General features: G+C 71.8%; 91 protein-coding genes, 1 tRNA gene and 1 pseudogene (2 of these 93 only partly in view). 34 read left to right on the top strand and 59 right to left on the bottom strand.

The genetic code is table 11. The annotated features are described in order from the left end of the window. Positions 1 to 468, top strand: partial view of a hypothetical protein gene (locus IT293_16935; protein ID MCC6766347.1) — the 3' portion only. The gene continues 1,500 nt to the left of window position 1, outside the view; the window shows 468 of its 1,968 coding nt (coding positions 1,501-1,968); its start codon lies off the left edge, out of view; its stop codon occupies positions 466 to 468. A gap of 223 nt (positions 469 to 691) precedes the next feature. Continuing rightward, positions 692 to 1,270 (top strand): gamma-glutamylcyclotransferase, encoded by a 579-nt coding sequence (locus IT293_16930; GenBank protein MCC6766346.1) that lies wholly within the window; start codon positions 692 to 694, stop codon positions 1,268 to 1,270. Positions 1,271 to 1,279: 9 nt separating this feature from the next. Here IT293_16930 and IT293_16925 read toward each other — a convergent pair whose 3' ends face one another. Together IT293_16925 and IT293_16920 are read right to left on the bottom strand one after the other, a co-directional pair. Beyond that, positions 1,280 to 2,965, bottom strand: coding sequence for an acyl-CoA dehydrogenase family protein (locus tag IT293_16925; GenBank protein ID MCC6766345.1), 1,686 nt, complete (start codon positions 2,963 to 2,965; stop codon positions 1,280 to 1,282). A 91-nt stretch (positions 2,966 to 3,056) separates the two neighbouring features. Further along, complete coding sequence (locus tag IT293_16920; GenBank protein ID MCC6766344.1) at positions 3,057 to 3,647, bottom strand: response regulator; 591 nt, start codon at positions 3,645 to 3,647, stop codon at positions 3,057 to 3,059. A gap of 110 nt (positions 3,648 to 3,757) precedes the next feature. On the opposite strand from IT293_16920, the gene IT293_16915 reads away from it, so the two are divergent. Together IT293_16915 and IT293_16910 are read left to right on the top strand one after the other, a co-directional pair. Further along, positions 3,758 to 5,035, top strand: coding sequence for a BamA/TamA family outer membrane protein (locus IT293_16915; GenBank protein ID MCC6766343.1), 1,278 nt, complete (start codon positions 3,758 to 3,760; stop codon positions 5,033 to 5,035). A 19-nt stretch (positions 5,036 to 5,054) separates the two neighbouring features. Beyond that, on the top strand, positions 5,055 to 5,408 hold the full coding sequence (locus tag IT293_16910; GenBank protein MCC6766342.1) for a hypothetical protein: 354 nt from the start codon (positions 5,055 to 5,057) through the stop codon (positions 5,406 to 5,408). Between the two features lie 71 nt (positions 5,409 to 5,479). Here the strand turns inward: IT293_16910 and IT293_16905 are convergent, their stop codons facing one another. The 14 genes from IT293_16905 to IT293_16840 form a co-directional block, all read right to left on the bottom strand. Beyond that, a complete protein-coding gene (locus IT293_16905) occupies positions 5,480 to 6,769 on the bottom strand; it encodes a 4-hydroxybutyrate CoA-transferase (GenBank protein ID MCC6766341.1) in 1,290 nt (429 codons plus the stop codon). A gap of 110 nt (positions 6,770 to 6,879) precedes the next feature. Then, positions 6,880 to 7,605, bottom strand: coding sequence for a 4'-phosphopantetheinyl transferase superfamily protein (locus IT293_16900; protein ID MCC6766340.1), 726 nt, complete (start codon positions 7,603 to 7,605; stop codon positions 6,880 to 6,882). 4 nt (positions 7,606 to 7,609) lie between these two features. Further along, positions 7,610 to 8,431 carry an outer membrane lipoprotein-sorting protein gene (locus IT293_16895; GenBank protein MCC6766339.1) on the bottom strand — a complete coding sequence of 274 codons (822 nt, stop codon included), beginning with the start codon at positions 8,429 to 8,431 and terminating at the stop codon, positions 7,610 to 7,612. Between the two features lie 16 nt (positions 8,432 to 8,447). Then, a complete protein-coding gene (locus tag IT293_16890) occupies positions 8,448 to 10,181 on the bottom strand; it encodes a hypothetical protein (GenBank protein MCC6766338.1) in 1,734 nt (577 codons plus the stop codon). Further along, positions 10,178 to 11,167: a 2,3-diaminopropionate biosynthesis protein SbnB gene (gene sbnB / locus IT293_16885; protein MCC6766337.1), complete on the bottom strand. Its 990-nt coding sequence runs from the start codon at positions 11,165 to 11,167 to the stop codon at positions 10,178 to 10,180. The genes IT293_16890 and sbnB overlap by 4 nt, the downstream gene beginning before the upstream one ends. Positions 11,168 to 11,181: 14 nt before the next feature. Then, the gene (gene sbnA, locus IT293_16880; GenBank protein ID MCC6766336.1) at positions 11,182 to 12,288 is read right to left on the bottom strand and encodes a 2,3-diaminopropionate biosynthesis protein SbnA; all 1,107 of its coding nucleotides are present in this window, start codon (positions 12,286 to 12,288) and stop codon (positions 11,182 to 11,184) included. Next, positions 12,285 to 16,886 (bottom strand): amino acid adenylation domain-containing protein, encoded by a 4,602-nt coding sequence (locus tag IT293_16875; protein MCC6766335.1) that lies wholly within the window; start codon positions 16,884 to 16,886, stop codon positions 12,285 to 12,287. Before IT293_16875 ends, sbnA begins: the two co-directional genes overlap by 4 nt. Next, the gene (locus tag IT293_16870) at positions 16,879 to 21,438 is read right to left on the bottom strand and encodes an amino acid adenylation domain-containing protein (protein ID MCC6766334.1); all 4,560 of its coding nucleotides are present in this window, start codon (positions 21,436 to 21,438) and stop codon (positions 16,879 to 16,881) included. The genes IT293_16875 and IT293_16870 overlap by 8 nt, the downstream gene beginning before the upstream one ends. Further along, positions 21,435 to 23,450: an AMP-binding protein gene (locus tag IT293_16865; protein ID MCC6766333.1), complete on the bottom strand. Its 2,016-nt coding sequence runs from the start codon at positions 23,448 to 23,450 to the stop codon at positions 21,435 to 21,437. Before IT293_16865 ends, IT293_16870 begins: the two co-directional genes overlap by 4 nt. 25 nt (positions 23,451 to 23,475) lie before the next feature. Next, a complete protein-coding gene (locus IT293_16860; protein MCC6766332.1) occupies positions 23,476 to 26,067 on the bottom strand; it encodes an ABC transporter permease in 2,592 nt (863 codons plus the stop codon). After that, entirely contained in the window at positions 26,046 to 26,747 is a 702-nt protein-coding gene (locus IT293_16855) for an ABC transporter ATP-binding protein (protein ID MCC6766331.1), read from the bottom strand. The genes IT293_16860 and IT293_16855 overlap by 22 nt, the downstream gene beginning before the upstream one ends. A gap of 377 nt (positions 26,748 to 27,124) precedes the next feature. Then, entirely contained in the window at positions 27,125 to 27,391 is a 267-nt protein-coding gene (locus IT293_16850) for a hypothetical protein (protein ID MCC6766330.1), read from the bottom strand. A gap of 118 nt (positions 27,392 to 27,509) precedes the next feature. Further along, a complete protein-coding gene (locus IT293_16845; protein MCC6766329.1) occupies positions 27,510 to 28,433 on the bottom strand; it encodes a hypothetical protein in 924 nt (307 codons plus the stop codon). Then, positions 28,430 to 28,996 carry an RNA polymerase sigma factor gene (locus IT293_16840; GenBank protein MCC6766328.1) on the bottom strand — a complete coding sequence of 189 codons (567 nt, stop codon included), beginning with the start codon at positions 28,994 to 28,996 and terminating at the stop codon, positions 28,430 to 28,432. The genes IT293_16845 and IT293_16840 overlap by 4 nt, the downstream gene beginning before the upstream one ends. Before the next feature lie 113 nt (positions 28,997 to 29,109). Here IT293_16840 and IT293_16835 point away from each other — a divergent pair, with 113 nt between their 5' ends. From IT293_16835 to IT293_16825, 3 genes are read left to right on the top strand one after another with little or no spacing between them, the layout of a single operon-like run. Then, a complete protein-coding gene (locus IT293_16835) occupies positions 29,110 to 30,402 on the top strand; it encodes a TolC family protein (GenBank protein ID MCC6766327.1) in 1,293 nt (430 codons plus the stop codon). Continuing rightward, complete coding sequence (locus IT293_16830; GenBank protein ID MCC6766326.1) at positions 30,395 to 31,624, top strand: efflux RND transporter periplasmic adaptor subunit; 1,230 nt, start codon at positions 30,395 to 30,397, stop codon at positions 31,622 to 31,624. The genes IT293_16835 and IT293_16830 overlap by 8 nt, the downstream gene beginning before the upstream one ends. 13 nt (positions 31,625 to 31,637) lie before the next feature. Beyond that, the gene (locus IT293_16825) at positions 31,638 to 34,925 is read left to right on the top strand and encodes an efflux RND transporter permease subunit (GenBank protein ID MCC6766325.1); all 3,288 of its coding nucleotides are present in this window, start codon (positions 31,638 to 31,640) and stop codon (positions 34,923 to 34,925) included. Between the two features lie 221 nt (positions 34,926 to 35,146). Here IT293_16825 and IT293_16820 read toward each other — a convergent pair whose 3' ends face one another. Continuing rightward, positions 35,147 to 35,401 carry a hypothetical protein gene (locus IT293_16820; GenBank protein ID MCC6766324.1) on the bottom strand — a complete coding sequence of 85 codons (255 nt, stop codon included), beginning with the start codon at positions 35,399 to 35,401 and terminating at the stop codon, positions 35,147 to 35,149. Positions 35,402 to 35,618: 217 nt separating this feature from the next. After that, the gene (locus tag IT293_16815; protein ID MCC6766323.1) at positions 35,619 to 36,245 is read right to left on the bottom strand and encodes a class I SAM-dependent methyltransferase; all 627 of its coding nucleotides are present in this window, start codon (positions 36,243 to 36,245) and stop codon (positions 35,619 to 35,621) included. A 194-nt stretch (positions 36,246 to 36,439) separates the two neighbouring features. On the opposite strand from IT293_16815, the gene IT293_16810 reads away from it, so the two are divergent. Further along, on the top strand, positions 36,440 to 36,658 hold the full coding sequence (locus IT293_16810; protein ID MCC6766322.1) for a BrnT family toxin: 219 nt from the start codon (positions 36,440 to 36,442) through the stop codon (positions 36,656 to 36,658). 38 nt (positions 36,659 to 36,696) lie between these two features. On the opposite strand, the gene IT293_16805 is transcribed toward IT293_16810, so the two are convergent. Beyond that, the gene (locus IT293_16805) at positions 36,697 to 36,912 is read right to left on the bottom strand and encodes a type II toxin-antitoxin system prevent-host-death family antitoxin (GenBank protein MCC6766321.1); all 216 of its coding nucleotides are present in this window, start codon (positions 36,910 to 36,912) and stop codon (positions 36,697 to 36,699) included. A gap of 562 nt (positions 36,913 to 37,474) precedes the next feature. On the opposite strand from IT293_16805, the gene IT293_16800 reads away from it, so the two are divergent. After that, positions 37,475 to 37,915, top strand: a complete 441-nt coding sequence (locus IT293_16800) for a PIN domain nuclease (GenBank protein ID MCC6766320.1) — start codon at positions 37,475 to 37,477, stop codon at positions 37,913 to 37,915. Positions 37,916 to 37,945: 30 nt separating this feature from the next. On the opposite strand, the gene IT293_16795 is transcribed toward IT293_16800, so the two are convergent. The 5 genes from IT293_16795 to IT293_16775 form a co-directional block, all read right to left on the bottom strand. Continuing rightward, positions 37,946 to 38,030 (bottom strand) — tRNA-Ser (locus IT293_16795). A gap of 89 nt (positions 38,031 to 38,119) precedes the next feature. Continuing rightward, positions 38,120 to 40,456, bottom strand: a complete 2,337-nt coding sequence (locus IT293_16790) for a response regulator (protein MCC6766319.1) — start codon at positions 40,454 to 40,456, stop codon at positions 38,120 to 38,122. A 9-nt stretch (positions 40,457 to 40,465) separates the two neighbouring features. Beyond that, positions 40,466 to 41,236 (bottom strand): FliA/WhiG family RNA polymerase sigma factor, encoded by a 771-nt coding sequence (locus tag IT293_16785; GenBank protein MCC6766318.1) that lies wholly within the window; start codon positions 41,234 to 41,236, stop codon positions 40,466 to 40,468. Between the two features lie 372 nt (positions 41,237 to 41,608). Next, positions 41,609 to 42,799: an acyl-CoA dehydrogenase family protein gene (locus tag IT293_16780; GenBank protein ID MCC6766317.1), complete on the bottom strand. Its 1,191-nt coding sequence runs from the start codon at positions 42,797 to 42,799 to the stop codon at positions 41,609 to 41,611. Positions 42,800 to 42,810: 11 nt separating this feature from the next. Beyond that, positions 42,811 to 43,932: an acyl-CoA/acyl-ACP dehydrogenase gene (locus IT293_16775; protein MCC6766316.1), complete on the bottom strand. Its 1,122-nt coding sequence runs from the start codon at positions 43,930 to 43,932 to the stop codon at positions 42,811 to 42,813. A gap of 123 nt (positions 43,933 to 44,055) precedes the next feature. Between IT293_16775 and IT293_16770 the strand changes: the two genes are divergently transcribed. From IT293_16770 to IT293_16750, 5 genes are all read left to right on the top strand, one after another. Next, positions 44,056 to 44,919 (top strand): MaoC family dehydratase N-terminal domain-containing protein, encoded by an 864-nt coding sequence (locus IT293_16770; protein MCC6766315.1) that lies wholly within the window; start codon positions 44,056 to 44,058, stop codon positions 44,917 to 44,919. Between the two features lie 13 nt (positions 44,920 to 44,932). Continuing rightward, on the top strand, positions 44,933 to 45,643 hold the full coding sequence (locus IT293_16765) for a helix-turn-helix transcriptional regulator (protein ID MCC6766314.1): 711 nt from the start codon (positions 44,933 to 44,935) through the stop codon (positions 45,641 to 45,643). A 76-nt stretch (positions 45,644 to 45,719) separates the two neighbouring features. Further along, positions 45,720 to 46,226, top strand: coding sequence for an NUDIX hydrolase (locus IT293_16760; protein ID MCC6766313.1), 507 nt, complete (start codon positions 45,720 to 45,722; stop codon positions 46,224 to 46,226). Positions 46,227 to 46,380: 154 nt separating this feature from the next. Next, the gene (locus tag IT293_16755) at positions 46,381 to 46,524 is read left to right on the top strand and encodes a hypothetical protein (GenBank protein ID MCC6766312.1); all 144 of its coding nucleotides are present in this window, start codon (positions 46,381 to 46,383) and stop codon (positions 46,522 to 46,524) included. Further along, complete coding sequence (locus tag IT293_16750) at positions 46,508 to 47,023, top strand: PIN domain-containing protein (protein ID MCC6766311.1); 516 nt, start codon at positions 46,508 to 46,510, stop codon at positions 47,021 to 47,023. The genes IT293_16755 and IT293_16750 overlap by 17 nt, the downstream gene beginning before the upstream one ends. Here the strand turns inward: IT293_16750 and serS are convergent. Further along, a complete protein-coding gene (serS, locus tag IT293_16745) occupies positions 46,942 to 48,219 on the bottom strand; it encodes a serine--tRNA ligase (protein MCC6766310.1) in 1,278 nt (425 codons plus the stop codon). The two genes, IT293_16750 and serS, sit on opposite strands and share 82 nt — an antisense overlap. A gap of 78 nt (positions 48,220 to 48,297) precedes the next feature. Then, complete coding sequence (locus IT293_16740) at positions 48,298 to 48,663, bottom strand: YraN family protein (GenBank protein MCC6766309.1); 366 nt, start codon at positions 48,661 to 48,663, stop codon at positions 48,298 to 48,300. Positions 48,664 to 48,809: 146 nt separating this feature from the next. Between IT293_16740 and IT293_16735 the strand changes: the two genes are divergently transcribed. From IT293_16735 to IT293_16705, 7 genes are all read left to right on the top strand, one after another. Next, positions 48,810 to 49,502, top strand: a complete 693-nt coding sequence (locus IT293_16735) for a hypothetical protein (protein MCC6766308.1) — start codon at positions 48,810 to 48,812, stop codon at positions 49,500 to 49,502. Then, positions 49,481 to 51,340: a glycoside hydrolase family 15 protein gene (locus tag IT293_16730; GenBank protein MCC6766307.1), complete on the top strand. Its 1,860-nt coding sequence runs from the start codon at positions 49,481 to 49,483 to the stop codon at positions 51,338 to 51,340. Before IT293_16735 ends, IT293_16730 begins: the two co-directional genes overlap by 22 nt. 7 nt (positions 51,341 to 51,347) lie before the next feature. Further along, positions 51,348 to 53,513: a bifunctional alpha,alpha-trehalose-phosphate synthase (UDP-forming)/trehalose-phosphatase gene (locus tag IT293_16725; protein ID MCC6766306.1), complete on the top strand. Its 2,166-nt coding sequence runs from the start codon at positions 51,348 to 51,350 to the stop codon at positions 53,511 to 53,513. Between the two features lie 63 nt (positions 53,514 to 53,576). Continuing rightward, complete coding sequence (gene gatC / locus IT293_16720; GenBank protein ID MCC6766305.1) at positions 53,577 to 53,864, top strand: Asp-tRNA(Asn)/Glu-tRNA(Gln) amidotransferase subunit GatC; 288 nt, start codon at positions 53,577 to 53,579, stop codon at positions 53,862 to 53,864. A gap of 21 nt (positions 53,865 to 53,885) precedes the next feature. Beyond that, a complete protein-coding gene (gene gatA / locus IT293_16715; GenBank protein ID MCC6766304.1) occupies positions 53,886 to 55,376 on the top strand; it encodes an Asp-tRNA(Asn)/Glu-tRNA(Gln) amidotransferase subunit GatA in 1,491 nt (496 codons plus the stop codon). Next, positions 55,373 to 56,833 (top strand): Asp-tRNA(Asn)/Glu-tRNA(Gln) amidotransferase subunit GatB, encoded by a 1,461-nt coding sequence (gatB, locus tag IT293_16710; GenBank protein MCC6766303.1) that lies wholly within the window; start codon positions 55,373 to 55,375, stop codon positions 56,831 to 56,833. Before gatA ends, gatB begins: the two co-directional genes overlap by 4 nt. 57 nt (positions 56,834 to 56,890) lie before the next feature. After that, positions 56,891 to 57,460 (top strand): class I SAM-dependent methyltransferase, encoded by a 570-nt coding sequence (locus IT293_16705; GenBank protein ID MCC6766302.1) that lies wholly within the window; start codon positions 56,891 to 56,893, stop codon positions 57,458 to 57,460. A gap of 87 nt (positions 57,461 to 57,547) precedes the next feature. Here the strand turns inward: IT293_16705 and IT293_16700 are convergent, their stop codons facing one another. Both IT293_16700 and IT293_16695 read right to left on the bottom strand, forming a co-directional pair. Then, positions 57,548 to 58,582 carry a 23S rRNA (adenine(2503)-C(2))-methyltransferase RlmN gene (locus IT293_16700; protein MCC6766301.1) on the bottom strand — a complete coding sequence of 345 codons (1,035 nt, stop codon included), beginning with the start codon at positions 58,580 to 58,582 and terminating at the stop codon, positions 57,548 to 57,550. 38 nt (positions 58,583 to 58,620) lie between these two features. After that, complete coding sequence (locus IT293_16695; protein ID MCC6766300.1) at positions 58,621 to 59,556, bottom strand: DMT family transporter; 936 nt, start codon at positions 59,554 to 59,556, stop codon at positions 58,621 to 58,623. Between the two features lie 77 nt (positions 59,557 to 59,633). Between IT293_16695 and IT293_16690 the strand changes: the two genes are divergently transcribed. Beyond that, positions 59,634 to 60,539: a ferritin-like domain-containing protein gene (locus IT293_16690; protein ID MCC6766299.1), complete on the top strand. Its 906-nt coding sequence runs from the start codon at positions 59,634 to 59,636 to the stop codon at positions 60,537 to 60,539. A 184-nt stretch (positions 60,540 to 60,723) separates the two neighbouring features. Here IT293_16690 and IT293_16685 read toward each other — a convergent pair whose 3' ends face one another. The 9 genes from IT293_16685 to secA all read right to left on the bottom strand — a co-directional run bounded on the left by IT293_16685 (position 60,724) and on the right by secA (position 78,233). Then, positions 60,724 to 63,300 (bottom strand): DEAD/DEAH box helicase, encoded by a 2,577-nt coding sequence (locus IT293_16685; protein MCC6766298.1) that lies wholly within the window; start codon positions 63,298 to 63,300, stop codon positions 60,724 to 60,726. A 166-nt stretch (positions 63,301 to 63,466) separates the two neighbouring features. Beyond that, positions 63,467 to 67,333: a hypothetical protein gene (locus IT293_16680; GenBank protein ID MCC6766297.1), complete on the bottom strand. Its 3,867-nt coding sequence runs from the start codon at positions 67,331 to 67,333 to the stop codon at positions 63,467 to 63,469. Between the two features lie 341 nt (positions 67,334 to 67,674). Next, positions 67,675 to 68,310 (bottom strand): response regulator transcription factor, encoded by a 636-nt coding sequence (locus tag IT293_16675; protein ID MCC6766296.1) that lies wholly within the window; start codon positions 68,308 to 68,310, stop codon positions 67,675 to 67,677. A gap of 213 nt (positions 68,311 to 68,523) precedes the next feature. Next, entirely contained in the window at positions 68,524 to 71,439 is a 2,916-nt protein-coding gene (locus IT293_16670; protein ID MCC6766295.1) for a hypothetical protein, read from the bottom strand. 372 nt (positions 71,440 to 71,811) lie between these two features. Then, the gene (locus IT293_16665) at positions 71,812 to 73,251 is read right to left on the bottom strand and encodes an amidase (GenBank protein MCC6766294.1); all 1,440 of its coding nucleotides are present in this window, start codon (positions 73,249 to 73,251) and stop codon (positions 71,812 to 71,814) included. Next, entirely contained in the window at positions 73,248 to 73,775 is a 528-nt protein-coding gene (locus IT293_16660; GenBank protein ID MCC6766293.1) for an SET domain-containing protein-lysine N-methyltransferase, read from the bottom strand. Before IT293_16660 ends, IT293_16665 begins: the two co-directional genes overlap by 4 nt. Beyond that, entirely contained in the window at positions 73,775 to 74,281 is a 507-nt protein-coding gene (locus IT293_16655) for a hypothetical protein (GenBank protein MCC6766292.1), read from the bottom strand. Before IT293_16655 ends, IT293_16660 begins: the two co-directional genes overlap by 1 nt. Before the next feature lie 18 nt (positions 74,282 to 74,299). Beyond that, a complete protein-coding gene (argJ, locus tag IT293_16650; protein MCC6766291.1) occupies positions 74,300 to 75,511 on the bottom strand; it encodes a bifunctional glutamate N-acetyltransferase/amino-acid acetyltransferase ArgJ in 1,212 nt (403 codons plus the stop codon). 22 nt (positions 75,512 to 75,533) lie between these two features. After that, the gene (gene secA, locus IT293_16645) at positions 75,534 to 78,233 is read right to left on the bottom strand and encodes a preprotein translocase subunit SecA (GenBank protein ID MCC6766290.1); all 2,700 of its coding nucleotides are present in this window, start codon (positions 78,231 to 78,233) and stop codon (positions 75,534 to 75,536) included. 152 nt (positions 78,234 to 78,385) lie between these two features. On the opposite strand from secA, the gene IT293_16640 reads away from it, so the two are divergent. The 3 genes from IT293_16640 (at position 78,386) to IT293_16630 (ending at position 81,715) form a co-directional block, all read left to right on the top strand. Further along, positions 78,386 to 79,645, top strand: coding sequence for a metallophosphoesterase (locus IT293_16640; GenBank protein MCC6766289.1), 1,260 nt, complete (start codon positions 78,386 to 78,388; stop codon positions 79,643 to 79,645). A gap of 50 nt (positions 79,646 to 79,695) precedes the next feature. Continuing rightward, positions 79,696 to 80,307, top strand: a complete 612-nt coding sequence (locus IT293_16635; protein MCC6766288.1) for a DUF2238 domain-containing protein — start codon at positions 79,696 to 79,698, stop codon at positions 80,305 to 80,307. Positions 80,308 to 80,473: 166 nt separating this feature from the next. Beyond that, positions 80,474 to 81,715, top strand: a complete 1,242-nt coding sequence (locus IT293_16630) for a hypothetical protein (protein ID MCC6766287.1) — start codon at positions 80,474 to 80,476, stop codon at positions 81,713 to 81,715. Between the two features lie 36 nt (positions 81,716 to 81,751). On the opposite strand, the gene IT293_16625 is transcribed toward IT293_16630, so the two are convergent. The 4 genes from IT293_16625 to rlmJ form a co-directional block, all read right to left on the bottom strand. Continuing rightward, positions 81,752 to 82,450 (bottom strand): hypothetical protein, encoded by a 699-nt coding sequence (locus IT293_16625; GenBank protein MCC6766286.1) that lies wholly within the window; start codon positions 82,448 to 82,450, stop codon positions 81,752 to 81,754. 62 nt (positions 82,451 to 82,512) lie between these two features. Next, positions 82,513 to 83,280: an SDR family NAD(P)-dependent oxidoreductase gene (locus IT293_16620; GenBank protein ID MCC6766285.1), complete on the bottom strand. Its 768-nt coding sequence runs from the start codon at positions 83,278 to 83,280 to the stop codon at positions 82,513 to 82,515. A gap of 28 nt (positions 83,281 to 83,308) precedes the next feature. Then, on the bottom strand, positions 83,309 to 84,082 hold the full coding sequence (locus IT293_16615) for a crotonase/enoyl-CoA hydratase family protein (GenBank protein ID MCC6766284.1): 774 nt from the start codon (positions 84,080 to 84,082) through the stop codon (positions 83,309 to 83,311). Between the two features lie 87 nt (positions 84,083 to 84,169). Further along, complete coding sequence (gene rlmJ, locus IT293_16610; GenBank protein ID MCC6766283.1) at positions 84,170 to 85,039, bottom strand: 23S rRNA (adenine(2030)-N(6))-methyltransferase RlmJ; 870 nt, start codon at positions 85,037 to 85,039, stop codon at positions 84,170 to 84,172. 103 nt (positions 85,040 to 85,142) lie between these two features. Here rlmJ and IT293_16605 point away from each other — a divergent pair, with 103 nt between their 5' ends. Together IT293_16605 and IT293_16600 are read left to right on the top strand one after the other, a co-directional pair. After that, the gene (locus tag IT293_16605) at positions 85,143 to 87,251 is read left to right on the top strand and encodes an AAA family ATPase (protein ID MCC6766282.1); all 2,109 of its coding nucleotides are present in this window, start codon (positions 85,143 to 85,145) and stop codon (positions 87,249 to 87,251) included. Beyond that, positions 87,248 to 87,517: a hypothetical protein gene (locus tag IT293_16600; protein MCC6766281.1), complete on the top strand. Its 270-nt coding sequence runs from the start codon at positions 87,248 to 87,250 to the stop codon at positions 87,515 to 87,517. Before IT293_16605 ends, IT293_16600 begins: the two co-directional genes overlap by 4 nt. Positions 87,518 to 87,527: 10 nt before the next feature. On the opposite strand, the gene IT293_16595 is transcribed toward IT293_16600, so the two are convergent. The 11 genes and pseudogenes from IT293_16595 to IT293_16545 all read right to left on the bottom strand — a co-directional run bounded on the left by IT293_16595 (position 87,528) and on the right by IT293_16545 (position 96,015). Beyond that, positions 87,528 to 88,328 carry a glutamate racemase gene (locus IT293_16595; GenBank protein MCC6766280.1) on the bottom strand — a complete coding sequence of 267 codons (801 nt, stop codon included), beginning with the start codon at positions 88,326 to 88,328 and terminating at the stop codon, positions 87,528 to 87,530. After that, a complete protein-coding gene (locus IT293_16590; GenBank protein MCC6766279.1) occupies positions 88,328 to 89,407 on the bottom strand; it encodes a radical SAM protein in 1,080 nt (359 codons plus the stop codon). The genes IT293_16595 and IT293_16590 overlap by 1 nt, the downstream gene beginning before the upstream one ends. 249 nt (positions 89,408 to 89,656) lie before the next feature. Next, positions 89,657 to 90,052: a GFA family protein gene (locus IT293_16585; GenBank protein ID MCC6766278.1), complete on the bottom strand. Its 396-nt coding sequence runs from the start codon at positions 90,050 to 90,052 to the stop codon at positions 89,657 to 89,659. A 22-nt stretch (positions 90,053 to 90,074) separates the two neighbouring features. Further along, entirely contained in the window at positions 90,075 to 90,551 is a 477-nt protein-coding gene (locus IT293_16580; protein ID MCC6766277.1) for a hypothetical protein, read from the bottom strand. A gap of 51 nt (positions 90,552 to 90,602) precedes the next feature. Then, positions 90,603 to 91,088: a hypothetical protein gene (locus IT293_16575; GenBank protein MCC6766276.1), complete on the bottom strand. Its 486-nt coding sequence runs from the start codon at positions 91,086 to 91,088 to the stop codon at positions 90,603 to 90,605. Continuing rightward, a complete protein-coding gene (locus IT293_16570; GenBank protein ID MCC6766275.1) occupies positions 91,078 to 91,935 on the bottom strand; it encodes a glycosyltransferase family 2 protein in 858 nt (285 codons plus the stop codon). Before IT293_16570 ends, IT293_16575 begins: the two co-directional genes overlap by 11 nt. Positions 91,936 to 91,938: 3 nt before the next feature. Further along, positions 91,939 to 92,490: pseudogene (locus IT293_16565) on the bottom strand (YihA family ribosome biogenesis GTP-binding protein). 47 nt (positions 92,491 to 92,537) lie between these two features. Further along, positions 92,538 to 93,089, bottom strand: coding sequence for an SRPBCC family protein (locus IT293_16560; GenBank protein ID MCC6766274.1), 552 nt, complete (start codon positions 93,087 to 93,089; stop codon positions 92,538 to 92,540). Between the two features lie 66 nt (positions 93,090 to 93,155). After that, the gene (locus tag IT293_16555; protein MCC6766273.1) at positions 93,156 to 93,599 is read right to left on the bottom strand and encodes a hypothetical protein; all 444 of its coding nucleotides are present in this window, start codon (positions 93,597 to 93,599) and stop codon (positions 93,156 to 93,158) included. 15 nt (positions 93,600 to 93,614) lie between these two features. Next, on the bottom strand, positions 93,615 to 94,349 hold the full coding sequence (locus IT293_16550; GenBank protein MCC6766272.1) for a competence/damage-inducible protein A: 735 nt from the start codon (positions 94,347 to 94,349) through the stop codon (positions 93,615 to 93,617). Positions 94,350 to 94,362: 13 nt separating this feature from the next. Next, positions 94,363 to 96,015 carry an acetolactate synthase gene (locus tag IT293_16545; GenBank protein ID MCC6766271.1) on the bottom strand — a complete coding sequence of 551 codons (1,653 nt, stop codon included), beginning with the start codon at positions 96,013 to 96,015 and terminating at the stop codon, positions 94,363 to 94,365. A gap of 240 nt (positions 96,016 to 96,255) precedes the next feature. On the opposite strand from IT293_16545, the gene IT293_16540 reads away from it, so the two are divergent. Next, the gene (locus IT293_16540; protein ID MCC6766270.1) at positions 96,256 to 96,975 is read left to right on the top strand and encodes a Crp/Fnr family transcriptional regulator; all 720 of its coding nucleotides are present in this window, start codon (positions 96,256 to 96,258) and stop codon (positions 96,973 to 96,975) included. Here IT293_16540 and IT293_16535 read toward each other — a convergent pair. The 7 genes from IT293_16535 to IT293_16505 form a co-directional block, all read right to left on the bottom strand. After that, entirely contained in the window at positions 96,954 to 97,610 is a 657-nt protein-coding gene (locus tag IT293_16535) for a TetR/AcrR family transcriptional regulator (GenBank protein MCC6766269.1), read from the bottom strand. The two genes, IT293_16540 and IT293_16535, sit on opposite strands and share 22 nt — an antisense overlap. A 117-nt stretch (positions 97,611 to 97,727) precedes the next feature. Beyond that, positions 97,728 to 98,000 (bottom strand): DUF2249 domain-containing protein, encoded by a 273-nt coding sequence (locus IT293_16530; GenBank protein ID MCC6766268.1) that lies wholly within the window; start codon positions 97,998 to 98,000, stop codon positions 97,728 to 97,730. Continuing rightward, the gene (locus tag IT293_16525) at positions 97,997 to 98,596 is read right to left on the bottom strand and encodes a TetR/AcrR family transcriptional regulator (protein ID MCC6766267.1); all 600 of its coding nucleotides are present in this window, start codon (positions 98,594 to 98,596) and stop codon (positions 97,997 to 97,999) included. Before IT293_16525 ends, IT293_16530 begins: the two co-directional genes overlap by 4 nt. 175 nt (positions 98,597 to 98,771) lie before the next feature. After that, positions 98,772 to 99,521: a molecular chaperone TorD family protein gene (locus IT293_16520; GenBank protein ID MCC6766266.1), complete on the bottom strand. Its 750-nt coding sequence runs from the start codon at positions 99,519 to 99,521 to the stop codon at positions 98,772 to 98,774. An 8-nt stretch (positions 99,522 to 99,529) separates the two neighbouring features. Continuing rightward, positions 99,530 to 100,384, bottom strand: coding sequence for a hypothetical protein (locus tag IT293_16515; GenBank protein MCC6766265.1), 855 nt, complete (start codon positions 100,382 to 100,384; stop codon positions 99,530 to 99,532). An 11-nt stretch (positions 100,385 to 100,395) separates the two neighbouring features. After that, positions 100,396 to 101,523, bottom strand: a complete 1,128-nt coding sequence (locus IT293_16510) for a dehydrogenase (GenBank protein MCC6766264.1) — start codon at positions 101,521 to 101,523, stop codon at positions 100,396 to 100,398. A gap of 10 nt (positions 101,524 to 101,533) precedes the next feature. After that, entirely contained in the window at positions 101,534 to 105,013 is a 3,480-nt protein-coding gene (locus tag IT293_16505; protein MCC6766263.1) for a molybdopterin-dependent oxidoreductase, read from the bottom strand. Positions 105,014 to 105,309: 296 nt separating this feature from the next. On the opposite strand from IT293_16505, the gene IT293_16500 reads away from it, so the two are divergent. The 6 genes from IT293_16500 to IT293_16475 all read left to right on the top strand — a co-directional run. Beyond that, complete coding sequence (locus IT293_16500) at positions 105,310 to 109,740, top strand: PQQ-dependent sugar dehydrogenase (GenBank protein ID MCC6766262.1); 4,431 nt, start codon at positions 105,310 to 105,312, stop codon at positions 109,738 to 109,740. A gap of 241 nt (positions 109,741 to 109,981) precedes the next feature. Then, positions 109,982 to 110,920 carry a glycyl-radical enzyme activating protein gene (locus IT293_16495; GenBank protein ID MCC6766261.1) on the top strand — a complete coding sequence of 313 codons (939 nt, stop codon included), beginning with the start codon at positions 109,982 to 109,984 and terminating at the stop codon, positions 110,918 to 110,920. Then, complete coding sequence (locus tag IT293_16490) at positions 110,901 to 113,330, top strand: formate acetyltransferase (GenBank protein MCC6766260.1); 2,430 nt, start codon at positions 110,901 to 110,903, stop codon at positions 113,328 to 113,330. Before IT293_16495 ends, IT293_16490 begins: the two co-directional genes overlap by 20 nt. Before the next feature lie 212 nt (positions 113,331 to 113,542). Next, a complete protein-coding gene (locus tag IT293_16485) occupies positions 113,543 to 114,646 on the top strand; it encodes a ferritin-like domain-containing protein (GenBank protein MCC6766259.1) in 1,104 nt (367 codons plus the stop codon). A gap of 14 nt (positions 114,647 to 114,660) precedes the next feature. Next, the gene (locus IT293_16480; GenBank protein ID MCC6766258.1) at positions 114,661 to 115,113 is read left to right on the top strand and encodes a hypothetical protein; all 453 of its coding nucleotides are present in this window, start codon (positions 114,661 to 114,663) and stop codon (positions 115,111 to 115,113) included. 39 nt (positions 115,114 to 115,152) lie between these two features. Continuing rightward, positions 115,153 to 115,343, top strand: partial view of a cbb3-type cytochrome c oxidase subunit I gene (locus IT293_16475; protein ID MCC6766257.1) — the 5' portion only. Its footprint extends 2,224 nt past the window's final position; the window shows 191 of its 2,415 coding nt (coding positions 1-191); it begins with the start codon at positions 115,153 to 115,155; the stop codon falls past the right edge of the window.

Below are 115,343 nucleotides of genomic sequence, written 5' to 3'. Positions count from 1 at the left end.
CGCGCCGAGCTCGCGCCGACGATCGCGGCGCTCGAGGCCGGCACGCTCCGCTACCCGACGCCGGCGATCGCCGCCACGAGCCGCATGATGTACCTCGCCTCACCGCACACGGGCGCCGACGTCGAGAAGATACGCGACGCGGCGAAGGCGGCCGTCGCGGCGGGGCCGGTCGCGCTCGCCTACGCCGTGCTCGGCGACGTCGCGATGGCGGACAAGTCGTCGCAGGCGACGCGCGAGTACCTCGCGACCGAGCGCGAACGCCTCGCGGCGCTCGCCGCCCGCGAGGGCGAATCGCTCGCCCTCGCGCAGGCCCGGCTCGCGGTCGCGCGCATCGAGGCCGCGCTCGTCGCGCGCACCGTCGACCCGGAAGGCGTGCAGCGCACCAAGAACGAGCTCGCACTGCGCGTCGCCGACATGCGGCGGATGCTCACGACCTGGGCCTACGGCTGGGACCCGAACGTATTCTAGGAGCCGACCGGCATCCCCGGCATGGGGAGCGCTCGCAGCGCGCGCCGGCGCCGCCGGCCGCGCGGCGCCCACGCGGCGCGGCGGCATGGACAGGGTGGCGGGGCTCGGGCAGGACGGGCGGCATGCGGCGCGCCCCCGTATCCCGTAGACGCCGCGCCGGCTGGATCGCGGCGGACGCGGACGGCGCCGCGACCCGGCCCGGCCGCGACGGAACCCGGCGCGGATGAGCGACCGCGTCTGGTACTTCGCCTACGGCTCCAACATGCAGCCGGCGACCTTCGCCGGGCGGCGCGGTATCACGCCGTCGCGCGCGCTCGCGGCGCGGGCGCCCGGGTGGCGGCTCGTCCTCGACAAGCCGCCGCTCGTGCCGATCGGCGAGTCCTTCGCGAACCTCGTCTCCGCCGCCGACGCGGAGGTCTACGGGGTCGCCTACGAGATCACCGTGGAGGATCTCGCGCACGTCGAGCTCACCGAGGGGGTGCTGATCGACAACTACGCGCGCATCGAGATCGCCGTGACGCCGCTCGCGCGCGAGGCGGCGCGCGCCGCGGCGGTCACTCCGGCGGACGACTGGCCATCGCGGGCCTTCACGCTCGCCTCCGAGAAGCACGCGCCCGAGCTGCGACCGTCCGCTTACTACATGGACCTGCTCGTCGAGGGCGCCCGCCACCACGGGCTTCCCGACGACTGGATCGCGATGCTGCGCGCCGTGCCGACGAAGGCCGCGAGCGCGGAGGCCACCGCCGCCCGCGCGATTATCGACGCGGGGCTCGCGGCGGCGCGGCAGTGGAAGCCGTCGTAGCGGCGGTCGTTACTTCACCCGATCCGACGCGAGCAGCGTCGCGTCGTCGGCGCCGAGGTCTGCCTCCCACAGCAGATCCACACCCTCCCGCGCGAAACGCCGCGCCGCGGCGGCCGGGCGCGGATCATGCTCGTGCACGAGCGCCCACGCGGCGTGGTCGACCAGGAGCGCCAAGCCGAGCGTCCGGCCGAGCGTCAGCGCGAAGCGGCGCGCGCCCGCTTCCACGTGCGCACCGCCGCGGCCGCTCGCGGCGGCGATCCACCGCTCGGCGTGCTCGATCGCGGCGAGCGCGGCGGCGCCCGCGGCGCGGAGCGTCGGCTCCCCCGCGGCCGCCGCGACGCGCCGGCGCACCTCGCGCCCGAAGACCGGCAAGGCCTCGGCGCGGGAGATGGCGCGGAGAGCGTCGAGGGCGAGGACGTTCGTCGTGCCCTCCCAGATCGACAGCACCTGCGCGTCGCGCAGGATCTCCGGCAGGCCGGTATCCTCGATGTAGCCCGCGCCGCCGAACGCCTCGAGCGTCTCGCTCGCGCCCGCGACCGCCTGGCGCCCGGTCGTGAGCTTCATGAGCGGCTGGAGGAGACGCAGGAGCGCCGCCTCCTCGTCGGTGATCACGCCGGTCTCCTCGCGGCCGAGGAGCGCGACGCCGTGGAACGCGAGATGGAACGCGGCCTCGTACTCGGCCTGCATGCCGGCGAGCGTGTCGACGTGGAGCGGCTTCTGGTCGAGCGTCGCGCCGAACGCGAAGCGGCGCCCGGCGAAGTCACGCGCGAGCGCGAGCCCGCGCCGCAAGCTCGCTACCGAGCAGATCGCGTTCCAGGTGCGCGTGATGTTGAGCATCGGGGTGATGTTGCGGACGCCGTCGGTCAGCCCCGCGACCGGGACCGCGAGCGTGCCGTGCAACGTCAGCTCGGCCGTCGGCACCATCCGCGTACCGAGTTTGTCCTTGAGCCGGTTCACCTCGATGTTGTTGAGGCGTCCCTGCGCGTCGCGCGTCTCCACGAGGAAGAGCGCCAGGCCGCGGCCGCCCGGGCCCGCGCTCTCCGGCCGTCCGAGCGTGAGCGCGACGTCGGCCGTGATGGCCGAGGTGAACCACTTGGTGCCCCACAGGCGCCACCCGTCGGCCGTCTCGCGCGCGACGGTCTCCGAGAGCCCGACGTCCGATCCGCCGATCCGCTCCGTCATCCACTGCCCGGAGGTCCACGCGCACGCCGGATCACGCGACGCGAGGCGGGAGAGCACGCGCTCGCGGAGCGCCGGCTCGGCCGTCACCTCGAGCGTCTTGGCGCACCCGTCGGTCATGGCGAGCGGGCACGTGTAGACCTTCGACGACGGCGCGAAGAGGTAGACGAGCGCGAACTGGTGGAGGCGCGAGTGCTCGCCGGACGCCCGCTCGTAGGCGGTCCCGATCAACCCCTCCTCGGCTGCCGTCCGCGCGAAGAGCTTCCATGCTTCGGGGGTGACGATCTCGTCGATGCGGTTCCCCCACGGGTCCCACTGCACCAGCTCGGGCTCCTCGCCGTACGACGCCGCGGCGGCGGCGCCGAGGTCGCCGACGGCCCGCCCCCCCATGCGCGCCAGCGAAGGAAGCATCGCCGCGAGCGCGTCCTTCGGCACCCGGCGTCGCAGGAAGCTCTGCAGCACCCGGTCCTCGTCGAACTGGTTCCCGAGCACGGGCGGCGTCTGGATGAAGGTCATGCGATCCCCCTCCCTGCCGCGACCGTATGTCGCCGATGGCGGGCTGTCGATCCGGAGCAGCGATTCCGAGGCGCGCCGCGGCGCCGGGCGTTCACGCCGCGGAGGTCGGGATGCTCTTGTAGCGATTCAGCCGGTTGTAGAGCGTCTTCAGGCTGATCCCGAGGATCTTCGCCGCCCGCGCCTTGTCTCCCCCGCATGCATCGAGGGTGGCGAGGATGAGACGCTGCTCGGCATCGGCGATCGAGGTCCCGATCGCCACCGGCACGATCGCGGCGCCGTCGGCGGGCTGCGATCGACGCACGCGGTCGATCTCCTCGCACAGGTCGCGCCAGCGCGCGAGATTCGCGAGGGTCGCGTGCCAGCGCGGGAGATCGATCGGCGTCGTCACGTAGTCGAACGCGCCCCGGCCGAGCGCCGTGATCGCGTCGCCGACCGCGGCGTGGCCCGCGATGACGATGAACGCGGGCGCGCCGGGCCCCGGAGCCGCGGACAGCAGCTCGATCCCGGGGCCATCGGGCAAGGTCAGCGCGGCCAGTACGACGGTCGGGCTCCGGGCCGCGAGGACGGCGCGCGCCTCGGCAAGTGATCGGGCGGTCGCGACGTCGTACCCTGCGGCACGGAGCAGCGCGGCCAGGGTGGCCTGGAACTCCAGCGCGTCGTCTACGATGAGCGCACTCGGCATCGGCGTGTCTTCCGACTCTTGTAACGCACCCGGCGAGCCAGGCGCGAGCTCGCGAGCGGAGCCCGCGCAATCCGAGCTGACCGCACCCCGGCGGATCGAGTAGAACCGACATGGTGCTCCACGCGGACCAGGTCACGGATCCGGACGGCCGACGCGCCGGAGACGGCTCGCGCGCGACCGGCCGCCGCGTGCGAGCCGTCGCGTGCGCCGCCGTCGTCGCCCTCGCCGGGCTCGCGGGGACGACGCCGACGGCCCACGCGACGCCCGAGAACGACCTCGGCCCCGAGAACCTCGTCTCCGACTCGCTGCCGTCGCGGTCCACGGTCGACGAGGACGCCGGACGGCGCCTGCCCTTCGCGATCCTGCCGCAAGCCGGCTACGGCCCGGAGACCGGCCCGAAGGTGGGCGTCAAGTTCGAAGGCCGCGACCTCTTCGGCGGCGCCCTGGTCGGCGACGTGAACCTCCTGATCGCGCTGAAGCGTCAGCAGAAGGCGACCGTCAACCTCGGGCACACCGACCTCGGGCCGTTCCTGCTGTTCGGCACGTTGGCCTGGTACACCGACCCGGCCGTCGAGTTCTTCGGCCTCGGCAACAACGAGCTCGGGCCCGACCCGGTCGCCAACTACGAGGCGCGCCGGGCGCGCCTCGGGCTCACCGTCGGCTACCGCCTCCTGCAGAAGCTCGCGATCGTGCTGGCGGGATTCTATCGCGACACCAACGTCAAGAACGGCACCGACGACGACACGCCGTCGATCCAGCGCTTCGCCCCCGGGCTCTACGGGGTCCACGGAGCGCAGTCGAACTACCTGTCGGCGGCGCTCGTCTACAACTCGCGCGACGACCTCGTGCGGCCGACCGAGGGCTGGGAAGTGCTCGTGAAGTATCTGAACGCCGATCACGCCCTCTTCAACCGCGACACCGACTACCAGAAGCTCATCTTCGACGTGAGCTTCATCCAGCCGCTCGTCTGGCGGCGCCAGGTGATCGCGCTGCACGCCAACACCGAGGTCGTCTTCGGCGACCAGGACCACATCCCCTTCTTCGAGCTGAGCTCGCTCGGGGGCGACGACACCATGCGCGGCTACTTCCCGCAGCGCTTCCTCGGCAAGGGCAGCATGCTGCTCAACGCCGAGTACCGGCTGAAGCTCGTCGACTTCAATTTCCGCAAGCTCTGGGACGTGACCATCGACGGCGTCGCGTTCGGCGACCTCGGGCGCGTCTTCGAGGACGGCCACGACTTCACCCACCACACCTTCGACGACGTCCGCTACAGCTACGGCGGCGGCCTCCGCATCGGACTCTCGTCGGGGCTGGTCGCGCGGATCGACGCCGGCTTCAGCCCCGAGCAGACCGGGCTCGTCTACCTGACGTTCGGGCACACGTTCTAGTCACGAGGGGAGCGACGACATGACCGGATGGCGGAACATCGGGCTCGGGGCGGCGGCGGCGTTCGCGATCGGCGTCGCCGCGCTCTCGGCCTGCGGCGGCGGCGGCCACGACCGCGACTCCAAGGTCTGCCGGAGCTGTGACGCGGGCGTCGACCGCGAGTGCTACGACGAGTGCCGCGATCTCTGCCGCGCGGGCGATCCCGATTGCGACACCCGCTGCGCCGCGCAGTGCGACGAATGCCGGCGGGATCTCGTCTGCGGCGCCTGCGTCGGCGGCTGCACGGGCGCGTGGCTCCGCTGCGCGCCGAGCGACCAGACCGTCACGTGCGAGGACGGCACCTTCGGCGGCCTCCCCGCGACCCCGCCCGGATAGACGGAGCGTCCCGACGGCACACGCGCCCGACGCGCGTGCGCACGCCGGGACGCCGCGCGGACCGGCGCCGGTCAGCGCAACGTGGCGCGGAGCGCGTCGCGGAACCGCGGGTCGGCGAGCTCGACGAGGGCGCGCGGACGCTCGACGTCGTCGAGCACGGAGAGGTCGACGGCGCCGTGCTCCGTCACGACCCATTGCACGTGGTGGCGCGGCGTCGTGACCCGCGTCCCGGGCGGGAACGCGGCGACGATCGTCGAGATGGACGCGCCGTTCACGGTCGCGGTCGAGCGCGTGCAGAGAAAGCTCCGGCCGCCGGGAGCGCTCCCCGCGCCGCTCACGAAGGCCTCGTGCCCGCCCGTCCCCGAGTACTGGCGGTCGCCGATCGTGTCGGCCGCGACCTGCCCCGCCAGGTCGACGGCGATCGCGCCGTTCACGCTGGTGAGCTCGGGAAGCTCCGCGAGCACGCCGGGGCCGTTCACCGCCGTCACGGGGAGGATGCGGACGTCGGGGTTGCCGTCGAGCCAATCGTAGAGCGCGCGGCTCCCGAGCGCGAAGGTCGCGACCGTGACGCCGTCATAGAGCGGCTTCCGGTTCGTGATCTTTCCCGCCTGGTGCAGGCGCATGATGCCGTCCGAGATCATCTCGGTGTGGACGCCGAATCCCGCCCGATCGCCCGCGGCGAGGATGCCCGCGATCGCGTTCGGGATCGCGCCGATCCCGAACTGGAGGATCGCGCCCGGCGGGATGCGCTCGCACACCTGGCCGGCGATCGCGAGGTCGGCCGCGGACGGCGGCGCGTCGGCGATCGTCACGATGTCGGCGTCGTGCTCGACCAGCACGTCGACCTCGGAGACGTGGACGCGGTTGCCGCCGAGCTCCGGGAGCCCGAGGACGCGCGGCATGCGCCGGTTGACCTCGGCGATCGTGAGGCGCGCCGGATCGCGCGCGGCGGCGAGGAAGGGCCGGAAGGTCGCCCCGGCATGAACCCCGAAGCTCAGATACCCGTCGGCGTCGGGCGGGCTCGTGACGGCGAGCATCACGCGCGGCGCCACGTCCATCGCCAGGCGCTCGAGGCCGTTGAAGTCGCGCGGGATGTAGGTGACGTGCTCGCCCATCGCGCGCGCCATCCGCTCGATCGGCCCGAAGAAGCCGCTCACGATGCGGACGCCCGGCGTCTGGAGGAGCGCGTAGGGCTGGAGGAGGAGGCCGGTGTAGAGGACGACGTCCTCGAGGTCGCGGCGCGCGCCGAGCGCGTCGAGGAAGCCGGCGGGCTGGCCGGCGACGAGGCCGCAGGCGAGCGTGTCGCGCGGGCGAACGAGCGCGGCGGCGTCGGCGAGCGGCAGGCGGCGTCCCTTCGTCACGCTTCCCCACTAGCACGGTCACGCGTCGCCGCGCACGGGTATCGCTGCGCCGGCGCGTTCGGTACGCCCGACAGCGGCGGCGCTCGTTTCCGGCGCCGGGCGCCGGAGATCTACGGACGCTGGGGGGAGTCCACCCGTGCGGCCGGCGCCTCGACCGCCACCGCCGCGGCGTATCCGGGCCGCGCCGCGACGTCGGCGAGCTCGAACGCGCGTGGCGCTCCGCCGCGCGCCACCGTCGCCGCCCACCTGCCCGGACGCGGCTCGATGCCCACCACCACCGCCGCGAGCGGCGCGCGGAGCCCGGCGCCCGCGGCCTTCACGCACGCCTCCTTCCGCGCCCAGCAGCGATGGAACGCCGCCGCGTACGCCGCGCCCGCGAGGCGCCCGAGCGCCTCGATCTCCGAGACCGCGAAGAAGCGTGCGGCGACGCCGTGGAGATCGTCGCGCGCGCGGACCACCTCGACGTCGACGCCCACGTCGCGACCGTCGGCAAGCGCGATCAGCGCCACCTCGCCCGAGTGCGCGACGTTGAAGCGGAGCGGCGACGAGCGCCGGAGCGCCGGCTTGCCGTTCGCGTCGGCGACGATCGCGAGCGCCTCCGGAGGGCCGAGCCCGGCCTCCGCGAGCAGCAGGCGCAGCGCGGCGCGCGTCACGACGAAGCGGATGCGGTCGTCGCTCACCCGAAAGAGCGCGGCGCGCTCCCGCTCGGGCCTCGTGAGGACCGGCGCGAGGCGCGCGTAGTCCCCGCGCGCGGCGGCGACGTCGAGGCGGTGAACGCGGACGTCGGGAAACGGCGTCGGAACGATCGCGCACCAGGAGGGCAGCGGGCCGGGCATCCGGTCATTCCTTCTTCGGCATCGCGAGCAGCGGCAGGCTGAAGACGTCGTCGGAGAAGCCGGCGTCGACCTCGGCCTCGACGAGCTCGAAGAGCGATCGGGTGCCGGCGCGCGGGTTCTCGACCTCGACGCGACCCGGCATCGGCACGCGGCCGACGAAGCGCACGTCGCTCTGTCGGATGCGTTTCAACGCGGCCGGCTCCGTGCCGTAGAGCTCGAGTTGGCGGAGGACGAGATCGGCGGCGCCGATCCACACGCGCACCCGCTCGTATCCCCCGACCCGTACGACGTCGAGCGCGTACGCCTCGACGTCGCCGAGGCGCTCCGCGCCGTGGAGGGTCGGACGCACCGCCGCGCCGCTCCACCCGAGCGAGTCGCGCAGGAGATCCAGCTCCGCCGCGGTGAGGTCGGTGCCGAGCATGCCCTCGTCCCGCATCTGGCCGGCGAACCGCCGGGCCCGGCGCTGCCGTGGCAGATAGAGCCAGCGCTCCGGCGTCCCGCCGGCGCGCTCCTGCGAGAGCACGGCCATCCCCTTCACCTCGTCCGGCGCGAGGAAGCCGAGCAGAACCTTGCGCGCGCCGTCGGCGTAGCGACGCTCGAAGAGCTCGACGGTCCGCTGGTGGCTTCGCGCCGCCGCATCCCAGGTGGTGACCCGCAGGATCTGGTGCTGGTCGGACCACGTGTACGTGCTCGCGTAGAGCCGGCGGCGCGCGTCGAGGATCGCTGCGGGATCGATCGGTATGCGCGGGTCGAGCGCCGCCCACGCGTCGATCGCCATCGCCGCCGCCGCGGCCGCCCCTCCCATCGCTCGCACCCAACGCTTCATCGGCCAGACGCCTCCCTCATCGTGGAATGTTCTGCAGATCGGGCATCGCCGGCATGGCGGTCGCGGGCGCGGCGAGCCCCGTCCGGATCGCGCGCCGCAACGGCTCGATCAGGAGCGGCGCGTCGTACGCGGGATGCGCCGCGAGATACGCGTCCGCCGCCCGGTACCACCGCAGCGCGTCCGCGCGCGCGCCGCGCCGATCGGCGACGAGCCCGCGTGCGACCCGCGCGTACGCTCGCACCTCGAACGGGGCGCCGTCGTCGTCGGCCGTGGCGAGGAGCGTGTCGGCATCGGCGAGCCGCCCCGTCGCCCAGCGCACACGCGCCCGCGCCCAGGCGAGTCGATGCGGCTCGAGGCCCGTCGCCGGCTCGCCGGCGAAGCGGTCCCAGATCGCGCCCGCGTCGCCGACGCGCCCGCCCTCGAAGAGCCGGAGCGCCTGCCGCATCCCGGCCACCACCTCGCGCTCGCGCGCGAGCACCGGACCGGCGAGCCGCGGATCGGCGGCGATCGGCGCCGCCGCCCCGGGCGCGTCCCCGTCGACCGCGAGCGGCAGGAACGCGCCGAACGGCGCCAACGGCTGCTGGGTCGTACCGTGCCACACGAGCCGCGCCCGCGGATCGACGACGACGGCGTTCAGGACGCGCAGGTTCGCCACCGTGGAATCGTTGATGAACGCCGTGTTCGAGCGGTCGCGCAGGATCGCCGCCGCCGCCCCGGGATCGATCGCTCCGAGCCGCCCCCGCACCGCGGCCTCCATCGCGGCGAGCCGTCGGTCGGAGTCGGCCGTCCGCCCCTCGTCGTGCGCGCGCATCTCGGGCGTGCGCGCGTGGTTGCTGTGGGCGAGCCAGTCCTCGCCCGGCCGCAGCGCTGCGCAGTGCTTCGCCGTGCACTCCGCGAGCGCCAGCGCCCCCTCGGCGTCGGCGAGCACCAGCATGCCGGCGCCGCCGCGATTGCCGTCGTCGGCGAGGAGCGCGAGCGCTTCCTCCACCGTGCGTGCGCGCTGCAGCACGCGCCGATAGAGAAGCCGGGGGAAGCCAAGCCCCATCATGACGTCGGCGTCGAAGAAGTTGATCGAGATCGCGAGCCCCGCCGCGTTGACGCCGACGATCGGCACGATCACGAGCGGCCACGAGGCGGTGAGGTGCGGCAGATCACCGTTCACGGGGTGGTAGCGCGTGACGACGGGCCGGCGGCGGCCGCCGTCGTCCGACCAGTCGACGTTCCGGCCGATGAGGGCGCGGCCGTCGACGGTCGCGCCGCGCGTCGCCGCGAACACCGTCGACCCGCCGCCGAAGACCCCGCCGTAGAGGAGCCGCATGCCGTCCGCCGCACCCGCGGCGCCGAGCGCGCGCGCCATCCCCGCCGCTTCGTCGTAGAACCCGCTGTCTTCACGCCACCGCCCGAACCCGGTCCACACCGGGAACACGATGGCGTCGACGAAGCGGCCGAGCACGCCCTGCGACCGCACCAGCCCGCTCCATCGGTCGGCGTAGAGGTCGCGCACGGCGCGCGCCTCGTCGCCGAGGAGCGCGACCTGCTGCCGTCCCATCTCCTCGTAGGTCCCGTAGACGTCGAGCACCACGAGCGCGCCGTGGTCCTCGCGCCGCGGCCGGCGGTCGACGGTGTCGCCCGCAGCGACCGCCGTCGCCGGCCCGGTCGCCGCGACCAGCCACAGCAACACACCGACCGTCGCCACGGCCAACGGCTCCACACTGCGCGGCATGCACCCTCCGTCGAGCGGCGTGCTCATGCGGGGCTCGCGAAGGGGAGTCGCGTCCCTTTGCCGCACGCCTCTGCGCGCTCCCATACGAAATTCGCGACCGCGATGTCGAGGATCCCGAGCCCGAACGGGCTGAAGACGGTGCACGAGTCATCGGTCCGTTTCGGCGCGGCGATTCCCGCGAGCACGTCGGCGAGCGTACAGCGAATGAACGCGCGCCCGCGGGTCGCGCGCGCGGCGAGATGCAGCGACGTTTCCGCACGACAGACGTGATCCGCGTCGTCGACGACGTTGTCGGCGGCCAGCACCACCTCCGCCGCGAGGTCGCGGAGCGAGAGATGCACGATCGTACGCAACGCGCCCCGCGGCAACGCGTCGATGTAGGGCGTCGTCGCGGTCGTCGCGATCGAGACGAGCGGGCAGTCGGCGAGCAGCATGCGCCAATCGCTCGCGATCTCGCACGTGACCCGCGGAAAGCGCGCGCGCGCACGCGCCGCGAACGCCGCCGCGCGCGCCGCGCTCAGGTCGGTCAGGAGGACCTGCGTGATGCCCGGCCACACCGCGAGGAGAAAGCGCAGCGTCTCGAAGTTGATCGCGCCGCACCCGAGGAGCCCAACCCGCACGGGCGGAAGGCCCGCGTGCAGCGCCTGCGCGGCCAGGGCGGCGCTCGCCGCCGTGCGCTGTGCGCTCACGAGCGCGCCCTCGATCACCGCGTACGGCCGGCCGGTGGCGGGCGAGTTGAGCACGACGAGCCCCGAGGCGCGCGCCTGCCCCCACGCGAGGTTTGCGGGGAACGATGCGATCCATTTGATCCCCGCAACCCCGACCTCGCCGCCGAGATACGCCGGCAGCGCGATCGCGCGATTGCGTCCACCGGGGAATCGGAGGAAGCACGAGCGCGGCACGACGGTCTCGCCGCGGCGATGGGCCGCATACGCCGCGGCGACGATCGCCATGAGGGTCGCAGCCTCACCCTCGAGGATCCCGGCGACGTCGGCGGCCGGCACGATCAGGATGTCGCCCCCCGTGCTCACGTCGTTCCCGCCGCAGCCCGGATCCCGGCCGCCGCACGCTCGGGCGGGCGCAGCGCCACGGGGCGTCGTCGTCCGGTCGGCGCCGCCGCATGCGCCGCCATGGGATCCCCGAGCGCTCCTGCCTCGGACGCCGGCAGCACACCGAAGTGCCGCTCGACCCACGCGTCGCAATAGATGGTGTCGAGGTACCGCTCACCGCGGTCCGGGAAGATCGCCACGACCGTCGCGTCGCCCGCGATGCGATCGCGAAGGCGCTCGATCGCCATCACCGCGGCGCCGGACGAGCCGCCCGCGAGAATCCCCTCCCGGGCGACGAGCCGGCGACACCCCGTCACACACTCCAGGTCGGAGACGTGCACGCACGCGTCGGCGACGTCGTCGCGGAAGAGCGCCGGCCGCAGGGCCGCGCCATGACCAGGGATCAAGCGTACGGGCGCCGCCATGTCGGGGCTCGCGCCCGCGGGGCCGAAGATCACGCTGCCGACCGCGTCGACCGCGACGATGGTCGTCGCGAGGCCGTGCTCGCGCGCGTACTCCGCGCAGCCGCGGATCGTCCCGCACGTGCTGGTCGGACAGAAGAGCACGTCGAGCCTGCCGTCGAGCGCGGTCACGATCTCGTGCATCGTCCGACGATGCGCGAGGGCGTTGTCCACGTTGCCGTACTGGTCGGGCCAGAACGCGTCGGGCAGGCGGTCGACGAGCGCCCGGACGCGTGCGATCCGCGCGCGCAGGAAGCCGCCGCCGTTCGGGTCCGGCGTATCCACGACCTCGATCTCCGCGCCGTAGGCACGCATGATCGCGATGTTCTGCGCCGTCGTGCGCACGTCCACGACGCAGACGAAGCGGAGCCCGAGCACCGCGCACGCCTGCGCGAGACCGATCCCCATGTTGCCGGAGCTCGACTCGACCACGACGGTTCCGGGGCGGATGCGCCCGGCGCGCCGCGCCCCCTCGAGGAGCCCGAGCGCCGCGCGATCCTTGATGCTGCCGCCGGGGTTGCAGGCCTCGAGCTTCGCGAAGATCCGGAACGGCGCCTCGGAGACGAGCCGGCGCAGCGCGACGAGCGGGGTGCGGCCGATCGCCGCGAGAATGCCTTCCGTCATACGGGCTCCCCGTCCATTCCGATCGCGCCGCTCGCGAGCGCACGGAGCACGTCGAGCGCCCGTGCCGCGAGCGCCGCGATCGCGGCGCCCTCGTACGCCACCGCGTCATAGTGCCACGCGACGTGCAACCGATCCGCCGCGACGTGGGCGACCACGTCGAGCGCCGTCGGACGTGTGCCACCCGGACCGACCTCCGGACCGGTGGACTCCGGCGCGATGCGCCAGCCGAGGCTCCGCGGCGGATCGATCCGCCCGAGGTAGTTGCAGCTGACCTCCGGGCGCGCACCGCCGAGGTCGCGGGCCGCATCGTCGCCGGCGGCGGGGCCGAACACGGCGAGCCCCCAGCCGATGCCGCCGGCGGGCACCGCCCGGAGCCGGCGCGCGACCGCCTCGAGCGTGTCCGCCGGACACCGGCTCGCGGCGACGCGCACGCACAGCGGAAAGACGGCCGTGAACCAACCGACCGTCCGCGAGACGTCGACCTCGCCGATCGCGTCCTCCCGTCCGTGGCGTTCCAGGTAGAGCGGCACGCGGTCGTCGCCGCCGGCCGCCGCGACCACCATCGCAACCGCGGTCACGAGCGCCGTCTCCATGGTGGCGCCCGAGCGCGCGAGCACGGCGGCGAGGCATCCGCTCGCGGGTGCCTCGAGCACGACGGTGTGCACCGCGACGTCGGCCACGGCCGGATGCGCGACCGCGCGCACCCGGGGCAGACGTGCGCCCGCGGCGACGCGCTGATCGGCCCAGAAGGCCGCCTCGTCGCGCGGCGCCTCGCTCCGCGCGCGCGCCGCGAGGCGCGCCGCCCAGGCGCGGTAGGACGTCGTCTTGGCGGGGAGAACGATCGGCGCGCCCTCCTCGACCTGCGCATACACGGCGGCGAGATCCTCGAGCAGGATGGGCCACGACGCCGCGTCGCAGGCGAGGTGATGGACGACGACGAGCAGCCGGCCGGATCGGTCCGGCCCGAGATCGAAGGACAGCACGCGCAGGATCGGCCCGCGCTCGAGGTCCAAGCTCGCCTGCGCCTTCGGGGCCGCGGCTTCGATCGCCGCCGCCGCCGCGCGCGGGTCGCTCTCGGCGAGATCGACATGCGCATACGGCACCGGCCCTTCGAGGCCGGCGATCAGGAGCCGCGGCCGCCCCCCGTCGCGGCGCAGGCGCAAGCGCAGCGCATCGTGGTGGCGCACGAGGTGCTCGACGGCGATCGCCAGCGACGTCGGCTCGAGGCCGCCGTCGATCTCGAGCAGCATCGCCATGTTGTAGTGATCGGGACGCGGGAGATCGGCGGCAAGGAACATCCGCTGGATCGGCGTCGGCTCGACGTCGCCCACGACGATGCCCTGCTCCGCCGGCGGGGGGGCGGAGACCGCGACGCCTGCGAGCGCGGCGAGCGTCGGGTTCTCGAAGACCTGGTGCGGCGTCAGGACGAGCCCGTGGCGCCGGGCCGCTGCGACCAGCCGGAGGGCGGCGAGCGAGTCGCCGCCGAGGGCGAAGAACCCGTCGCTCGCGGCCCGCACCTCGACGCCGAGAATCTGCCTCCAGAGGTCGGCGAGCAGTCGCTCGGTCGGCGTCTCCGGCGCGGCCGGTGGAAGGGCGGGCGCATCCGCGCGTGGACTCGTCGCGTTCGGCGTCTCGCGGGCGAGCGCGCGCCGGTCGACCTTGCCGTGCGCCGTCAGCGGCAGCGCGGCGCGCACGGCGACGACGGCCGGCACCATGGCCGCGGGCAGGCGCTCGGCCGCCCAGTCGCGGAGGCGGGCCGCGAGCGCATCTTCCGGACCCGCATCGGCCTCGACGTGCGCCACGAGGCGCGACGGCGCGTCGGCCGGCATCGCCACCACGGCGGCGCGCCGCACCGCCGGATGCATCGTGAGCACCGCCTCCACTTCCTCGGGCTCGACCCGCACCCCGCCGAGCTTCACCTGGGCATCGAGCCGCCCGAGCCACTCGAACGTTCCGTCGGAAAGACGCCGGCCGAGGTCGCCGGTGCGATAGAACCGCGGCAACGCCACGGCGGCCGGTCCCGTCGGCTCGACGAACGCCGCCGCCGTACGCGCGGGGTCGTCGTAATACCCCCGCCCCACTCCGATGCCGCTGACGCAGATCTCACCGACGTCCCCGGGTGCGACCGGCACCAGCCGCTCGTCGAGGATGAACACGGACATCCCCGGGATCGGCGCGCCGATCGGAACACGCGCCGCGTCCGCCGGAGGCGCCGTCCGGACGACGTGGTGCGTGACGTCGTCGGCGCATTCCGTCGGTCCGTACGCGTTCACGAGCGGAATCGCCGGATGGCGGGCGAGCCATCGGCGGCACAGCGCCGGCGACAACGCCTCCCCGGTGACGAGCAGCCAGCGAAGACCGGCGAGCGGCGTCTCCCCGGCCTCGACCGCCCCGATCACGAGCTGCAGGACGCTCGGCACGAGCTCGAGCACCGTGATGTCGTAGCGCGCGACCACGGCCGGCAGTGCGGCGGGATCCGTGGCCGCGGCGTCGTCGAGCACCACGACCTCGGCCCCCACGAGCAGCGGCGCGAGGCACTGCCAGAGCGACACGTCGAAGGTCGTCGGCGCGGTCTGCGCGACCCGGTCCCCGGCGGCGAGTCCGAGGAGCGCGACCTTCGCGTCGAGGTGATTCACGAGCCCGGCGTGCTCGATGAGGGCCCCCTTCGGCACGCCGGTGGAGCCCGAGGTGTAGAGCACGTAGGCGACGTCGCCCCGACGTGGACCGGGCACCGCCCCGCCCGACGCGTCCGGGTCGCGCGCCGCCACCGCGTCGAGGCGGATCAGCTTCCGACCGGAGCCGTCCAGGGACGGTTCCGGGATCGCACCGTCGCAAAGCACCGCCCGCGCGCCGCTCCGCTCGAGCACGTCGCGCACGCGCGCCGTCGGCCATCGCGGATCGAGCGGCAGATACACCCCACCGGCACCCCAGATGCCGAGCAGCGCGCCGACCCATGCCGGACCGCGCGCGCCTGCGAAGGCCACCACGTCACCGCGATCGATGCCGGCACCGCCGAGCCGCGCCGCGAGCGCGAGCGCCCGCTCCCGCAACCCCTCGTAGGTGACGACACGCGCGGCCGCGCGCACCGCGACGGCATGGGGGCTCGTCGCCGCTTGCACGAGGAAACGTCCCCAGACCGTCGCCGGATCCGCGACCGTCGGCGGCGGGAGCGCCCCCCGCGCGAGCAGCTCCGAGATCCGGCGCGTCGGATCCGCCCCGAACCCGGCAAGGCAGGTCCGAAAGTCGGCGAGCAGCCCGCGCGCCCCCTCGGCATCGTGGAGCCCACGGTCGTACTCGAGGCGCGCGCTCCACTGCGCCGGAGCCTCCCGCTCGACCAGGATCAGCGCCAGGTCCGTCCGGCTCGTACGGGTCTCGAGTGGCCATCCGGTGAGCCGGACGTCGGGGAGGTCGATCGCATCGTCGACCGGACGCTCCAACGCGAACGCGAACGGACTGAGCGGCGGCCGCGCGAGCGTGCGGTCGACGCCGAGCTCGCCGAGCACCAGCTCGAACGGTAGCGCTTGGTGGCGGAGGGCGTCGCGCACGACGCCCCCCACGCGCCGTACGAGCTCCGCGACCGACGGATCGTCATCGAGCCGCGTGCGGAGCGCGACCAGGTTCACGAAGAAGCCGATGATCGCCGCGAACTCGGAGCGCTCGCGATTGGCGACCGGCGAGAGGACGGTGACGTCGTCGAGCGCCGCCGCCCGCGCCACGACGACCTTCCACGCCGCGAGCGCGACGGCGAAGGCCGTCACGCCCGACGTGCGCGCGAGCGACCGGAGGCCCTCGGTCACTCCGGCTCCGAGATCGCAGCCGACCGCCGCCCCCCGGAAGGCGAGCCGGTCCCCGGCGGCGACGACGGGGTACGGCGCGCCTTCGAGCTGCCGCCGCCAGTAGGTCGCGGAGGCACCCCATCGCTTCCCGGCATCGCGGCGCTGCCATTCGGCGTAGTCGGCGTACTGCAGCGCGGGAGCGTCGAGCGCGAGGCCTTCACCCCGCACGGCGGCGCGATAGAGCGCCGAGAGCTCCCGCACGAGGATGCCGACCGACCACGCGTCGGCGATCAGATGGTGCATCGTGAGCACGACGACGTGTCGTTCGGTCCCGAGCGCGAGCACCAGCAGGCGCAGCAGCGGTCCACGGCTCGGATCGAATGGACGCTCGACCTCGCGCTGGACCTCCACCCGGAGCGCCGATCCCGGCTCGCTCACGCCGCGCACATCGCGCACCGCCAGCGCGACCGGCGCCACCGGCGAGATGACCTGCATCGGCCGGGCGTCCATGGTCACGAAGGTCGTACGGAAGCTCTCGTGGCGCGCGATCACCGCCGCGAGGCTCGTCCGTAGGGCGCCGAGGTCGAGGCGGCCGTGCGCGTCGAAGGCGCCGGCCACGTTGTACGCGGCGCTCCCTGCCGCCACCTGCTCCAGGAACCAGAGCCGCTCCTGCGCGAACGACGCCCGGAAGACGTTGACCCCCGCGCCGCGAGGCACGGGCGCGAGAGCCGACACCCCGGCCGCCTGCGCGGTGAGCCGGCGGAGGAGGAGCGCCTGTTTTTCCGTGGACAGCGCCCCGAGCCGCGCACCCCGGTCACGCATCGGCGCCCTCCCCGGCCGCATCGCCGCCTGCTCGCGGTGCGGCCGCCTGGTCCTCCGGCAGCGCCTCGACGTCGGCGAGGAGCGCGTCGGCCTCTGCGGCATCGAGGCCATCGAAGGCGGCGGCCGCGATCGCCGACGCGGCACCGGCCACCGTCGGCCGCACGAGGAAGCGCTCCAGGTCGAGCTCGATGCCGACCTCGGCGCGCAGCGCCCGGAGCACGCGGTACACCAGGAGCGAATCCCCGCCGAGCGCGAAGAAGTCGTCGTCGCGCCCGACCTCGGAGACGCCGAGGAGGCGCGCCCAGATCGCGGCGACCGTCCGCTCGAGCGGCGTCAGCGGCGCCGCATCGTCCGCCCCGAGCGCACCGCCCTCTCCGTGCGCCGCGAGCGCCGCATGATCGACCTTGCCGTTCGCCGTGAGGGGGACCTCCGGCACGACGACGAACGCCGCCGGCATCATCGCGTCCGGGAGCCGCGCGCGCAGGAATGCGCGCAGCGCCTCGACCCGCGCCGCACTGGTCGCCACGCGGGCGGGATCGTTGGCGTGTGCCGCCCCATCGTCGGGCACGGACGCCGACGCGGCGACCGTGGAGCCGCCGACACACCCGTCCGGCCGATCGCCATCGCGCCGCGCGCCGCACCACCGCGGCCGCACACGCGCGTCGTACCGATCCAGCCCCGCCGGCGACCAGCCGATCGCGAGATCGTGGCTCGCCCCGATGGCCGACGTCCAGAGCGCCTCGGGATCGAGACCCGGCGCGAGCGGACGCGCCGCGACTTCGTCCCGTAGCTCCCCGATCGTGGTCGCGTCGCTCGCCGCGGCGAGCAGCCCGACCGCGAGCAGCTCGCGTTGCAGCCGGGGATTCGGTACCCCGTGGAGAACGATCGTGGCGTCGGGAGCCGCGGCGAGCCGCTGCCGCAGCTCGGCGAGCGTCGGACCAGCGCCGGACCACGCCACCACGTCCTCCGATCCGGCCCCGGCCGCGCTCCGCCCGCGGCGCCACGTCACGTCGTAACGGAAGCGGGTCAGCTCGTTGTGCGCTCGTCCGCGCTTCAGTTGCACGTCCACCGCCCCGCCATGGGCGCGCGCGAGCGCCGCGAAGAACGCGGGGTCGATCAGGAGCTCGGGCTCGCGTCCGAGGCTGCGCTCGATCCGCGCGCGCACCTCGCCGGCCGTGCATGCGGCGCCGGCGCGTGCGAGCTCGACGCTCGTGTGGAGCGTCCGGGCGAGCGGCAGCGAACGCACGTCGCCGACGAAGATCGTGCCGTCTTCGTCGAGCATCGTCCAGGCGGCGGCGAGCACGGCATGCAGATACGCGAGGCTCGGAAAGTACTGCACCACCGAGTTCAGGAGCACCACGTCGGGACGAAAGCCGGGAGGAATCACGATCTCGTGCGCCGCCGCGCGCGTGACGGCGACGTGCGGCAGGCGGCCGCCCGTGAGGTGGCGGCGGCGCACCGCGTCCACGGCCGCCGCCGAGAGATCGACCCCGAGCCAGCGCGCGCACGCGGGCGCGAGACGCGCGAGGACCATGCCGGAGCCGCAGCCGATCTCGAGCACGCTCCGGGGCGCGAGCGCCCGCACGCGGTCCACGGTGCCGTCGAGCCACTCGCGCATCTCCGCCGCGGGGATCGGCCGACGCGTGTAGCGGCTGCGCCAGCCGGCGGCATCGAACGCCGCGTCGTCCGCCCCCGGTGATTCGCGCGCATAGGTATCGTCCCAGAGTCGCCCCCACTCGCGGACGCGCGCCAGCTCGGCGGCGGCGGCGCGGGGCGCGCCCTCGTCCTTCCCGCCCGCGTTCGCCAGGACGACGTAGGCCACGAGTCTCCGTGCCGCCTCGTCCCCGCGCGCGAGAACCACCGCTTGCCGGACGTCCGGATGCACCCCGAGCGTCGCCTCGACCTCCGCCGGCTCGACGCGCATGCCGCGGATCTTCACCTGCGCGTCGAGCCGCCCGAGCCAGGCGAACGTCCCGTCGGGGAGGCGCCGGCCGCGGTCGCCCGTGCGATACACGCGGACGTCTTCCCCGGCGGGACCGAGCGGACGGGTCACGAACGCCGCCGCGCTCCGCGCCGCGTCGCCGAGATAGCCGCGCGCCACGCCGACCCCGGCGACGCAGAGCTCTCCCGGTTCTCCGTCCGGCACCGGTCGCAACGCCGTATCGAGCACGTAGACCGACATCCCGGGAATCGGGCGGCCGATCGGGACCGAGATCGCGTCGGGCGGCGGCGCCGCGCGCAGCACGTGATGCGTGACGTCGTCGGCGCACTCGGTCGGCCCGTAGGCGTTCACGAGCGGAACCGACGGACGTCGCGCGAACCACCGGCGGCAGAGCTCCGGTGCCAGCGCCTCGCCGGTCACGACGAGGAACCGCAGGCACGCGAGCGACGATTCGCCCGCGCCGCCGGCCCCGTCCTCCTCCGCGTCGAGCAGGACCCGGAGCACGGTCGGCACGACCTCCAGCACGGTGACCCGCCGCGCCGTCGCCACGCGCGCGAGCGTCGCCGGCGCGCGCGCGACGTCGTCGGCCAGGATGTCGACCTCCGCGCCGGCGACGAGCGGTGCGAGGCATTGCCAGAGGGACACGTCGAAGCCGGCGCTCGCGCTCTGCGCGACGCGGTCACCGCGCGCGAGCCCGAGGAGCGCGATCTTGGCGTCGAGGTGGTTGCGGAGTCCGGCGTGCTCCACGAGCGCCCCCTTGGGCGCGCCCGTCGACCCCGAGGTGTAGAGCACGTAGGCGACGTCGCCCGCCGCCGGTCCCGGCGGCACCGCCGCCGATGACACGTCGGCCGGCGCGTCGATCGCGACCGTCGTCCAGGCGGCGCTCGCCCCCGCCAGGCGCCACGGCACGTCGGACGGCGCCCCGTCGACGACGAGCAGCCGCGCTCCGCTCCGCCGCAGCACCTCGGCGACGCGCGCCAGGGGCCAGCTCGGATCGAGCGGCAGATAGACGGCGCCGGAGGCAAGAACGCCGAGGAGCGTGCGGAGCCAATGCGGCCCCCGCGCCCCCCAGACCGCGACCACCGTGTCGCGCCCGGCCCCGGCCGCCGTGAGGCGACTCGCCGCGGCCGCCGCCTGACGCAAGAGATCCCCGTAGGTCACCGTCGCATCGCCCGAGCGCACCGCAACCGCATCCGGGGCCGAATGCGCCCGCGCGACGAAGCCCGACCACACGGTCGCGTCCCGCGACGCGGGCGCGCCGACCTTCGCCGCCGCCGACGTCCTCGCCGATCCTCCCCGGCGATCGGCGTCGGCCAGGCGGCAGTCCACGCCGGCAAGCTGCTCGTCGACGAGCCGCAAGAGCGATGCCGCGAACGCCGCGCGGCTGCCCGCCGAGAAGGCGCCCTCGTTCAGATCGACGACGAGGGTGAGCTCCCCCGTCGCGCCGAAATCGTGGACCGCCACCGCGGCAGCCCCGAAGCGGTGCGTCGGAGGAAGCCACTCGACGCGCATCGCGCAACCGCCGAAGCACCCCGCCGCGACCGCCGGACGGTGGACGTTCACGAGCACGTCGTACGCTTGCGGCACGCCGCCTCCGCACCCCGTGAACGTCTGGTGACGCGCGGCTTCCCAGGTCGCCGCCGCGAGCCGCGCGCGCAGGTCGCGGAACCGGTCGCGCGCCGCGACCTCCACGCGCACCGGGCAGACGTTCATGAACGTGCCGAGCGTCTCCTTGAACCGCGCCGACGGCCGATTGGCGAACGGCACGTCGAGCACGACGTCGCCGCCGCCGAGCGTGCGGTGGAGGTGAGCCGCCACGACCGCGGCGAAGAACACGAAGAGCCCGACGTCCGCGGACGCCTGCTCGGTCGCGACGCGCCGCACCGCGGCCGATCGCATCGTGCCGAGCGGAACGACGATCCGCCGCACGCGGGTCGCGTCCCGCCCGAGCGACGCCGACTCGCCCGTCGGCCGCCCGCCCGCACGGACGCTCTCCCAGTAGCGGCGCGCCTCGGCGACCGCGGCCGACCTCCGATACGCGCGCTCGAACGCCACGTACTCGGCGAACTGCGGCCAGCCGTTCGCCGAACCGGGGTCCGGCGCCTGCGCGCGGCGCCCGTATGCATCCTCCAGGCGCCGATGCAGGAGTCCGAACGACCAGGCATCGGACACCATCTGGTGCTGCGCCAGTAGGAGGACGTGGCGATCCCACGCGAGCCGCGCCAGGACGGGAACCACCAGGACCTTCCCGACGGCACAGGCGGCGATGCTCGCCTGCGCGAGGTCGTCGAGCGCCCGCTGCGGCGCCGCGTGCCCGGCGAGGTCCACGATCTCGAGCGCCGGTCGGTCCTCTGAGGACGTCCGGGACACGGGCCAGCCTTCGATCTCGCCGATCGTCGTCCGCAGGGCATCGGCGCTCGCGACCGTCACGGCGAACGCGCGCGCCAGCCCTCCGGCATCGAGCGTGCCATCGAGATGCCATCGCGCGGCCTCGACGAAGACGGGTGCGTCGCCGGCGACGCGGTCTCCCGTCCACACGAGCAGCTGGCGGCGCGTGAGCCCGCCGCGATCGGCGAGCGCGTCGTACCAGGCATCGGCGGCGGCCGTCATGCCCGCACCTCCCCGAGCGCCGCCGCGACGGCGCCGATCGTCGGCTGCTCGAGCAGCAACGCGAGCGGAACGCGCCGGCCGAGCCGCGCCTCGAGCGCCGCGGCGACATGCGCGGCTTCGGCGGAATCGACGCCGAGGGCGGCGAGTGCCGCGTCGCGATGCACCGCCTCGGGCGGAAGGCCGCGCACGCCGGCGACGAGCGCACGCAGGCAGGCCTCGATCGCCGCGACATCGGTCGTGTCCCGCCTCTCTCCGGCGGGCGCCGCGTGCTCCGACGTGTCGTAGCGGACGACGAGCCGTCCCGCCGCGAGCGCCGCGCGACACGCGCTCCGGCGCACCTTGCCGCTCGTCGTCTTCGGGAGCGTGCGCGGTGCGATCAGCACCAGGCGCGCCACGACGAGCCCGTGGACGCGCGCGATCGCCTCCCGGATCGCCGCCGCCACGGCGCGCAACGTCGCGGCGTCGTCGGCCTCGACCTCGTGCACGACCACGACCGCCTCGCCGTCGGCGCCGTCGCACGCGAACGCCGCGCCGCCGCCGGGACGAAGCGCGGGATGCGCACCCGCCGCCACGTCCTCCAAGTCGTGGGGATGGTGGTTGCGTCCGCGGACGACGATCAGATCCTTGCACCGCCCGGTCACGAACAGCACGCCGTCGTGGACGAACCCGAGGTCGCCGGTGCGCAGACGGCGCGGCCCGCAGGGGGGATTCTCGAAGGCGGCCGCCGTTTCCGCCGGCCGGCGCCAGTAGCCGACCGCGATCGTCGGCCCCGCGACACGGATCTCTCCGATCTCGTCGGCCCGCGTCGGGGAGCCGCTTGCGGCATGGACGATCCGCAGCGCGACGTCGGGCATGACGCGACCCGACCCCACCAGCACGCGGGCGCCGCGTTCCTCCGCGGGAACGACGACCACCCGGGCGTCGTCGAGCGCCGCTCCATCGACCGCGAGCCGCACGGGGCCCTCCCCCGCCGGCCCGCCGGCGACCATCAGCGTCGCCTCCGCGAGGCCGTAGCAGGGAACGAGCGCCTCGCGCCGGAACCCGCACGGCGCGAAGGCGGCGACGAAGCGCTCGACCGTTTCGGCCCGTATCGGCTCGGCCCCGTTCATGGCCGCCCGCCACGTGCCGAGATCGAGCTCGCGGCGCTCCTCCGGCGTGGTCCTCCGAACGGCCAGGTCGTACGCGAAATTGGGAGCCGGGCTCAGCGTGCCGCGATGACGCGTGATCGCGCGGAGCCATCGCCCGGGCCGCTCGAGGAACGCGCGCGGCGCCATCTGCACGGAGCGGAAGCCGATCTGCAGCGGGATCAGGAGCGTCCCGACGAGCCCCATGTCGTGGTACACGGGCAACCAGCTGACCGCGACGGCTTCGGCGTCGAGCCCGAGCACGTCGGCCACTCGCGACCCGTGGGCCATCAGGTTCGCGTGCGTCACCATCACGCCGCGCGGCGTGGCGGTCGACCCCGACGTGTACTGCAGGAACGCGACGTCCCCGCCGCCGATCCCCGGAGGACGCCAGGCCGCCTCCGTTCCGATCGAGAGCTCGTCCACGAGGATGCGCGACCGCGCCTCGTCGAGCTCCGACCGGATCGAGCGCGCGAGGGCGCGGTCGAGCGCGCGCGTCGTCACCACGCGCCGCGCCCCGGCGTCCGCCGCGACGCGCCGGATGCGCGCCGCACCGCCCTCGGGATCGCGACCTTCGGGTGGATACACCGGCACCGCGACGACGCCCGCGTAGAGGCACCCGAGGAACGCCGCCACGAAATCCAATCCCGGCTCGAACAGCAGCAGCACGGGCGCGCGCGAGGCGTCGCACCCGAGCGCCACCGCGATGCGGCGCGCGCGGGCATCGAGGCCGCCGTACGTGATCGTTTCCTCGTCGATCTCGCCGTCGTGCAAGAACGTGCAGGCCGGTCGCTCGGCTTCGTCGGCGGCTCGCCGACACAGCACGTCGACCAACGTCGCGTCTCCAGGACGCGCGTCCGGCGCGTCGCTCCTCCGCATGCTCCTCATGGCCTCTCCTTTCGCTCGGTCGTCGTCATTCCCACCGCAGGGCTTCGGCGAGCGGGACGCGGGCGGCGCGACGTCCGAGCCACCACCCGCCGAGCGCCGTCAGCACGAGCACGGTCGCGGCCGCGCTCCCCGCTACGCGGTGCGGAAACGCGTAGAGGACCGACATCCCGAGCATCCCGCGCAGCAACACCTCCACTTGCAGGCGGCCGAGGCCCCATCCGACCAGCGTCGCCGCGCTGACGGCGATCACCCCGATCGTCACGAGTTCGAGGCTCGCCGTGCGCGCGAGCTGGGAACGGGTCAGCCCGACGGCGCGCAGGAGGGCGTAGGTCCGCCCCCGCGCGAGCATCGCCGCCGCCCCCGCGCTCAGCACGCCGACCGTCGCGCTCGCGAGCGCGACCGCGAGGAGCGGCCGGACCAGCGCCGTCAGCCGGTCGAGCATCCCCCGGTAGGCGGCGCGCAGCTGCTCGGTCGTCAGCACGATCACCCCATGGCCGTCCCCCCATCGCGCGCGGATCGCGGCCGCGACGCGCGCGCGATCGCTCGGGCGGCGGACCGCCACTTCCACGAGCGTCACCGAGTCGTCGCGCCACCATCGTCGATAGAGGCGGCGATCGAGCTGCACGGCGCCGAGATCGCCGGGCGTGAGCTCGAGGTGGATGCCGGCGATCCGCAGACGCAACCGCCCCTCGGGCGTCGCGAGCTGGATCTCGTCGCCCGGGCGCCGCCCGAACCGGCGCGCGAACGCGCGATTCACGACGACGCCCGTACCGTCCGCGAGGGCACGGACCGCCTCCGTCGCATCGCCTTCGACCATGTAGAGTCGCCGGCGCCCGGCGGCGTACGCCGCGGCGTCGCGCGCGACGATCGCGGCGCGCGACCCTTCGAACGCCACCGTGTCGACGCGGAGCGCGTCGACGGCGGAGACCTCCGGCATGCGCGCCAGATCCTCCACGACGCCCCCCGGCATCCGGACGGCTCCACGCGCGAAGGGCTCCGCGCCTCCGCTCACCACGAGGTCCACGCCCCCGAACACGGCATCGAACGCGTCGTGCAGCGTCGCATCGAGGCTCGCGGTCCAGGTCGCGACGCCGATCGCACCGCCGATGCCGATCAGCAAGGCCGTGCACGTGACCCCGATCCGCCGCTCCTCCTCCGCGACCGCGCGCGCCGCGAGGATCGGCAGCGCGCGACCGACGCGCCGCGCCGACGCGTCTGCGATGGCCGCGAGCCGGCGTACGAGTCCCGGGAGCGCGCTCGCGAGGCCCGCGAGCACGCCGAGCATCGCCGCCATACCCGCGGCCTCGGCGTCGATCGGCAGCCGCGCCCGTGCCGCCCACACCGTGAGCCCCGCGACGACGACGGACGCGCCGATCCACGCGCCGCTCCACCCCACACGTCCGTGCCCGCGGGAGACGCACGGACGCAGCGCGTCGAGCGGACGCACGGCGCGCACCCGCCGGAGGGCGCCGGTGACAGCCGCCAGCGGCAGCACGAGACCGAGCACGACGCTCACCCCGACACCCGTCGCATCGAGGACGAGCGGCGCGTCACCGACGTCAGCGTAGAGCGCCGCGATGCCGGCACCGAACCGCGCCTGCAAGAGACGCGCGAGCAGGATGCCGAGCGGTACGCCGATCCCGGTCGCGGCGAGCGCGACGACGAGCATCTCCGTGATCACGAGCATCCCGACCGCGCGCCCGGACGCGCCGAGGAGGCGCAAGAGCGCCATCTCGCGGCGGCGCTCCTCGCACGCGACGGCGGCGACATTGGCGACGAAGCACGCTGCGACCGCCATCGCGACGGCGGCCGCAAGCGCGAGGCCGTTTCGATGGCTCGCGAGGAGCTGCGCGAAGACCGCGGCACGCCCACGCGGCGGCTCGACCGTGCCGCGGGCTCCCACCTCGACCGCGAGCCGGCGCGCGACTTCCTCGGCGTCCGCCCCCTCGGCCATGTCGATCGCGAGCTGCGAAACCCGGCCGTCGAACCGCAGCAGATCCTGCGCGACCGAGAGATCGACGATCGCGAGGCGGCCGTCGAGCGCCGACGCGGGACCCTCCGGCGCGCCGAGGACGGCGCGCACGACGAGCGTGGCGGTACCCGACGGCGTCCGGATGGACAGGCGGTCGTGCATCCGGAGGCCATGGGCGCGCATGAAGGCACGGGGGAGCGCGACCGAGTCCGGCGCCGCCAGGAACGCCATCGGGTCGCTCACGACGGCTCCGGCGCCCGCGCCGTAGTCGCGAACCCGCTGGTCCGCGACGAGGTCGACGCCGAAGAGATACAGCCGCTCTCCGCCGAGATCGGGCGCCGCGACGAAGCCTTCGACCGACGCGACGACGGCGCGAACGCCCGCGACCGCGCGCAGCTCCTCGCCGAGCTCCTCGGGCACGCCGCTCTCGCCATTGCTCACCAGGAGCGCGGCGCGTCCCGCGAAGCGCAGCGTCGTCGCCTCGTACGCGCGGACGACCGCGGCATGGAGCAGTTGCGTCGCGCTCGTCGACGCGACGCCGCAGGCGAGGCCGGCGATCGTCACCGCCACGAGCACGCGGTGACGCGCCAGGTGTCGGAGCGCCAAGGAAGCGAGCACGCCGCTCACGACGCGGCGCGCGCGCATCCGCGCTCCTCGACCTCGGACGCGATCCTGCCCTCGACGAGACGGACCACGCGATCTCCGCATGCGGCCGCGCGCGCATCGTGGGTGACGAGCACGATCGCCGTTCCTCCGGCGGCCGCGCCTCGAAGAAGCGCCAGCACCACGTCGGCGCTCTTGGCGTCGAGGTTGCCGGTCGGCTCGTCCGCGAGCACGAGGCGCGGCTCCGCGACGAGCGCGCGCGCCACCGCCACGCGCTGCGCCTCGCCGCCCGACAACCGGTCCGGCGTCTCCGCCGCGCGCTCCGCGAGACCGACGCCGGCGAGCGCGTCGAGCGCACGGGCGCGCGCGCGACGCGGCGGCTCCCCGTCGAGCAGGAGCGGCAGCGCGACGTTCTCGAGCGCGCTCAGGAGCGGTACCAGGTTGAACGCCTGGAAGACGAGGCCGATCACGCGGCGCCGGAGCACGGCGCGCGCGTCCTCCGACATGGCGTGTAGCGCGGTGCCCGCGACCACGATCCGCCCGGCGTCGGGCACGTCGACCCCCGCGAGCAGGTGCAGGAGCGTCGACTTCCCCGAGCCGCTCGGACCGACGACGGCGACGAGCTCGCCGCGGGCGACCGTGAGCGACACGCCGCGCAGCGCGGGCACGACCACGTCGCCCTGGCGATGACGGCGGACGAGGTCGACGGCTTCGAGCGCCACCCGCCCCGCTTCCCTCACCGCGCGCCTCGCATTGCTGTCCGCGCCCGCCCGGGCGCCGCGTTCGCGCGCCGCCTCGCGGGAACCGGCGCGCTCGCCAGCCGCGCCCCCACCCCTCGACCGTGCGCCCTTCGCGTCCGCATGAGGCAGCGGGTGAGCAACGCGGGGGCCACCGGACGCGGACCGAGCGCGCGGTCCCGAGCCGCGATTTCGCTCGCGCTTTCGGCGGCCCCTCGGACGCGGCGCGGAAGGGCGTCGCTTGACGTCAGTGACACCCCGTCACGGGCCGCCGGCCCTCCGCCGGAGAGGTCGCCGCTCCGGTGGTCGGCGGCCGTCGCGCTCGGGCCGCCGAGGGGCGGACGCCCCTTCCCCCGCGGCGGCTACGCGAGCACGTCGATCAGCGCCTTCTCGACGTCGCGTCCGACCTCGAGGAGCTTCACGCCGATCGCGCCCGACGCGCGTCCGTAGACGACGCCGACGGCGGCGGCGGCGAGACCCTCGCCGGTGGCTGCACCGCCCGTCGGCGCCGCCTCCAGCGCCGCCGCGCCGGCGGCGCGCGTGAAGGTGCGGACGCTCTCCGCGAGGCGCCGGTCGGCGCGCTCGATCAGCGCGAGGCCCGAGGTCGTGATCGCGGACGGCCCGCTCATGCTCCGATATCGGCATGCGTCCGCCGCGGCTCGAGTCGAGGCGCGGACGCCGCATCACACACGACGTCGAAGGACGCAGCGCCCGCGAGGCATCGCCGGCACCCGCCTCCGGGTGGGCCTATGCCGCGGCGAAGCCTACGCGACGGCGCACGCGGAGCGCGCCGAATACGCCGCACATCGTGCCGACGGCGGTGCCGGCGAGCCAGATCGCGATCACGCCAGAGGTGAACGGCGCCGACTGCAGGTAGATCACGGGCGTCGCGAGCAGGAACACGACGGCGACGGCGACGAGCCCGTTCGCGACCGGACGCTCGGCGAGCAGCCGACCGCCGAAGAGCGCGGCGAGGAATCCCGGAAAGAGGCCGTACACGAACCCGAAGACCAGGGAGCTCCCGCCGCGTCCGAGGTGATCGGTGCAGAAGGCGCCGAACGCCGAGCGATCCCACCAGGCCAGCACGTGCAGCTCCGGACACGCCGTCGACGCGGCGAGCGTGATCGCGAGCGCCAGGATGCCGACCCGCGCCGCGACGTCGAGGTGCACGCCGTGGACCGTGGTCGCGCTGTAGATCCACGAGAAGGCCCCGACGAGGAGCCCCGTGTACATCGCCGCGCAGAAGAAGAGATGCCCGCGCGGCAGGGCGCTCGCGAACACGAGCCCGCTCAGGAGCAAGAGCGTCGCCGCGGTGACGAGCGCCGCCGACGTGACCGCGAGCGGCACCTGGAGCGTCTCGCGCCATCCCGCCTCCGCCGCCGCGCGACCGAACGCCGGCGCGGCGCGGCGCGGCCGGGTCGCCGTCGAGCGCTCCTCGGCCATCATGCGGAGCACGGCGTCGCGCGTCCGCGCCGCCAGCGCCGGCGGCGGCGCGATCGGCGCCACGTCCGCGAAGAGATCCCAGCCGATCTTCGTGACCTCCGTGCCGCGGCGGCATTCGCCGCACGCGGCGGCGTGCTCGAGCGCCGCGGGATCGAGGGGATCGGCGACGCCGGCGAGGACGTCCATCACCCATGCGCCGTACACGGCACACGGCATCGACTGCCTCACGGCTCCTCCTCGTGACCACGGTTCGCCATCGCCGCGCGCACGCGCTTCAAGGCGCGATACGCGAGCTGCTTGGCCGCCGCGGCCGAGCGACCGAGCACGCCGCCGATCTCGTCGTAGTCGAGGCCCTCGACCCGCGCGAGGATGAGGGCGGTCGCCTCGTCGGGCGCCAGCCCCGCGAGCGCCTCTTGGAGGCTCGCGGCGGTCTCGCGGGCGGCGGCGACGCGCTCGGGCGACGGGATGTCGGTGCGACGCTCGTCGGCGTCGTCGGCGACCATCTCGGGCGCGCGGACGCGGCTCCGGTACGCGTCGGTCACGAGGTTGTGGACGATGCCGAAGAGCCAGGCCCGGAAGGGGCGCCGCGAGTCGTAGGTGGCGCGGGCGCGGTGCAGCCTGAGGAACGCCTCCTGATAGAGATCGTCGGCGAGCGCGCGATCGCCCACCCGCCGCACGAGGAAGCCGTAGACGCTCCCCGAGTGGCGCGCGAAGAGCTCGCTGAACGCCGCTTCGTTTCCGGCCTGGTATGCCGCCATCAGGATCTCGTCCGAGGTTTCCTCGCCGCTCACTCCTCGTCCCTTCCGTCTACGTCGGGTCGACGCGAACGTAACGCGGGAGCCCGCCTCCCGCACAGACCAGGCGCCCATGTTACCGGATCGGAGGGCGCACGTACTCCGGGTGCATGCGGATACGGAACGGTAGGACCCGGGTCGTCCTGGCGGCGTGGATGTGCCTCGTCGTCGGCGGCGCGGCGGCCCGCGCCGCGGCGGCCGACCCTCCCCTCGCCCTCGACGCGATCCTGGCAGAAGCGCGGGCCCGCAATCCCGAGCTCGCGGCGGTCCGCGAGCGGGCGGCCGCCATGCGGCAGATGCCCCGGCAAGCCGCGGCCTGGGACGATCCGACGCTCAGCTGGGAGGCGTGGAACACCCCGAACTCCTTCCGCATCGACCGGGCCGACAACAACATCTTCAAGGTCTCGCAGAAGATCCCGTTCCCCGGCAAGCGCCGGCTCGCCGGCGAGGTCGCGGCCTACGACGCCGCGCGTGGGGCCTACGAGGCGGCGAGCGTCGAGCTCGCGCTCGTGGCCGCCGTGAAGACGGCCTACTACGCGCTCTGGGAGTCCCACGCGAAGCTCGCGCTCCTCGAGCGCGACCGCGACCTCGTCACCCGGCTCACCCGCGCCGTCGAGCGCAAGTACGGGACCGGCGAGGCGAGCCAGGCCGACGCCCTCCGCCTGCAAGTCGAGCTGACCCACATGGCGAACCAGATCGAGACCCAGCGCCTCGTGATCGACCGCGCCCGCGCCGACCTCGCCGCCCTCGTGAGCCGGCCGTCGAGCGAGGTCCGCGGCGCGCCCGTCACCCCGACGCCGCCGCGCCTCGGCCCGTCGCTCGAGGATCTCGTCGCCACCGCGCTCGCCAACCGTCCGGACGTCCGCGGTGAAGACGAGGCCATCGCGCGCGACACCACGGCCGTCGAGCTCGCACGCAGGAACAGGCTCCCCGACTTCGAGGTGTCGGTGAGCCGCTTCGTGAACGACGGCATGCCCGACGGCTTCGGTGCGACGGCCGCGGTCTCGCTGCCGATCTTCAACCGCGCGAAATACGACGCGGCGATCGGCGAGGCGAACGCGCGGCTCGCCGCGACCCGATCCGAGAAGCGGCGCGTCGAAGACGCCGTCCGCCGCGAGGTCGAGCGGGCCTTCCTCGCGACCCGGACCGCGCTCCTGCAGCACGATCTGTTCTCCGCGACGCACGTGCCGCACGCCGAGCAGGCGCTGCGCGTGACCGAAGGCGCCTACGAGACCGGCGACGGCAGCTTCGACGAGCTGATCGACACCCTGCGCGAGGTCCAGTCGGTGCATCTCGAGCACCTGGCGGCACAAGGCGAGTTCGAGAAGGCGTTCGCCGAGCTCGAGCAGGCGGTCGGAACCGCGCTGCCGCGCGCGGCGAAGCACGAGGGCCACCGTGAGTAAGCGCGTCCTCCCCATGGTGCTGGCGCTCCTCGTCGCCGTCGGCGGCGCCTACTGGCTCGGGACGACACGGGGCACGCCGCGCCTTTCCGACGCCGGCGCCGAAGCGAAAACGGTCTATCAGTGCTCGATGCACCCGCAGATCATCCAGGATCATCCCGGCGACTGCCCGATCTGCGGCATGGCGCTCCAGCCCGTCGACCTCTCGGAGCACGCGCACGCGCCGGCCCCCGACGCCTCCGCGGCTCCGCCCGCGGCGCCGGAGCGCGCGATCAAGTACTACCGCCATCCCATGCGCCCCGAGATCGTCTCCGACCATCCCGCGAAGGACGAGATGGGAATGGACTACCTCCCGGTCTACGAGGAGGGCGGCGCGGCCGCGGCCGACGCCGGCGTGCCCGGCCACGCGTCGTTCACGATCTCGCGCGAGCGCCAGCAGCTGATCGGCGTCACCCGCGGCCGCGTCGCAGTGCGTCCGCTCACGGTCGAGGTGCGCGCGGTCGGGCGCATCGCGTACGACCCGACGCTCTATCGCGCGATCGTCGAGTATCGCGAGGCGGTGCGCTCGCGGGCCTCGTTCGGCGCGAACGCGCGCGAGGAAGCGAAGACCGGCGGCAACGCGCTCGTCCGCGGCGCCTATCTGCGCCTCCTGCAGCAGGGTCTCTCGGAAGCGCAGATCCACGCCCTCACGCGCGCCGACCGCGACCCGATCGAGCTCCTCCTCCCGAGCGACAGCGTCTGGGTCTACGCGCAGGTCTACGAGTACGAGGTGCCGCTCGTGCAGCCGGGTCAGGAGATGACGGTGACGGTGCCGTCGCAGCCCGGACGCGAGTTCCACGCCAAGGTCGCCGCGGTCGACGCGATCCTCGACCCGGCGACGCGCACGGTGCGCGTGCGCGGCCTCGTGCCGACGCCCGCCAAGGAGCTCCGCCCCGAGAGCTTCGTGCAGGTACGGATCGCCGTCCCGCTCGGCGACAAGCTCGCCGTCCCGACCGAGGCCGTGCTCGACACCGGCGATCACCAGATCGTCTTCGTGGTGCGCGGCGAAGGGCGGTTCGAGCCCCGCTCGGTGAAGCTCGGACGCTCGGCCCAGGGCTACTACGAGGTGCTCGCCGGCCTCGCCGACGGCGACGAGGTCGTGACCTCGGCGAACTTCCTGATCGACTCCGAGTCGCGCTTCCGCGCGGCGCTGGCGGCGTTCAAGCCGGCGGCCCCCGCGCACTGAGCCTGGCCCGCGCATGATCGAGCGCGTCATCGAGTTCAGCGCCCGCAACCGGGTGCTCGTCCTGCTCCTGACGGGCGTCGCGGTGTTCGTCGCCGTCTGGACGACGCGGCACATCCCGCTCGACGCGATCCCCGATCTCTCCGACACGCAGGTGATCGTCTACTCGCGCTGGGACCGGAGCCCGGACATCCTCGAGGACCAGGTCACCTACCCGATCGCGACCGCGCTCCTCGGCGCGCCGAAGATCAAGGCCGTCCGCGGCTTCTCCGACTTCGGCTACTCGTACGTCTACGTCATCTTCGAGGACGGCACCGACCTCTACTGGGCGCGCTCGCGCGTGCTCGAGTACCTGAGCAAGATCCTGCCGCGCCTGCCCGAGGGCGTGCGCACCGAGATGGGCCCGGACGCCACGAGCGTCGGCTGGATCTACCAGTACGCGCTCGTCGACCGCAGCGGGAAGCACTCGCTCGCCGAGCTCAGGAGCCTGCAGGATTGGTACCTCCGCTATCACTTGCAGGCGGTGCCAGGCGTCGCCGAAGTCGCGGCGGTCGGCGGCTTCGTGAAGCAGTACCAGGTGAACGCCGACCCGAACCTGCTGCTCGCCTACGGCATCCCGCTCACCAAGCTCGTCGACGCCGTCCGCAAGGGCAACAACGAGGTCGGCGGACGCCTCCTCGAGTTCGCCGGCACCGAGTACATGGTGCGCGGCCGCGGCTACGTGCGATCGGTGCGGGACATCGAGGACATCGTCGTGTCGATCGACGAGAAGACCGGCACGCCCGTCCTCGTGCGCCAGGTCGCGAAGGTGACACTCGGCCCCGACATCCGGCGCGGCGTCGCCGACCTCGACGGGCTCGGCGACACCGTCGGCGGCGTCATCGTGATGCGCCAGGGCGAGAACGCCCTCAACGTGATCCGGCGCGTGCAGGCGCGCCTCCAGGAGCTCGCCCCGAGCCTCCCGGACGGCGTCGAGATCGTCACGACCTACGACCGCTCCGCCCTGATCGAGCGCGCGATCGACACCCTGCTCCACTCGCTCGGCGAGGAGGTGCTGATCGTCAGCGCGGTGATCCTCGTCTTCCTCTGGCACATCCCGTCGGCGGTGATCCCGATCGTGACGATCCCCGTGTCGGTGCTGCTGGCGTTCATCCCGATGTACGCGATGGGTCTCACCTCCAACATCATGTCGCTCGCCGGCATCGCGATCTCGATCGGCGTGCTGGTCGACGGCGCGATCGTCGAGGTGGAGAACGCCTACAAGCGGCTGGAGGAGTGGGTCGCCGGCGGGCGGCGCGGCGACTACCACGCCATCCGCCTGCGGGCCCTCAAGGAGGTCGGCCCGTCGGTCTTCTTCTCGCTGCTCGTGATCGCCGTCGCGTTCCTACCGATCTTCACCCTCGTCGACCAGGAGGGCCGGCTCTTCAAGCCGCTCGCGTACTCGAAGAATCTGGCGATGGCGATCGCGGCGATCCTCGCCGTCACGCTCGATCCCGCCATGCGCATGCTCTTCACGCGCATGGAGCCGTGGGAGTTCCGCCCGCGCTTCCTCGCGCGGCTGGTGAACGCGGTGGCCGTCGGCCGTTACTACCCCGAGGAGCGCCACCCGATCAGCCGCGTCCTCTTCGCCGTCTACGAGCCGGTCTGCCGCTGGGTGCTGCGCCACAAGCTCGTCACCGTCTTCGGCGCGGCGGCCCTGGTCGCGTCGACGATCCCGGTCTACCTGCGGCTCGGGTCGGAGTTCATGCCGCCCTTGAACGAAGGGGCCTTCCTCTACATGCCGACCGCCCTCCCCGGCATGTCCGTGACCGAGGCGCAGCGCATCCTGCAGATCCAGGACCGCATCCTGCGCGACACGCCCGAGGTCGCGCGCGTCTTCGGCAAGGCCGGCCGCGCCGACTCGCCGACCGATCCCGCGCCCTTCTCGATGGTCGAGACGACCGTCATGCTGAAGCCGGAGTCGGAATGGCGTCCGGTCGAGCGCTGGTACTCCGGCTGGCCCGCGCCGGTGCGCTGGGCGCTCGGCCGCCTCCTGCCCGAGCGCCTCACCTTCGAGGAGCTGCAGAGCGAGCTCGACGCCAAGCTCCGCATGCCCGGCATCCCGAACATCTGGACCCAGCCGATCAAGAACCGCATCGACATGCTGTCGACCGGCGTGCGCACGCCGATCGGGATCAAGATCCTCGGGCCCGACCTCAAGATCATCCAACAGCTCGGCGAGCGCCTCGAGGGCGTGCTGCGCGAGATCCCCGGCACGCGGAACGTGCTGGCCGAACGCACGGCCGGCGGCTACTACGTCGACTTCGACCTCCGCCGCGAGGATCTCGCGCGCTACGGCCTCACCGTCGAGGACGCGCAGACGATCGTGATGTCGGCGATCGGCGGCGAGAACGTCACGACCACCGTCGAGGGCCGCGAGCGCTATCCGGTGAACGTCCGCTACGGCCGCGAGTACCGCGACGACATCCGGAGCCTCGAGCGCGTGCTCGTGCCGACGCCCGCGGGCGCGCAGATCCCGATGGCGCAGATCGCGACCCTGCGCCGGGTCGAGGGACCGGCGATGATCCGCAACGAGAACGGCCAGCTCGCCGGCTACGTCTACGTCGACATGACCGGGCGCGACATCGGCGGCTACGTCGACGAGGCGAAGGCCAAGGTGCAGGCGGCGGTGCCGCTGCCGGCCGGCTACACTTTCGTCTGGAGCGGCCAGTACGAGAACATGCTGCGGGTCCGCGAGCGCTTGAAGATCGTGCTGCCGCTGACGCTCTTCCTGATCGCGCTCCTCCTCTACGCGAACACGAAATCGGGCGTGAAGACGGCGATCGTGCTGCTCGCCGTCCCCTTCTCGCTGGTCGGCGCGGTGTGGCTCCTCTGGGCGCTCGGCTACAACACGTCCATCGCGGTCTGGGTCGGCATGATCGCGCTCATGGGTCTCGACGCCGAGACCGGCGTGTTCATGTTGCTCTTCCTCGACCTCGCCTACGAGGAGCGCGTGCGCGCCGGCCGCATGCGCACGGAGGCGGACCTCGACGAGGCGATCATCCACGGCGCCGTCCGCCGCGTCCGCCCGAAGATGATGACCGTCGCCGCCGCCTTCATGGGCCTCCTGCCGATCATGTGGGCGACCGGCAGCGGCGCCGACGTCATGAAGCGCGTCGCGGCGCCCATGGTCGGCGGGCTCGCCACGTCGTTCCTGCTGGAGCTACTGGTCTACCCGGCGCTCTACGCGATCTGGAAATGGGACTTCGTGATGCGGCGCGGGAGGGTCGTGCCGCAACCGGCCGGGCCGTACGACGAGGCCTGAGCTCCGGCGCGCCGGCGCACGCTACGACAACGCCAGGTGCGCGAGCGGTGCGCGTCGACGAGGATATTGACGTCGGGCTTCACCACTGGTCAGCGACGGATCGAACGGCGATCGTCTTCCTCGCTCGCGGCGTGAAAATCGCGGGGCTCGCGATGCACCCTGGTCTTGGGGGTACCGAACGTCGTCATCTCGAATGGCGGCATCTCGGTCTCAGGCCGATCCTAACGGCGCTTCGCCGCCGGCTTCGTCTTCTTCGCCGTAGCCGACGGACCCTCCGACGCGTCCCAGCGGGCGAGCTCCATCTCGTGGGCCGGGGCCGCTTCGAACTGCCAGTGGCGGGACGCGAGCGAGAAGCCCTGCTCGATCGCCGCGAGGCGGAGACCCGCTTGTGCAAGGTTCTCTCCGCCGAGCCAGAGCGCGGCGAGGAGCGGCGTCGCCGCGCCGAGTCCGAAGGCCATCGCGAATCGTTTGGTCATGGCATCACCTCCTGGGCGACACCCTACATCTCGCACGACACATGGAACGGTCGTGCTCCACATTTCGTCAGCCGCTGACCGGGCGACACACCCCGTCGATGGCGTCCGCGCCCGCAAGTAGCCGAACGTCCATCGCTTCGGGCGCGCCCCTCGGTTCCGCGCGGCCCGGCGGCGCGATGCCGTTCGCCGACGGCGGCGGTGGCGGCACGCTTCGCGGTCACCCGCCGCGTCGCACGCCCGACGCCAGGAAGGGACGGCCGCCGTGGACGTAACGCGACCCCGGCAGCCACTGCAACGCGAACCCGTCCGCGGACGCCTCGAGCGGCTCCCACACGCGGCGGCGCATGTCGGCGCCGGCGACGAGCGACACGATGGTCGACTGCGGCACCCAGCGATCCTGGTGGACGTCGAAGATCACGTACCGGCCGCCCGGACGGAGCAGGTCGAAGGTCGCAGCGAAGACCGATTCCCACGCCGGGAAGACGGTCAGACCGAGGGAGACGACCACCGCGTCGAGCGCCGCGACGCCGAGCTCCGCGAGGAGCGCGGGGGAGATCGTCCGCGCATCCGCGGCGAGGAGCACCGCGCGCGGACGGGGCGCGCGCAGCACCCGGAGCGTCGCGCGACGAAGCATCCCCTCGGAGAGGTCGACGCCGACGATGACGCCCGCTGCGCCGACATACGCCGCGAGGTGCGGGAGATTCGGTCCGGTGCCGACCGGAAGGTCGAGCACCGCGCCGCCAGGCGAAAGGCAGGCAGCGGCGGCGATGCTTGCACGGTAGCGCGCGTACACGCGCTCGACGCTGCCTTCGTAGAACTCTGCGAACGTGTCGTACCAGCTCACCCAGGGCCCCCGGCGCAATCCGGTTCCGGTCACATTCCGAGCGCGCTTCGTCAAGCTTCGCCGCCGCCAGCGCCGGCCCCCGGGACCCCGCGCTCGGCGCACGCGTCGACGCGGTGTCCGCCTTGCATCCCCGCGCGGCAGCCGATGCGCGACCGCTTCCACAATCGTAGATCGGCGCGTGAGGTCCGACGCGCGTGATCGCGGAGCCGACGAGCGCCACCACCCCCTCACCAACGTCCGAGTACTGGATGTCCGCCATGGTCCGTCGGTGGAGTTTGAATGGGACGAGGAGAACGCACCAGCACAACCTCCGCAAGCATGGCGTCGCCTTCGAAACGGCAACGCGCGTCTTCGACGACCCGCGTCTCGTGCTCTCCGCGGATGTAGCTCACAGCCATTCCGAGCAGCGGTAGCGCTTGGTCAAGGCGGAGGAGTCGAGGACGAGACGCACCTACTTCGCCTGCCGACGCTCGGCGAGCACCGCCTGGGTCAGCGAGACGCCGTGAAGCTTGACCGGCCGTGCCTCCCGCCAGCGCCGGGGAACCACCGCTGCCGCGGGCGAGACGATCGCAACCGGCCTGCCATGACGGAAGATCTCGAGCGTGTCACCCTTCTCCACCGCATCGAGATACGCCGCCGCCTGATTGCGGAACTGCGTGAACGTCACCGACCGTCGCGCCATGTCAGGATACTGCACAGTATTCGTGCTCCGACCGCAACAACACGAAGCCAGCCACGCGCTACTCGTAGAGCAGCGTTACCGTGTAGCGCGCGGCGGCGCTCCACACGCCACCGGCCACGTCAGCCACAACCGGGACAACGACTCCCAGCGTAGTCACCGAACCACTACCGGCGAGTGGGCGCCAAGCGACGCCGAAGCCGGTCACAAGGAACGGGCGAGTCAGCGCGCAAACTGCCGGAGGGAGAGCCGGCGCGGTCGGTGCGGCGCTCCGTTGACAAGCTGTCATGTGACACATTAATGTGTCACATGTGAGAACGACGACCGTACGCGAATTGAAGCACGAGACCGGTAAGGTCTTGTCGTGGGTTGCGCGGGGCGAAACGGTGGAGGTACGGCGGCGCCGCGAGCTTGTCGCCCATCTCTCGCCCCCCAGCCGTCGAGTGACGATCGGACGTCCCGATTTTCTGGCGCGCTTGAAGGCGACCTATGGCTCGAAGGTGCTCCGAACTACCGGAACCAGCATCGTCTCGGAGTCGCGCGGAAAGTCGTGACGACTTACGCGGATACTGGCTTTCTCTGTTCGCTGTACGCTCCCGACGCCCATACCGCACGCGCAGTGGCCCGCATGAAGCGTCAGGTGCTGCCACTCGCTTTCACGTGGCTGCACCAGCTGGAATTTCGCAATGCGCTGAGACTCCGGGTGTTCCGCAGGGAGATCACCGCGAAGCAACGCGATGCATCGCTCAATATGATGCTCGCGGATCTCGCTGGCGGCGTGCTGGCGGCCGCTTCGCCAGGGCTTGCCGAGACCATGACGGAAGCCGAACGACTGAGCGCGTTGCATTCGGAGCGGCTCGGCACGCGTAGTCTCGATGTCCTGCACGTCACCGCAGCGGTCGTATTGGGTCTCGGCGAGTTCCTCTCTTTCGACCGGCGTCAAGCGAGTCTCGCGCGAGCGGCGGGACTGAGATCGCCCGCGTGGTCATGAAGAGACGCGCCGACCGCCGATATTTCCGAGCGGAGGGGGTGGGATTCGAACCCACGAGGGCTTGCGCCCTGCCGGTTTTCAAGACCGGTGCCTTCAACCGCTCGGCCACCCCTCCGTGCGCGGACTCCGTTGAGTACGACCCGGCGGCGGCGGTCTGCAAGGGGCGGCGGCTCCCCGCGGCCCGCGCGCCCGGTTCGCCGCGGCCTACGCGGCGCTGACGCGCGCCGTGCCCTCGCGGCACGCCCGGCACGTCGCGCTCGGCGCGAAGGGGACGGCCTGGCCGCGCTCGTCGCGCGGAGTGAGCCAATGCGCGAGGCGCGCCTTGAGCGCACTGTAGTCGCTGATCGGCTTGGCGATGAACTCCTGAAAGCCGGCGCGCACGGCCTTCGCCTCCGCGCCGGGGCTGGCATCGACGCTGAGCGCGAGCACCGGCAGCGTCGCCCCGCCGGGGAGGCGCCGGATGGCGCCCGCGGCCTGCCAGCCGTCGAGCTTCGGCATGTGGAGGTCGAGCAGCACGACGTGCGGGCGTTCGCTCTCGAACATCGCGACCGCCTGCTCGCCGTCGCACGCTTCGAGCACCACGACGTTCGGGAACTCCTTGTCGACGAAGCGGCGTACGAGGAGCCGGTTCAACGGCAGGTCGTCGGCGAAGAGCAGCCGGCGCGGCGTGTGGATCGGGCACTCGCTGCTCGCCGGCGCGGCGTCCTCGGCGCGCGGCGCGGCATCGGCTTCCGCCGCCGCCTCGCTCGCCCGACCCTCTTCCGGCGCGGCGAGCGGGAGCACGATGGTGAAGATCGAACCCTGACCGAGCAGGCTCTCCGCCTGCACGTCGCCGCCGAGCTGGGTGAGCAGGCTCTTCACGACGAAGAGCCCGAGGCCGGCGCCGCCGTAGGCGCGCGTCTCGGAACCATCCCCTTGCCGGAACATCTCGAAGACGTGCGGCAACGCCTCGCGGGCGATGCCGATGCCGGTGTCGCGAACGGTGATGCGGCAGCGGTCGCCGACGGCCTCGCACGCGACGGCGACCCCGCCCGCGGCCGTGAACTTGAGGCCGTTGCCGATCAGGTTCTTCAGCACGATCTTGAGCTTCCGCCGATCGGTCGGGACCTCGAGCGCGTCGGGCACGTCGAAGCGCAGGCTGAGCGCATCCTCGGCGGCGCGCGCGCCGAGCTCGCCCTCGAGCTCGCGGCAGAGCTCCGCGAGCGCGACCGGCCCGAACCGCGCCACGTCGCCGCCCGCCGCGAGGCGGTTCAGGCTCAGCGTGCCGTCGATCAGCTCGAACAGGTCCCGGCTCGCCTTCTGGAGCTGCGCGAGGAGCGGCGCCTGCTCCACGGGCGACGCGGCGTCGGCGAGCATCTCGGTGTATCCGATGATGATGTTGAGCGGGGTCCGCAGCTCGTGCGACATGGTCGACACGAACTCCGACTTGAGCTGGCTCGCGCGCTCGAGCTCCTCGACGACCCGCGCGTTCACGAGCGCCGTCGATCCGAGCTGCGCGATGCCGAACGCGACGCGCTCGTCCTGGGCGCCGACCTCGCCGGCGCGGTCGACGTGGCCGCTCATCTGGAGCCCGACGACGCGCTCACCGGTGCGGAGCGGCGCGAAGACGGCGGCCCGGGTGCCGCCACCGGCGAGCAGCGTTGCGACCTCGCGATGACGCTCGCAGGTCGGGACGACGCGCACGGTGTCGCGCCTGCCGAGCTCCTCGATCAGCGCCTCGGCGCCCGGGAGGACCAGGCGCCGGAACGACTCCCACCGGCCACCCGACAGGCCGTCGGCCGCGACCGGACGGAAGCCGTCCTCGTCGGTCCGTCGCATCCACGTCACGCTGTGATCACAGCGCAGCGCCTGGGCGCTCAGCTGGCAGAGCCGCTCGAGGAGCTCGTCGACCCGCGTACAGGCCATGAGCTCGCGCCCGACGTGCGAGAGCACCGTGGACATCTGCATCTCCTCGAACAGCGCCCGTTCGCCGTACTCGCGGCCGAGCGCGATCGCGAGGAGCCGGGCGACGCTGCGAAGCCACGCGATCTCGCCCGCGCGGAACCGCCGCGGCCGATCGGCGTACACGGCGAGCACGCCCCACGGGCGCCCGCGCGGAACGAGCGCGACGCTGACGCCGCCCGTGACGGCGTGGCCCTGGAGCAGCGGCACCGCGCGCAGGGCGGGCGCGGCGTCGAGCCGCTCGAAGACGTACGGCTCGACGTCGGTCCAGCGCGCCACCGTCTCCGGATGCGCCCCGGCGTCGATCCGCGTCCGTCCCACGACCCCGAGCCGCCAGCCGACGCCCGCCTCGACCCGCAGCGTCCGGCCGTCGGGCTCCCAGGCGAGCACCGCCGTGAACGGCACGTCGAGGATGCGCGCGACGAGGGCGCTCGCGTCGGCGAGCAACTCGTGACCGGCCGCGCCTTCGAGGGCGCGCTCGCCGAGCGCCGCGAGCGCGGCCTGACGCCGCGCCTCATCCGCGCCGTCGCGACGCCAGAACTCACGGAGGTGCGCTCGCCATGTGCCGAGTCGCCCGAGATGTTCCTTCGGGCCGCGCATGCGCCTTCGTCAGTCGGCGCTCAGGAGGTCGTCCGCGAGCAGGGCGCGCAAGCGGCCGAGGGCCTGCGAGTGGAGCTGCGACACGCGCGACTCGCTGAGGCCGAGCGCGTCGGCCACCTCCCGCATCGTGCGATCGCTCTTGTAGTAGAGCGTGACCGCGGCGTGCTCCTTCTCGGGCAGACGGCCGATGGCCGCGTTCACGAGCCGAGCGCGCTCGCGCCCGAGGATCGCGCGCAGCGGGTCGGCGGCGTGGTCCGGCATGTGACGATCGACCTCGTACACGCGGTCGTCCGTCGTCCGCAGGTCCTCGACCGAGACCGTGCCGAACTCGGTTTCTCTGGTCATGCTGCGGAGCTTCCCGAGGTCGATTCTGAGCGTCGCCGCGATCTCGGCCTCACCGGGCGCGCGGCCGAGTGTGGCTTCGAGCTTGGCGCGCGTCCGCTCGAGCAGCACGGCCTTGCGCCGCGCCGTCCGCGACAGCAGGTCGCGCTCGCGGAGGTTGTCCATGATGACGCCGCGGACGCGGAACCGCGCGTAGGTCCGGAACGAAGCGTGCTTGTCCGGGCGGAAACGCCGATAGGCGTCGAGCAGACCTTCCATGCCCCAGCTCATCAGCTCGTCGACCTCGACGTGCGGCGGCTTCCGGCACGCGACCTGATGCGCGACGTCGCGCACGAGCGGCAGATGGCGCCGCAGGACCGTGTCGGCGCTCGTCCCCGGGGCGAACGCGTGGTCGGACGCTTTGGCTCTCTGCGGCTCGACTCTCAGCGCGGCTTCCATGCATCGACCTTTCGCGTAGCGAGTGGGATGGCGACGCACTCGATCGCAAGATCCACGCCAGGCGCGCCGCGGGCACGACGGGCCCACCGCTTGCCGCCAAGCCCGACGACAAGGCGCACGGCGTGAGCGCGCCGCACTCCGCGCCCGCGCACGCATTCGACACGCCGAACCTCGTGGAGTCAGTGGGCTTTCAGGACGCCGGCCGCGGCGCAGGCGCGGCGCGGCGGGGGCGCCCGGGGGGCGCTGTCATGCGACATGCGCGCGGGTCCGCGCACGCGACGAGCACAGCGCGGGGGCGGACGCGGCGGTCACGCTCCGCCGGCGTACGGAGCATGAACGCCGCGGAGACGTCGATCGGCGAGAGATTGACGCTCAGACGTCGTGCGGCAGACCGAGGATCCGCTCCGCGATCACGTTCTTCTGGATGTTCGGTGTACCGCCGCCGATCACGAACGGCGGCCACGACAGCATGACCTTCTGCCACCGCCCCTTGTCGACCGCGTGCGGCGACTTCTTGGCGAGGATGCCGAACGACCCCTCGATGTCGCGGGCGAGCCGACCCGATTCGATCTCGATGCGGGCGCGGATGAGCTTGTTGATGGAGGTCTCGGCCCCGAGGGGCTCGCCGCGGAGCTGCTTGGTGACGAAACGCAGGCCGTTCAAGCGCATGGCCTCGACCTGGGTCTCCATGCGCGCGATGCGTTGCCGGATGGCGGGATCCTCGATCGCGGGTCGGCCGCGCCGCGTGCGGCGCGTGGCAAGGTCGCGGATGGCTTCCAGCCGGTGCTTCAACGCCCAGACGTCGGCGATCGAGCTCCGCTCGTTGGCGAGCGCGTCCTTCGTGACGTCCCAGCCCTGCCCTTCCGCGCCGAGCCGGTTCGCCACCGGCACCCGTACCTCCTCGAAGAAGACCTCGGCGAACATGGCGCCGCCGTTCATTTCCTTGATCGGCTTCACCGTGATGCCGGGCGTGCTCATGGGCACGAGGAGGCAGGTGATGCCGAGGTGCTTCGACGCGTGCGGGTCCGTGCGCACGAGGAGGATCATCCACTGCGCCCACATCGCGAGGCTCGTCCAGATCTTCTGCCCGTTCACGACGTAGTCGTCGCCGTCGCGGACGGCCTTGCACTGGAGGGCGGCGAGGTCGCTGCCCGCGCCCGGCTCGGAATAGCCGGTGCACCACTGGATCTCGCCGCGCAGGATCGGTCCGATGTGCCGGTCCCGCTGCTCCTGCGTGCCGTACTTGATGAGCGCTGGACCGACCCAGGCGAGCCCCATGTAGGAGAGGCCGAGCATCGGCGCCTTCACGCGCGCCATCTCCTCCTTGAGGATCATCTGCTCGCTGATCGTGCCCCCGCCGCCGCCGACCTCGCGCGGCCAGTTGAAGCCGACCCAGCGCTTGGCGTGCAGGTCCTGGTTCCACTGGTAGAGCGCCGGGAGGTCGCTCATGCCCTCCTCGACGTCCATCTGGTCCTGGCCGGAGCGCTTCGGCAGGTGATCGCGGATGAAGGCGCGCACCTCGGCGCGGAAGGCCTCTTCCTCGGGGCTGAAGGTGAAGTCCATGGCAGCTCCTCTCAGGCCTGCGCGAGCGACCGCATCACGCGCTCGTAGTGCTCGTCGGGAGCGCCGAGCCATACATGGCTCTGGCGCCCGCGCTTGTAGAAGAGGTGAGCGTGACACTCCCAGGTGTAGCCGATGGCGCCGTGGATCTGGACGCACTCCTCGCCGGCGGTATCGAGGGCCTCCGACGCGGCGGCCTTCGCCATGGAGGCGTAGGCGGGGGCTTCGCTCGGCGCATGATCGAGGGCCCAGGCGGCGTAGTAGACGAGCGACCGCGCCGACTCGACGTCGCAGAGTATCTCGGCGCAACGGTGCTTCACACCCTGGAAGCGCCCGATCGGCGAGCCGAACTGCTGGCGCACCTTCGCGTACTCGACCGCCATGCGGAGCGCGGCGTCGGCGGCGCCAACCATCTCGGCCGCGTGGGTGATGATCTGGCGGTCGAGGAGCCGCGCCAGGGTCGGCCACGCGCCGCCGATGCCCCCGAGGCGGGCGCTCGCCGGCACGACGGCGCCGGCGAGCCGGATCTCCGCCGCGGGCTTGGTCGCGTCGACAACCACGAGCGGGCTCGCGGTCACGCCGGGCGTGTCGGCAGGCACCGCGAAGAGGCTCGTGCCCCGGCCCTCGCGCGCCGCGACCAGCAGCAGGTCCGCGTGCTGCCCGTCGGACACGAACAGTTTCGCGCCGTCGAGCACGACGTCGCCGCCGCGAGCGGTCGCGGTCGCGGCAATGCCGTCGGCGGTCGGCACGTCGCTCGCCTCGGCGATCGCGACGGTCGCCACGACATCGCCGGCCGCGATGCCGGGAAGCCAGGCCGCCCGCGCCGCGTCGTCGCCGAGCGCCACGAGCGCCGCGACCGCGAGATCCGTCGACGCGAGCGGCAAGGGGCAGAGGCTCTTGCCCATCTCCTCGAGCAACACGATCAGATCGACGGCGCCGAGTCCGAGGCCGCCGTGCGCCTCGGGAACGGTGAGGCCGGCCCAGCCGAGCACGGCGGTCTTCTTCCAGAGCGCGCGATCGAGCGTGCTCGGATCGGCGCTCCAGGCGAGGATGCGATCGAGCGGCAGCTCCTGATCGAGCAGGCGACGAGCCTGCGCGCGCAGCGCGTCCTGCTCGGGGGTGAAACCGAAATCCATGCGGACGACCCTCCCTTCAAGCTCTGCCGGTCGAAGCACCGGCAGTGTCCCTAGGACGGGCCTTTACTTGTTGCAAGACCTTGCATATGCGCTGAGCCACACCCCGTCGCAAGGAGCGCACGCATGCCGATCGATCTCGACAAAGCCCTGGGCGCCGCGCTGCCGGCCGTCGACTTCAGCTGGAACGAGGATGCGCTGATGCTCTACGCGCTCGGCGCGGGCGTCGGCATCGGGCAGGACCAGACCAGCCCCCAGGTGCTGCAGTACACGTTCGAGAACGGGCTCCGCGCGCTCCCGACCTTCGGCGTGATCCCGAGCTTCCCGATGCTCATGGGGCTCATGGACGTCCCGGCCCTCTCCTTCAATCCGATGATGCTGCTCCACGGCGAGCAGTACCTCGAGGTACTGGAGACGCCGATTCCGACCGCCGCCACCGCCACGACGACCGGCAAGATCACCGGCATCTACGACAAGGGCAAGGGCGCCCTCGTCGTGATCGAGGCGATCACGACGCGCGACGGCGGGAAGCCCATCTTCAAGAACGAGTTCGGCATCTTCCTCCGCGGCGAGGGCGGCTTCGGCGGCGCGCCCGGTCCGGCGGCGACCAACGAGGCGCCGAAGCGCGCGCCCGACACGATCGTCGAAACGCCGACGCTCACCCACCAGGCGCTCCTCTATCGCCTCTCCGGCGACAAGAACCCGCTCCACGCCGACCCGGGCTTCGCCCGGATGGGCGGCTTCGACAAGCCGATCCTCCACGGGCTCTGCACCTTCGCGAACGTCGGCCGAGCCGTGCTCCAGGCGTACGCCGGCGACGATCCGACGCGCTTCCGCTCGATCCGGGTGCGCTTCGCGCGACCGGTGATGCCGGGCGAGACGATCGTCACGGAGATGTGGCAGGAGTCGCCGACCGACGTCGTCGTGCAGGCGAAGGCGAAAGAGCGCGATCAGGTCGTCATCACCAACGCGCGGGTCACGCTCGGCTAGAGTCCCTGCCGCCGTGCCCCGCCGTGCAAGCCCTTGCGCGCGTTCGCCGGACGCGCCGTCCCCGCCGCGCCGCCGCGCGCCCGCCGGCGAGGGCAAGGCACGGCGACGCGCCGGCTCGTCGCGCGACCGCGACGCGACGGTCGCGGCGATCGTCGCCGCCGCGACCGAGCTCATGGCGAAGAAGGGACCCGACGGCTTCGGCCTCGCCGAGCTCGGCGACCGGGCCGGCGTCTCCTTCGGCCTGATCCACCGCTACTTCGGGGGCAAGGCCGGCCTCCTCAAAGAAACCTTGCGGCAACCCTTCGCGCGCCAGCTGGCGCGCGTGCTCGACCTCTACACGGGGGTGGAGGCGACGCGCAGTCCGGGGCCGCTCGTGTCGCTCCTCTTCTCGGCCCAGGCGCGCGCGCCCCACTACGTGCGGCTCATCGCCTGGGGCATCCTCACCGAGCTCCTCACCGAGGACGTGTTCGCGACCCACCGCGAGTCGATGACCCACCTCCTCGACGGCTACCGGCGCGACCTCGCCGCCGCGCGCGCCGCCGACGTCGACGCCCGCGCCGTCGCCGCCCTCATGCTCACCGCGACTCTCGGCTTCCAGCTCTTCCGCCCCATGCTGGAGTCGCTCCTCGAGACCGGCGCCGATTTCGAGCCGATCTACCGCCGTCATCTCGAAATGGCGCTCGAATCCTTCCGCCAGTCGCGTCGCCGCGCCCGGGAACGCTGAGAAAAGGGGCGCGGCGGCGAGCACTTTCGCGCTCGTTCGGGTTGGACCGACGAACGGCCTGTGGTTCAATGCCGTCATGCCGCAGCCGCCGCGCGGACGTCCCCGCCGCCCTCGTCCGAAGATCCGCTCGGAGATCTCGGCCGGCGGCGTCATCTATCGGCGCACCCCGGAAGGCGTCGCGTTCGGGCTGATCGCCACCAAGGGACGGACGCGCTGGCAGCTCCCGAAAGGCAAGCAGGAGCCCGGCGAGACGCTCGAGGCGACCGCCGCGCGCGAGGTCGCGGAGGAAACCGGGCTCGTGGGCCACGTACGCGCCCCGCTCGAGGCGATCGACATCTGGTTCAGCGTGAACGACGGCGGGCGTGCGGTCCGCCGCCACAAGCTCGTCCATTTCTACCTGCTCGAATACCGCTCCGGCTCGACCACCGACCACGACGACGAGGTCGACGACGCCTCGTGGTTTCCGGCCGACGAGGCGCTCACGCTGCTCACCTTCCCGAGCGAGCGACGCGTCGCCGCCCGCGCCCTCGAGATCCTCGCCGACCGCGACGACGACACCGACGACCAGCCGGCGCGCGCGTAGCGTCGGTGACGGCGGGGCCTACGAATACCGATTGTCAGCCGCACGCGACAGGCGTATGACAAAATACCCCAGAACGTCATACAGCTGCGAGATTCGCATGTCCGACCGCCGTCCGATCACCGTCCGCGTCGCGGAAGCCCGCCTTCGGAGATTGATGCGCGCGCGCAAGGTCGCCACGCAGTCGGAGCTTATCAACACGCTGCTCGCCGAAGAGGAGGAGCGGTTGCGGTCGCACGTCGTCCTTCGCGAGACCGCGGGGTCCGCCCGATCCGGCGACTTCGATGATCGCCTTCTTTGACACGAACGTGCACGTGGACGTCCTGCGCGGGACACGCGCGCTCGCCGACGTCCTGGACGCGCTCGGCGCTCCGCTGGTCCGACTCTGTCCGATCGTCGCGAGTGAGCTCCTGCGCGGTATCACGGGGCGAGGCGGAAGAGCCGTCGAGCGTCTGGTGCGAAGCCTGGTGGCGATCGAGCCGCCATCGTGGCGACGCTGCTGGCTGGAGGCCGGCCGGCTCCTCCCCCGAATCTTCGCCCATCACGAGAAGATCGGGATCGCGCGCCTGCAGAACGACGTCCTCTTGGCGCTGACGGCGCGCCACACGGGCGCCGTACTCGTAACGGGCGATGCGCACTTCGTCACCCTGCGCCGCCACGTCTCGTTCCCGCTCAAGGTGCTGCGCCAGGAGTCTCCGCGGCACGCCGCGGCGGCCTCTCATCGCGGCCGCAGCACCTCGATGCCGCCCATGTACGGCCGGAGCGGCTCCGGGATCACGACCGTCCCGTCGGACCGCTGATACGTCTCGAGGACCCCGATCATGACGCGCGGGAGCGCCAGCCCCGACCCGTTCAGCGTGTGCACGAGCTCCGGCTTCGCCTGCGCCGCCGGGCGGTAGCGGATGCCGGCGCGGCGCGCCTGGAAATCGCGGAAGCTCGAGCACGAGCTCACCTCGAGCCACTCGGCGCAGCCCGGCGCCCAGAGCTCGACGTCGAACTTCATGGCGGCCGTGAAGCTGAGATCCCCCGTGCACATCTGGACGACCCGGTGTGCGATGCCGAGCCGGCGGCACACGTCCTCGGCGTCGTCGAGGAGCGACGCGAGCTCGGCGTCCGACGTCGCGGGCTCGACGAACTTCACCATCTCGACCTTGTCGAACTGGTGCCCGCGTTTGATACCGCGAACGTCGCGGCCGGCCGACATCTTCTCGCGGCGGAAGCAGGGCGTGTACGCGACGTGCTTCACCGGCAGCGTCCCGGGCTCGAAGATCTCGTCGCGATAGAGATTCGTGACCGGCACCTCGGCGGTCGGGACGAACCAGAGGTCGTCCTCGACGTCACGGTAGAGATTGTCGCCGAACTTGGGGAGATTGCCCGTGCCGACGAGACAATCCCGCCGCACCATCGCGGGGGGATAGACCTCCGTGTAGCCGTGGTGCCGAACGTGCACGTCGACCATCCAGCTGATGAGCGCGCGCTGCAGGCGGGCTCCGTCCCCCTTCAGCACGTAGAACCGCGAGCCGGAGATCTTGGCGCCGCGCTCGAAGTCGATGATGCCGAGCGCCTCGCCGAGCTCCCAGTGCGGCCGCGGCGCGAAGTCGAAGCGTCGCGGCGCGCCGACCTCGCGCACCACGACGTTCGCGGAGTCGTCGGGACCCACCGGGACGTCGGGGTGCGGCAGGTTCGGCGTCTCGAGCATGCGGGCCGTGAACCGCTCCTCCGCCTCGACGGCGACGGCCTCGGCGGCGGCGATCTCGGCGCCGAGCCCGCGCGTCGCGGCGATCGCCTGCTCGCGCTCGGCGGGATCCTTGAGCGCGCCGATCGTCTTCGACGCCTGTCCGCGCTCCGCCTTCAGGGTCTCGAGCCTGGTGATGGCGGCGCGCCGCTCGACGTCGAGGGCGAGGAGCGCGTCGACCTCGACCGCGCTCACGCCGACGGTCGCGAGGGCGCGCTTCACGGCGTCGGGCTGGTCGCGGATCAGGCGGATGTCGAGCACCGGCGGGTCGTAGCATCGGCCTCCGGGGCCCGCAACGACGCGGACGCGGAGCGTGCGCTCCGGCGCCGCACGCGGCGTTCACCCGCCGAAGGCGTCGGGCACGTGCGCGATCGTAACCACCTCGCCGCGGACGTCGATCGCGACCACGTCGAAGCGGATCGGCCGGTCGTGCAGCGCCGGATGCGCGGCGAGAAACCATTCGGCGACCCGCACCACCTGGCGCTGCTTCGCCGGCGTGACCGACTCGAGCGCGCCGCCCTGCCCGCGCGAGCGCCGCGTGCGGATCTCGCAAAAGACGAGCGTCTCGCCGTCGAGCGCCACGAGGTCGATCTCCCCGGCCGGCGCGCGGACGTTACGCGCGACGATCCTGAACCCGCGGGCGGCGAGGAAGGCCGCCGCCCGCGCCTCGCCGTCGCGTCCGCAGCGCTGCCTATCCCGCGTCACGACGGGAGCGTACGCGCCGGCACGGCGGCCCGCATGGCGACGAGTATCCGTCCGACCCCGGCGCGCCCCCGTACTTGCTCTCGGCGGGCCGGCTTGCAACTTTTCGCCTCGGGGCGCCTTGAGCGCGCTCCACGGAGGAGGAATCCATGCACCCACGTCTCGCCATCGTCGCCGCGCTCGCCATGTCGCTCGCCGCCCCCGCGCCGGGCTTGGCTGCCCCGACCGGGGTCCAATGGACGCCCGACGCGAACCAACTGCTCGTGAACAAGGACGTCGGGAACGAGCGCTGGGCGATCACGCTCAACCTGGCGGATTTCTCGGCGACCGGGAACGTCTTCTTCAGCGACGGCGGCGCCCCCGCCTTCGTCTGGTGCGAGAAGACCGGCGACAGCTTCGACGCCGACGCGGGCGAGCTGAACCTCCGCTACCGCTGCTTCGGCGCTGACGCCGGCCTCGGCGGGTTCGCGTCGGCCGACTGGAGCCTGATCAACGACGACGTCACGTTGCCTCTCAGCTTCTTCATTCCCGCGACCGAAACCTGCGACCTCACGGACGCGCTCAACGGGCAGAGCTCCGGCGCCGCCAGCAACTACTGGAACTGCGGCGGCAGCGCCGGCTCGTTCACGTTCAGCATCTTCGCGAACGGCACCGCCCGCAACAGCGCGACCTCGACCTTCGAGTACGACGCCGTCGACGAGGCGTGCCGCATCGCGCAGCTCGCCGACGGCAGCTACCTCGACCTCGAATACTCGCCGAGCCGCGACCATCTCACGCTCTACGAGGCCACGACCGACGTGAAGAGGCTGATCGTGAGCGAGTGCGAGCGGGTGGACTTCTGAACGACGTCGCCCACCCGGCCGGGAAGGCGGCGGCCCTCGCCGGCGTCGCCGCTCCCCGGCTCGATCACGCGGTCTACGGCAACGGGCGCGTGCTGGCCCTCGTCTCGCCGACGAGCGCGATCGAGTGGCTCTGCCTGCCGCGCTTCGACTCGGGCTCGGTCTTCGGACGCCTCCTCGACGCCGAGCGCGGCGGGTGCTTCCGCATCTTGGCGCGCGACAGCGAGCGCGCCGGCCGCCTCGATTACGTGCCGAACACGAACGTCGTCCGGCTGCATTTCGAGGACGCCGACGCGGCGTGGGAGATCGTCGACTTCGCGCCGCGCATCCCGCGCGGACTCGACGTCGACGTCCCGATCGAGATCGTCCGCATCGTCCGGCCGCTCCGCGGCTTGCCGCGCCTGCGCGTCGACTTCGACCCGCAGCCGGACTACGCCCGCGCGTCGGGCGCGCTGCACGAGACCGGAATCGGCCTCGAGGTCCGGGGACTCGCGCAACCCATCTGCCTGGCGACCAACCTGCCATCGTCCTACGTCCTGAACCGCACGGAGTTCACGCTCGACCGCCCGATCTTCTTCACCCTGACCTGGGGTCCGCGCGAGGCGCCGCCGACGCTCGAGCTCGTCGAACACGCCCGTGACCTCACGATCGCGGGCTGGCGAGCATGGGCGCAGACGTGCGCGCTGCCCACCTACGCACCGGCACACGTGTTGCGATCGGCACTGTGCCTGAAGCTCCACGCCTACCACGACACCGGAGCGATCATCGCCGCGGCCACCACCAGCATTCCGGAGGCGATGGGCACGCCGCGCACGTGGGACTATCGTTACTGCTGGCTCCGCGACGCGGCGTTCACCGTGGAAGCGCTGCGCCGGCTGAGCCACTTGAACGAGGGCGAACAGTTCATCCGTTACCTGCGCGATACGGTCGGCGACGGCCCGCTGCAGCCGGTGTACGGCATCGGCGGCGAACGCGACCTCACCGAGGAGCTCCTGCCGCACCTCGCCGGCTTCGGCGGCAACGGTTGGGTCCGGCGCGGCAATGCCGCCTTCGCGCAGCGCCAGCACGACCTGATGGGCGAGCTCGTGCTCTGCCTCGATACCTTTCTCGGCGATCCGCGCATCGTGCACGACGAACCGCAGCGCTACTTTCCGATGGTCGCCCGCCTGGTGGAAAGCGCGATCGAGCTGGCGCCGCGGCACGACACCGGCATCTGGGAGTTCCGCTCGATGCTCCGGCCGTACACGTTCTCGCGCGCGATGTGCTGGGCGGCGATCCATCGCGGAGCGAAGATCGCCCGCCGGTTCTGCCGCCACGACGAGGCTGAACGCTGGGAGCGCATCGCCGCGGCGGAGCGCGACGTGGTCCTGACGCGCGCCTACAACGCCGAGCTCGGCTACTTCACCCAGGCGCTCGACGGTGAGTTTCCGGACGCGTCGAATCTCCTCCTGCCGACGATCGGGATCATCGACGCGCGCGATCCGCGCTTCGTCTCGACCGTCGATCTGTACGCCGAGCGGCTGACCGCCGGTGGCTTCATGCAGCGCTATCGCAATCCGGACGACTTCGGCGAAACGACGAGCGCCTTCACCATCTGCTCGTTCTGGTGGGCCGAAGCGCTCGCCCTCATGGGCCGACTCGAGGACGCGATGAACGTCTTCGAGCGCCTCATCGGGCATGGCAATCCGGTCGACCTCTTCTCCGAGGACATCGAGCCGGCGACCGGGCGCCAGATCGGCAACTTTCCGCAGGCCTACACCCACGTGGGACTCATCCACGCCGCGACGACGATCGGCGAGCTCCTCGAGGCCCGCGAAGGTCGCGTCCGGGCCTGGGCGTGAGAAGCGCGTGGTCCGCGTCCTCATCGTCGCCAATCGGCTGCCCGTCGCGATCGTCACCGACGACACGGGGCGTCCCGCGCTCGAGCCGAGCCCCGGCGGGCTCGCGTCCGGGCTCGCCTCGGTACACGATCGCGGCGATTCGCTCTGGATCGGCTGGCCCGGCACGACCGACCCCCTCGACGCGGCGCTCGCGGCGGAGTTCGCGGCACGGCGCCTCGTTCCCGTCTCGATCGACGCCGTCGAGCTCCGTCGTTACTACGACGGCTTCGCGAATGGCGTCGTCTGGCCCCTCTTCCACTATCTGCTCGAGCGGCTGCCGCTCGAGATCCACGGCTTCGACGCATACCAGGCCGTAAACGAGCGGTTCGCCGAGGCCATCGCCGCGCACCATCGCGAAGGCGACGTCGTCTGGGTACACGACTACCAGCTCCTGCTGGTTCCAGCCCTCGTCAGGCGCCGACTGCCCCGGGCCCGCATCGGTTTCTTCCTTCACGTGCCGTTTCCGTCGTCGGAAGTGTTCCGCACGCTGCCCCATCGGGACCATCTGCTCGAAGGCGTCCTCGGCGCCGACCTCATCGGCTTCCACACGGCGGCCTACATGCGGCACTTCGCGACGTCGGCGCTGCGCGTGCTCGGCGTGCCGACCGACGTCGACCGCGTCGTCTGGCGCGGCCGCGAAGTCCACCTCGGCGTCTTCCCCATGGGCATCGACGCCCTCGGCTACGAGCGCGGCGCCGCCGCGCCCGCCGTCAACGAGCTCGCGCAGGCGTGGCGCGCAGACGGCGTCCGCATCCTCCTCGGCATCGACCGACTCGACTACACCAAGGGCATCCCGCGGCGCCTCCTCGCATTCGAGCGCCTCCTCGAGCGCCACCCGGAGCTCCGCGAGACCATCCGCCTCGTACAAGTGGCGGTGCCGTCGCGCGAGGACATGCAAGCGTACCAGACCTTCCGCGAGCAGGCCGACGCGTTGATCGGTCGCATCCACGGCGCCTTCGCCACGCCGAGCTGGGTTCCCGTACACTGGATGTACCGCAGCGTCTCGCACGACGAGTTGCTCGCGCTCTACCGCGCCGCCGACGTGATGCTCGTCACCCCGCTCCGCGACGGCATGAATCTGGTCGCGAAGGAGTTCTGCGCCGCGCGGATCGACGGGGACGGCGTGCTGGTGCTTTCCGAGTTCGCCGGCGCCGGCTCCGAGCTGTCGGAGGCGATCCTGGTGAACCCGTTCGACGTGGAAGGAGCGGCCGCCGCCTACCATCGCGCGCTCACGATGTCCGAGAGCGAGCGCCGTGCGCGCATGCGCGCGCTCCGCGCGCGCATCTTCGCGTACAACGCCACGCGTTGGGCGACGCGCTTCCTCGCCGCCCTCGCACACGGCGCCGAGCGTCCGCCGGGGCAGCGCCTGCCGACGCCGCCCCGCGTCTTCGCGGACCTCGCGAGCCGGATGCGTGCAGTCCCGTCGGCGCGGCTCCTGCTGGATTACGACGGAACCCTCGTTCCGTTCGCGGTGCTCCCGGAGCTCGCGTGGCCCGACGCCGAGCTCATCGCGCTCCTCACCGACCTCGCGGCGCATCCCGGATGGGAAGTCCATCTCGTGAGCGGCCGCGCCCGCGACAACCTCGCGAGCTGGTTCGGCACCCTGCCCATCGGGCTGCACGCGGAGCACGGCCTCTGGTCGCGCCTGCCGGGCTCGCAGGCCTGGCTCGGCGGCCCCGCGGTCGACATGTCGTGGCGAGACGCGGTCGCCTCCATCCTCGAGGACTTCGCCGCGCGCACACCCGGATCGATCGTGGAAAACAAGGAGGCATCGCTCGCCTGGCACTACCGCGCCTGTGACCGGCAGTTCGGCCTGCAGCAGGCGCACGAGCTGCACGCGCACCTCACCGAGCGCCTGAGCAATCTGCCCGTCCGCATCGTCCCGGGCGATCGCGTGATCGAGGTCCGCCCACATGGCGCCAACAAGGGGACCGTCGTGACCATGATTCGCGCCGCCGCGCTTCCCGGAACGCCCCTCTGCGCACTCGGCGACGACCACACCGACAGCGACATGTTCCGCGCGCTCGGCCCCGGGGACGTCGCCATCCAGGTCGGCGATCACGGAACCGGAGCGCCGTACGTCCTCGCCGATCCGGCCGCGGCGCGCGCGTTCCTGCGCGGTCTCCTGCCCTGATGACGTCGCCCGCGGCGCGCCCACGTTGGCGGGATCGGATCCGCCTTGCTACAGTCCGCGCTCGTGAAGCTCACCGTCGACCAGGTCCGCCACGTCGCGCTCCTCGCCCGCCTCGCGCTCACTCCCGAGGAGGAGCGGGAGCTGGCCGCCACGCTCGACCAGATCCTCCAGCACATGGAGACGCTCGATCGGCTCGACACGACCAACGTCGATCCGACCGCACACATCGTGGCGGTCGACACCCCCTGGCGCGAGGACGTCGTGACCAACGCCGCCGACACCGACGCGCTCCTCGCCAACGCGCCGGCCCGCGATGACGATCTGTTCCTGGTTCCCAAGATCATCGATTGACCGCCGATTGACTCCCACACGATGCTGAACGACCTCACCATCGCGACCGCGGCCGAACGGCTGCGGCGCGGCGAGCTCTCCGCCGTCGATCTCACGCGGGCCGCGCTCGATCGCATCGCGGCGACCGAGCCCGCGCTGAACGCGTTCCTCACCGTGACCGCCGATGCCGCGCTCACGGCCGCCGCGGACGCCGACGCCGCCTTGAAGCGCGGCGCCGCCGCCGGCCCCCTCACGGGGATCCCGATCGCCGTCAAAGACGTCATCGCGACCAGGGGCGTCCGCACGACCGCCGCCTCGAAGATCCTCGAGGGCTTCGTGCCGTCCTACGACGCGACCGTGACCCGCCGCTTGCGCGACGCCGGCGCGGTCATCGTCGGCAAGGTGAACTGCGACGAGTTCGCGATGGGCTCGTCGAACGAGAACTCTGCCTACGGCCTCACGCGCAATCCGTGGGACCTCGCGCGCGTCCCGGGCGGATCGTCGGGCGGATCGGCCGCATCGGTCGCCGCCGGCCAGGCGCTCGCCGCCCTCGGCACCGATACCGGCGGCTCGATCCGGCTGCCCGCCGCGTACACCGGCATCGTCGGCCTAAAGCCGACCTACGGACGCGTGAGCCGCTTCGGCGTGATCGCCTACGCGTCATCGCTCGACCAGGTCGGACCCTTGACGCGCGACGTGACGGATGCGGCGCTCCTCCTCGGCGTGCTCGCCGGTCACGACCCGCGCGACTCGACGTCGGTCGACCGACCCGTCCCCGACTACGCGGCCGCGATCGCGGGCGGCGTCGCGGGGGCGCGCGGCCTCCGCATCGCCCTGCCGCGCGAGTACTTCGCCGCGGGCCTGCAGCCCGACGTCGAGCGGGCGGTGCGCGCCGCCACCGACGTGCTGCGCGACGCCGGCGCCGCGCTCCACGAGGCGTCGCTGCCGCACACCGAGTACGGAGTCGCGTGCTACTACATCCTCGCCCCCGCCGAGGCGAGCTCGAACCTCGCGCGCTACGACGGCATCCGTTACGGCCTGCGCGCCCCGAGCACCGGCGGCCTCCTCGACCTCTACCGCGACACCCGTGAAGCCGGCTTCGGCCGCGAGGTGAAGCGACGGATCATGCTCGGGACGTACGTGCTCTCCTCCGGGTACTACGACGCCTACTACCTGAAGGCGCAGAAGGTGCGGACGCTCATCCGCCGCGACTTCGAGCGCGTGTTCGCCGACGCCGACGTGATCGTGACGCCGGTCGCGCCCACCACCGCGTTCCGCATCGGCGAGAAGACCGCCGACCCGCTCGCAATGTACCTCTCGGACGTGCTCACGATCGGCGTCAATCTGGCCGGCCTGCCGGCGATCGTGGTGCCGTGCGGACTCGATCACGCCGGCATGCCGATCGGGCTCCAGATCGTCGGCCCGCCCTTCGGCGAAGAGGCCGTGCTGCGCGCGGCGTGCGCCTTCGAGGCGGCGACCGACTGGCACGCGCTCCGCCCTCCGGACGTCGCCGGACGCGAGGCGCCGCGATGAGCCTGCGCCTCGGCAACTACGAAAGCGTCATCGGGCTCGAGGTGCACGCCGAGCTCCTCACCGCGTCGAAGATCTTCTGCGGCTGCTCGGCCGCCTTCGGCGCGCCGCCGAACCGGCACACCTGCCCCGTCTGCCTCGGCATGCCGGGGATGCTGCCGGTCTTGAACCGCCGCGTCGTCGAGTTCGCGGTGCGCGCCGGACTCGCGACCCATTGCCGCATCGCGCCGGTGAGCCGCTGGGCGCGCAAGAACTACTTCTATCCGGATCTCTGCAAAGGCTATCAGATCAGCCAGTACGAGCTGCCGATCTGCGAGGCGGGCTGGATCGACGTCCCGCTCGAGGACGGCACCAAGCGCGTCCGCCTCACCCGCATCCACATGGAGGAGGACACCGGCAAGAACATCCACGACGCGCACGGTAGCGCCAGCCTCGTCGACTTCAACCGTTCCGGCGTGCCGCTCCTCGAGATCGTGAGCGAGCCCGACATGACGTGGCCCGCCGAAGCGGGCGCCTACCTCCGCACGCTCCGCTCGATCCTCCAGTACCTCCAGATCTGCGACGGCAACATGGAGGAAGGGAGCTTCCGCTGCGACGCCAACTGCTCGGTCCGCCCGCGGAACACGATGGCGCTCGGCACCAAGATCGAGATCAAGAACATGAACTCGTTCCGCGCGGTCGAGCGGGCGATCGCCTACGAGCTCGAGCGCCAGGTGCGCGTCCTCGAGGAGGGCGGAACGCTCGTCCAGGAGACGCGCCTCTGGGATCCCGACCGCGAGGAGACGCGGGCGATGCGCAGCAAGGAGTCGGCGCACGACTACCGCTACTTCCCGGATCCCGACCTGCCGCCGCTCGTCGTTTCCGCGTCGTTCGTCGAAGACGTGCGCCGGTCGCTGCCGGAGCTCCCCGACGCGCGCCGCGCCCGCTTCGTCTCGGTCCTCGGCTTGCCCGAGTACGATGCCGAGGTGCTGACCGCGCGCCGCGACGTCGCCGACTACTTCGAGGCGGTCGTCACCGCGCATCCGAACGCCAAGGCCGCCAGCAACTGGGTCATGGGGGACATCCTGCGGCTCGTGCGCGAGCAGAAGCTCGACGATGCCCCCGTGATCGAACGCTGGCCCGTCACCGCGGCGCACCTCGGCGCGCTCATTGCGCTCATCGACGGCGGCACGATCAGCGGCAAGATCGCGAAGACCGTCTTCGAGGAGATGCTGGCGTGCGGCGACGCGCCGGCCGCGATCGTCGAGCGCACCGGGCTCGTGCAGGTCTCCGACGAGGGACCGATCGTGGCCGCGATCGACCAGGTCCTCGCCGCCAACGGCGCCAAGGTGGAGGAGTATCGCGGCGGCAAGGACAAGCTCTTCGGCTTCTTCGTCGGCCAGGTCATGAAGGCCACGGGCGGCAAGGCCAACCCCGGCCTGGTCAACGCGCTCCTCAAGAAGAAGCTCGCCGGCTCCTAGGGACAGCGCTGCGCAGATGGGTTCCGAGCGAGGCTCGCGAGCGCTACGCTCCGGAGCATGAACCGCTTCCATCGTTGGTACTGCCGCACCGGCCACTGGCGCCGCGTCGTGCAGGACGAGCTCCTGCCGTGGGTCCTCGGCGGCGCGGACCTCGGCGCGCACGCGCTCGAGGTCGGTCCCGGGCCCGGCCTCACGACCGACCTGCTGCGCGCGCGCGTCCCGTCGCTCACCGCGCTCGAGATCGATCCGCGGCTCGCCGCCGCGCTCCGCTCGCGCACGCGCGGCGGCAACGTGACGGTCGTCGAGGGCGACGGCACCGCGATGCCGTTCCCGGACGCCGCCTTCAGCGGCGCCGTGTCGTGCACGATGCTCCACCACGTGCCCTCGGCGGTCCTGCAAGACCGACTGCTCGCGGAGGTGCGGCGCGTGCTCCGTCCGGGCGCGTGGTTCGTCGGCTCCGACAGCACGTCGAGCTTCGTGTTCCGGCTCGCCCACCTCTTCGACACGATGGTGCTCGTCGATCCCGACGGCTTCGCGGACCGTCTCGCGCACGCCGGCTTCGCCGACGTCGCGGTGGGACGGGGTCGCGGCGCATTTCGCTTCCGCGCGCGCGTGCCGGCCGTGTAGTCGTCGCGACCGGGTCGCGGCCGGAGGCGCACGGAGCGACGCAGCGTGGCCCCGGACTCCGCCGGGACCGTGAGCGCCGCCGTCCCTTCAGCCCGCGCGCGCGGCCGTCGACCCGGCGAGCTGCCCGCACGCCGCCGCGATCTCGAGCCCGCGCGGCCAGCGGACGAACGCCCGCCGTCCGTGCGCGGCGATGCGCGCGTGGAAGGCGCGCACGCGCTCCCGGCTCGGCGCGCGCAGCGCGCTCCCCGCGACGGGATTGTGGGGGATCAGGTTCACCCGCGCGCCGATGCCGTCGAGGAGCGCGACCAGGCGATCGGCGTCGGCGAGCGCGTCGTTCAGGCCGGCGAAGAGCACGTACTCGACGAAGCACTCGCGCCGCGGGTGGCGGGCGGCATCGGCCCGCAGGAGGCCGAGCAGGTCCGCGATCGGCCAGACGCGACCGTGCGGCATGAGCCGCGCACGCAGCTCGTCGGTCGTGGCGTTCAACGAGAGCGCCAGGCTCGCCGCCGACTCGCGGAGGAAGCGGCGCATCCCCGGAAGCACCCCCGACGTCGAGACCGTGACCGACTGCGCGCGGAGCTGCGGCGCCGGACCCTGCGTCAAGACGCGAACGGCCCGCAACACTTCGTCGAGGTTGTCCATAGGCTCGCCCATGCCCATGAAGACGACGTTCCGGACCGGAACCTCCGGTGGGGCCTCGCGCGCCGCCACCATCACCTGCAGGACGATCTCGTCGGCGCGGAGCTGACGCGTGAAGCCGAGTGTGTGGGTGGCGCAGAAGACGCAGCGGCGCGTGCAGCCGGCCTGGCTCGACACGCAGACCGTGCTCCGATCCCGCGCGGGGATGCGCACGGTCTCGACGAGCGCCGCGTCGAAGGCGAGCGCGTACTTGATGGTGCCGTCGACGCTCGCGCGCCGCTCGCGAACCACAGGCGGCGTCCACGCGGCCGCGGCCCGCAGCGCCGACCACGGACGCACCGCCAATCCGTCGAGCCGCGCCGGCAGCTCCGCCGGCACCGTCGGCGTCGCGTGCAGCCAGCGCAGCACGGCACGGGCGCGCGCCGCGCTGCCGAGCACGTCGGCGAGCTCGTCAAGGGTGAGCGCGGGAAGCCGGGGCGCCATCCTCCGCCCTCTACACGCTCAAGCGTCCGGCCGCACGCTCATCCGCGCCGCGCCGCCAGGCCGACGGCGAGGCACATCAGCACCGCGCCGACGAGGCTCGCCGTGCCACCCGCGAAGGTCGCCGACATCCGCTCGCCGAGCAGAAGCGTCTCCAGGCCCGCCGCCGTGAAGACCCCGGTCGCGCACGTGAGGCTGCCGAGCGACGCCGGGGTGAACCCGAGCCCGTGGTGCATCATCCACTGGCCGCCGGCGGAGGTGAGGACCACCCCGACGAGCGCCGCCACGCCGACGCCGGACGGCACGGCGGTTCCGAGCAGCAACGCCGGGGCGGTGAGGAGCGCCCCCACCGCCATGAAATAGATCGTGATGAGCGACGCGCCCTCGCTCGCCCGAAGATGGCGCGCGGTCGCGACCGCGCCGCCCGCGAGCATCGCCCCGACGAGCGCGATCGCGAAGCCGCCCGCCGCGGCGCCGCCGGCCCGCGCCTGCGGACCGACCACGAGCGCGAGCCCGGCCAGATTGAGCGCAAGCGCGCCGACGAGACGCCACGATCCCGGCTCGCCGAGGAAGACGACGGCGATCAGCGCGGTCGGAATCGGGTACATACAGTGGAGGAGCGTCGCCCGTCCGGCGCCGATCCGCTGGATCGCGACGAAGTAGCAGAGGATGGCCGACGCGCCGAGCACCCCGCGCAGCACGACCCGCACGAGGTTTCCGGGGCGCGGGCGCAGCCTCTTCCCGCGCGCCAGGGCGAGCAGCACGACCAACGATCCCGTGAACCGCACGAACGCGATCTGCAACGCCGGCATCTCGCGCCCGGCGATCCGCACGCACACCGCCATCACCGAGAACAACAGCGACGACCCGACGAGCACCGCGATTCCGTGCCGCACCCGCCGCCGCTCGACGTCCGCCGCGAGCGCGATCTCGAGCGCATCCTCGGCGAACCCGGCGGGTGCGGCGTCGGCGGACATCGCGGCACGATGTCGAAGCGGGGGCCGCGACGCAACCGCGCTTGACGCGGTCGCGCGAAGCGGCGACAAGCTCCCGGATGATGCGGATCGGATCGGATGCTCACCTCACGCTCCTCTGCCGCGAGTTCATCGACACGCACGACGCCTTCGAGCCCGAGAAGCTCCCCTGGCCCGAGCTCGACGCCGTGAGCGTCGGGAAGCTCCGCGGACTCCCGTTCTGGGACGAGGCGATCCGCACGGAGCGTCGCACGGGCGCCAAGGTGACGGCCTACGCGGCCGAGGAGTCGCCGCCGCTGCTCCGCGAGGCGGTCGCGCTCCAGGGGTACGAGGAAACCCGGCATGCGGCGCTCCTCGCCACGCTCATCCGCCGCTACGACATCCAGGTCGATCCAGGTCCCGAACAGCCGCTGCCGGCGAACCTCGAAGCGGCGTTCATGCGGACCGGCTACGGCGAGTGCATCGACTCCTTCTTCGCCTTCGGTATGTTCGCCCTCGCCCGCGAGACCGAATTCCTGCCGCACGCGCTGTTGCGCATCCTCGAGCCCATCGTCCAGGAGGAGGTCCGCCACATCCTCTTCCTCGTGAACTGGGTGGCCTACAAGCGCCGGCAGCGCGCGGCGCTCCTGCGTCCGCTCTACCGCCTGCGCTGCCTCGCCTCGTTCGCGGGCGCCGCCTTCGATCGGGCCCGCTCGGCCGGGAACGTCGCTCGCGACGCGGCCGACGGCGACCACCGGAAGGACACGGAGACCCCGGCGGCACCGGTCTCCAAGGACGGCTTCACCGCAAGCGGGGCCTCCGCCATTGCGAGCGACTTCTCAGTACGCTCGTTCGTGGCGCTCTGTCTCCGCGAGAACGAGCGCCGCTTCGCCGCCTACGCGCCCGAGCTGCTGCGACCGCGCGTCGTTCCCGCGATGGCGCGGGCGTTCCTCGCCGTGACCTCGTTCGGCCGCCCGATCCCGCCGCTCACGTCGACCGCGACCTGAGAGGCTGTGAAAAATCCCCTCCCGTCGCCGGGCTTCAGAGTGCCGTCGCATCGCGGCGTCGCACGTCCTCGGAATACCTTCCAGGTATTCCTGCGGGTTGCTCCTTGCGCTGCTCGGCGCTCTTCGCCCGGCTCGGTCCCGGGATTTCTTCACAACCTCTGAGCCCGCGCGCCGGCCGACCCCCTCAGCGCCGCTTCGCGCGAGACGTGGGCGCCGCGGCGAGCGGGTCGTCCGGCCACGGATGCTTCGGATAGCGTCCCCGCAGCTCGGCGCGCACCCGGGCGTAGGTCGTCCGCCAGAAGCTCGCGAGGTCGTCCGTCACCTGCATCGGACGCCCGCTCGGCGCGAGGAGCTCGAAGAGGATCGCGACGCGACCGCCGCCGAGGCGCGGCGACGCCGCGAGCCCGAAGAGCTCCTGGATGCGCGCCGCCACCGTCGGCGGGCGATCCGCCGGGTAGTCCACCGGCACGCGCCGTCCGCTCGGGAGCGGCCACTGCGACGGCGCGTGCTCCGCGAGGGCCGCGCGCTGGCGGTGCGTGAGCAGGCCCGCGACCGCTCCGACGACGTCGGCGCGCCGGAGCTCGGCGAACGAGCGTGCGCCCGCCGCGAGCGCCGCGACCGCGTCGGCGACGAGCATCGCCGGCTCGGGGAGCGCGAGCTCCGGCATCGTGCGTCCGAGGAACGCGACGCGGGCGGCGAGCGCCCGCACGTCCTCGCGACCGGCGACGACCGCCTGCGGATCGGCGCGCGCGAGCTCGCCGAGCAGCGCGGCGACCTCGTCCGGAGGGACGTCGCCGCGCACGCGCTCGTCGAGCACGAGGTCGTGATAGCGGACGACGGTGCGCGCGACGATCCGCTCGTTCGCCCGATCCCACACGACCTCGCGCGCGGTCGTGACCGAGCCGGGGAAGACCTCGGCGAGCCACGCGCGCTCGATCGCGCTCGCGAGCCGGACGCGCGCTTCGCTGCCGCGCTCGCCCCCCTCGACCTCGACCGCGACGAAGAGCTCGGCGTCCCGGACGACGCTCTCGGCGGCGAGCTCGACGCCGGTGCCGCCGACCATCACCGCGCGCCGGCCGCCGGGTTCGCGGCGCCGACAGACGCGATCGGGAAACCCTGCGAGCACCGCCCGCAGCACGACCGCGTCGTCATCCGGACCGACGCCCGCGCAGCATCCGTCCGGAACCGCGCCGCCGCGCGCCTCTGCCCCACGGCGCAGCTGACGGCGCGTCCGCTCGACGACGCGAACGGCGTGCGGGTCGACCCCGGCGCGCTCGCACGCGCCCGGCGCGAATCCCGCGGCCGCGACCTCCGCGAAGAGGTCGGCGCGGACCAGCAGGTCGGACGACCCCGCGCCGAGCGGCGCCGCACCGCTCGTGCCCCCGAACGCGCGGGCGGCCCGCACCACGTCGCGCTCGCTCGCGAGCGCCGCGACGAGCGCACCCGCCGCGGGCGCGCCGAGATCCTCCGCCTCGACGAGCATGCGCCCGAGCCGCGGCGCGACCGGCGTCGTGAGAAGCCGCCGCCCGAGCGGCGTCGGCGCCCAGCCATCGCCGGCGAGCGCCCCGAGGTCGCGGAGCAGCACGCGCGCCCGTTCGAGCGCCCCGGGCGGCGGCGCGTCGAGCCACGCGAGCGTCGTCGGGTTGCGCAGGCTCCACGCCGCGAGTTCGAGCGCCGCCCGCGCGAGATCGACGCGCCGGATCTCGGGTAGCTCGTGCGCGCGCCTGCCGACCTCCTCGGCGCGCGACCAGAGCCGCAGACACCGCCCCGGACCGATCCGGCCCGCGCGCCCCGCCCGCTGCGTCGCCGAGGACCGGCTGATCGCGGCGAGGCGCAACCGGTCGAGGCCGGTGCGCGGATCGTACGAGGCGACGCGCGCAAGGCCGGAGTCGACGACGGTGGTCACGCCTTCCACCGTGAGCGCGGTCTCGGCGACGTTGGTCGCGAGTACGACGCGCCGCCGCGGCCCGGCGCGGAGCGCACGCGCCTGCTCGTCGAGGGGCTGATCGCCGTGCAGCGTGACGACGTCGACGGCGTGGGCTGCCGCGAGCGGCGCGAGCGCGCGGGCGGCGCGCCGGATCTCGCCCGCACCGGGCAGGAAGACGAGCACGTCGCCCGGGTGCTCGAGCGCGCGCCGCACCGCGGCCGCGACGCGCTCGTCGAGGCGCCGGCCCTGCCCCGCATCGTCGTAGGCGACGTCGACCGGATGCGCCCGCCCTTCGGACGTCAGCACCGCGGCGTTCCCGAGGTAGACCGCGAGCGCCTCGCTCTCGAGGGTCGCCGACATCACGACGAGACGGAGATCGGGACGCACCGTGTCCTGCAGCTCGCGGACGACCGCGAGCGCGACGTCGCTCTGCAGGTGCCGCTCGTGGAACTCGTCGAGGACGACCACGCCAACGTCCTCGAGGAAGGGATCGCGAACGAGATCGCGGCCGAGAACGCCCTCGGTGAGGAACCAGAGCTTCGTCGCGGCGCCTCCCTGGCGGGCGAAGCGCACGCGGTAGCCGACCTCCCCTCCCACCGCACCCCCGCGCTCGCGGGCGACGAACTCCGCCGCCGCGCGCGCCGCCACCCGCCGCGGTTCCACCACCAGCACGCGGCGATCCTTCGCGATCTTCGCATCGAGAAGCGCCGCCGGCACGCGCGTGGTCTTCCCGGCGCCCGGCGCGGCCCGCACCACCACGCGATTCGTCCGGGCGAGCGCGCTGACGACCGCGGGCAACAACGGGTCGATCGGAAGCGGGCGCGGCGGCGGCATCCGCCCGACTATGGAGCCTCGTCGGGCGCGCCACAAACTATGCCGACGATCATCCCATGCCGACGATCATCCCGAGATCGTCGGGGCCCGCGAGTCACGGCGATTCCCGGAGCTGACGGCCGGCGCCCCCCGCGCACGGCCGTCCTCTCCGGACCTCGGCCCGACGTCAGTAAGGCTCGAGGAACTGACTCTTCTTGCCGAGCCGCCAGCTACTGCCGCGCTGCTCCCAGACTCCGCGAACCGCCCAGCCGTGTCCGCCGCCCGAGAGCTCCGTCTGCATGTCGCCGACCGCACGGGAGGCGTCGCCGTACGCTTTCAGCTTCATGGCATAGTAGCCGTAGCAGACGGCGCTCGAGCAATCGCTCGCGGCCGCGCAGGGAGCTCCGTCGTCACCGCCACCGGCGCAGCGCTTCTTGGTCGTCTTCCCCTTGATCTGGATGGAGTACAGGCCGCCCTCGGTCTTGGCCGCGACGTTGCGGTACCGCCACCGCAGCAGGTTGTTGTTGGTGAGTCCCTCACCGGGCACCGTGACCTCGAAGACGATGGCGCCGGCACCGCTCGCCGCGCAGGTCGAGCCGGGCGAAAGCGCCTCGCAGTCCGCCGAGCTCGCGCACAGGACCTCGGCATCGTGCGAGCAGACCAGTCGCGAGATCCGGACCCGCAGCGGGCCGCTCCGGAAGTCCACGTCCGTCGTCGCGATCAGACGCCCGTGGGCCTCGATCACGTCGAGACCACCCGCGTCGACCTTGATCTTGGACGGATCCTCGCAGATCGGCTCCTGACAGTTGTTGAGACACCCGTCGAGCGGCTTCTGCGGCTTGTCCGTCCGGCAGCCACTCACGAGATTGGCGTCGTCACAGCTCTCCTCGTGATTCGCTTGCACCTCCCCGTCGCCGCAGAAGGTGCAGTCGGGACGGCAGATGGTCTGCCCGTTCGGACCGAGCGCCGGATCGGGAGGATCGCAGGTCTCCGGATCCACCACCACGCCGTCCCCGCAGCCCGGAGTCGGCATCGTGGTCGGCGCCGCGCTGAACGTCGCCGTGACCGTCGGCGTCGCGGTGACGGTCGGGGTCTCCGTGACGGTGGGGGTCGCCGTCACGGTCGCCGTCGGCGAGATGGTCGAAGTGACGGTGACGGTCGGCGTCGCGGTGAGGGTCGGTGTAGCCGTGACGGTCGGCGTCGCCGTGGCGGTCGGGGTCTCGGTCGGCGTCGCGGTGACGGTGGGGGTCGCCGTGACCGTCGGCGTCGGCGAGATGGTCGAGGTGACGGTGACGGTCGGCGTCGCGGAGAGGGTTGGCGTCGCGGTGACCGTCGGGGTCGCCGTGACCGTCGGCGTCGCGGTGACCGTCGGGGTCGCGGTGACCGTCGGGGTCGCGGTGACCGTCGGCGTCGCCGTGACCGTCGGCGTCGCGGTGACCGTCGGCGTCGCGGTGACCGTCGGCGTCGCCGTCACGGTGGGCGTCGCGGTTGCCGTGGCCGTCGGCGTCGCCGTCACGGTCGGCACGATCGTGAATGTCGGCGTCGGGGTCACCGTCTTCGTCGCCGTCGGCGTCGCGCTGAGCGTCGGCGTCGGAGTCACCGTCGGCAGGAGCACGTACCCGAAGTCGGCCGTGAGGTTGCATTCACCGCCGGCGAGCGTGATGGCCTTCGGATCGTTCGCGGTCGTGAGCCCGTAGCCCGGTGGGACCGTGCCGCTCACGACGTCGACGATGTACTTGTTCGCGAGCAGGCCGAAGAACTTGTACGCGCCGCTCCCGTTGGTGTTCTGACTCGCGACGAGCACGTCGCCGCCGTCGAGGAGTCCGTCGCCGTTGACGTCGCGATAGAGATTCAGCGTGACCGCGCCGATGCCGCCCTCGGGACCGCCGTCCTGGATCGCGTCCGCGTCGAGGTCGTACCAGACGAAGTCGCCGATGCAGCCGTTCAAGGGCGTGACGTCCTTGCACTTCACCGTGACGCCGACGGCGGTGGCCGTGCACTCGTTCACGATCTCGCTCGTCCCCGGGGTCAGGCCGCCGAACGCGTCGATCGTGACCTTGAACGTCACCTGGTAGGAGCCGCCGACCGGGAGCGCCGTGATGGGATCGAGGATCACGCCGGCCCCGTCGAGCGGGAACGCCGTGCCGATGCCGTCGTCCGGGATCGGCGTCGTGACGTTCGCAGCGTTGGTGAAGAAGGTCGAGTTCGGCACGTACGTCGTGTCGGCGGGCAGCGTGTCCTTCAACAGGATGTCGGGCACGGGCGCCCGGCTGATGTTGACGATCGGGATCGTGTACAGGATCACGTCGCCCGGGCTGATGAAGCCGTCGCCATCGTTGTCGGTGAAGAGCGTGCCATTCTTGCCGGCCGAGAAGAGCGGCAGCGGCGGAACGCCCGTACCGACGTCGAGCCCCGGAGCGGAGATCGTCGCGGTCAGCGGGTCCTGCCCCCAGGCGGCCGCGAGCTTCACGCCCGTCGTCAACGTGTAGACCAGCGTCCCGGTCTGATCGCGGTCGTTGGTATCGTAGATCTTGGCGCGCTCGAGCTCCTTCAGCGAGAGCGCCACGTTGTACTGGTTGCCGTTGGGATCGGTGAGCGGTCCGGTCAGCGGATCGGCGTCGAAGTCGACGTAGACCGTCACCGCCACGTCGCCGTTCCCGACCGGCGTCACCCACACCGGGTTGCCGTTCTCGTTCGGATTCGTCCCCGACGTCGGGTCGCGGCCGATGCCGAGGCCGATCAGCACCTGCGGGGTCAGCGAGTCCTCGGGGACGAGCGTGTACGCCCAGTCCCATGACTGGTTGCCGCCGTTATTCGTGTCGGTCGAGTTGGTCGTCGAGAGCGCGTAGAAGGCCGACAGCGCCGTGAAGCTCGCCCCGTACCCGTCGGGGATGACCTGCGACAGATAGCCGCCCGCCGGCCCGCCCGGCACGACGAGCGGCGTCGTCGTCAGGGCCCCGCCGCCGTCGCGCGTGGTGTACTGCACCGTGAGGTTGCCGGCACCGGGGTTGTAGAGCCAGACCGTCGTGCCCGCCGCCTGGTTCTGCGCGGTCGCCGCGGTCGACACCGGCGTGTAGTACGCTTTCGACCAGAGGCTCGTCGGAAGGATCTGGGAGTCGCGACTCTCGTAGGTCGAGGCGATGTCGCCCGTCAGCATGTGAACCTCGACGGGCTTGTCCGACGTGACGTGCCCACCCGCGACGACGCCGCCGTTCACGAAGTAGTTCTCGCCTTCGTTCAGCACCACCGTCGTCTCGAAGCCCCCGCTCGCGTCCTTGTCGATGTTGACGGTCGTGTTGTTTGCGGCGGCGACGATGAAGAGGCTCGTGTACTCGAACATCTGGTGGTCGGTGCCGTCCGGGATGTTGGCTCCGACCGGCGCGCGGTAGTCGGTGCCGTAGCTGTTGGTGTCGAAGATCTCGACCGAGCCGGCGAGAAGCGTACCGGAGCCGGCGGCCCATCCCGTCTTCGACACCGCGATGGTCTTCGTCGCCGCGATCTTGTCGCGTCCGTCGAAGTCGATGGTGAGCATGCTGGCGGTGTTGATGTCGTTCTTGAGGACGATCACCTTCCCCGCGTTGATCAGGTCGCTCGTGTCGCAGGTCCCGCCCGGACACTGCGAGTTCACCGTGCAGCTCGCACCGTTGTTGCTGCCGCCGACGCAAACGGACGGCGGCGCACCGTTCGCCGGATTGCCGTCGCCCCAGATCTGCGTTCCGCCCGGGTTGCCGCCGCTGTAGAGATTCGCCGGATTGGCGATGTCGGCGTCGTACCCGTTCTCCCACTGATCGTAGTAGACGATCGTGCCGTCCGCGACCGCCGCGATCGAGATGTAGCTCGTGACCGGACTCGCGGGTGTGGTGCCCATACCACCGCTCGTGATCGCCTGCAGCGCGGTCAGCAACTGGTCCTCGGGGAACGGCACGTAGAAGAGCTGGACCGGTGCCGGATTCGGAACCGCCGAGGCATCAGCGGCGGCGATCGCCGTCATCAGCGCGGCGCAGACGATGACCACCCACCGATGTGGACGGGAGCGACGGGACTCGTGGCGCATGGATCGGCTCCTTACGGATTGGTACGGCTGGTTAGGGTTGGTCACGGATACCCGAGAGACCATCGTCAGGCTCAATACGCCGGCTAACTTATATTCAGTACGACGACTGGGTGACCCGCATATGCGTGACTCGATATCGATCTATGTCCCGGACGCGCCTTTTCGGGACGGAGTTTCCGGGCGGGCTGACCCGCCTTGAAGCACTTTCGCCCGCGACGGAGGTCGATCACCGGCCAGTCGTCCCCTTTTGGAGCGGTGCCTCCCGCCATCGCCCCCCGCCTCCGCGCGTCGGGTATTCTCCGGATGCACCCGCACGCACGCTTTCGCGCAGGCTCTCGGGGCTACTTGGCGCGGGCGACGAGGCCGCACCGCAACGCGTACAGGGTCAGACCGATGCGATCCCGGACGCTCACCTTGCGGAAGATGCGGCCGAGGTGCGTCTTCACCGTCTGCTCGCTGATGAAGAGCAGGCGCGCGATCTCCGCGTTGCGGAGGCCGTTGGCGACGTGCTTCGTGATCTCGCGCTCCCGCGCCGTGAGACGCGCGGGGGGCTCCTCGTGCAGCAAGTCGGCCACGCGCGCCTGAAGCTCGGACGGCATCCACACGCGCCCCGCCGCGACGGTGCGGATCGCCTCGATGAGCGCCGCCACCGACGACTCATGGAACACCACGCCCCGCGCTCCCGATCGCAGCGCGTTCAGCGCATCGCCCGGATCGTCCCCGTCGCTACAGAGCACGAGGACGCGGATGCCCTCGCTGAGCTCACGGATGTCCGTATTTCCGAGCGGCATGCCGCGATCCAGCAAGAGGACGTCGCACGGTGCGTTCGTCAGCCGGGGAAGGACGTCGGCGCCGTCGCTGATCTCCGCCGCCACGACCACACCCGCCTGGAGCTGGAGGAGCGCCTTCAAGCCCTCGCGCACGAGCGTGCGGGAATCGGAGATCGCGATGCGAATGGCCGAAGCCGGAGCGTTCACGAGCACAGCCAATGGTCCGTGGTCATCGCCGACGCCTCGTTCTTGATAACACGCGACGGACCGAGCGCAAGCCATCAGCGGTGAATCTCTCTGCGCCGCAACGATACATCCTTTCGCCGGAGCGCCGCGGGGAACCTCCCGGTGGCGCGTGCGAGCGGAGGACGCCGGACAACGCCCGGCATCCCCGCTCGCACGCTCGCCACTGCACTCAGCTCAGAACTGCCGGCACTTGATGCCGCTCGAGGTAGCGCGGCAGTCCGAGATCACCGAGGTGAGGTCGAACTGTCCGCTCGCCGGCGGCGGCGGGCCGAAGGTGAGGACGACCGTCACCGGCCCCTCGAACACGAGGTCCGTGGCCGTCGCGAGCTTCCGGAAACGCGCGGAGAAGCGATACACGTCCGGCGTCTTCGGGAACGGCTTGAACCTCGCCTTGAACTTCTTGTCCGCCGTCGAGCAGCTGATGCGCGTTCCCTTGACCGCGCACTCGGTGCTGACCGTCCAGGTCTGCGACACGGAGAACGGCGTCGGCGTCTTGCTGTCCGTGACCGTGAAGGTGATCTTCGGCGACGTCAGGAGACTCTGCGACGGATCGAGGATCACGTCGCCCTTGAGACCCACACCTCCGTTCGGGCGCCCCACGTTGTTGGATCGCTTCAGATCGACCGAGGTGGCGTTCATCGGCCCGTCGTCCGGGTCGCAAACGTTGCCGAGGTCGTCACCGTCGATGTCGGCCTGGTCGGGATTGGGGACCACAGGGCAGTTGTCGTCGGTGGCGCAGATGCCGTCGACGTCGACGTCGCCGCCGCCGCCGTCCGTGCAGACCCCGATCTGACAGGTGTCGGGGATCGAGCACGTATCGGGCGTCGCGACGCACCCGGTGCCGTTCGGCAGGGGGGAGGCCTGACACCCGCCCGGCTCCGCACACACGCCGGCGTTGCACTGATCGGCGAACGGCGAGCAATCCGGCGCCGTGCCGGGAACGCACATCCCCGTGCCGACGTTGCAGGTCTCGGCGCCGTTGCACACGAGCCCGTCGTTGCAGTCCGCATCCTGCGTGCAGCTCACGCACGGCGCCGGCCCCACGGCGAACGGCGTGTAGTCGACGCCGACGCTCACCGCATCGCACGCCGGGTTGGTCGGACCGGCCGCGCAGCCCCACCAGTTGTTCTCGGCATCGACGTTGCCGTTGCTGTCGACGCAGACGTTGACGCCGCCGTCACAGTTGTTGGTGACGCCCTCGACGTCGCTGTTCAGGAAGCTGTTCGTGTGGATGTCGATCGTGCTCAGGTCGAAATTGACGCCCGTGATGTACTCTATCACCTCGACGCCGCGGCCGTTGTCGGCGAAGCGGTTGCACTGGACGACCACGTCGTTGGCCTCGTAGATCCCGATGGCGCGCCGGGTGCCGCTGATGTCGTTGCCGGTGAAGGTCGTGCTCCCCCACACGGTCGCGTCGGGGTAGCCCCACGCCACGAGGCCGCCCGATCGGTTCCCCGGCGCGCCGGTCCCGGTCATGACGTTGTCCTTGACGAGGCCGTCGGCCGCCTGCGTCACCGTGGAGTAGCGGAAGTTGCCCGAGATGGCGTTGTTCTCGAACCGGAACTCGTCCACGCCCGGGTTGATGTAGAAGACACGGTCAGCCACGGCGTTCAGCGGCTGGAACGTGTTTCCGGTCACGACGAGGCTGTTCACGTTCACGCTCGTGTCGTCGTACGACGAGACGATCCCGAAGCCGTCGTCGCCCGTGGTGCTGCCCGGGTCGCTCGCGCCCACCTTGAGGCAGTTGTCGCTGATGGTGACGGTATTGAGGCCCGGACTGAGGTAGATGTTGGTGGCAGCGATCACGGACGGGGTCCCGTCGCGCCCGACGATCGTGAAGCCGTCGATCGTGGTGTCGGCGCCGTTGATCGTCAGCGCCCCGAGGTACGTGGTCGCAACCGGGGGCGCCTGCAACTGGATGATAGTCGCGCCGCAGGTGGGCGCGACTGCCTGCAGGGTGAGCGATTTGGTGAGATTCGGGCTCTCCTGGTACGTCCCCGGCAGCACGGAGACCGTCGTCCCGTTCGGCACCGCGTTGTTCGCGCCCTGGATGTTCAACCCGATCGTGCCCACGGCGGCGTTCGCGTAGACGCCCTTGTCGAACGTGTTCTGCCCCGCCACGGTCCCGACCGTCTCGCCGGTGTTCTGGACGTAGACGTGGCCGGTCGCCGGCGGCACGATCGGCGTCGCGCAGCTCGCCACGAGGCCGGTGCTGTCGAAGGTGTTGCCGGAGATCGTGGTACTCGCGCCGCGCGCCCGCAGGCTGGTCGCGAACCGGCTCGTCGTCCCGCTGAAGTCGTTGCCGGTGATGGTCGCGCCGTTCGAGTCGATGGTGACGAGCGTGTTGCCCTGTTCCTGGCCGCCCGCATTGCAGCCGCCCGCGGCACCCGTCACCTGGTTGTTGGTGAAGGTGGTGCTGGAGGTGTTGAGGCACCCGCCGCCGCACCCGATCGCCACGAGCTGACGGGGAACGTTCGGCGTCGTGAACTGGTTCGCGAAGCCGTAGTCCGCGGGATTCGCACCGGTGAAGGTCTGGCCGGAGAACGTGTTGCCGGAGACGACGAAGCCGCTGATGGTCGGGCCGTACTCCGTCTGCAAGCCCGCGTCGCCGGCGGCCACGATCTCGTTGTCGAGCACCTTCGCGTTGCTGTGGCTGCCCTGGAAGTAGACGGCCGCGCTTTCGACCCCGGGCGAAAGGTTGTCGATGCCATTCACCGTGAAGCCCTGGCCGGGCGCGCCGATCTGCGCGCCGGTCGTCGCGTTGATCACCGTGATGGTGCCGAGCGTGCCGGTCGGCGTCGACGGCGGGGCGATGGTGGTCACGGCGCGGCCGTTGAGCGAGACCAAGGTCACGTTCCGGTCGATGACGACGAACTCGACGTAGGTGCCGTCGTCGACGAGCACCGTGTCGCCGGCGGCGGCCGCGGCGATGCCGGCGTTGATGGTGGCGGCGGATCCCGTACAGGAGCCGTCGATGCCGATGTTCGGTACGCAGACGACGGCGGCGGCGGCAGGCGCCGCGAGCGTCGCGAGCGCCGTGACGATGCCCGCCACGCCGGAGACCAGTGAACGGTAGATGGGAGAGCGCATGGGTCAGGACCTCCTTGGGTATCTGGGTAGGTGCGCGGGCCAAGCGCAGGCCGACGGTGGCTGCGAACTCACCCGCGCGAGAGGTCTACAGAGTAACCGGCCCCTGGTCGTCAGGCTCAATCCGGTGAAAGAACCCATGTTCGTAGCCCCTTCGATGGACATGCGGCGCTCGGCGTCCATCGGACGGCCGCGCGAAAGCGCGCCACGGAGCTCGAAGTGCGCCACTACGGCGCAATACCGAGCGTCGAGCTGCGCTGATCCGGATCAGACCGGACGCTCGGCACGCCGATCCGGCGCGATCGCGCACCCGGGGTGCACCTCGTTCGGTGACGCCCGCCGCGGGTCAGGGCATGACCCGACGTCCGGCGGACGCTAGGCGATGATCGGCGGATGTCGATCGATCCACGGCCGCGCGCGCTCGAGCTGCGCTGCGACCCGCAGCAGCAGGTCCTCGCGTCCGTAGGCCGCGACGAGCTGCACGCCGATCGGCAGGCCGTTCGCGTTCCACGCGAGCGGCAGCGAGATCGCCGGTTGGCCGGTCATGTTGAACGGGCCCGTGAAGGCGCACAGGGCCTGGGCGCGCAGCCCCGCCATCATCGGGTCGACGCCGTGGAATCCTCCGAGCGCCCACGGCGGCTCGGGCAAGGTCGGCGTCAGCAGCACATCGAAGCCGCCGGCCCACCAGTCGGCGACGCGCCGGGTGTACCCGAAGAGCCAATCGGCGGTCATGAGGTACTGGCGCGCGCTCACGACGCGTCCCATCTCCGCGAGCGCCCAGTTGAACGGCTCGACGTCCTCGGGACCGAGGGTGCGGCCGAGGAGCTCGCCGACGGCGTCGAGGATGCGCGCGGTGGAGGTCGCGAACATGATGCCGAAGTGCTGGAACGTCTCCATGTCGTCGAGCGCCGTCGGATGCGACGACTCGACGCGATGGCCGAGCTCTCCGAGCAGCGCCGCGGCGCCCTCGACGGCCGCTACGCAGTCCGGATCGACCATGGTCGACCCGGCCGGCGCCTGCGTCATGACGCCGATGCGGAGCGTCCCGGGATCGGCGCCCACCTCCTCGCGGTAGGGCCGTTGCGGAGGCGGTGCTCCGTACGGATCGCCCGGCATGAGCCCCTCGACCACGTCGAGGAACGCCGCCGTGTCGCGCACCGTCCGGCTCACGCAGCCCTCGACCGCGAGGCCGCCGACGCCGTCGCCGAGATCCGGTCCGAACGAGACCCGCCCGCGCGAGGGCTTCAGGCCCACCACGCCGCACGCGCTCGCCGGGATGCGGATCGATCCGCCCCCGTCGTTGGCGTGGGCGACCGCGACGACGCCCGCCGCCACGGCGGCCGCGGAGCCGCCGCTCGACCCGCCGGGCGAGCGCGTCGGATCCCAGGGATTGTGCGTCGGGCCGTAGGTCAACGGCTCCGTCGAGGGGATCGTGCCGAGCTCGGGCGCGTTGGTGCGGCCGAGGAAGACGAACCCGGCCCGGCGGAGCTTGGTCACGAGATGCGTATCGTGCGGGGCGAGGAAGTTGGCGTCTCGCAGCGCCTGCATCCCCATGTGGTAGGCGTCGCCGGCGCTGTAGCCGAAAATGTCCTTGAGCAGCATGGGGACGCCGTGGAAGGGCCCCGCCGGCAGCCGCGGGTCGACCGAGGCGGCGCGGGCCTTCTCGTAGAGCGGCGTGATGATGGCGTTCAGCGCCGGGTTCACGCGCTCGGCGCGGGCGATCGCCGCCTCCACGAGCTCGCGCGGCGTGACCTCCCCCTGGCGGACGAGCGCGGCCTGCGTCACGGCATCGAGCCACTGATACGGATCGTTCATCGGGACCTCGACTTTCGTTTCGTGGCGGCGGCGGATCGGCGGCGGCGCCGCGGTCGCACGACGATCGTGCCCCGACAGCGCACCGTACCGCAACGGCAAGCGTAGCGGCGGCGCCAGTCCCGCGGCAGCGGCGACGGCGCCTCCATGTTGTAATCGTAGGTGAGCTCCGCGCCGGCCGGGATCTCGCGAATGCTGGTGATGAAGATGCGCCCGCCGATCTCGTCGGCCTCGCAGTTGGGATCGCACGAATGGTTGACGTAACGCGCCGCGCGGCCGCCGACCCCGCCGTCGATGACGACCCTGCGATTCACGGTGAAGAGCAGGACGAACGCGTCCGGCTCCTTCGCGGCGTAGTAGCGCTCGCCGGCTTCGTCGTGCGAGATACGCTCGCCGAGGTACTCGAGCAGCAGCGTCCCCTTCGGAATGGCGCGGGCGGTGAAGACGCCGAGCCCCGCGAGCGGCGAGCGGCGGACGCTGAGATAGCGCGGTTGGCGGAGGGCCCGGTCCGGGATCGGCGGAGGCATCAGTCGAAGTCGCGATCGAGGACGGTCTTGCGGCCGTGCGCGCGCGCCTGGTCGATCGCCTGGTCGCAGAGCGCGCGCACGCGGTCGGAGAGCGCGTCGGCGACCGCGTCGGAGGTGTTCATGCCGGAACGGGCGCGGACGTACGCCTTCAGCTTCGACACGACGATCAGGACGTCGCGCGGGATGGGCGCCGCGGATGGGCCCGCCGCGCCCGATGGACGCGGCGGCGGCACGGAAGCCCGCGGCGGCGCCGCGGGCCGCTCCGCTTCCGCCCGCTGGCGCGCCGCCCACGCGGCGGCGGTCGGCGCGGTCTCCTCCTCGGCCCACGCGTCGCGGTGACGCAGTACCGGTACGTGCGCATCCCAGCACGGGACCGAACAGAACGCGAAGTCCGTCCCCTTGCGGCTGCAGGTCGACACGCTACAGCTGAAGTAGCCGCTGCCGAACGCGATCGGCTTCTTGCAGGTGTTACAGCGCTTCCAAGTGGCAGCAGCTTCGCCGGTCACGCCCGCCCCTCCTCTTCCTCACGTCGAGTAGTCGGAATTGAACTTCACGTAGGCGGGCGTGAGATCGCTCGCCACGAGCGTCGCCGCGCCATGCCCACCGGCCGCGAGGTCGACCGTGACGTCGACCGCGCCGCCGCGCATGCCGCGGGCCGCACGCGCCACGACCGCCGGCGCCTCCGGCACGCCGCGCCGCAGAACCCGCACGCCGGCGATCGTGACGCTCAGCCGGTCGGCGTCGAGCGGCACGCCCGCGTAGCCCGCCGCGCACGCGATGCGGCCCCAGTTGGGATCGCCGCCGAAGAGCGCCGTCTTCACGAGCTGCGACTCGCCGATCGCGCGCGCGGCCCGCCGTGCGTCGGCGGCCGTGCGCGCGCCGGCGACCGTGATCCGCATGCGCTTGGTCGCGCCCTCGCCGTCGGCGACGACCATGTCGGCGAGCGCCTCGAGAAGACCGGTGAGCGCCCGCTGGAAGCGCCGGCCGTCCGGGCTCGCCGGCGCGAAGCGCGCGTTTCCCGCAACGCCATTGGCGAGCATCAGCACGGTGTCGTTGGTGCTGCAGTCGCCGTCGACGGTGATCGCGTTGAAGGACGTCGCGACCGCCTCCCTTACGAACGTCCGGAGCGCAGGGGCCGCGATCGCGGCGTCGGTCACGACCGTGACGAGCAGCGTCGCCATGTCGGGCGCGATCATCCCAGCGCCCTTCGCCATCGCGGCGATCGTGACGGTGCGCCCGCCGACCCGCACGCGGCGGGCACCGGCCTTCGGGAACGCGTCGGTCGTCATGATCGCGCGCGCGGCGCGCCAGAAGCCGCCGTCGTCGAGGGCGGCGAGCGCCGCGGCGACGCCCTTCCGCATGGGGGCCGCCGGCAGCACGACGCCGATCTTCCCGGTCGAGCACGGCAGGACCGCGCTCGCGTCGATGCCGAGTCCGGCGGCGACGTGCGCGCAGGCATCGCGCGCCACCTTCATGCCGGCCGCCCCCGTGCAGGCGTTGGCGTTGCCGCTGTTGATGACCACCGCCTGGGCCCGGCCGCGCTCGAGGCGCTCCATGACGATCCGAACGGGCGCCGCCTTCACGCGATTGCGCGTCACGACCCCCGCCGCCACCGCCGGCACGTCGGAGACGATGAGCGCCAGGTCCGGCCTCCCCGACGCCTTGATCCCGCATGCGACGCCCGCGAACAAGAACCCCGGAACGGCAACCGGCGTTTCGACGACGTCGAGCTTCATGGGCGCAGCGAGCCGAGCGGGGTCAGTGCGCCGCCCCGCAACACTTCTTGTATTTCTTTCCGGAGCCGCAGACGCAGGGATCGTTCCGCCCCACCTTCGGCGCGTCGCGCTTGACGATCTCGGGTTGCGCCGCCTCCGCCGCGCCGCCATGGGTCATCGACATCTTGGCCTGGCGCTGCTGCTGCTTCTGCTCCATGCGCTCGACGTCTTCCTCGCGGGCGAGCTGGACCGTGAAGAGCTTCTCGATGATGTCGGCGTCGAGCCGGTTCATCAGGTCCTGGAACATGTCGAATCCCTCCTTCTGGTACTCCTGCAGGGGATTCTTCTGGCCGTACCCACGGAGCCCGATGCCCTCCTTCAGGTGGTCCATCGCGAGGAGATGGTCCTTCCAGAGCGTATCGATCGCCTGGAGCATGATGACCTTCTCGAGGTGGCGGAGGACGGGCGCGGTGAACGTCCGCTCCTTTTCCTCGTAGAGCGCGCGCACGCGGTCGACGACCAGCTGCTGAGCATCCTCGGTCGCCAGCCCCTCGCGCTCCGGCTCCGGGAGACTCATGCGCAGGCCGAACTGCCGGAAGAGCACGTCGTCGAGCGCCCGCCAGTCCCACTGGTCGGGCGACTCGTCCTTCGAAAGCTGGGTCGCCACGATCCCGTCGGCGAGTTCCTCCGCCGTCTCGAGCACCTCGTCCTTCAAGCTCTCGGCCGAGAGCACCTCGCGCCGGCGCGCGTAGATGACCTCGCGCTGCTTGTTCATGACGTCGTCATACTCGAGGAGGTGCTTGCGGATGTCGAAGTTGTGGGCCTCGACCTTCTTCTGGGCGTTCTCGATCGCCGTGTTGATCCAACGGTGCTCGATCGGCTCGCCTTCCTCCATGCCGAGGCGCTCCATGATCTTCTGCACGCGCTCGGCACCGAAGATGCGGAGCAGGTCGTCTTCCAGCGAGAGGAAGAACCGCGAGCTGCCGGGATCGCCCTGGCGCCCCGATCGGCCGCGCAGCTGGTTGTCGATGCGCCGGCTCTCGTGGCGCTCGGTGCCGAGGATGTGGAGGCCGCCGGCTTCCAGCACCTGCTCGCGCTCGCCCGCGCATTGCGCCTTGTACTTCTCGAGCGCCGCCTGGAACGCCGGGTCTTCGGGGTCGCGCGTCCCGACCTCGTGCGCCGCCATGAACTCGGGGTTGCCGCCGAGGACGATATCGGTGCCGCGGCCCGCCATGTTGGTCGAGATCGTGAGCGCGCCGAGCCGGCCAGCCTGGGCCACGAACTCGGCCTCGCGCTCGTGCTGCTTCGCGTTCAGCACGTGGTGCTTGATGCCGACCTTCTTCAGGAGGTTCGAGACATGCTCCGACTTCTCGATCGAGATCGTGCCGACGAGGATCGGCTGCCCTTTCTCGTGGCGCTCGCGGATGTCCTCCACCACGGCGTCGAACTTCTCGCGCTCGGTCTTGTAGACGACATCGGCGTTGTCCTTGCGGATCATGTCGCGGTGGGTCGGCACGACCAGCACCTCGAGCTCGTAGATCTGATGGAACTCGGTTGCTTCCGTGTCGGCGGTGCCCGTCATGCCGGCGAGCTTCTCGTACATGCGGAAGTAGTTCTGGAACGTCACCGTCGCGAGCGTCTGGTTCTCGCGCTCGATCTTGACGTTTTCCTTCGCCTCCACCGCCTGGTGGAGGCCGTCGCTCCAGCGCCGGCCCGGCATGAGGCGGCCGGTGAACTCGTCGACGATCAGCACCTCGCCGTCCTTCACGACGTAGTCGACGTCGCGCTTGTAGATGGCGTGGGCGCGGAGCGCCTGGTTCACGTGGTGGAGCGTGTCGATCTCGCCCGGATCGTAGAGGTTCGGGACGCTGAGCGCGCGCTCGACCTTGGCGATGCCTTCCTCCGTGAGGATGGCGTTCCGCGTCTTCTCGTCGACCGTGAAATCGGTCTCCTTCTGGAGGCGGGGGATGACGCGGTCGATGACGTAGTATTTCTCGGTCGATTCCTCGGCCGGGCCCGAGATGATCAAGGGCGTTCTGGCCTCGTCGATCAGGATCGAGTCGACCTCGTCGACGATCGCGTAGTTGAAGAGCTTCTGGACCGTCTTGCCCTTGGCGTCCTGGACCTCCTTCGGGAAGGTCCGATGGACGTAGTCCTCGAGGGCAAACTTCATGTTGTCGCGCAGGTAGTCGAAGCCGAATTCGTTGTTCTGACCGTAGGTGACGTCGGCGTTGTAGGCCTCCTGGCGTTCCCGGTCGTTCAGTCCGTGCAGGATCACGCCGACCGACAAGCCGAGGATCTTGTAGAGCCGCCCCATCCACTCGGCGTCGCGGCGGGCGAGGTAGTCGTTCACGGTGACGACGTGGACACCCTTGCCGACCAGCGCGTTCAGATAGACCGGGAGGGTCGCCACCAGCGTTTTCCCTTCGCCCGTCTTCATCTCGGCGATCTTGCCGCTGTGGAGCACCATGCCGCCCACCATCTGGACGTCGAAGTGGCGCATCCCGAGGACGCGCCCCGAAGCTTCCCGCACGACGGCGAACGCTTCGGGCAGGAGGTCTTCGAGCTCCTGGCCGTTGTCGAGGCGCTCGCGGAACTCGACCGTCTTGCGGCGCAGCTGCTCGTCGGTGAGCGCGGCAAGCGCTGGACCGAGCTCGTTGATCTCCGCGACCAACGGCTGCATGCGCTTGATCTCGCGCTCGTTCCGGGTGCCGACGATCTTCCGGACGAGGGTCTTCAGCATGAATCGTTACTCATAACCCAGTCGTCGGGGTGCCGCAAAGCGGGGGCGGCGCATGATGCCGAGCGGGACGGTCCCCGCCGCATACGGAAGGCGACCACGCGTCCGACGGCTCATGGGCGGCGGCGTCTCTCGTCCTGTGCTACGTCAACCGGATGGCGAACGGCGTCTCCACGACCCTCCCGTCGGCGCGGACGAGCGATCTCGGGGAGCGTCTGCGACTCGGGTTCTTTCGGGTCTTCTTTCGACTCCTCCTCGCGGCGATCGCGGTCGGCGAATGGCTCGTGATCGCCCGCGTGCTCGCGCGCTCCGGCATCGCGCCCGCTCCCGCGCACCATGCGCTCGGCGTCGTCGGCTTCTACGGCGTGAACCTGATCCTGGCGCGGCGCCTCGCGACGCGGCCGCGCGGCCCGCTCCTCGCCGCCTACGCGGGCTTCGCCTTCACCTCGGTATTCGCGGCGCTCGTCCTGGCGAGCGCCGAGCTCGCGTGGACGCTGCTGCGCGTGACCGCGCCTCCCGGCGTCGCGCTCGCGGCGTTCGCGCCGCCCGTCGATCCCGCGCGCTGGCAGCCGCTCTTCGAGGCGGTCGTCGACGCGGCCCTCGTCTCGACCGGCGCGCTCTTCCTCTTCGGCTACACCTACGGCCGGCGCGCGCTCGCCATGACCCGGACGACGATCGCGATCCCGGCGCTGCCGGCGGCGTTCCGCGGATTCCGGATCGTCCACTTGAGCGACCTTCACATGGGCGCGTACCTCGATCGCGCGGAGCTCGCGCGCCACGTCGAGCGCGTGAACGCGCTCGCGCCCGACCTCGTCTGCATCACCGGCGACCTCGTCGATCGCGCCGTCACGTGCGCGGGCTGGTTCCCGGTGCTCGCCGGCCTGAAGGCCCGGCACGGAGTCCTCGTGACGCTCGGCAATCACGACGTCGCGGCGGGCGCCGACGCCGTGGCGGAGGGCCTGCGGAACCTCACGCCGTTCACCGTGCTGCGAAACGCGCGGGTGGAGATCGAGCGCGACGGCGACCGTCTCACGATCGTCGGCCTCGACGACCTCGGGCGCGACTGGGCGCGCGGAGTGCTCGAGCACCCTGCCCTGCCCGGACTCACCCGCGATCTGCCGGCGGAACGCCCGCTCGTCGTGCTCACGCACCGCCCCGACTGCTTCGAGCAGGCCGCCGCGCTCGGCGCGCATCTCGTTCTCGCGGGGCACACGCACGGCGGCCAGATCGGCCTGCCGACGCCGGTCCGTGGTCGCGTGCGGAACTTCGCCGAGGTGATCACGCGCTACGATCGCGGGACGTTCCGCTCCGGCGCGGCGACCCTCGTGGTCAGCAACGGCCTCGGCTTCACCGGACAACCGATCCGCCTCTTCACGCCGCGCGAGATCGGCTGTCTGGAGCTCCGGCCGGCGTGAGCCGGACGCCGAGAACGGCGCGGCGCGCGCGGACGCGGCGGCGCGACCTCGTGCCGGCGACCTGCCTCGGCGTCTTCCTCGTCGTCTGGGTCGCGCTCGCGATCGCGCCGCGCTTTCGCGAGGATTGGTTCCTCGAGAATCTGCCGACCTTGGTCGCCCTGCCGCTGGTCGTCTGGAGTTCCCGACGCTTTCGCTTCAGCGACCGCGCCTACGCGCAGGGCACCCTCTTCGCGATCCTGCACACGATCGGCAGCCACTACACCTACTCGGAGGTGCCGATCGGCGACTGGATCCGCGACGCCTTCGGCCTCGGCCGCAACCACTACGACCGTTTCGTGCACTTCGCCTTCGGTCTCCTCATGCTGCGTCCGGTGCGCGAGCTCGGCTTCGGCCGCGGCCAGCACCGCCGGCCCGGCGAGCTCGGCACGCTCTACTTCAGCATCGCCGGCGTCGCGCTCTGGAGCGCGCTCTACGAGATCGTCGAGTGGCTGACGGCGCGCGTCGTCGATCCCGCCGCCGGCACCGCCTTCCTCGGCACGCAGGGCGACCCGTGGGACGCCGAGAAGGACATGGCGTGCGCGCTCGTGGGCGCGCTCGTCGCGGCCGCGCTCGCGGCGGCGCGCGCGCGCACCGGACGCCGCCACGAGCCCCCTCCCGCGTGACGGCCTTTCGCCCGAGAGGACGGGGCCCCGAGACTCCAACGACGCAACGTGGCGCGCAGGGCGCCGACAAGCCGAAGAAACCAGTGGTGCTCGCTGGAAATCCGGGCGATGATGCCGACCGCGATCCGGCTCGAGCCGAGCGATTCGCGATCGAGGAGGCCACACGATGAAGGAACGTGCTCGCTTCGTGAAGGTCGTCGCTGCCGCGATCGCGTTGGCGATCGGCTTCGCCGCTCGGGTGCACGCGCAGGACACCTGCGACGTCCAGATCGCCCTCGCTGATCCGGGTCCGCTCCCGCTCATTGCGTACGGCCTCGACTACTCCGGTGCGGGCGGCTCCTTCATCGGGTTGGGCTTCACGCCCGTGTGCACGAAGCTCGCCGCGTTCGAGAACACGATCTGGGACGACGACGCCGGGAAGCTTTCGAACTTCGTCGCCTCCCAGACCGGCCTGAGCGCTCCCCAGGTTCTGATCTCCTGCGTGTTCGCGCTCGACGGCGGGTTCCCGTGCCCGCCACCGTCCGCCTTCACGGTCACCGACCAGGACTTTCCGCCGTTCGAGCTCACGGAGTTCGAAGACCTCTTCCCGGGCCTGGTGCCGCCGGCGCTGACCATTACCGTGACGCCGCGGACGCCGGTCTGCGGCGACGGCTTCAAGGAAGGCTTCGAGCAATGCGACGACGGCAACACCGGCGACGGCGACTGCTGCTCGTCGAGTTGCACGCTCGACGCCGCCGGCACGGTCTGCGACGACGGCAGCGTCTGCACGTCCGGAGAGACGTGCGATGCGACCGGCGCATGCATCAACCCGACGTCCGTCGTGACGTGCGCGGACGGCGACCCGTGCACGACCGACGTCTGCGACGCGACCCTCGGGTGCACCACCGCTGCGGTCCCGGCCCCGGCCTCCCAGTGTGCCCATGGTGACCACGGAAGCCTCATCCTCCGTGACGACGGCGGCGCGAAGCGGAAGCTGCAAGCGCTCGTGGCGTCGCACCGGGCGGTGACCCCCGCCGAGGTCGGCGATCCGACCAACGACACCGACTACGCGCTCTGCATCTACGACGAGACGGCGAACGTCGGCGCTCTCGCCGCGCGGATCGACGTGCCCGCGGGCGCCGGCTGGCAGGCGGCCGGCCCGACCCGCGTCCAGTACAAGGACGCCGCGGGAACCGTGCACGGCGTGCGGCGGCTCCGTGTCGATGGCAAACCCACGGGTGCGAAGGTGAAGCTGAGCGCGAAAGGGCCGAGCGTACCGCTCCCCGGCCCCGCGGCGCCCGACCGTTATTTCGTCCGCGACCCCCATGTGATCGTCCAGCTCCGCAATAGCGCCGGCGGGTGCTGGACCCTCCGGCTCTCGGACGATCAGAAGAACAGCGCGACGGAGTTCAAAGCGAAGCGGAAGTAATCCGAGCGAGCGCCGACGCATCGATCCAGCGGACGTTCAAAGGCGCCGGGACCCGAGCAGCACCGCGAAGACGACGACGTGGGCGAGGTTCGGGGCCGCCGGAATCGCGAAGGCGGCGAGCAGCGGCACCGGCGCCGCACCGGCCGCGATCGCGAACGTCACGACGAGCGGATTGCAGAGCGCGAGCGCGCGTGGGAAACGCGTCCGGCCGCGTGCCACCGTCACGGCGAAGACGAGGGATCCCAGGGCGATCGCCGCACCGACGACGACCCAGAGCGGCAGCAGGAACGCCGCCTCCGGCAGCAGGAGCATCGCGTCGGGTGCGGTCGGCGCGCCGGTGCGAAGGGCGACGTGCGCGAGCACGCCCGTCAGGCCGTGGACGACCGCGCCGACGACGCTCCCGACGACGCCGAGAGCGACCACGACACGAGCGGCCCGCGGCGCGGCGTCCGCGAGCCCGGCGCCGAGCGCCCGGTAGCCGAGCGCGTAGAGCGGAATGCCGAGCACGCCGAGATAGTACCCGGCGAGTAGCGTCCCGGCGGGCGGCGACGAAATCCCGAGCCGACCGTCCGTTGCCCACCCGACCCAGAGGAGCCCGAGATCACCGGCGCTCGCAGCGAGCGCGCCCGCGAGGGCGAGGCCGAGGTCCGCGCGCGGCGGCAGCACGTTCGACGCCCGAGCGCTCTGATCTGCTCCAAAGGCGCCGCGGTTGACGCCGAAGGGCGCGAGCTTCATGCCGGCGACGCTACGCGGGCCGCCCGGCTCGGGCAACGGCCGCCTCGCCGCGGCCGCCGACGTCAGCCGAGCCGCTGGCCGTCGTCGACCGTGACGAGCGACCCCGTTAAGAACTCCGCGTGTCGCGAGCAGAGCATGAGAAGCGGCGCGTCGAGGCTCGCTTCGGTCGCGAGCCGGCGGCGCGGGAAGCCGGCGATCTGTTTCTTACCGCCCTCGCTCTCGAACCACGTATCGTTGATCTCGGTCTTCACGTAGCCGGGACAGAGCGCGTTCACCGCGATGCCGTAGCGCGCCCATTCGCGCGCGAGCCCCTGGGTCAGCATCGCGACCGCCGCCTTCGAGGCACAGTACGCGACGAGGCCGGGCAGCGGCTTCTCGGCGCCGATCGACGCGACGTTCACGATACGGCCGCGGATGCCCTGCTCGATCATGCGCGCGCCGACGCGTTGGGCCATGAAGAAGACGCCCTTCACGTTGGTGTCCATGACGGCGTCCCAGTCGGCCTCGCCGAGGTCGCGCGCCATCGCCTGCCCGCTGATGCCGGCATTGTTGACGAGCACGGTAATGGCGCCCGCGACCCGCTCGGCCTCCGCGACGCAGGCGCGCATCGACGCCAGGCTGGTCACGTCGAGCGCGACCGCGTGCGCGCCGCGGCCGGCGGCGGCGAGCCGGCGGCGCAGCGCCTCGAGCCGGTCGACCCGACGCCCGGTCAGCACGACGGTCGCACCGGCCGCGCTCAGGACCTCCGCGAAATGCCGGCCGAAGCCGCTCGTGGCGCCGGTCACGAGCGCGACCTCGCCGGTCAGATCGAAGGTGACGGAAGACGGCATGACCGGCGGACCCGCGGCGCCTCCCGCGCTACTTCCCCTTCCATTGCGGCGAGCGCTTCTGGGCGAAGGCCTGCAGGCCCTCCGAGAAGTCCTCCGTGCCGAACATCTTCGCCATGCCCTCGGCCGACGTCTTCCAGCCGACCTCATCGGGCGCGTCCGCCGTCTCGAGAATCACGCGCCGGCTTTCGCGCACCGCGAGCGGCGCGTTCTCGGTGATCTGGGCGGCGAGCTTCTTCGCCTCGGCGAGCGCCTGCCCCTCGTCGCAGAGCACGTTCACGAGCCCGAAGTGATGCGCGCGCTCAGCCGGAAAATCGAGACGGCCGGTGAGGGCGAGTTCCATCGCGACGTTCCGTGGCAGCTTGCACGGCAGGCGGAAGAGCGCGCCGGCGGCGGCGATCAGACCCCGCTTCACCTCGGGTACACCGAAAACGGCCTTGCGCGACGCGACCACGAGGTCGCAGGCGAGCACGATCTCGGTCCCGCCGGCGAGCGCCGGGCCGTCGACGGCCGCGATGACGGGCTTGGCACGGTCGCGTTTCACGAAGCCCGCGAAGCCGCCGCGCTGGGTCATCATGCCGCCCGGGTCCACGGCCATCTGCTTCAAGTCCGCGCCGGCGCAGAAGATGTAGCCCTTCTCCGTCTTGGCGCCGGTCAAGATGCCGAGCCAGACCGTATCGTCGGCCTCCATCTTGTCGATGGCATCCTCCAGTCCGCGTGCGACGTCGGTGTTGACGGCGTTGCGGGCATCGGGACGGTTGATGGTGATGACGGCGACGGGGCCTTCGGTCCGGTAATCGATCATGGCGGGCCAACGTAGGAGGTCGGCGGCCGTTCGTCCAGACCGCCGAACCTGGAAACGCCGATGCAGCGCTCGATCTTCGTGGGCGGCTCACCACGAGGCGAGCCGCAGCGACCACACGCCCGGGCGGGTCGCGAGCCGCGCGCCGAGAAGCGGCGCGGCCTTCGCGATCGCCGCGAGCGCGCCGTCGGGCGGCCGCACCAGAACGAGCCCGCTGCCGTTCAGGCGCGACCGCTGGTGCTCGAGCGGCGTCGTCACGAGCTCCGCCACGCTCGCCGCGACCCCCGCCGCCTTGAAGCGCGCGATCATCGCGTTCGGCCGGGTCAGGCTCTTCAGCGGATACCAGAGCAGCAGCGTCGCGCGCGGCGCGCGCGCCGCCGCCGCGATCACCGCATCCGGCACTGCGATCCAATCGGGCTTCCGGGTGAACGGCGGGTCGACGAGCGCGACGACGCGCGCACCGTGCGCCTCCGCCTCGGCGACGGCCGCGGGCAACGCGGCGAGCCCGTCGCCGCACGTGATCGCGACGCGCGGCGCGGGCAGCGCGAGCGCGGCCGCGAGCCGGGCGCTCGCCGCCGCGTCGCTCTCCCAGAGCGCAAGCGTCGCCGTCTCGGGCAGTGCGGCGCGCGCGAGCAGCGGCGAGCCGGGATAGCGGTCCGGGGACGCGAGCGCGCGGGAGAGCCGGAGATAACGCCCCGCCGCATCCTCGGCCGCGAGGTCGCCGGCCGCGCGCCAGAGACGACCGATGCCCTCGGTCCACTCGCCCGTCGGTCCGAGCGGGTAGCCGCCCTCCCCCGCGTGCGACTCGACGTACGCGACGACACGATTCTCCGCGGCGGCGCGACGCAGCACTTCCACGAGCACGCAGTGCTTCCAGACGTCGCCGACGTTCCCCGCATGGAAGCGATGGCTGTAGTCGGACGCGTCATCCGGACGGTACCGGGACGGGGAACTCGACACGCGCCGTATGCTAGTCCGCGGCGCCCGCGCGGTCACGTCCGCCCGGACGCGGCACCCGCCCCGGTTCCTTCACGACGACCCGTCCTGCTAGACCTGATCCTCCATGCCCACCGTCGGACCGCCGCCGATCGTCACCGAAGAGCTGGCCCTCCTCGAACGGGTCGCGAAGGCGCTCGACGCTCCCGGGAGCGCCGCGACGGCAACGCCGTCGGAGCGTGCGCTCGTGCAGGAGCTCGATCGGCTGCGTGAGGCGCTCCGCGACGGCACCAAGACGGAGGACCAGCCGGCGCTCCTCGAGCAGTGGCACCGTCACTCGGCGCTCCTGGAGCAGCTGCGGACGTCGCGAGCCCAGCCGCGCGTCAGCGCCGACTCGCCCTACTTCGGACACCTGCGGCTGCGCGAGGAGAGTGGCGACCAGGAGATCCTGCTCGGTAAGGGCACGCACCTCGGCGGCGGCGTCGCGATCGTCGACTGGCGCCACGCGCCGGTGTCGCGCCTCTTCTACCGCTATCGCCAGGGCGATCTCTTCGACGAGGAGATCGCCGGACGCGAGCGGAGCGGCGAGGTGCTCGTGCGCCGCACCGTCACCATCCGCGACCGCCGACTCCAGCGCGTCGACGCGCCCGAGGGCATCTTCCAGCGCGATCCCGAGGCGGCCGACGGCTGGCACCGCATCGCGCCCGAGACCGCCCGTCTCGCGGGCGGCGAAGGCGCCGCGCTCCGCGCCCACGCGATCGGCGAAGGCGCGACCCGGCGACTCGGCGGCCCCCACGACGGCCCCGCGCGCGCCGACAAGCACCTCCCCGACATCGCGGGCCTCATCGATCCGGAGCAGTTCGCGCTCATCACCCGGCCGACGTCCGGCTTCGTCGTCATTCGCGGCGCCGCCGGCTCCGGCAAGACCACGGTTGCGCTCCACCGCATCGCCTATCTCGCTTACGACGACCCGAAGATCGACTCCGACCGCACCCTGGTCGTCGTGTTCTCGCCCGCGCTCCGCGACTACGTGAGCCACGTGCTGCCGGCGCTCGGCGTGCACCAGGTACACGTCCGGACCTTCCACGAATGGGCGCGCGAGATCCGGCGCCGCGTGCTGCCCACGCTGCCGCCCGATCGACGCGAGGACACGCCGGCGGTCGTGCAACGGCTGAAGCTCCACCCCGTGATCCTGGCGGCGCTCGCGGCCCACGTCGCCGACACCCCGGGACCCGCGACGCCGGCGCAGGTGATCGACGACTGGGCGAGCGTCCTGACGCACGCCCCGCGCATTCACGCGGCGCTCGCCGCGAGCGCGCCCGACGCATTCGGCCCGGAGGAGCTCGCGCGGGCGATCGACTGGGTGCGCCGCGAGCACGAGAAGCTCGCCGCCTGGCTCGGCGGCGACCGCACGGCCGAGGCCGAGCTCGACGCCGAGGACGACGCGCTCCTCCTGCGGGCCTGGCAACTCCGCGTCGGCGCGCTGCCCGCGAAAAGCGGTCCGCTGCTGCGCTATCGCCACATCGCCGTCGACGAGGTGCAGGACTTCTCGCCGCTCGAGGTCCAGGTCCTCCTCGGCTGCCTCGATCAGCGCAAGAGCATCACGCTCGCCGGCGACACCCAGCAGCACCTCCTCGAGAACACCGGCTTCACCTCGTGGGCGACCTTCTTCGAGCAGCTCGGCCTGCGGGGCGCCGAGGTCGACACACTCGAGGTGAGCTACCGCTGCTCGCGCCAGGTCGCCTCGTTCGCGGCCGGCGTGCTCGGGCCGCTCCGCGAGGACGATACGCCGCTCCGCACCGTGCGCGAAGGGCCGCCCGTCGAGCTCTTCCGCTTCGCCGACCATGGCGCCTGCGTCGCCTTCCTCGCGGATGCCCTCCAGGATCTCGCCGCGCGCGAGCGCAACGCGTCGGTCGCGGTGCTCACCCCCTCGCGCGAGCTCAGCGCGCTCTACGCGAAGGGCCTGGTCGACAGCGAGGTGCCGCGCACCCGCCAGGTCGCGCGCCAGGACTTCACCTTCGCGCCCGGCATCGAGGTGACGGAAATCGAGCAGGTGAAGGGACTCGAGTTCGACTACGTGATCCTGGTCGAGGTGAGCAGCACGCACTTCCCGGACCGCCCGGGCGCGCGCCGGTTGCTCCACGTCGGCGCCACGCGCGCGGTGCACCAGCTCTGGCTCACCTCGGTCGCGACGCCGTCGCCGCTCGTCCGCGCGGCGCTCGCGGAGACGCCGTGAAGCAGACGATCATGCTCGCGCTCGCCATGCTGGCGAGCGCGATCGTCGTCGCATTCGCCGTCGTCTCGTTGAGCGCCCACGTCCGCGCTCTCACCGAGGACGTCGCCGCGCTCACCCGCGAAGTGATCGCGATCGGCGAGGACGTCCGCTCGCTCGCCGACGACGTCGCGACGCTCACCGACGCGCTGACGGAAGAGGACGGCGACGCGAGCGAGGACGAAACCTGCCCGTCCGACGTCACCGCGCCGCCGCCGAGCGACATCTGATGGCCCCCGCTCAGCGCTCGATGCGAACGGCGGAGTCGACGGCGCTGCCGAGGAAGCGGCTGCCGATCCGGATGAACCGGTCGGGCACGTCGGTCACGAAGAACGACGTCGAGCCCGGCCCCGGCGGCGCGCCGAGGCCGCGCGCCGCGAGCAGCGCCGCAACCTCGCGCGCAGTCTCGGCCGCGGAGTCGACGAGCTGCACCTCGGGGCCGAGGTACGCGCCGATCGTGCGCGCCAGGAGCGGGTAGTGGGTGCAGCCGAGCACGAGCGTGTCGATGCGGCTCTGCCGCAGGCTCGCGAGGTACATCGCCGCCGCCTGCTCGGCGATCGGGTTGTCGACCCACCCCTCCTCCGCGAGGGCCACGAAGAGCGGGCACGCGCGCGTGTAGATCTCGAGCCCGGAGTCGACCGCGCGGAGCGCGCGCGTGTAGCTGCCGCTCGCGATCGTGCCTTCGGTCCCGATGACGCCGATCTTGCGATTGCGAGTCGCGGCGACGGCCGCGCGCGCCCCCGGCTCGATCACGCCGATCACGGGGACGTCGGTCGAGGCGCGGAGCGCGTCGAGCGCGACGGCCGACATCGTATTGCAGGCGACGACCAGCAGCTTCACCCCGGTGTCGAGGAGGAACTTCGCGTTCTCGAGTGTGTACCGGGAAACGACGGTCGCCGACTTCGTCCCGTACGGATAGCGCGCGGTGTCGCCGAGGTAGACGAGGTGCTCGTCGGGCAGCGCCTCGATCATCCGGTGCACGACGGTCAGGCCGCCAACGCCGGAGTCGAAGATCCCGATGCCGAGCTCGCGCGCCGCCATCAGCGGGCCGCGAGGCGCGCGCCGAGCGCCCGCTCACCGAGCGGAGACGCGCCGAAGACGCGCTGCCAGACCTCGGGGGTCTCCATGCAGAGGTAGAGCGGCACGTCCGGCAACGCCGCCTCCACGAAGGCGCGGACGCGGCGATACATCCCGACCCGCAGCGGCTGAAAATCTCGCCACTTGCCGTCGGCGCCCCGCACCAGCTCGCCGGCGAGGAGCGGCGACCCCGGGAAGCGCGCGCGCACCGCGCTGCGGAGCCCGGACGAGAAGCGGAGCGCGCCCATGCTCACCCACGCGACGCGTGCCGCCGGCAGTGTCTCGGCGATCGCGGCGACGAGATCCCGGTAGCCCTCCTCCCAGCCGGCGTGCTCGATCATCGGGTCGAAGTGGATGCCGACCTTGTAGCCCGCCGCGACCACGCGCCGGGCCGCCGCGAGCCGCGCGGCGATCGACGCCGTGCCGCGCTCGGCGAGCGCGACGGCCGCCGCCGGCGCCAGCGACCAGGACACCACCACGCGGTCCTTCGGATCGAGCGCGACGAGGCCGTCGACGGCGTCGGTCTTGGTTTTGAGCTCGAGAAGCGCGTTCGGGCGGGCGGCGAAGAACGGCACCAGTTCCGCGCTGAGGCCGGTCACCGGGTCGAGCGCCAAGCTGTCGGCGAGCTCGCCGGTGCCGATGCGGAAGCGGCGATCGGCGTGCTTGGCGAGGACGAGCGCCAGCTCCGCGAGCGCCGTCTCGGGGTTCACGTACGCGGTGAGCGGGAGATTGTCCGCGAGATATTCCTGCAGGAAGCAGTAGCCGCAGTCCATCGGACAGTTCGCGGCGAGGTTCACGACCAGATAGTTGCAGCAGGCGAGCCCGTGTGTGCCCGCGGGACAATGCCCGAGGAAGCTGCCGCGATGCTCGGCGAGGACCAGCCGGCGCTTCGCGGCCGCAAAGCCGTCGCCGACCATGGCACGGGCCGCGTGGCGATCCTCGATGACGGTGAACGGCACGTCGGGAAGCCGCTCGCGGCAGCGCCGCACCATCGGCGCCTCTTCCGCGCCACGCTCGATCAGGACGGCATCCGGCGTGAACACCCGGGGTACGTAGCACGCGGCCGGTGGAGCCGCTACGGCGCCGGCGCTCAGAGCGGATGCGCCAGGTAGCGTACGTCGGGCGGCGGCTTCGCGCGGAAGGCCGTGTCGGCGACGCCGAGGCGCGCGCCGAGCGCGCGGGCGGGTTGTCGAGCCCGACGCCCCACGTCGGATCGGTGTCGCCGTAGGCCCACCCGGGACCAGCGCCCTCCCCGTCCTCGGGCGGAGGTCGCGGAACGGGAATGCAACGCGCTACCCGCTTCCGACGCCACGCGGCAGCGCCGGCCGACCGTCGGTCGGCGCTGCCCACACAATGCCATCCGCGCACCAGACGTGCGCTACCGGGGGAAACGATTCCGGTGCGTCGAGGCTCGCGGTCGTGACATCGATCTCGGACGGGCGATCCGCATGGGCGTACGTGAGTGGGGTGCCGCACGCCGCGCAAAACGTGCGGGTCACCTCCGGGCTCGATCGGAACCGCGCCGGCGCGCCGCGCACGAACGACACGTCGTCCCCCGCGAAGGTCACCCACGCGACGACGGGAGCGCCAGCCGTCCGCCGGCAGCTGCGGCAATGGCACACGGTCGAGGCGGCCGGGGGCCGGAGGGCGACATAGCGAACCGCGCCACAGAAACACCCGCCTTCGATTGCGTCAGCGCCCACGGGAGGCTCAGGCCGGGCAATCCGGCACGTTCGGGTTCACGGGATCGACTCGCTTGAAGCTGTATTTGCACGTTCCGACGCCGCCGGAGCCGTCCTCGAAGACCGAGAGCGCCTTGAGCGCCGCCTTGAACGTGCTCGCTTTCGTCTTCACGGCGGCGCGCATGATCTCGGATTCCCCTCCGGAGAGCGGTACGTTGTCGTTGGGACACGCAACCAACGCCGCCTCGCCCTTGTCCGGCTTCGCGATGTCGGGGATCGCGCCTCCGTTGTAGCGATAGACACCGTTGTCGAGCTCGGCCGCGATCGCGTTCCCCGACTGCGTGATCCGCAGCGTGCTGGCCTTGTTGCCGCTGGTGAACTTCACGCCGTCGAAGCCCTTGCAGGACCACTTTCCGACCCAGGTGCCGGTGAGGTCGTAGGCCTCCGCCGACGGGCCGACGGCGAGCGCGAGACAGCAGAGAAGTGCGGCGAGCATCACCTTCATGAGGAATCTCCTTTCGGTGGCGACGCTTCTATGCGGTCGCCTGCCGCTCCGCTAGTCGAGGAGCGCGAAGATGCGCGCGAGCGCGTCCGTCGCGCCCGCCTCGGCGAGGCGATCGAGCGCCGCCGCGAGCTCGTCCGCAGTCGCCGCGCGGATCGTGACGGTGACGCCGCCGCCCTCGAACGCCGGGGGCGGCGCGATCGTGACGTTTCGCCCGAGGTCGAGCGCGCGCACGGCCGCCGCGACCTCCCGCTCGCGCGCCGCGAGCCGCGGATAGCGGAGCCGCCGGAGCGCCTCCTTCCAGCGCTTCCAGCGGTCGGGCGACGAGCCCCGCGCCGCGAGCGCCGCGCGGAGCTCCGGGCGGTCGAGCACGCTCGCCGGCCGCGTCCCGTCGCGTACCGCCACGTCATCGAGCCAGTCGAGCGCGTCGCCGAGGTGGTGGGCGCTCGGACGGAGCTCCGCGACGATCGCCGCGAGCACCGTCCGCTCGTCGTCGGCCCAGGCGCCCGTGCGCGCCGCGAGGATCTCGTCACGCGTCATGGATGCCCTCCCACCACGTTTCCGCCGCTTCCGCCAGCAGCCGATAGCGTGCGGCCTCGGCGTCACGACCACGCCGGGCGGCTCCGCCCGCGAGCACGGCGCACTTCCTCCGCAGCACGCCGACGACCGCCACGCGCTCGGACGGCGCGAGCGGCGTCGTCGCGAGCAGCTTCGCGAGCGCCGCTACGCGCCAACGATCGAGCCCCCAGGTCGAGCGCGACAACTGGTCGGCGTGACCGCCGCGCTTCACGACGAGCGGCGCATCGACGAGGCCGACCGGCTCGCGGAGCGCCACCCGGAGCCAGAGCTCGTAGTCCTCGCAGACCGGGAAGCTTGGATCGAAGCCGCCGAGAGCCTCGTAGAGATCGCGCCGGATGACGACCGCCGACGGGCTCACGAGGCAGCGCTCGAGGCAGCGCGGGAAGATGTGCTCTTCCTTGCGGTGCCAAGCGCGCGGATTGCGATGCCGCCCGCGATCGACCCAACGCTCGCCGGTCTGCGCGATCCGGTGCGACGGATGCGCGGCGAGCCACGTCATCTGCGCCGCGAGCTTCCCGGGCTCCCAGAGATCGTCGGAGTCGAGGAACGCGATCCAAGCGCTGTCCACCGACGCGGCGCCCGTGTTGCGCGCGGCCGCGACGCCGGCGTGCGCGCGCCTGAGCACCCGCGATCCCGCGGGCGCGCCGGCGAGCGCGACCTCCGCCGCGTCGGCCGACCCGTCCGTCGAGCCGTCGTCGACCACGACGAGAGCGTGGTCGCGCCAGGTCTGCGCGCGAACCGAGCGCACGGCCTCGACGACCATGGCGGCCCGGTCGCGGACCGGTATCACGACGGCGACCGCCGGCACGGGCTAGCGCGCCCGTCGCGGCGGGGTCCCGGCGCCCGGTCGCGTCCACCCGGTGATCGTCTTCCACGCCGCGGCGACGCCGTCGCCGGTCACCGCCGAGAACGGCACCACGGAGAGCGTGCTCGCCGCCAGGGCGGCGAGGGCCTTCGTCCGCTCGCCGCGGCTCAATTTGTCGATCTTCGTCGCGAGCACGAGCGTTGGCACGTCGAGGGCGGCGAGGAAATCGAGCAGCTGGTGCTCCTCCTCCTCGAGCCCGCGCCGGACGTCGACGATCAGCACCACGCCCGCAAGCACGCCGCGCGTCCCGAGATAGCTCTCGACGAGCGGACGCCAGGCGTCGCGCGCCGCCTTGGACACCCTGGCGTAGCCGTAGCCGGGGAGATCGACGAGCACGAGGCGCTCGTCGATCCCGAAGAAGTTCAGCTGCTGGGTGCGGCCGGGGGTGGAGCTGGTACGGGCGAGGCCGCGACGACCGACGAGGCGGTTGATCGCGGACGACTTCCCGACGTTGGACCGGCCCGCGAAGGCAACCTCGGGAAGGGACGGAGCCGGGAAGCGTCCCGGCTCCGTCGCCGCGCCGAGGAACGTGGCTTGCTTGACGACTACGAGGCGCCGCCCTGGGCCTGAATGCCCTTCTTCATGCCGGCGATCAGGTTGTCGAACGAATCCTTGATCGCGGTCTTCTGGACGCTCACCGGGACGGGGATGTTGGCCTTGTCCTTCTGGGTCGCCTTGTAGACGACCAGGGTGCCCTTCCCGTCCGGCGCCGGCTTGATCTCGTACGAGCCCGTGATGTCGACGAGCGCGCTCTCGAGCGTCTTCAGGTCGATGCGCTTCTCGGCCGGGTTCGCCTTCAGCTCCATCGTGAAAGCGTTCACCTGGCCGAGCGCGGACACGCGATAATCGACGACCTTGGTGTCTCCCTCGGACTTCACCAGCTTCGACTGCTGATACTGCTCGGAGTACTTCTCGATGTCCTCGGGGCGCTGGAACGCCTCCCAGACCTTGTCGATCGGCTCATCGACCTTCTTCTCGAGCCGGATCGTGAACGTATCGCCCTTCTTCTCGAGGATCTCGCCTTCCTCGAGCTTCGGCGAGCAGCTGACCACGAAAACGGCGAGCACACTCGCGGCGACCAGCCATGTCTTCATCATGAGTCCTCCCTTTCGGGGCGTCGTACTGGCAGAAAGGATTTTCGCTGACAAGCGCCCCGGCCGAGATCAGTACGAGGCCGGTTTGCCGGCCGCCGCGGGCTTCGGGCTCGAGGTCCCGAGGTCCTCCTCCTCGCGCGACGAGCGCTCGCGCTTCGGCTCGGTCGTGCCGCTGAAAAAGATCGGGTCTTCGCCCCTCAGCATCGAAGGCGTCACCACGTAGTCGCCGCCCGTCGACGGGATCCAGATCTGCCGCGCGAGCGGGTAGTTGAAGCCGGTCAGCATGTACGCCATGCCGCCCGTGATGCCGCCGAAGGTGGCATACACGAACTTCGTCGGCATGTAGACGAGGTTCGTGAAGAACGCCGCCACCCCGTAGCCGAAATCGGTCGCGAAGCGGCTCTCGTCCTCCTCCGCCGCGCCCACCGGCCGCGCGCTCCCCGCGAGCATCGTCGCGAGCACCGCCGCCGCCACCACCGTCCGTCCTCGTCCCGCAAGTACGGTCCGCATCATCGGATTCCTCCTCCTCTATTCATCCGTCCGCACCACGCTGCCCTCGGGCAGCACGGCCAGCAAATGTCCGAAGGCGCGCCCGACGTAGTCGGCGTCCTTCGATTCCAGCGTGACCTTCACCATGTACTCGGGATGATTGATCTTCGGGTACGAACCGAGCAGCAGGTCGGGGAACCGCCGGAGCGTGTCGTTCAGATGCTCGGCGATCGTCCCCTCGCCGACGCGCGTGTAGACGACCTTCACGCAGTACGGATCCGCGTTGAACCGCGGCTTCAGACCCTCGAGCTTGGCGCGGAAGATCTCCGGGATCCCGGGCAGGATGTAGATGTTCTCGACCTTGATGGTCGGGAAGTTGATGCTCGTGTCGGTGATGAGCTCGGCGCCCTCGGGCACCTCGGCCATCTTGAGCCGCGCGGGATTGATCCTGTCGCCATAGAAGGCGCGGAGCTTGTCGGCGATGTCGGGGTGGACGATCACCTTGCGCCCGAGCGCCATGGCGACGCCCTCGATCGTGACGTCGTCGTGCGTCGGCCCGACACCGCCCGAGGTGAACACCAGGTCGAGCGACTCGTGCTGCGAGCGCACCTCGTCCCGGATGAGCGGCAGCTCGTCGGGGATCGTGGCGATGCGCCGGAGCGTCACGCCGAGCGGACGCAGCTCCGCGGCGAGGAACGGCGAGTTGGTGTCGACGACCTTTCCCGAGAGGATCTCGTTCCCGATGACGACCACTCCCGCCGACAGATCACCCATACCGCCCCACGTTTCAGATCGAGATCGCGCCCTTGCGGAACTCGCTCACCCCGAGGCGTACGTTGACGAGCGCCGGCTTGCCGCAGCCGAGCGCACGCTCGAGCGCGGGACGGATGTCCTTCGGCTGCTCGACGTATTCGCCGTGCGCACCGACCGCCTCGGCCACCTTCTCGTAGTGGGTGAACTCGAGCTTGGTCGCGACCGACCGCTCCTCGCCATAGAGCTCCACCTGGCCGCGGCGGATCTGCATCCACGCCGCGTCATTGCCGATGACGCCCACCACGTTGATCTTCTGCCGTGCGAACGCCTCGAATTCGAGCCCGTTCAGCCCGAAGGCGCCGTCGCCGTAGACGATGATGACGTTGCTGCCGGGCTTCGCGAGCTTCGCAGCCATGGCGTAGCCCGGACCGACGCCGAGCGTCCCGAGCGGCCCCGGATCGAGCCACTGGCCGATCTTGGCGATGCGCAGCACCGACGCCGCCGTCGCGACGAAGTCGCCGCCGTCGCCGATGACGATCGTGTCGTCGTCGAGGATGCCGTCGATCTCCTTGCAGAGGCGGAGCGGGTTGATCGGCGACGCGTCGGATTCCATCTCGGCGCGCATCTGTTCGGTGCGCTCGGATTCCTTCACCCGCAAGCTCTTCACCCACTCGCGAACCGCGGGGCTCCCGCCCTTCGCCATGCCGGTCGCCGCCGCGGTGAGCGCCGCCATCGTCATGCCGGTATCGCCCGGGATGCCGACGTCGACGTGGCGGTTCCGTCCGATCTCGCCGCCGTCGAGGTCGATCTGGATGAGCTTCGCCTCCGGATTCAAGTGGCTCGCGCGCCCGTACCCGAGCCGGAAGTCGAGCGGAGTGCCGAAGATCAGGATCACGTCGGCGCCGCGGAGCGCTTCCTTGCGCGTCTTGGTGAAGAAGTTCGGATGGTCGGGCGGCAGCGATCCGCGCGCCTGCCCATTCACGTAGACCGGGAGCCCGAACCGCTCGACGAACGGCAGATAGGCGTCGCGGCGCTTCGACCAGAAGAGCTGGCTCCCGACGAGCGCGACCGGCTTCTCGGCCTTCGCGAGCAGCTCGATCGCCTTGTCGACGTAGGCGGGATCGGGAGACGCGCCGGCGGCTGTCCGCCCGCCGGTCGGGAACGTCAGCTGGTCCTCGTTGTAGGAGTCGAACAGGAAGTCGACCGGCATTTCGAGGAACACCGGCCCGGGCACGCCCGTGGTCGCGATGCGGAAGGCCATGCTCACGTACTCCCCGAGCCGGCGCGCTTCGGGGATCGAATGCGACCACTTGGTGATGGGCCGCATGAGGTCGACGTGGTTCATGTCCTGCAAAGAGCCCATGTCCTGCAGGCTCCGCGGGCCCTGCCCGCCGATGATCAGCATCGGAATGTTGGCGCGCCACGCGGACGCCACACCCGTCACCGCGTCGGTGAGCCCCGGACCGGCGGTCACGACCGCGACGCCGGGCTCACCCGTCACCCGCGCCCAGCCATCGGCCGCATGAGCCGCCGTCTGCTCGTGACGGGCGTCGACGACGCGGATACCGACGTCCAGACAGCCGTCGTAGATGGACATCACATGTCCACCGCAGAGGGTGAAGATGTGCGAGACGCCCTCGTTCTTGAGGGCCTTGGCGACGATGCGCCCGCCGTGCAGTTGGCTCATGCTGTGAGGGTCCCCCCGTGCCGGAACAAAGACCCGGCACTTATATCCCCCGCCATTCGCGGGCCGCAAGGCAAGTGGCGGAATTGGCGTGACGATTGCTAGCCGTGCTAGAGATACGACCCGCATGAACGCGCAATCGCGACTCCAGAGTCCATCCGAACCGCATCGTTCGCAGCCATGCCGCCGGGTCGCGCCCGCGATTCACGCACCTGCGAACCGCGCGCCGCGGGAAACAGCGCGATGAGGCGCATTTCCTGTCAACAGTGCACGGTCCGGGCGCATACCTGCATCGCGGACCTCCCCTTCGAGGATCTCGGCGACTTCCAGACCTGCGCCGTGACCGGCCTCTACAAGCCACGGCAGGTCGTCTTCCACGAGGGCACGCCGGCGACAGGCTTCTACGTCCTCTGCCACGGCAACGTGAAGCTCTATCAGTCGGACCGCTTCGGTCGCGAGTTCATCATCGACGTCGCGACGCCGGGCGCGATCCTCGGCGAGCTCGGCCTCGACGACGAGGACACCTTCTCCGCCTCAGCGGAGGCGCTGACCGAGGCGCAGCTCTCGTTCCTGCCCCGCGAGCGGCTCGTGAAGTTCCTCGAACGCCATCCGAAAACGAGCATCCAGCTGGTCGCGACGCTCAGCCGGGCGCTCGCTGCGACCCGCCGCAAGGCGGGCGAGCTCGCGCTGAAGCGGGCCGACGCGCGCCTCGCCGACCTCCTCCTGCGGCTCGGCGACGGCGCCTGTCACGACGCCGACACGAACGACGCCCCGCCCCTCATCCGCCTCACCTACTCACGCCGCGAGCTCGCGGACATGATCGGCGTCTCGACCGAGACAGCGATCCGCCTGCTCGCGAAGCTGAAACGCAACAAGATGATCTCGATCGAGGACGAGGGCGTCGTGGTGCTCGATCTCGAGCGCCTCACGCGCCTCGCGCACTACGGCAATCTGACGGCCTGAAGGAGCACGCGCTCGACGATCGCGGTCACGCGGTGACGGACGGCTTCGACGCCTTCTGCCGAGAGCTCCGCACTCCACCCGGAGGCGACGACCGGCGCGGACGTGAAGAAGAAGACGACCATCCCCATCACGCCGAGCACCAGGCCGAGGCCGTCGCAGGGCGCGAAGGCCCCCGCGCGTTGCCCTTCGTCCATGAACGACGTCACGAGCGCAATAAGGCGGTCCGAATCCGGCCCCCCGTCGTAGCCCTCGGGCGCGTCGCCGAGCGACTGCCGGAGCAGGATCTTGGTCTGCTCGGGACGGGCGGCGACGAGATCGATGTACGCGTCCAGCAACGCGCGCATCCGCTCCCACCACGAGCCGCCACCCGCGATCGCCCGGCGGACGATGGCCTCGCCCTCGCCGTGGCCTTCCGCGAGCACCGCGCGATAGAGCGCTTCCTTGCTCGCGAAATGGTGGAAGATCGATGCCTTCTGGATGCCGACATCCTCCGCCACCTCGTGGAGGCTCGTGCGATGATAGCCGCGCTCGGCGAACGAGCGCGCAGCAGCGGCGAGGATCGCCTCGCGCGTACCGAATCGTCTTCCGTCAGCGGGAGGGACGGCGCGCTGGCCGTCCGCGACGCGAGGTTTCATGGCGGTGCGCATGCACGTCCGACTACCGAACGGTCGGATGGCATCCCATGACCGACGTCATCCAGGCGAATGACGCGCCGCCGAGCCCTCCGAGCCCTCAGCGCAGCGCCGCAGCGATCACGAAGCCCGCCGATAGAACCACACGTGAAAGGTCTTCCCGTCACCCGTAGTGTGGGCGGCGAACCCGCGCTCTCGCATGACGTCATAGAGCGGCCGCGGCTCGAAGGGCACGATCAGGTGTAACGCCTCGTCGTCCCGGAGGCCGTCGATCGCGCACATGATGGCCGCGAAGGGCTCCTCGCCGCGCGCCAGGATCGGCCGCACGTCGAGATCGCGCGCGACCCGCGCGCCGGCGGCGAGCACCGGGGCCGGAGTGCTCGTGACGGTCATCCAGACGCGACTTCCTGCACGACGGCGCGGGCTGCAGCGGGCGCGAGCCCGAGCGTCCGCAGGACGTGCTCGGCGGCGATGCGGTCGGCCTGCGGACCGACCCGACCGAGCAGGCGGGCGCGCATCACGTGCAGCATCATCCCGCCGACCGCGTTCACCGCGAGCTCGGGATCGTCCACCGTGAAGCGCCCGCTCGCCATCCCCGCGCGGACGTGCGGCTCGATCGGCGCCGTCACGCTCGCCGCGAGCCGCGGTACGGCGTCGGTCGCGCGGAGCACGAACCACGCCCACGTCGGATCGGTCCCCGCGAGGTGCACCACGTGGCGGACCGCCACCGCCACCCGCGCGGCGGGATCGGCCATCGCGCCCGTGCGTCCGTTCAGCACCTCGCCGAGCAGCGCCGCCGCCTCCGCGACGATCACGTTCAGGAGCTCCCGCTTGGAGGTGAAGTAGTTGTAGAACGAGCCGACGCCGACGTCGGCGTCGTCGGTGATGGCGGAGACTGCGGCGCCCTCGAGGCCGTGAGCGGCGATCACCCGCCGCCCCGCCGCCACGAGACGGGCGCGGGTCTGGTTGCGCTGACGAAGCCTTCGCATCGGACCGGAGGCGCTCGCCGGAGCTTCCGGAACTGCCGGACGGGGATGGGTCATCGTTCAATGTTGAAGGGATCGTCAGCCGTGTCGCGATGACCGCTTGGGGGCGAACGCCCTGACCGACGTCACCACGGGGAGCCGTACGTCCTCGCCGTCCGCCCGGCGCGATGCGCGCGCGTCAGACCGTGGCGTCGGCCGCATCGGCGCGCGGACAGGTGAACGCCTCGCCACCGAGATCGCCCTCCGGGAGCCGTGCCGCGACCGTGTGCGGGATCACGGCAAGCCGCTCGCACTCGGCACGGACAGCGCAGCGGACGGCCTCGCCGAGCGCCACGTAGAAATCGGGAGCTCCCTGCTCGGCCAACGCGGTGCACCAGGCGTCGATCCACGTCCCGAGATGGTCGGCGAGGAACTTCGCCGTCGCGTCGCGCGTGACCGCGAGCGCCTCCGTCTCGCCGCCGCTCCGCGCCCACGCCTCCTTGAGCGCGAGCACGCTCACGAACTCGAGCTCGAGCGCAAGATGATCCTCGGGGCGCGGGCTCGCGGCGTCGGGCTGGACGCCGAAGGCGCGATAGAACCCGCCGAGGTCGGCGAGGGCGGTCGCCTTCCCGAGCAGACGCCCCGCGTCGCCCCAGGACGTCTCGGTGAGCGCGGCGCGGCCGGCCGGACCGAACAAGCGCACGTGCTCCGACGCCAGGTCGTCGGTCGCGACTTCCAGGCTCGTGAGCGCTCGCGCCAGCGCGGCGCGAACCTCGTCCGGCCATTCCCCGGTGCCGCGGAGCAGCGCGCGCCAACCGTCGGCGACCTCGGCGCGCCATGCGCCCGCCGGATCGTCGAGCCCGCGCGCCAGCGCCCGCAGCACCCCCGCGCGCGTGAGCGCGCCGGCAACGTCGCGTCGGATCCCCTGCAATGCGTTCGCGGTGGTCATGGTCGTCCTCACTCGGCGAGCTTCAGGGCGGCCCAGGTGGACCATGCCTTGCGCGGGCCGACCTCGCGGCTGCCGCCGTCCCAGACGGCGAACGCGACCGCCGACTCGCCGCCGGGCGCGAAGCCGACATGGCCCTCGCCGCCCGCGAGCGGATGCGTGACGACGACGCGCCAGGTGCCGTCGGCCCACACCCCCTTCCCGTCCGCCCGCTGGTCGTCGGGCTGGATCGTGAGCGAGCCCCAGCCCTCCGCGAGCTGCTCGAGCACGGGGCTCTTGTCGGCGTGCGTGATCAGGTTGTCGACGCCGACCGCGCCCATGTAGGGCCGGGCGTCGATCGCCCGCAGGAGCTCGTCCGGGTACACATCGGCGTGCGCGTTCGGATAGAGGTCGTTGGTGACCTGCGGCCGGCCGCGCTCGAGATCCTGCTGGAACGCGGCGCGCCACTGCCAGATCTCGACGCGCCCGCCCGGGTTCCCCATCATCGGGCTCGGAAGCGCGTCCTTCTTGAACTCGGCCGGGAACTCGATCGCGACCTGATCGCCGAACTGGTCGACCACGATGCGGTCGCTCCTGGTGGCGTCCGGCCATTCGAGAAGCAGCGCGAGCCACTTGCCGTCGTGGACCGCCTTGGCCTGCAGCGACTGGACCGCCGGCTTGAGGTTGTTCGGCAGCGTCATCGCCTGCGGCAGCAACGCCACCGGGGTCGCCGGCGCGTCCTTCCAGAACGCCGCGGCGGGGTCGCGAAACGGCCCCTTCTCGCGAACGCGCACGACGCGCAGCTCGGCCATCTGCGCCCCCACCTCTCCCGCCACGAGCGCCAAGGCGGCGGCGAGCACGAGCCTCGTTCCCCATCGGGTGGACATGCGTGGATCCCTCACGTGATGTTGGTGCGGTACGCCTGGTGCTGTTCGTCGAAGGCGGCCCGCACGTGGATCGCCTCTCTGAGCGGCACGCGCACGAGCTCGCCGCCCTTCTCGTCGAAGCCGATCGAGACCCCCGCCTCGACCTTGTAGTGGTGGATGATCATCGGGGTCGCGCCGAAGAGAAGCAGCGCCCCGAGCAGCTTCTCGTCGTCAGCCGCCTTCCGATACCCCGCGATCGCCCGCTCGACGCCGGCGCCGAACATCTGCACGAGGTAGCGCGGCGGCACGTGGACCGGCGGGATGTAGTAGGTATTCGGCTCCAGCCCGAACTGCGGGTAGAGCGGGCACGCGATCTTCGCGACGCGCACGATGTAGTCGATCGGGTTGTCCTCGCGGATCTCGTCGGGCTTGCCGATGAAACCCTGCAGGCGGATCTTGCCGATGCAGGTGATCGTGCACTGGGTCTGCCGGCCGCCCTCGACCGCCGGATAGCAGCCAATGCACTTTTCCGAGACGCGCGTGATCGGATTGAAGAACGTCTTCTTGTACGGGCAGCCCTTCACACACTCGCGGTAGCCGCGGCAGCGGGTCTGGTCGAGGAGTACGATGCCATCCTCCTCACGCTTGTAGATCGACATGCGCGGGCACGACGCGAGGCACGCCGGGTACGTGCAGTGATTGCAGATGCGCGGCAGGTAATACATCCACTGCATGTGCGGGATCTGCAGCAGCTCGCCCTGCTGCATGTCGCCGAAGGAGTCGTCCTCGCCGACGTTCGGATGCGCGTAGTCGAGATCCTCGGGCAGGTAGCCGAGGATGCGCTCGCCGCTCGGCGCCGACTCGAAGAGCGTCTTGCCCTTGTAGACCGGGCCGCCGACGTCCTGGACGCCGTGCTGCTCGAGGATCTTCACATCCCAGCCGAGCGGGTAGTACCCGTAGGGCTTGGTCTCGACGTTGTTCCAGAACATGTACTCCTGGCCGCGACCGGGGGTCCACGTCGTCTTGCAGGCGACCGTGCAGGTCTGACACGCGATGCACTTGTTGGTGTCGAAGAGCATCGCGAACTGCTTCTTCGGCCGCGCCCCTTCGTAGGGGTAGTCCATCTCGCGCCCGATCTGCCAGTTGTAGACTTTGGGCATCGCCCCTCCTTCACGCCTTGCGCACGGCGACGAAGCCGCCGTGCAGGTATCGCTGGAGCGCGGCGCTCTCCGCACCCGGCCGGAGGCCGAGCGTCACCGGCCGCCAGAGGCCTTTGCCGCCGATGCCGCCGTCCTCGGCCTTGGTGAAGCGCGCGAGCGACTCGCGTGGCGCGCTCGTCACGCAGTGCACGTCGACGTTGAAGCCCTTGGTGACCTCGTTGGTCCACGACTTCCGCGTGACGAGCGAGTGCGTCTGGTGCGTCGGCTTCAGCCAGGAGCGCGTCATGCTCTGATGGCCGCCGAAGCGGAAGAGCGCCTGGTAGTTGGTCTCGGGATTCTTGGCGAGACCGTCCGGACGGCTGGCGGCGCCGCGCACCGAGCCCGGCGTCGCCATGTAGCCGTTGAACCACATGCGGGTGATCCCGCGCGGCGTGCCGGGATAGTAGCGCGCGCGCGCCATGCAGCGTGCGACCACGTACTGCTCGGCGCGCGCCGGATCGGCCCAGCCGCGAAACGGCAGGTCGTTCGGATCGCCGTCGATCCAGACGTAGTCGCCGTCGGCGATGCCGAGCGCCCGCGCGTCGCCGGGATTGATGTCGACGTACATCTCGCCGTCGCCAGGCGCGCGCTTGTCGCGCCGGTACATGTCGCCGAAGGGGCCGAAGAGCGCCGCCATGAAATCGGTGTCGATCGGCATGGTATGCGCGCCGTGGCGGTACTTCGGGGTATGGAAGACGTGGTCCCATCCCTGGTCGCGGAGCGGATGCTTGGTGCGCACCAGCTCGTCCACTTTGAACGTGACGTTGCGCATCTGCCGCGTGTTGTGGTCGCGCGCGTCGGGCGCGATCCCCCAGTCGACCGGGCGCTTCGGGCGGATCGCCGGGTGCGGCGCCGCGGCGATCGCGCACGGCTCGTAGAAGGTCGCGTCCGAGGGCTCGCGGTGGACGACGAGGTTCTCGCCCGCCTCCACGAACTCGACCTCCGGCCGATAGAGCTCGAGCCGCCCCGTCCTGGTATGCCAGGGCTTCGACTCCTGCACCTGCTCCCACGAGTTCAGGCGCGGATAGGTGCGGGTGTTCACGAGGACCGGCACGCCCTCCTTGCCCCGCGCCAGCACCTCTTCGATCTTCCACCCCTTCATCGGCGCCGAGCCGTCGAGGATGCGCTGCAGGTACACCTCGGCCTTCTTCTCGGCGATGAAGTGCCACATCTGCTCGAAGCGCTCGTCCTCCGTGAGCTTCCCGAGTTCGCGCGCGACGCCGAGATAGGTCTCGTTGTCGGACACCGTCGCGAAGGCGCGGCGCGCGGGCGTCGTCGGGTACGGCTGGAGGAACGGATTGGTGTTGGAGGCGGTCATGTCCGGATACTTGAACTCCATCCAGGCATCGACCCCGTAGACGATGTCGCTGAACTCGCAGGACGCCGTCCACCACCACTCGTTGTAGACGACGCACTCGGCGCGCGGCAGCGTGTTGAAGACGACGTCGTAGAAGCCCTTCTGGTTGCCGAGGCTCGAGTTCGAGTTGACCTGCCAGATGGCCTTGGTCGGCGTCGGCAGGTGGGCGCCCGTCGTGATCTTCTTGGTGCCCGCCTTCATCACCCGCTCGCCGTTCGCCCAGTAGTGCATCGACTCGGGCCGCAGGTAGTACTTGGTCTTGATCTCGCCCGTCGCCTCGAGCTGGAGATGGAACGGGTCCTCGGTCGTGAAGCGGCCGATCCCCGAGAAGAGCGTGTTCTTGTAGGTCCCGGCGTAGCTCCCGATGTTGCCGCCGTGGCGGCCGAGGCTCCCGGCGAGCGCGAGCAGGAGAAAGAGCGCGCGGTCCTTGTTGTCGTTGTTCCAGAACTGGTTCGGCCCCATGCCGCAGGCGATGAGCGTGCGGCCGCCGCTCTCCGCGACGTCGCGCGCGAGGCGGCGGATCGCCTCCTCCGGCGCCCAGGTGATCTTGCGGACCTGCTCGGGCCGCATGTTGACGCGGAGATACTCGGCGGTGAGGTCGAAGACCGGCCGCGCCTCGACCGTCGCGCCGTCGGCGAGCTTCACCTTGAACGTGCCGGCGAGCGCCGGCCGGACGCCGAGCCCGTCGAAGTGGGCGCCGACGTCGTCGTGGCCGATCGCGACCGGCCGCTTCTGCTTCTCGTCCCACACGACACAGTCCGCGAAGTCGGGCTTCAGCGCCTCGGGAACGTACACCCCGTTCTGCTGCGGCGTCGGCGGGGCCTTCTGCCCGGTCGGGATCACCTGCGCCCAGTTCCGCCACGGCTTCTCGGCGTAGCCAGGGAACACGTCGGCCGCCTTCAAACGCTCGAGGGTGTCCATGCGGACGAGGGTCGGCAGATCGGTGAAGCGGCGGACGAAATCGGCGTCGTAGCGCTTCTCGGCGATGAGCACCTGCGCGACGCCGAGCGCCAGCGCCGGATCGGTGCCGGGGCGGATCACGACGACGTCGTCGCACTTGGAAGCGGTCGCCGAGTACTCGACCGTCACCGCGACCGTCTTCACGCCCTTCAGACGCGCCTCGGTCAGCCAGTGGCTGTCCGGCATCTTGGTCGTGATCCAATTCATGCCCCAGGCGATCACGAGCTTCGCGTTCTCGACGTCGAAGAGCTCGAAATCGTTGGTCTGCTCACCGGTCACCATCGGGTGCCCGGGCGGCAGGTCGGTGTGGAACGAGTACGAGTCCCACGAGCCGGCGCCCTTGGCGTCGTCGGGCGAGACCTTCCGCACGTGATGGTCGAGGAGCGCCATCGAGTTGCCCATGCGGAAGCAGCCGAAGATCCTGACCGGCCCCTGCTTCGCCATACCGCCGCGGAACTTCATGACCCGCGTACCGGCGCCGGCCACCTGCTCGACCATGTCGGGGTCGTAGCCCTGCGCGAGGAGGCGCTTCTTGCCGTCGTCGCCGGAGTAGGTCTCTGCGACGTTCACGAGCGTCTTGGCGTGGTAGGCGTACGCGACCTCGTGCGGCACCTTCACCCAGGCGTCGAAGCCGCGCCGCATGAGTTCCGGCGGCGCCGCGCCGGTTGCCGGATCGCGCGGGAAGCCGCGGTCGACCCACTCCTTGAATCCCTTGCGGAGGAAGGCGCCGTTCACGCGCCGGTCGCCGTAGAAGCGGCGCGCCAGCACGAGGCCCTTCTGGCAGCAGCGCGGATCCCAGCGATGGCTCGCCTGGTGGCCCGCGAGGTCGGTCGCCTTGCCGTAGCCGTAGGTCGGCTCGATGCGCACGACGACGCCGTTCTTCGTGAAGGCGCGCAGCAAGCAGTTGTGCGTGTCGTTCGGGCAGCAGAGGAACGTGAAGCTGTCCTCAGTGCGGAAGACGTCGCGATAGAGCCGCTCCCATTCGCGATCGGGATAGGCCGCGAGCGGGTTGGCGACCACGATCGGCGCGAGGTGCCGGTACCCGGCGAAGAGCGCGCCCGGCGCCGCGACCGTCCCGAGACCCACGGAGCCGGCGATGCGCAGGAAGTCACGACGCGAGAGCTTGCGATTCATCCCGTCCTCCCGAGCGGCGGATCACGCGGGTGAACGTGAAGGTCGTCCACCGCCGCCGTGCGCCGCATGGTTCGGAGCAGCAAAGCCAGTGCCATTCGATTCGACCGCGCGGACCGGACGCCCGTTCCCGCCGACGCGACGGATCGCGACGCGATATTCCCGCCGCCCGGAGAGCGCAGCGTCGGGGGCAGTCGCGGGGGGTCCGGCGCGCGTCAACGATGGCGCTGACGAACGTCATCTCGACGCGTTTCATCCCTTTCGCGGGCCACCGCGTGACCGTATGATCGAGGGGTCTCATGGTCTTTCGCCGCCGCGGCGCGCTCCTGTCGATCGTCCTGCTCTGCCTGCCGCTCGCCCGTGCCGGCGCCACGACGCTCCCCGCCGGCTTCGCGGAGTCGATCGCGATCAGCGGGCTCGAGCAGCCGACCGCCGTACGTTTCGCGCCCGACGGTCGAGTCTTCGTCACCGAAAAGAGCGGGATCGTGAAGGCGTTCGACGACCTCGCGGATCCGACGCCGACGATCGTCGCCGACCTCCGCACCAACGTGCACAACTTCTGGGACCGCGGCCTCCTCGGCCTGGCGCTCCACCCCGACTTCCCCGCCGTGCCGTCGATCTTCGTCCTCTACACGCTCGACGCGGCGCCTGGCGGCACACCGCCGCGCTGGGGATGGGTCGGCGCGACCGCCGACGGCTGCCCCGATCCGCTCGGCGCCGGCTGCGTCGTCGGCGGCAGGCTGGCGCGCCTCGACCTCGACGGCGGCGGGCTCGCGGGACCCGAGCAGGTGCTCCTCGAGGATTGGTGCCAGCAGTATCCGAGCCACTCGCTCGGGAGTCTCGCCTTCGGTCCCGACGGCGCGCTCTACGTCGGCGCCGGCGACGGCGCGAGCTTCAACGGCGTCGATTACGGGCAGTTCGGTCCCGGCCCGCTCAATCCCTGCGGTGACCCGACGGGCGGCGGCGCGACGCCGGCGCCGCCGGGCGCCGAGGGCGGCGCGCTCCGCAGCCAGGACGTCCTCAGCGCCGGCGACCCGCTCGGCTACGACGGCACGATCCTGCGCGTCGATCTGCTCGCACCCGCCGACGGCCGCGTCGTCGCCTTCGGGCTCCGCAACCCGTACCGCATGGCCTTCCGGCCCGGCACCGCGGAGCTCTGGGTCGGCGACGTCGGCTGGGACACGATCGAGGAGATCGACCGCATCGCGAACGCCGCCGACCCGGGCACACCGAACTTCGGCTGGCCCTGCTACGAAGGCGCCGACCGCCAGCCGTTCTACGAGGCGGCCGGCCTGGCCCGGTGCGACGCCATCTACGCGAGCCCGGCGGCGACCACCCCCCCCTATTTCGCGTATCGGCACGGCGAGCCCATGACGCTCGACGAGTCGTGCGGCGCCGGCAACTCTGCGATCACGGGCCTCGCCTTCCACGCCGGCGGCGGCTACCCCGCGGCCTACGACGGGGCGCTCTTCTTCGCCGACTTCTCACGCGGCTGCATCTGGTCGATGCGCGCCGGCGCCGACGGTCTGCCCGACCCGGCCACGCGCGCGGTCTTCGTCGACGGCGCCGCCTCGCCGGTCGCGCTCGAGACCGGTCCCGGCGGCGATCTCTTCTACGTCGACTTCAGCGGCGGCAGCGTGCGTCGCGTCCAATGGGTCTCGACCAACACGCCGCCGACCGCGGTGATCACGGCGCCCGCCGCGACCGAGCTCTGGCGCGTCGGCGCGCCCATCGACTTCGCCGGCGCGGCGACCGATCCCGAGGAGGGCGCGTTGCCGCCCGCGGCGCTCGAGTGGACGCTCCTCCTCGAACGCTGCGCCGGCGCCTGCACGACCGAGACCGTCGCCACGGCGACCGGCGTGGCCTCGGGGAGTTTCGCCGCTCCCGATCCCGGCGAGCTCCCCGCGCGCCTCCTGCTCCACCTGACCGCGACCGACTCCGGCGGGCTCGAGCATACCGCGAGCATTGCGCTCGACCCGGAGACGGTCGATCTCACCTTCGCTTCCACGCCGCCCGGTCTCACCCTCGTGGTCGAGTCGGCGGCCGCGGTGACGCCCTTCGTCCGCACCGCCGTCGTCGGTGCGGCGCTCGCCGTCGACGCGCCGGCACCGCAGGCGCTGGACGGCGTCGACTGGCTCTTCGCGTCGTGGTCGGACGGAGGGCTCCGCGCGCACGCGCTCACGGTGCCAGCCACCGACGCAACCATTACCGCTGCGTTCGTGAGCGCGTGCCACGACGACTTCGACTGTGACGACGGTGAGCCGTGCACCGACGAGCGGTGCGACCTCGTCGGCGGCTGCGTGCGGACGACGGTGTCCGACGGCGCGTCGTGCGACGACGGCACGGTCTGCAACGGGATCGCGCAATGCCTCGCCGGTGTCTGCACCGGCGCCCCCGCGCTCGACTGCGACGACCACAATCCCTGCACGTACGACGCCTGTGACCCTCTCGACGGTTGCGGCCACGCGCCGCTCTCCGACGGCACCGCGTGCGGTCCCGGCAGCACCTGCGGCGGCAGCTTGGCGTGCGCGGCCGGCGTCTGCACGGCCGTCCCGCCGCTCTGCGAGGACTTCCACGTCCCCGGCACCCAGACGGGCGACGTGCCGCCTCACGTGCTTCTCGAGCCCTCGGAGTGCGCCTCCTGCCACGGCGGCTACGACGCCGCGGTGGATCCGGTGGCGCGCTGGTCGGGAAGCCTGATGGCGCACGCCGGACGCGATCCGCTCTTCTTCGCGCAGCTCACGACCGCCGTCCAGGACGTGCCGAGCGTCGGCTATTACTGCCTGCGCTGCCACGTCCCCCTCAGCATCGTCACGGGTCACGCCGAGGAACCCGACGGCCGGCTCCTCGACGCGACCGATCGCCAAGGCGTCTCCTGCCACTTCTGCCACAGCATGGTCGACCCGCTCTTCGTACCCGGCACGAGCCCGGACGCGGACGCGGACATCCTGGCGGGCCTCTCGGCGATTCCCGCCCACTACGGGAACGCCATGTTCGTCCTCGACCCGAGCGGCACGCGCCGGGGCCCGCGCGCCGATCCGCTCGCGATGCACGCGTGGATCGTCTCCCCGTTCCATGCGCGCGGCGAGTTCTGCGGCACCTGCCACGACGTCGGCAACCTCGCCGTCACGCGCGACCCCGACGGCACGTATCGCTACAACACGATGGGGGTGCCGAGCCCGACGCACGATCCTGGCATGCAGTTCCCCCTCGAGCGCACCTACACGGAATGGAAGCTCAGCGCCTTCGCCGCGGGCGGCGTCGACACGGGCGGACGCTTCGGCGGCGTGGGCGGAGGCGTGGTGTCGACCTGCCAGGACTGCCACATGCCGCGCGCGGTCGGCCGCGGGTGCGTCTACGGCACCGTGCGCGGCGACCTCGCCCTCCATGACTTCGCCGGCGCCGCCGCGCCGGTGCTCGACCTGATCGCGGAAGCAACGCGTCTCGATCCCACGGTCGACCAGGCCGCGCTCGCCCGCGGACGCGACGCCGCGGTCGCCATGCTCGAGCGGGCCGCGTCGCTCGCGCTCACCCAGGAGGGAGCGCAACTCGTCGTGCGCGTGACCAACGAGACCGGCCACAAGCTCCCGACCGGCCACATCGAGGGGCGGCGCGTCTGGCTGCACGTCGCGTTCCGCGACGAAACCGGCGCGCTCGTCGCCGAGCACGGCCGCTACGACGCGGCGACGGCCGAACTCGACGAGGCCTCGACCGTCGTCTACGAGATGCACGTCGGCCTGAGCGCCGAGGCGGCGGCGCTCACGGGGCTCCCGGCCGGGCCCACCACGCACATGGCGCTCGCCGACACGATCGAGAAGGACAACCGCATTCCGCCGCGCGGCTTCGCGAACACCGCGTTCGCGGACGCGGGCGCGCCGGTGGTGGGCGCGAGCTACGCGGACGGGCAGTATTGGGACGACGTCCGCTTCGGAATCCCCCCCGGCACCACACGCGCCGACGTCGAACTCTACTATCAGAACACGCCGCGCCACTACATCGAGGCGCTCCGCGATGGCAACGTGACGGATGCGACCGGCGCGACGCTGCACGATCTCTGGGTGGCGACCGGCCGGGGCGCGCCGATCGCGATGGCGAGCGCCGCGACGGCGCTCGTGCCGCCGATCTGCGACGCGGACGGCGACTGTGACGACGACGACCCCTGCACCACCGACGCCTGCACGCCGAGCGGCCAGTGCACGCACGCCTTCGCGGGCACGCCGCTCCGGGCCGGGATGCGGCTCGTGCTCGGCGGAGCGCGCACGGCCAACCGCGGCACGCTCGCGCTGCGCGCGGCCGCAGACCTCGCCCTCCCCCCGGGCGAAGGCCTCGACCCGTCCGCACACGGCCTCCGCATCGAGCTTCGCACCGGCGCCGGCGACCTGCGCGAGCGCATCGTCCTCCCGGCCGGCGCGCGCGATCCGTTCACCGGCGCCGGGTGGAGCAGGAATCGCAACGGGACGACGTGGCGGTATCGCGATCCGGGAGGCGCTCACGGCGGCATCCGTACCGCGACGATCCGCCTCCCCGGAGCGGCCGCCGGGCGCGTCGAGGTCGCGCTGCGCGGCCGAGGCCGATCGAGCCCGCTCGCGCCCGGCGACGCCGCGCTCGAGCTGCGGCTCGCCTTCGGCGCCTCGCCGGGGCAATGCGCCGGGCACCGCTTCGGCGACGCGAGCGCGCCGCGGCCGCGCTGCCGGTGGAGCAGCACGGGCGCCACGTTCGCCTGTCGCTGATCACCGTCACTCCGCGCCGCGACCGACGTCACCGTCTCTCCTTGCGCCGCGAGGCACGAGGAGGCACGGATCTCGGAGGTCTCGGTGTCCCACGTGCACGCGATACCCACACCCACGCAGCGCGCCGTGCTCCTCGCGAGCTGCTGGACCGCGCACGACGCCCACTGGTTCGCCGTCGTCCCGGCGTCGCTCGTCCCGGCCGAGCGACCCGCAAACGTCAGCCGTCACGCTGACCTACGTCATGCAGCCCATCCGACCGATCGGTAGCCTGGTGGGGATGGACGAGCTTCCCGTCGTCGTCGACATCCAACGCTTCTCGCTGCACGACGGCCCCGGCATCCGGACGACGGTCTTTTTCAAGGGCTGCATCTTGCGCTGCGCCTGGTGCCACAATCCGGAAGCGATCCGGCGCGAACCGGAAATCGCGTTCCACCCGGACCGCTGCGCCGGCGAGCGGCGCTGCGCCGCCGCCTGCCCGCGTGGCGCGATCGTGTCGGGACCAGACCGCCGCATCGACTTTGCGAGCTGCGACGCGTGCGGGCGCTGCGCCGACGCGTGCGGCCACGAGGCGCTGCGGGTGATCGGCCGCCGCTACACCGTCGACGCGCTCGTCGCCGAGGTCGTGAAGGACCGGGACTACTTCGCGGAGTCGGGCGGCGGCGTCACGCTCTCGGGCGGCGAGCCGACGATCCACGCCGGCTACCTCGGCGCGCTACTGCCGCGCCTCGCGGCCGAACGCATCCACGTCGTGCTCCAGACCTGCGGCCTCTTCCGCTGGCGCGAGGTCGCGGCGCTCCTCCCTTGGGTCGGCCTCGTCCAGTTCGACCTGAAGCACATGGACAGCGCAGCGCACGCGCGCCTGACCGGTGCGGGCAACGAGCGCATCCTCCGCAATTTCGCGCGCCTCGTCGCGAGCGAGGTGGCCGTCGAGCCGCGCATGCCGGTGATCCCGGGGCTGAACGACGACCCGGACAACGTCCGAGCGACGGCCCGCTTCCTTGCGCGCCACGGACACCGCACGCTGCGCTGCCTCCCGTACCACGACTTCGGCGAGGCCAAGCTTCCGCGCCTCGCGCCCATCCTGGCGCCGCTCGGCCGTCCGCGCCTCGACCCGGCCGCGCTCGCCCCATTCGCCCGGCATTTCGGAAAGGAAGGCATCGATGTCGTCGTCTGCGACTGAGCTCCGCCCCGCCTCCGTCTCCCCGTCGCGCATCGCGCGCCTGAAAGACGCCGTCCAGCAGGCCGCCCCGGCCGTGTGCCCCGAACGCGCCCTCCTCTGGACGGAATACTTCGCGGACCGCGGCAACCGGGCGAAACCGCGCGCGATCCAGGCCGCGGAGGCGCTCGCGCACGTGCTCGCGAAAAAACAGGTCCGCATCCACCCGGACGAGCTCGTGGTCGGCAACTTCTCGTCGAAGCGCGTCGGCGGCGCCATCTATCCCGAGCTGCACGGCGTGGCGATGCTGCGCGAGATCGCGACTTTTCCCCATCGGCGCGTGAACCCGCTGGCGGTGAGCCGCGACGAGATCGCCGCCCTGCAGCGCATCATGCCGTTCTGGGCGCCGCGCATGCTCGGGTTCCGCGTCTACCGCTCGCCGTGGAACAAGGCCTCCTTCCTGCGCGAGCAGCTCGCGCCGCGGCACTACGTGCTGAACGAGCTCGCCGGCATCGCGCACGTCGTGCCCGACTACGCGAAGCTGATCGCGATCGGCACGGACGGCATCGCGAAGGAGGCGCGCGCCGCCCAGCAGCTCCACGGGCCCGCGTCCGAGCAATGGGCGTTCCTCGAAGGCGTCGCCATCATCGCCGACGCCCTCGCGCGCTTCGGCGAGCGCTACGCCCCGGTCGCGGAACGGCTCGCCGCCCACGAGACGGACACGGCGCGGCGCGCAGAGCTCGGCCTCGTCGCCGCGACCTGCCGCCGCGTGCCGCGCTTCGGCGCGCGGTCGTTCGTCGAGGCCGTGCAGTCGATCACGTTCGCCCAGATCGCCCTCAACCTCGAGAGCCTCGACAACGGCATCAGTCCGGGGCGCCTCGATCAGCTGTTGATGCCCTACTACCTGCGCGACCGCGCGCGCGGCGTCCTCGACCGCGAGGGCGCCAAGGAGTGGCTGGCGGCGTTCGCGATCAAGCTCTGCGAGGTCGTGCCGGTGTTCTCCGAGACCGCGACCCGCATGCACGGCGGCCTCATGAGCGGCCAGGCCGTCACGATGGGCGGGACCGACCGCGCCGGACGGGACGCGACCAACGAGCTCACCTACGTCCTCCTCGAGCTCGCCGACGAGCTCCGCATGCGCCAACCGAACTTCCACGCGCGCCTGCACGCGGAGGCGCCACGCGCCTACGTCGAGCGCGTCGCCGAGGTGCTCTGCGGCGGCGCCAACGCTCCGGCGCTCTACAACGATGCCGTCATCGTCCCCGCGCTCCGAGCAAACGGCTATGCCGACGACGACGCCCACGACTACGCGATCTGCGGGTGCGTCGAGCCAATCGCGCCGGGCCGCACGTTCGGTTCGACGGACGCGGCGCTCTTCAATCTCCCGATCGTCCTCGAGCTGGCGCTGAACGAGGGGCGGCGCTTCGGCATGCGCCGCCGCAGCGGCCCACGCACGCCGCACCCGTCGCGGCTGCGAACGATGGACGACGTGCGCGCGGCCTTCGAGACTCAGCTCGCCTTCCAGGTCGACCGCCTGGTGCGCGATCTGCAGGCCGTCGAGCGCGCGCACCGGAAGTTCCACCCGACGCCCCTCACCAGCATGTTGCTCGCGGGGTGCGTCGAGCAAGGCACGTGCTCGACGGCCGGGGGCGCCGTCTACAACGGGTCGGGCATCCAGGGCGTCGGCGCCAGCGACACCGGCGACAGCCTCCACGCGATCGCGCGTGCCGTCTTCGCGGACGAGCGGCTCGGGCTGCCCGCGCTCGTCGATCAGCTGAAGCGCGACCTGCCCGACGACGAGCTGTGCGGATACCTCCGCCGACTCGAGAAGTTCGGCAACGACCGGCCCGAGACCGACGCGTGGACCGCGTACGTCGTCGACGCCTTCACCCGCGCGCTCGGCGCGTACGCCAACACACGTGGCGGCCCCTACACCACCGGGCTCTACTCGATGACGACGCACCAGTACTTCGGCAGCCGGACGGGTGCGTCGGCCAATGGCCGCCGTCGCGGCGCGCCCTTCGCGTCGGGCATCGCACCCGCCGACGGCATGGACCGCGCGGGGCCGACGGCCCTCTTCAACTCGGTGAACCGCATCGACTTCGGCCGCGTCCGGAACGGCGCCAACCTGAACGCGCGCTTCGATCCGCACACGCTCCGCGGTCACACCGGACGCGCCGCGTTCGTCGCCCTGCTCGGCGCCTACTTCCGTCGCGGCGGCATGCAGCTCCAGACGAACGTCCTCGACACCGCGGTCCTGCGTGAAGCCCGCGCCCACCCCGAGCGGCATCCACACCTGCTCGTCCGCATCTCTGGCTACTGCGCCTACTTCGGCGACCTCACACCCGAGATGCAGGACGAGATCATCCGGCGCACCGAGCACGGCATCGGCGGGGGCACGGGGGCGCCGTTCGCGTCGGGAGTGGCGGGATGACCTGACCACGGACCGCCACGGAGTCCTCCTTGCCCCGTGTCGGCCACCCCGTGGCGATGCGTCATCGTGAACCATGACCGACGTCATCCCGCGCAGCCGTCCAACCGGTAGGAAGGCTGCACAGTGATCCGTACGCTGGACCCTGCAGACATCCTGCTCTCGCGGCGGCGCGCCGCGGCGGCGGTCAACGCACACACTAACAGGAGGCCACGATGAGCAACTACCCCCCAGGGAAATACACCCCGACCGTCGAAGTCGGACTCGACCGCATGCGAGACATGGCGAAGGGCAACTTCGACCTGAAATGGATGCAGGCCAATCCCGCGGGATGGGGACACCAGGCCACGGCGGGCCCCACGGGGCTCCGTATGCGCGACATCGAGACGGGCTACTACGGACAGGTGCCCGAGCACGGCTCGGAGCACGGCAGCATGGCACCGCGCGGCTGCGAAGTGCCGCCCGGCACCCGGTCCCTCCCCATGTACACGATGAACGAGATGTCCGAGGTCTGGGCGGAAAACGCCGGCCTGCTCTACGACGAGGCCGTCGTTCGGCAGTGGAACTCGGTCACCGACGTCCCGTGGGACAAGCTCCAGAAGCTCCCCGACGACATCGAGCGCGCCGTCTGCCAGATGTGCACGGGCTTGACCGAGGTCGAGTTCGTCGCCGGCGACATGCCGGCCAAGTGGCTCTGCCGGATCAACCACGACTTCCACGAGGTGAAACTCTTCCTCGCGAGCCAGATCTTCGACGAAGCGCGCCACCTCGACGTCTTCCGCAAGCGCGCGCTCGCCAACGGCGGCGGCCTCCTGATGGCGTCGCCCGGCCAGGAGGAGCTCCTCGCGACCATCCTCGAGGCGCCGGACTACACGACCGCGAGCGCCCTCATGCACATCTTCGGCGAGGGCTTCGTCCTCACACTCTTCCGCCAGGGTGAGTTCCTCGCCCCGACCGAGGTTGAGAAGGCGATCTTCCGCCTCTGCATGCAGGACGAGGCGCGCCACGTCGCCTACGGCGTGAAGCACCTCAAGTACTTCCTCGAGCGCCATCCCGACCGCGCCGAGCAGGTGCACAAGATCCTCGACCTCGGCGAGCAGGCGATCTTCACGCTCACGCTCGAACCGCAAACGTCGGAGCCGCGCGCGATCCTCGCGGGCGGCGGGCTCGCCAACATCGAGCTCGGCATGCAGCGCATGGCGTTCATCTACGCCAAGCAGGTGAAGGAATACCTGCGTCGCCTCGAGATCGCGGGGCTCGATCGCGAGCCGCGCCTGACCATACCCAAAGAGATCCCGTACGAAGATCTCGCTGCCTAGGAGGAGACCATCCCATGACCGACACGACGCTGTTTCCGTCGACGCAGTGGTTCGAGGCGCTCGCGCGCCGCATGGACCAGGACGAAGCAGGGTACCGCGAACTCGGCCCCCTCGAGTGCACGATGGTGGTCCAGGTCGAGGCTCCCGCGGGCACGCAGCTCTACGAGGTCGGGTTCGACGGCTTCAAGACATCCTCGGTGCGGAAGCTGGCCAACCTGAAGGAAGCGACGTCCGAGCATTTCGTGCTCGAGGCCTCGCTCGAGACCTGGCGCGAGATGATCGAGAACATCCGCGCCAACGCCGGGCCCGACCTCACGCACACGCTCAACTACCTGACGTTCCCCGACGATCCGATGCGCGTCAGCGGACCGGATCAACTCGAGGTAGACGCCTTCTATCGGTACAACCAGAGCCTGCAGCGCTTCTTCAACGGCGCCGCCGAGGTGCCCACGGCGTTCGCGTCGTGAGCCCCGCCACAGTGACGCACACGTGAGGAGGATCATCACATGCACACTGACGTGAAAGCACGCACCCGAAACTCCCGGACGAGGCAGAACCTCGGCAAATGGATGCTCGCCAAGCCGAATTGGCTGACCCAATTCGCGATCGTCACCGCGGTCAGCCTGCTCGGGTTGATCGCTCTCGGCACCTGGACGTACGGCAGCGCTCCGCCGCGCGTTCCGTTCGTGTCGGCCAG

Source organism: Deltaproteobacteria bacterium (genome assembly GCA_020848745.1).
Taxonomy (GTDB): Bacteria; Desulfobacterota; Binatia; order UTPRO1; family UTPRO1; genus UTPRO1.
This window is presented reverse-complemented; position numbering and strand designations above follow the sequence as displayed.

Excerpts from the sequence above, each read along its gene's own strand:
- IT293_16930 (MCC6766346.1), top strand. The coding sequence starts at position 692 with ATGAGCGACCGCGTCTGGTACTTCGCCTACGGCTCCAACATGCAGCCG.
- IT293_16925 (MCC6766345.1), bottom strand. The coding sequence starts at position 2,965 with ATGACCTTCATCCAGACGCCGCCCGTGCTCGGGAACCAGTTCGACGAG.
- IT293_16920 (MCC6766344.1), bottom strand. The coding sequence starts at position 3,647 with ATGCCGAGTGCGCTCATCGTAGACGACGCGCTGGAGTTCCAGGCCACC.
- IT293_16915 (MCC6766343.1), top strand. The coding sequence starts at position 3,758 with ATGGTGCTCCACGCGGACCAGGTCACGGATCCGGACGGCCGACGCGCC.
- IT293_16910 (MCC6766342.1), top strand. The coding sequence starts at position 5,055 with ATGACCGGATGGCGGAACATCGGGCTCGGGGCGGCGGCGGCGTTCGCG.
- IT293_16900 (MCC6766340.1), bottom strand. The coding sequence starts at position 7,605 with ATGCCCGGCCCGCTGCCCTCCTGGTGCGCGATCGTTCCGACGCCGTTT.
- IT293_16895 (MCC6766339.1), bottom strand. The coding sequence starts at position 8,431 with ATGAAGCGTTGGGTGCGAGCGATGGGAGGGGCGGCCGCGGCGGCGGCG.
- IT293_16890 (MCC6766338.1), bottom strand. The coding sequence starts at position 10,181 with ATGAGCACGCCGCTCGACGGAGGGTGCATGCCGCGCAGTGTGGAGCCG.
- sbnA (MCC6766336.1), bottom strand. The coding sequence starts at position 12,288 with ATGACGGAAGGCATTCTCGCGGCGATCGGCCGCACCCCGCTCGTCGCG.
- IT293_16875 (MCC6766335.1), bottom strand. The coding sequence starts at position 16,886 with ATGCGTGACCGGGGTGCGCGGCTCGGGGCGCTGTCCACGGAAAAACAG.
- IT293_16870 (MCC6766334.1), bottom strand. The coding sequence starts at position 21,438 with ATGACGGCCGCCGCCGATGCCTGGTACGACGCGCTCGCCGATCGCGGC.
- IT293_16865 (MCC6766333.1), bottom strand. The coding sequence starts at position 23,450 with ATGAGGAGCATGCGGAGGAGCGACGCGCCGGACGCGCGTCCTGGAGAC.
- IT293_16860 (MCC6766332.1), bottom strand. The coding sequence starts at position 26,067 with ATGCGCGCGCGCCGCGTCGTGAGCGGCGTGCTCGCTTCCTTGGCGCTC.
- IT293_16850 (MCC6766330.1), bottom strand. The coding sequence starts at position 27,391 with ATGAGCGGGCCGTCCGCGATCACGACCTCGGGCCTCGCGCTGATCGAG.
- IT293_16835 (MCC6766327.1), top strand. The coding sequence starts at position 29,110 with ATGCGGATACGGAACGGTAGGACCCGGGTCGTCCTGGCGGCGTGGATG.
- IT293_16825 (MCC6766325.1), top strand. The coding sequence starts at position 31,638 with ATGATCGAGCGCGTCATCGAGTTCAGCGCCCGCAACCGGGTGCTCGTC.
- IT293_16820 (MCC6766324.1), bottom strand. The coding sequence starts at position 35,401 with ATGACCAAACGATTCGCGATGGCCTTCGGACTCGGCGCGGCGACGCCG.
- IT293_16790 (MCC6766319.1), bottom strand. The coding sequence starts at position 40,456 with ATGCGCGGCCCGAAGGAACATCTCGGGCGACTCGGCACATGGCGAGCG.
- IT293_16785 (MCC6766318.1), bottom strand. The coding sequence starts at position 41,236 with ATGGAAGCCGCGCTGAGAGTCGAGCCGCAGAGAGCCAAAGCGTCCGAC.
- IT293_16780 (MCC6766317.1), bottom strand. The coding sequence starts at position 42,799 with ATGGACTTCACCTTCAGCCCCGAGGAAGAGGCCTTCCGCGCCGAGGTG.
- IT293_16775 (MCC6766316.1), bottom strand. The coding sequence starts at position 43,932 with ATGGATTTCGGTTTCACCCCCGAGCAGGACGCGCTGCGCGCGCAGGCT.
- IT293_16770 (MCC6766315.1), top strand. The coding sequence starts at position 44,056 with ATGCCGATCGATCTCGACAAAGCCCTGGGCGCCGCGCTGCCGGCCGTC.
- IT293_16760 (MCC6766313.1), top strand. The coding sequence starts at position 45,720 with ATGCCGCAGCCGCCGCGCGGACGTCCCCGCCGCCCTCGTCCGAAGATC.
- IT293_16755 (MCC6766312.1), top strand. The coding sequence starts at position 46,381 with ATGCGCGCGCGCAAGGTCGCCACGCAGTCGGAGCTTATCAACACGCTG.
- IT293_16750 (MCC6766311.1), top strand. The coding sequence starts at position 46,508 with ATGATCGCCTTCTTTGACACGAACGTGCACGTGGACGTCCTGCGCGGG.
- IT293_16735 (MCC6766308.1), top strand. The coding sequence starts at position 48,810 with ATGCACCCACGTCTCGCCATCGTCGCCGCGCTCGCCATGTCGCTCGCC.
- gatA (MCC6766304.1), top strand. The coding sequence starts at position 53,886 with ATGCTGAACGACCTCACCATCGCGACCGCGGCCGAACGGCTGCGGCGC.
- gatB (MCC6766303.1), top strand. The coding sequence starts at position 55,373 with ATGAGCCTGCGCCTCGGCAACTACGAAAGCGTCATCGGGCTCGAGGTG.
- IT293_16705 (MCC6766302.1), top strand. The coding sequence starts at position 56,891 with ATGAACCGCTTCCATCGTTGGTACTGCCGCACCGGCCACTGGCGCCGC.
- IT293_16700 (MCC6766301.1), bottom strand. The coding sequence starts at position 58,582 with ATGGCGCCCCGGCTTCCCGCGCTCACCCTTGACGAGCTCGCCGACGTG.
- IT293_16695 (MCC6766300.1), bottom strand. The coding sequence starts at position 59,556 with ATGTCCGCCGACGCCGCACCCGCCGGGTTCGCCGAGGATGCGCTCGAG.
- IT293_16690 (MCC6766299.1), top strand. The coding sequence starts at position 59,634 with ATGATGCGGATCGGATCGGATGCTCACCTCACGCTCCTCTGCCGCGAG.
- IT293_16685 (MCC6766298.1), bottom strand. The coding sequence starts at position 63,300 with ATGCCGCCGCCGCGCCCGCTTCCGATCGACCCGTTGTTGCCCGCGGTC.
- IT293_16680 (MCC6766297.1), bottom strand. The coding sequence starts at position 67,333 with ATGCGCCACGAGTCCCGTCGCTCCCGTCCACATCGGTGGGTGGTCATC.
- IT293_16670 (MCC6766295.1), bottom strand. The coding sequence starts at position 71,439 with ATGCGCTCTCCCATCTACCGTTCACTGGTCTCCGGCGTGGCGGGCATC.
- IT293_16665 (MCC6766294.1), bottom strand. The coding sequence starts at position 73,251 with ATGAACGATCCGTATCAGTGGCTCGATGCCGTGACGCAGGCCGCGCTC.
- IT293_16660 (MCC6766293.1), bottom strand. The coding sequence starts at position 73,775 with ATGCCTCCGCCGATCCCGGACCGGGCCCTCCGCCAACCGCGCTATCTC.
- argJ (MCC6766291.1), bottom strand. The coding sequence starts at position 75,511 with ATGAAGCTCGACGTCGTCGAAACGCCGGTTGCCGTTCCGGGGTTCTTG.
- secA (MCC6766290.1), bottom strand. The coding sequence starts at position 78,233 with ATGCTGAAGACCCTCGTCCGGAAGATCGTCGGCACCCGGAACGAGCGC.
- IT293_16640 (MCC6766289.1), top strand. The coding sequence starts at position 78,386 with ATGGCGAACGGCGTCTCCACGACCCTCCCGTCGGCGCGGACGAGCGAT.
- IT293_16630 (MCC6766287.1), top strand. The coding sequence starts at position 80,474 with ATGAAGGAACGTGCTCGCTTCGTGAAGGTCGTCGCTGCCGCGATCGCG.
- IT293_16625 (MCC6766286.1), bottom strand. The coding sequence starts at position 82,450 with ATGAAGCTCGCGCCCTTCGGCGTCAACCGCGGCGCCTTTGGAGCAGAT.
- IT293_16620 (MCC6766285.1), bottom strand. The coding sequence starts at position 83,280 with ATGCCGTCTTCCGTCACCTTCGATCTGACCGGCGAGGTCGCGCTCGTG.
- IT293_16615 (MCC6766284.1), bottom strand. The coding sequence starts at position 84,082 with ATGATCGATTACCGGACCGAAGGCCCCGTCGCCGTCATCACCATCAAC.
- IT293_16605 (MCC6766282.1), top strand. The coding sequence starts at position 85,143 with ATGCCCACCGTCGGACCGCCGCCGATCGTCACCGAAGAGCTGGCCCTC.
- IT293_16595 (MCC6766280.1), bottom strand. The coding sequence starts at position 88,328 with ATGGCGGCGCGCGAGCTCGGCATCGGGATCTTCGACTCCGGCGTTGGC.
- IT293_16580 (MCC6766277.1), bottom strand. The coding sequence starts at position 90,551 with ATGAAGGTGATGCTCGCCGCACTTCTCTGCTGTCTCGCGCTCGCCGTC.
- IT293_16575 (MCC6766276.1), bottom strand. The coding sequence starts at position 91,088 with ATGACGCGTGACGAGATCCTCGCGGCGCGCACGGGCGCCTGGGCCGAC.
- IT293_16560 (MCC6766274.1), bottom strand. The coding sequence starts at position 93,089 with ATGATGAAGACATGGCTGGTCGCCGCGAGTGTGCTCGCCGTTTTCGTG.
- IT293_16555 (MCC6766273.1), bottom strand. The coding sequence starts at position 93,599 with ATGATGCGGACCGTACTTGCGGGACGAGGACGGACGGTGGTGGCGGCG.
- IT293_16550 (MCC6766272.1), bottom strand. The coding sequence starts at position 94,349 with ATGGGTGATCTGTCGGCGGGAGTGGTCGTCATCGGGAACGAGATCCTC.
- IT293_16545 (MCC6766271.1), bottom strand. The coding sequence starts at position 96,015 with ATGAGCCAACTGCACGGCGGGCGCATCGTCGCCAAGGCCCTCAAGAAC.
- IT293_16540 (MCC6766270.1), top strand. The coding sequence starts at position 96,256 with ATGAGGCGCATTTCCTGTCAACAGTGCACGGTCCGGGCGCATACCTGC.
- IT293_16535 (MCC6766269.1), bottom strand. The coding sequence starts at position 97,610 with ATGAAACCTCGCGTCGCGGACGGCCAGCGCGCCGTCCCTCCCGCTGAC.
- IT293_16530 (MCC6766268.1), bottom strand. The coding sequence starts at position 98,000 with ATGACCGTCACGAGCACTCCGGCCCCGGTGCTCGCCGCCGGCGCGCGG.
- IT293_16525 (MCC6766267.1), bottom strand. The coding sequence starts at position 98,596 with ATGCGAAGGCTTCGTCAGCGCAACCAGACCCGCGCCCGTCTCGTGGCG.
- IT293_16520 (MCC6766266.1), bottom strand. The coding sequence starts at position 99,521 with ATGACCACCGCGAACGCATTGCAGGGGATCCGACGCGACGTTGCCGGC.
- IT293_16515 (MCC6766265.1), bottom strand. The coding sequence starts at position 100,384 with ATGTCCACCCGATGGGGAACGAGGCTCGTGCTCGCCGCCGCCTTGGCG.
- IT293_16510 (MCC6766264.1), bottom strand. The coding sequence starts at position 101,523 with ATGCCCAAAGTCTACAACTGGCAGATCGGGCGCGAGATGGACTACCCC.
- IT293_16505 (MCC6766263.1), bottom strand. The coding sequence starts at position 105,013 with ATGAATCGCAAGCTCTCGCGTCGTGACTTCCTGCGCATCGCCGGCTCC.
- IT293_16500 (MCC6766262.1), top strand. The coding sequence starts at position 105,310 with ATGGTCTTTCGCCGCCGCGGCGCGCTCCTGTCGATCGTCCTGCTCTGC.
- IT293_16495 (MCC6766261.1), top strand. The coding sequence starts at position 109,982 with ATGCAGCCCATCCGACCGATCGGTAGCCTGGTGGGGATGGACGAGCTT.
- IT293_16490 (MCC6766260.1), top strand. The coding sequence starts at position 110,901 with ATGTCGTCGTCTGCGACTGAGCTCCGCCCCGCCTCCGTCTCCCCGTCG.
- IT293_16485 (MCC6766259.1), top strand. The coding sequence starts at position 113,543 with ATGAGCAACTACCCCCCAGGGAAATACACCCCGACCGTCGAAGTCGGA.
- IT293_16480 (MCC6766258.1), top strand. The coding sequence starts at position 114,661 with ATGACCGACACGACGCTGTTTCCGTCGACGCAGTGGTTCGAGGCGCTC.